Annotated in this window: 95 protein-coding genes and 1 pseudogene (1 of these 96 only partly in view); 2 read left to right on the forward strand and 94 right to left on the reverse strand. The window is 53.8% G+C overall.

Annotation, left to right across the window (positions count from 1 at the left end; all coding sequences use genetic code 11):
• The 89 genes from A3EQ_RS0116220 to A3EQ_RS0116750 form a co-directional block, all read right to left on the reverse strand.
• On the reverse strand, positions 1 to 2 hold a 2-nt sliver of the coding sequence (locus A3EQ_RS0116220) for a polysaccharide deacetylase family protein (RefSeq protein ID WP_026500026.1). Its footprint begins 976 nt before the window's first position; only 2 of the gene's 978 nt are visible here; its start codon straddles the left edge of the window (only 2 of its three bases are visible, at positions 1 to 2); the stop codon falls past the left edge of the window.
• A gap of 261 nt (positions 3 to 263) precedes the next feature.
• Complete coding sequence (pnp, locus tag A3EQ_RS0116225; protein ID WP_020156203.1) at positions 264 to 2381, reverse strand: polyribonucleotide nucleotidyltransferase; 2118 nt, start codon at positions 2379 to 2381, stop codon at positions 264 to 266.
• Between the two features lie 157 nt (positions 2382 to 2538).
• Positions 2539 to 2808 carry a 30S ribosomal protein S15 gene (gene rpsO / locus A3EQ_RS0116230; RefSeq protein ID WP_020156204.1) on the reverse strand — a complete coding sequence of 90 codons (270 nt, stop codon included), beginning with the start codon at positions 2806 to 2808 and terminating at the stop codon, positions 2539 to 2541.
• A 151-nt stretch (positions 2809 to 2959) separates the two neighbouring features.
• A complete protein-coding gene (locus A3EQ_RS0116235; protein ID WP_026500027.1) occupies positions 2960 to 3907 on the reverse strand; it encodes a bifunctional riboflavin kinase/FAD synthetase in 948 nt (315 codons plus the stop codon).
• Positions 3908 to 3921: 14 nt separating this feature from the next.
• Complete coding sequence (gene truB, locus A3EQ_RS0116240) at positions 3922 to 4848, reverse strand: tRNA pseudouridine(55) synthase TruB (RefSeq protein ID WP_020156206.1); 927 nt, start codon at positions 4846 to 4848, stop codon at positions 3922 to 3924.
• A 42-nt stretch (positions 4849 to 4890) separates the two neighbouring features.
• Positions 4891 to 5256 (reverse strand): 30S ribosome-binding factor RbfA, encoded by a 366-nt coding sequence (rbfA, locus tag A3EQ_RS0116245; protein ID WP_020156207.1) that lies wholly within the window; start codon positions 5254 to 5256, stop codon positions 4891 to 4893.
• A 14-nt stretch (positions 5257 to 5270) separates the two neighbouring features.
• Positions 5271 to 5549, reverse strand: coding sequence for a DUF503 domain-containing protein (locus A3EQ_RS0116250; RefSeq protein WP_020156208.1), 279 nt, complete (start codon positions 5547 to 5549; stop codon positions 5271 to 5273).
• Complete coding sequence (gene infB / locus A3EQ_RS0116255; protein ID WP_020156209.1) at positions 5546 to 7813, reverse strand: translation initiation factor IF-2; 2268 nt, start codon at positions 7811 to 7813, stop codon at positions 5546 to 5548. The genes A3EQ_RS0116250 and infB overlap by 4 nt, the downstream gene beginning before the upstream one ends.
• Positions 7814 to 7817: 4 nt before the next feature.
• The gene (locus A3EQ_RS0116260) at positions 7818 to 8135 is read right to left on the reverse strand and encodes a YlxQ family RNA-binding protein (RefSeq protein ID WP_020156210.1); all 318 of its coding nucleotides are present in this window, start codon (positions 8133 to 8135) and stop codon (positions 7818 to 7820) included.
• Positions 8132 to 8416: an RNase P modulator RnpM gene (gene rnpM / locus A3EQ_RS0116265; protein ID WP_020156211.1), complete on the reverse strand. Its 285-nt coding sequence runs from the start codon at positions 8414 to 8416 to the stop codon at positions 8132 to 8134. Before rnpM ends, A3EQ_RS0116260 begins: the two co-directional genes overlap by 4 nt.
• Before the next feature lie 13 nt (positions 8417 to 8429).
• Entirely contained in the window at positions 8430 to 9575 is a 1146-nt protein-coding gene (gene nusA / locus A3EQ_RS0116270; RefSeq protein ID WP_020156212.1) for a transcription termination factor NusA, read from the reverse strand.
• Between the two features lie 25 nt (positions 9576 to 9600).
• On the reverse strand, positions 9601 to 10068 hold the full coding sequence (gene rimP, locus A3EQ_RS0116275) for a ribosome maturation factor RimP (protein ID WP_020156213.1): 468 nt from the start codon (positions 10066 to 10068) through the stop codon (positions 9601 to 9603).
• Positions 10069 to 10529: 461 nt separating this feature from the next.
• Positions 10530 to 14825 (reverse strand): PolC-type DNA polymerase III, encoded by a 4296-nt coding sequence (locus A3EQ_RS0116285; RefSeq protein WP_026500028.1) that lies wholly within the window; start codon positions 14823 to 14825, stop codon positions 10530 to 10532.
• 290 nt (positions 14826 to 15115) lie between these two features.
• Positions 15116 to 16828, reverse strand: coding sequence for a proline--tRNA ligase (locus A3EQ_RS0116295; RefSeq protein WP_026500030.1), 1713 nt, complete (start codon positions 16826 to 16828; stop codon positions 15116 to 15118).
• Positions 16829 to 16858: 30 nt separating this feature from the next.
• Positions 16859 to 18118 carry an RIP metalloprotease RseP gene (rseP, locus tag A3EQ_RS0116300; RefSeq protein WP_026500031.1) on the reverse strand — a complete coding sequence of 420 codons (1260 nt, stop codon included), beginning with the start codon at positions 18116 to 18118 and terminating at the stop codon, positions 16859 to 16861.
• A gap of 28 nt (positions 18119 to 18146) precedes the next feature.
• Positions 18147 to 19295 (reverse strand): 1-deoxy-D-xylulose-5-phosphate reductoisomerase, encoded by a 1149-nt coding sequence (locus A3EQ_RS0116305; RefSeq protein ID WP_026500032.1) that lies wholly within the window; start codon positions 19293 to 19295, stop codon positions 18147 to 18149.
• Between the two features lie 23 nt (positions 19296 to 19318).
• On the reverse strand, positions 19319 to 20107 hold the full coding sequence (locus A3EQ_RS0116310; RefSeq protein WP_020156220.1) for a phosphatidate cytidylyltransferase: 789 nt from the start codon (positions 20105 to 20107) through the stop codon (positions 19319 to 19321).
• 15 nt (positions 20108 to 20122) lie between these two features.
• Positions 20123 to 20896 (reverse strand): isoprenyl transferase, encoded by a 774-nt coding sequence (locus tag A3EQ_RS0116315; RefSeq protein WP_020156221.1) that lies wholly within the window; start codon positions 20894 to 20896, stop codon positions 20123 to 20125.
• Positions 20897 to 21099: 203 nt separating this feature from the next.
• Positions 21100 to 21657 carry a ribosome recycling factor gene (frr, locus tag A3EQ_RS0116325; protein WP_020156223.1) on the reverse strand — a complete coding sequence of 186 codons (558 nt, stop codon included), beginning with the start codon at positions 21655 to 21657 and terminating at the stop codon, positions 21100 to 21102.
• 1 nt (position 21658) lies between these two features.
• The gene (gene pyrH / locus A3EQ_RS0116330; RefSeq protein WP_020156224.1) at positions 21659 to 22381 is read right to left on the reverse strand and encodes a UMP kinase; all 723 of its coding nucleotides are present in this window, start codon (positions 22379 to 22381) and stop codon (positions 21659 to 21661) included.
• Positions 22382 to 22523: 142 nt separating this feature from the next.
• Complete coding sequence (tsf, locus tag A3EQ_RS0116335; protein WP_026500033.1) at positions 22524 to 23408, reverse strand: translation elongation factor Ts; 885 nt, start codon at positions 23406 to 23408, stop codon at positions 22524 to 22526.
• A 101-nt stretch (positions 23409 to 23509) separates the two neighbouring features.
• The gene (rpsB, locus tag A3EQ_RS0116340; protein WP_020156226.1) at positions 23510 to 24268 is read right to left on the reverse strand and encodes a 30S ribosomal protein S2; all 759 of its coding nucleotides are present in this window, start codon (positions 24266 to 24268) and stop codon (positions 23510 to 23512) included.
• A 742-nt stretch (positions 24269 to 25010) separates the two neighbouring features.
• Entirely contained in the window at positions 25011 to 25622 is a 612-nt protein-coding gene (locus A3EQ_RS21865; protein ID WP_020156228.1) for a hypothetical protein, read from the reverse strand.
• 20 nt (positions 25623 to 25642) lie between these two features.
• On the reverse strand, positions 25643 to 25954 hold the full coding sequence (locus tag A3EQ_RS0116355; RefSeq protein WP_020156229.1) for a hypothetical protein: 312 nt from the start codon (positions 25952 to 25954) through the stop codon (positions 25643 to 25645).
• Positions 25955 to 25984: 30 nt separating this feature from the next.
• Positions 25985 to 26752: a FliA/WhiG family RNA polymerase sigma factor gene (locus tag A3EQ_RS0116360; RefSeq protein WP_020156230.1), complete on the reverse strand. Its 768-nt coding sequence runs from the start codon at positions 26750 to 26752 to the stop codon at positions 25985 to 25987.
• A gap of 23 nt (positions 26753 to 26775) precedes the next feature.
• The gene (locus A3EQ_RS0116365) at positions 26776 to 27273 is read right to left on the reverse strand and encodes a chemotaxis protein CheD (protein ID WP_020156231.1); all 498 of its coding nucleotides are present in this window, start codon (positions 27271 to 27273) and stop codon (positions 26776 to 26778) included.
• The gene (locus A3EQ_RS0116370; protein WP_020156232.1) at positions 27270 to 27905 is read right to left on the reverse strand and encodes a chemotaxis protein CheC; all 636 of its coding nucleotides are present in this window, start codon (positions 27903 to 27905) and stop codon (positions 27270 to 27272) included. Before A3EQ_RS0116370 ends, A3EQ_RS0116365 begins: the two co-directional genes overlap by 4 nt.
• A gap of 6 nt (positions 27906 to 27911) precedes the next feature.
• On the reverse strand, positions 27912 to 28364 hold the full coding sequence (locus tag A3EQ_RS0116375) for a chemotaxis protein CheW (RefSeq protein WP_020156233.1): 453 nt from the start codon (positions 28362 to 28364) through the stop codon (positions 27912 to 27914).
• Between the two features lie 28 nt (positions 28365 to 28392).
• Positions 28393 to 30417 (reverse strand): chemotaxis protein CheA, encoded by a 2025-nt coding sequence (locus A3EQ_RS0116380; protein ID WP_020156234.1) that lies wholly within the window; start codon positions 30415 to 30417, stop codon positions 28393 to 28395.
• A gap of 15 nt (positions 30418 to 30432) precedes the next feature.
• Positions 30433 to 31482: a protein-glutamate methylesterase/protein-glutamine glutaminase gene (locus tag A3EQ_RS0116385; protein ID WP_020156235.1), complete on the reverse strand. Its 1050-nt coding sequence runs from the start codon at positions 31480 to 31482 to the stop codon at positions 30433 to 30435.
• Between the two features lie 9 nt (positions 31483 to 31491).
• Positions 31492 to 32355 carry a nucleotide-binding protein gene (locus A3EQ_RS0116390; protein ID WP_020156236.1) on the reverse strand — a complete coding sequence of 288 codons (864 nt, stop codon included), beginning with the start codon at positions 32353 to 32355 and terminating at the stop codon, positions 31492 to 31494.
• Entirely contained in the window at positions 32348 to 33448 is a 1101-nt protein-coding gene (locus tag A3EQ_RS0116395; protein ID WP_020156237.1) for a flagellar biosynthesis protein FlhF, read from the reverse strand. Before A3EQ_RS0116395 ends, A3EQ_RS0116390 begins: the two co-directional genes overlap by 8 nt.
• Positions 33449 to 35482 carry a flagellar biosynthesis protein FlhA gene (gene flhA / locus A3EQ_RS0116400; protein ID WP_020156238.1) on the reverse strand — a complete coding sequence of 678 codons (2034 nt, stop codon included), beginning with the start codon at positions 35480 to 35482 and terminating at the stop codon, positions 33449 to 33451. It abuts the gene before it with no gap.
• A gap of 33 nt (positions 35483 to 35515) precedes the next feature.
• Positions 35516 to 36595: a flagellar biosynthesis protein FlhB gene (gene flhB / locus A3EQ_RS0116405; RefSeq protein ID WP_020156239.1), complete on the reverse strand. Its 1080-nt coding sequence runs from the start codon at positions 36593 to 36595 to the stop codon at positions 35516 to 35518.
• Between the two features lie 19 nt (positions 36596 to 36614).
• Positions 36615 to 37388, reverse strand: coding sequence for a flagellar biosynthetic protein FliR (fliR, locus tag A3EQ_RS0116410; protein ID WP_020156240.1), 774 nt, complete (start codon positions 37386 to 37388; stop codon positions 36615 to 36617).
• Positions 37389 to 37396: 8 nt separating this feature from the next.
• Positions 37397 to 37666: a flagellar biosynthesis protein FliQ gene (fliQ, locus tag A3EQ_RS0116415; protein ID WP_020156241.1), complete on the reverse strand. Its 270-nt coding sequence runs from the start codon at positions 37664 to 37666 to the stop codon at positions 37397 to 37399.
• Between the two features lie 14 nt (positions 37667 to 37680).
• The gene (gene fliP / locus A3EQ_RS0116420; protein WP_020156242.1) at positions 37681 to 38346 is read right to left on the reverse strand and encodes a flagellar type III secretion system pore protein FliP; all 666 of its coding nucleotides are present in this window, start codon (positions 38344 to 38346) and stop codon (positions 37681 to 37683) included.
• On the reverse strand, positions 38343 to 38984 hold the full coding sequence (locus tag A3EQ_RS21370; protein ID WP_020156243.1) for a flagellar biosynthetic protein FliO: 642 nt from the start codon (positions 38982 to 38984) through the stop codon (positions 38343 to 38345). The genes fliP and A3EQ_RS21370 overlap by 4 nt, the downstream gene beginning before the upstream one ends.
• Positions 38985 to 39128: 144 nt before the next feature.
• Positions 39129 to 39491: a response regulator gene (locus tag A3EQ_RS0116435; RefSeq protein WP_020156245.1), complete on the reverse strand. Its 363-nt coding sequence runs from the start codon at positions 39489 to 39491 to the stop codon at positions 39129 to 39131.
• A gap of 24 nt (positions 39492 to 39515) precedes the next feature.
• On the reverse strand, positions 39516 to 40685 hold the full coding sequence (gene fliY / locus A3EQ_RS0116440) for a flagellar motor switch phosphatase FliY (RefSeq protein WP_020156246.1): 1170 nt from the start codon (positions 40683 to 40685) through the stop codon (positions 39516 to 39518).
• Positions 40672 to 41673, reverse strand: coding sequence for a flagellar motor switch protein FliM (gene fliM, locus A3EQ_RS0116445; RefSeq protein ID WP_020156247.1), 1002 nt, complete (start codon positions 41671 to 41673; stop codon positions 40672 to 40674). The genes fliY and fliM overlap by 14 nt, the downstream gene beginning before the upstream one ends.
• Positions 41674 to 41713: 40 nt before the next feature.
• A complete protein-coding gene (gene fliL, locus A3EQ_RS0116450) occupies positions 41714 to 42133 on the reverse strand; it encodes a flagellar basal body-associated protein FliL (protein WP_020156248.1) in 420 nt (139 codons plus the stop codon).
• Positions 42123 to 42344, reverse strand: a complete 222-nt coding sequence (locus A3EQ_RS0116455) for a flagellar FlbD family protein (protein WP_020156249.1) — start codon at positions 42342 to 42344, stop codon at positions 42123 to 42125. The genes fliL and A3EQ_RS0116455 overlap by 11 nt, the downstream gene beginning before the upstream one ends.
• Positions 42345 to 42442: 98 nt before the next feature.
• A complete protein-coding gene (locus A3EQ_RS0116465) occupies positions 42443 to 43651 on the reverse strand; it encodes a flagellar hook protein FlgE (RefSeq protein WP_020156251.1) in 1209 nt (402 codons plus the stop codon).
• Positions 43652 to 43766: 115 nt separating this feature from the next.
• On the reverse strand, positions 43767 to 44144 hold the full coding sequence (locus tag A3EQ_RS21375; protein WP_153017698.1) for a TIGR02530 family flagellar biosynthesis protein: 378 nt from the start codon (positions 44142 to 44144) through the stop codon (positions 43767 to 43769).
• A 17-nt stretch (positions 44145 to 44161) separates the two neighbouring features.
• Positions 44162 to 44806, reverse strand: a complete 645-nt coding sequence (flgD, locus tag A3EQ_RS0116475) for a flagellar hook assembly protein FlgD (protein WP_020156253.1) — start codon at positions 44804 to 44806, stop codon at positions 44162 to 44164.
• A 9-nt stretch (positions 44807 to 44815) separates the two neighbouring features.
• Complete coding sequence (locus A3EQ_RS0116480) at positions 44816 to 46084, reverse strand: flagellar hook-length control protein FliK (RefSeq protein ID WP_020156254.1); 1269 nt, start codon at positions 46082 to 46084, stop codon at positions 44816 to 44818.
• A gap of 28 nt (positions 46085 to 46112) precedes the next feature.
• Entirely contained in the window at positions 46113 to 46694 is a 582-nt protein-coding gene (locus A3EQ_RS0116485) for a MotE family protein (protein ID WP_020156255.1), read from the reverse strand.
• Positions 46695 to 46696: 2 nt separating this feature from the next.
• The gene (gene fliJ, locus A3EQ_RS0116490; protein ID WP_020156256.1) at positions 46697 to 47152 is read right to left on the reverse strand and encodes a flagellar export protein FliJ; all 456 of its coding nucleotides are present in this window, start codon (positions 47150 to 47152) and stop codon (positions 46697 to 46699) included.
• Positions 47145 to 48461, reverse strand: coding sequence for a flagellar protein export ATPase FliI (gene fliI, locus A3EQ_RS0116495; protein WP_020156257.1), 1317 nt, complete (start codon positions 48459 to 48461; stop codon positions 47145 to 47147). Before fliI ends, fliJ begins: the two co-directional genes overlap by 8 nt.
• Before the next feature lie 2 nt (positions 48462 to 48463).
• Positions 48464 to 49225: a flagellar assembly protein FliH gene (fliH, locus tag A3EQ_RS0116500; RefSeq protein ID WP_020156258.1), complete on the reverse strand. Its 762-nt coding sequence runs from the start codon at positions 49223 to 49225 to the stop codon at positions 48464 to 48466.
• Complete coding sequence (gene fliG, locus A3EQ_RS0116505) at positions 49218 to 50228, reverse strand: flagellar motor switch protein FliG (protein WP_020156259.1); 1011 nt, start codon at positions 50226 to 50228, stop codon at positions 49218 to 49220. The genes fliH and fliG overlap by 8 nt, the downstream gene beginning before the upstream one ends.
• A gap of 13 nt (positions 50229 to 50241) precedes the next feature.
• Positions 50242 to 51840 (reverse strand): flagellar basal-body MS-ring/collar protein FliF, encoded by a 1599-nt coding sequence (fliF, locus tag A3EQ_RS0116510; protein ID WP_020156260.1) that lies wholly within the window; start codon positions 51838 to 51840, stop codon positions 50242 to 50244.
• Positions 51841 to 51919: 79 nt separating this feature from the next.
• Complete coding sequence (gene fliE / locus A3EQ_RS0116515; RefSeq protein WP_020156261.1) at positions 51920 to 52231, reverse strand: flagellar hook-basal body complex protein FliE; 312 nt, start codon at positions 52229 to 52231, stop codon at positions 51920 to 51922.
• A gap of 17 nt (positions 52232 to 52248) precedes the next feature.
• Entirely contained in the window at positions 52249 to 52695 is a 447-nt protein-coding gene (flgC, locus tag A3EQ_RS0116520; protein WP_026500037.1) for a flagellar basal body rod protein FlgC, read from the reverse strand.
• On the reverse strand, positions 52692 to 53084 hold the full coding sequence (flgB, locus tag A3EQ_RS0116525) for a flagellar basal body rod protein FlgB (RefSeq protein WP_020156263.1): 393 nt from the start codon (positions 53082 to 53084) through the stop codon (positions 52692 to 52694). Before flgB ends, flgC begins: the two co-directional genes overlap by 4 nt.
• 380 nt (positions 53085 to 53464) lie before the next feature.
• A complete protein-coding gene (gene codY, locus A3EQ_RS0116530) occupies positions 53465 to 54241 on the reverse strand; it encodes a GTP-sensing pleiotropic transcriptional regulator CodY (RefSeq protein WP_020156264.1) in 777 nt (258 codons plus the stop codon).
• A gap of 48 nt (positions 54242 to 54289) precedes the next feature.
• Entirely contained in the window at positions 54290 to 55693 is a 1404-nt protein-coding gene (gene hslU, locus A3EQ_RS0116535; protein ID WP_040369596.1) for an HslU--HslV peptidase ATPase subunit, read from the reverse strand.
• 14 nt (positions 55694 to 55707) lie between these two features.
• The gene (gene hslV, locus A3EQ_RS0116540) at positions 55708 to 56247 is read right to left on the reverse strand and encodes an ATP-dependent protease subunit HslV (protein WP_020156266.1); all 540 of its coding nucleotides are present in this window, start codon (positions 56245 to 56247) and stop codon (positions 55708 to 55710) included.
• Positions 56248 to 56258: 11 nt separating this feature from the next.
• A complete protein-coding gene (gene xerC / locus A3EQ_RS0116545) occupies positions 56259 to 57161 on the reverse strand; it encodes a tyrosine recombinase XerC (protein ID WP_020156267.1) in 903 nt (300 codons plus the stop codon).
• A 352-nt stretch (positions 57162 to 57513) separates the two neighbouring features.
• Entirely contained in the window at positions 57514 to 59589 is a 2076-nt protein-coding gene (gene topA / locus A3EQ_RS0116555) for a type I DNA topoisomerase (RefSeq protein WP_020156269.1), read from the reverse strand.
• A gap of 777 nt (positions 59590 to 60366) precedes the next feature.
• Positions 60367 to 61251 carry a DNA-processing protein DprA gene (gene dprA, locus A3EQ_RS0116570; protein WP_020156272.1) on the reverse strand — a complete coding sequence of 295 codons (885 nt, stop codon included), beginning with the start codon at positions 61249 to 61251 and terminating at the stop codon, positions 60367 to 60369.
• 148 nt (positions 61252 to 61399) lie between these two features.
• A complete protein-coding gene (gene sucD, locus A3EQ_RS0116580; RefSeq protein WP_020156274.1) occupies positions 61400 to 62302 on the reverse strand; it encodes a succinate--CoA ligase subunit alpha in 903 nt (300 codons plus the stop codon).
• Between the two features lie 67 nt (positions 62303 to 62369).
• A complete protein-coding gene (sucC, locus tag A3EQ_RS0116585; protein ID WP_020156275.1) occupies positions 62370 to 63530 on the reverse strand; it encodes an ADP-forming succinate--CoA ligase subunit beta in 1161 nt (386 codons plus the stop codon).
• Positions 63531 to 63603: 73 nt separating this feature from the next.
• Positions 63604 to 63906 carry an EscU/YscU/HrcU family type III secretion system export apparatus switch protein gene (locus tag A3EQ_RS0116590; protein ID WP_020156276.1) on the reverse strand — a complete coding sequence of 101 codons (303 nt, stop codon included), beginning with the start codon at positions 63904 to 63906 and terminating at the stop codon, positions 63604 to 63606.
• Positions 63903 to 65489: a flagellar hook-length control protein FliK gene (locus A3EQ_RS0116595; protein WP_020156277.1), complete on the reverse strand. Its 1587-nt coding sequence runs from the start codon at positions 65487 to 65489 to the stop codon at positions 63903 to 63905. The genes A3EQ_RS0116590 and A3EQ_RS0116595 overlap by 4 nt, the downstream gene beginning before the upstream one ends.
• A gap of 7 nt (positions 65490 to 65496) precedes the next feature.
• A complete protein-coding gene (locus A3EQ_RS0116600; protein ID WP_020156278.1) occupies positions 65497 to 66273 on the reverse strand; it encodes a ribonuclease HII in 777 nt (258 codons plus the stop codon).
• A 374-nt stretch (positions 66274 to 66647) separates the two neighbouring features.
• Positions 66648 to 67499: a ribosome biogenesis GTPase YlqF gene (gene ylqF / locus A3EQ_RS0116615; RefSeq protein ID WP_020156281.1), complete on the reverse strand. Its 852-nt coding sequence runs from the start codon at positions 67497 to 67499 to the stop codon at positions 66648 to 66650.
• Positions 67500 to 67509: 10 nt separating this feature from the next.
• Entirely contained in the window at positions 67510 to 68040 is a 531-nt protein-coding gene (lepB, locus tag A3EQ_RS0116620; RefSeq protein ID WP_020156282.1) for a signal peptidase I, read from the reverse strand.
• Positions 68041 to 68189: 149 nt separating this feature from the next.
• Positions 68190 to 68534: a 50S ribosomal protein L19 gene (gene rplS / locus A3EQ_RS0116625; protein ID WP_020156283.1), complete on the reverse strand. Its 345-nt coding sequence runs from the start codon at positions 68532 to 68534 to the stop codon at positions 68190 to 68192.
• A gap of 124 nt (positions 68535 to 68658) precedes the next feature.
• On the reverse strand, positions 68659 to 69399 hold the full coding sequence (trmD, locus tag A3EQ_RS0116630) for a tRNA (guanosine(37)-N1)-methyltransferase TrmD (RefSeq protein ID WP_026500040.1): 741 nt from the start codon (positions 69397 to 69399) through the stop codon (positions 68659 to 68661).
• Complete coding sequence (gene rimM, locus A3EQ_RS0116635) at positions 69399 to 69917, reverse strand: ribosome maturation factor RimM (protein WP_020156285.1); 519 nt, start codon at positions 69915 to 69917, stop codon at positions 69399 to 69401. Before rimM ends, trmD begins: the two co-directional genes overlap by 1 nt.
• Before the next feature lie 4 nt (positions 69918 to 69921).
• Positions 69922 to 70314 carry a YlqD family protein gene (locus A3EQ_RS0116640; RefSeq protein ID WP_020156286.1) on the reverse strand — a complete coding sequence of 131 codons (393 nt, stop codon included), beginning with the start codon at positions 70312 to 70314 and terminating at the stop codon, positions 69922 to 69924.
• Positions 70315 to 70481: 167 nt separating this feature from the next.
• A complete protein-coding gene (locus tag A3EQ_RS0116650) occupies positions 70482 to 70712 on the reverse strand; it encodes a KH domain-containing protein (protein WP_020156288.1) in 231 nt (76 codons plus the stop codon).
• Positions 70696 to 70992, reverse strand: a complete 297-nt coding sequence (rpsP, locus tag A3EQ_RS0116655) for a 30S ribosomal protein S16 (protein ID WP_020156289.1) — start codon at positions 70990 to 70992, stop codon at positions 70696 to 70698. The genes A3EQ_RS0116650 and rpsP overlap by 17 nt, the downstream gene beginning before the upstream one ends.
• A gap of 98 nt (positions 70993 to 71090) precedes the next feature.
• Positions 71091 to 72437 carry a signal recognition particle protein gene (gene ffh, locus A3EQ_RS0116660; RefSeq protein WP_020156290.1) on the reverse strand — a complete coding sequence of 449 codons (1347 nt, stop codon included), beginning with the start codon at positions 72435 to 72437 and terminating at the stop codon, positions 71091 to 71093.
• Positions 72438 to 72448: 11 nt separating this feature from the next.
• Positions 72449 to 72787, reverse strand: coding sequence for a putative DNA-binding protein (locus A3EQ_RS0116665; protein WP_020156291.1), 339 nt, complete (start codon positions 72785 to 72787; stop codon positions 72449 to 72451).
• A gap of 537 nt (positions 72788 to 73324) precedes the next feature.
• A complete protein-coding gene (gene ftsY / locus A3EQ_RS0116680) occupies positions 73325 to 74287 on the reverse strand; it encodes a signal recognition particle-docking protein FtsY (RefSeq protein WP_020156294.1) in 963 nt (320 codons plus the stop codon).
• 27 nt (positions 74288 to 74314) lie between these two features.
• Complete coding sequence (gene smc, locus A3EQ_RS0116685; protein ID WP_020156295.1) at positions 74315 to 77872, reverse strand: chromosome segregation protein SMC; 3558 nt, start codon at positions 77870 to 77872, stop codon at positions 74315 to 74317.
• A gap of 15 nt (positions 77873 to 77887) precedes the next feature.
• A complete protein-coding gene (gene rnc, locus A3EQ_RS0116690; RefSeq protein ID WP_020156296.1) occupies positions 77888 to 78625 on the reverse strand; it encodes a ribonuclease III in 738 nt (245 codons plus the stop codon).
• Positions 78626 to 79028: 403 nt separating this feature from the next.
• Complete coding sequence (locus tag A3EQ_RS0116705; RefSeq protein ID WP_020156299.1) at positions 79029 to 79262, reverse strand: acyl carrier protein; 234 nt, start codon at positions 79260 to 79262, stop codon at positions 79029 to 79031.
• Between the two features lie 90 nt (positions 79263 to 79352).
• A complete protein-coding gene (gene fabG / locus A3EQ_RS0116710; protein ID WP_020156300.1) occupies positions 79353 to 80096 on the reverse strand; it encodes a 3-oxoacyl-[acyl-carrier-protein] reductase in 744 nt (247 codons plus the stop codon).
• Positions 80093 to 81040, reverse strand: a complete 948-nt coding sequence (gene fabD / locus A3EQ_RS0116715; protein ID WP_020156301.1) for an ACP S-malonyltransferase — start codon at positions 81038 to 81040, stop codon at positions 80093 to 80095. The genes fabG and fabD overlap by 4 nt, the downstream gene beginning before the upstream one ends.
• A gap of 25 nt (positions 81041 to 81065) precedes the next feature.
• Complete coding sequence (plsX, locus tag A3EQ_RS0116720; RefSeq protein ID WP_020156302.1) at positions 81066 to 82055, reverse strand: phosphate acyltransferase PlsX; 990 nt, start codon at positions 82053 to 82055, stop codon at positions 81066 to 81068.
• Positions 82039 to 82635 carry a transcription factor FapR gene (gene fapR, locus A3EQ_RS0116725; protein ID WP_026500041.1) on the reverse strand — a complete coding sequence of 199 codons (597 nt, stop codon included), beginning with the start codon at positions 82633 to 82635 and terminating at the stop codon, positions 82039 to 82041. The genes plsX and fapR overlap by 17 nt, the downstream gene beginning before the upstream one ends.
• Positions 82636 to 82744: 109 nt before the next feature.
• Entirely contained in the window at positions 82745 to 84790 is a 2046-nt protein-coding gene (gene recG, locus A3EQ_RS0116730) for an ATP-dependent DNA helicase RecG (RefSeq protein ID WP_020156304.1), read from the reverse strand.
• Positions 84783 to 85664, reverse strand: a complete 882-nt coding sequence (gene sdaAA / locus A3EQ_RS0116735) for an L-serine ammonia-lyase, iron-sulfur-dependent, subunit alpha (RefSeq protein WP_026500042.1) — start codon at positions 85662 to 85664, stop codon at positions 84783 to 84785. Before sdaAA ends, recG begins: the two co-directional genes overlap by 8 nt.
• Before the next feature lie 52 nt (positions 85665 to 85716).
• Positions 85717 to 86379: an L-serine ammonia-lyase, iron-sulfur-dependent subunit beta gene (sdaAB, locus tag A3EQ_RS0116740; RefSeq protein ID WP_020156306.1), complete on the reverse strand. Its 663-nt coding sequence runs from the start codon at positions 86377 to 86379 to the stop codon at positions 85717 to 85719.
• 649 nt (positions 86380 to 87028) lie between these two features.
• The gene (locus A3EQ_RS0116750; protein ID WP_147402757.1) at positions 87029 to 87307 is read right to left on the reverse strand and encodes a hypothetical protein; all 279 of its coding nucleotides are present in this window, start codon (positions 87305 to 87307) and stop codon (positions 87029 to 87031) included.
• Positions 87308 to 87710: 403 nt separating this feature from the next.
• Here A3EQ_RS0116750 and A3EQ_RS22595 point away from each other — a divergent pair, with 403 nt between their 5' ends.
• Together A3EQ_RS22595 and A3EQ_RS0116770 are read left to right on the forward strand one after the other, a co-directional pair.
• Complete coding sequence (locus tag A3EQ_RS22595) at positions 87711 to 87857, forward strand: hypothetical protein (protein WP_020156310.1); 147 nt, start codon at positions 87711 to 87713, stop codon at positions 87855 to 87857.
• On the forward strand, positions 87858 to 88139 hold the full coding sequence (locus A3EQ_RS0116770) for a hypothetical protein (protein WP_020156311.1): 282 nt from the start codon (positions 87858 to 87860) through the stop codon (positions 88137 to 88139). It begins immediately after the preceding gene.
• Between the two features lie 346 nt (positions 88140 to 88485).
• Here A3EQ_RS0116770 and A3EQ_RS0116785 read toward each other — a convergent pair whose 3' ends face one another.
• The 5 genes and pseudogenes from A3EQ_RS0116785 to A3EQ_RS22740 all read right to left on the reverse strand — a co-directional run.
• Entirely contained in the window at positions 88486 to 89823 is a 1338-nt protein-coding gene (locus A3EQ_RS0116785) for an NTP transferase domain-containing protein (RefSeq protein WP_040369600.1), read from the reverse strand.
• On the reverse strand, positions 89823 to 90914 hold the full coding sequence (locus A3EQ_RS0116790; RefSeq protein WP_020156315.1) for an inositol-3-phosphate synthase: 1092 nt from the start codon (positions 90912 to 90914) through the stop codon (positions 89823 to 89825). Before A3EQ_RS0116790 ends, A3EQ_RS0116785 begins: the two co-directional genes overlap by 1 nt.
• A gap of 337 nt (positions 90915 to 91251) precedes the next feature.
• Positions 91252 to 92928, reverse strand: a complete 1677-nt coding sequence (locus A3EQ_RS0116795) for a DAK2 domain-containing protein (protein ID WP_020156316.1) — start codon at positions 92926 to 92928, stop codon at positions 91252 to 91254.
• Between the two features lie 16 nt (positions 92929 to 92944).
• The gene (locus A3EQ_RS0116800; RefSeq protein WP_020156317.1) at positions 92945 to 93307 is read right to left on the reverse strand and encodes an Asp23/Gls24 family envelope stress response protein; all 363 of its coding nucleotides are present in this window, start codon (positions 93305 to 93307) and stop codon (positions 92945 to 92947) included.
• 539 nt (positions 93308 to 93846) lie between these two features.
• A pseudogene (locus A3EQ_RS22740) lies at positions 93847 to 94385 on the reverse strand (ISNCY family transposase); the annotation flags it as partial.

Here is a 94385-nt window from a genome sequence, read left to right on the forward strand (position 1 = left end):
ATGTTCCCCGCACGGAAAATCCGCGCCGCACCCCGCTTTCCCTCGTCCATTCGTGATCCTGCCTATATAAAACCTATGAAACCTTCGGACAGGGTAGAACATAAGGATAAAAAACCGTTCTTGGCTCGCGTATAAAAATGGACCTGCTCTTGGAAGAGAAAGTCCTTTGGTCCGGTCAATTTTCCGAACGTTGATATTAGATAAAGAAAGGAAGCAAGTCAAACCTTACGGAACATAAGGCTTACTTGACATCCTTCATCCTTTTATCTTTTCGCTCTTTGTTTTCTCCTTTGATCCCTGAGAACCGCTTTCCGGGAGAGATTGATCCGGCCGTGTTTGTCGATGTCCGTGATCTTGACGAGGATTTCGTCGCCGACGGAAACCACGTCTTCCACCCGGCCGACCCTGCCTTCCGCCAGTTCGGAGATGTGGACGAGGCCGTCTTTTCCTTGGAGGATCTCCACGAAAGCGCCGAACTTTTCGATCCGTTTTACTTTCCCGAGATAAACCTGGCCGACTTCCACGTCCCTGACGATGCTTTCAATGATCTGCATCGCCTTTTTGTTCATTTCCTCATCCGGGGAGGTAATGTAGATGGTGCCGTCCTGTTCGATGTCGATCTTCACGCCCGTTTCGTCGATGATCCGCTTCACTTGTTTTCCGCCCGGGCCGATGACATCCCCGATCTTTTCCGGATTGATGTGCATCGTCAAGATCTTCGGCGCGTACACGGACAGGGATTTCCGCGGCTCGGAAATGGTCTTCAGCATCGACTCAAGGATCTGCAGCCTGCCCTTTCTGGCTTGCTCCAAAGCTTCCTTCAAGATCTCGTAGGTGAGCCCGGAGATTTTAATGTCCATCTGCAGCGCGGTGACCCCCTTCTTCGTACCGGCCACCTTGAAATCCATGTCGCCCAAATGGTCTTCGATTCCTTGGATGTCGGTCAAAATGGTGTAATGGTCGCCGGATTTTACCAAGCCCATCGCGATCCCGGCAACGGGCGCTTTAATCGGAACACCCGCATCCATCATGGCCAATGTGCTCGCGCAGATGCTGGCCTGGGAAGTGGAACCGTTCGATTCCAACACTTCGGATACGAGGCGGATCGTGTAAGGGAATTCCTTCTCCGAAGGAATGACGGGTTCCAACGCCCGTTCCCCGAGGGCCCCGTGTCCGATTTCCCGCCTTCCCGGTCCCCGGATCGGTCCGGTTTCGCCGACGGAATAGGGCGGAAAATTGTAGTGGTGCATGAATCTTTTTTCTTCTTCGATCCCCAGTCCGTCCAAAATTTGCACATCCCCGAGGGCACCCAACGTACAAACGCTCAGCGCCTGGGTTTGTCCCCTGGTGAACAGCCCGGAACCGTGGGTTCTCGGCAGGATCCCGACTTCCGATGACAGCGGGCGGATTTCATCCACTTTTCTTCCGTCCGGACGGATTTTTTCCACGGTAATCAGGCGGCGGAATTCTTCCTTTTCGATTTTGTCCAGGATGTAGTTCACCTGTTTCAGCTTCTCTTCGTCCTCATCTTCCCCGGCGAAATGTTCCACGACCCGGTCTTTCACTTCCTGGATCGCCGCTTCCCGGGCAAGTTTTTCCTTCACTTGAATCGCTTCGACCATCTCTTTTTGGCACATTTCCCGGATCTCGTTTTCCAGTTCGGGATCGACCTCAAACAGGGTGACTTCCACCTTTTCTTTGCCGATTTCCTTGGCGATCTCTTCCTGGAAGGCGACGAGGCGCTTGATTTCTTCGTGGCCGAACATGATCGCATCGAGCATCGTCTCTTCCGGCACTTCCTTCGCGCCGGCTTCCACCATGTTGACCGCATCCTTCGTTCCGGCCACCGACAGATGCATTTCGCTCTTTTCCATCTGTTCCACGGTCGGATTGATGACGAATTGGCCGTCGATCAAGCCGACCACCACGCCGGCCACCGGTCCGTTGAACGGGATGTCGGAGATCGACAGCGCCAGGGAGGAACCGAGCAATGCGGCCATTTCCGTGGAGCAATCCTGGTCGACGCTCAACACCGTGCTGATGATCTGCACCTCATTCCGGAATCCTTCCGGAAACAGGGGGCGGAGCGGGCGGTCAATCAGCCGGCTGGCGAGGATGGCGGATTCGCTCGGCCGTCCTTCCCGTTTGATGAATCCCCCCGGTATTTTCCCGACCGCGTAAAGGCGCTCCTCATAATTGACGGTCAGCGGAAAAAAATCGACATCTTTTGCTTCCTTGGACATCGTCGCCGTGGATAAGACGACGCTGTCTCCATAGCGGACGAGGACCGCGCCGTTCGCCTGTTTGGCCAATTGGCCGATCTCCACTTGCAGCGGCCGCCCGGCCAGATCTATGGAATAGACGCGTTTTTCACTTTCCATAAATGAACCCCTTTCTTCATTGCAGACTTCCCTGTCTTCATTCGTTTTTTACAATATATATTGTAAACCATCGGAACGGGTTCGAAAACGAAAGAGTTAAGTTTTTCTGCAACGGAAAAATGTCCTATACAAAAAAGCGGGAAAAATCCCGCTTTGCCTATCGGCGCAAACCAAGTTTGTCGATCAATTTCCGGTAGCGCTGGACGTCCGTTTCGCGCAAATAATTCAAAAGGTTGCGGCGTTTCCCTACCATTTTCATCAATCCGCGTCTGGAATGGTAATCCTTCTTATGGACCCGCAAATGCTCGTTCAAATTGTTGATTTGTTCCGTCAGGATAGCGATTTGCACTTCCGGAGAACCGGTGTCGGTTTCATGGATCCGGAATTCCTTGATGATTTCCTGTTTGCGCTCTTGCGTCAAAGCCATCCTTTTCACCTCCATTTTTCTCATCGATCCCCGATTACTGAGAAAACGCCGGAGAAAGCGTCTTTCCAAGTAACGGTTCATCAAATACGTAAAATAGAATACAACTTTTTCGCCGTCTTTGCAAGCAGGAAATGGACTTTTTTCCGGACGTTCATCCGCTTTCTTTTCCGGAAAAGTAATCGACGGCCGTCTGCAGGTCCCGGCGCATTTGGGCGACCAGCGCATCGACGGACGGAAATTTCTCTTCATCCCGCACCCGCTTGAGCCATTCCAATTTGACCCTTTCCCCGTAGATCGTCTCATGAAAATCGAGCAGATGCACCTCGATGGTGAGCCGGTGATCCCCCTGGAAGGTCGGACGGCGGCCGATGTTGCAGATCCCGTTTACCCAGCGGTTATGTATGTACATGCGCACGAGGTAAACCCCGGTTTTCGGGAGGACGTATTTTTCCCATACGTCGATGTTCGCCGTCGGAAAACCGATCGTCCGTCCCCTTTTCTCCCCGTGGACGACCGTTCCTTCCATCGTGAAATGTCTCCCCAAAAAAACGGGGACCTGTTCCACTTCCCCCGCCTCGATCATGCGGCGGATCGTCGTGGAACTGATCTTTTCCCCGCCGATCGCGATCTTTTCCACGGTCGTTTGCGTGAAGCGGCCGCGGGCGTGCTCCTTCATGGACTCCATCGTTCCCTTGCCGAACTTGCCGTAGGTGAAATCAAAGCCGGCAACCACATGTTTGGCGTTGAGCGCAACCAAGTATTCGTCGACAAATTGTTCGGGCAAAACCTGGGCGAATTCCCGTGTAAAGGAAACGAGGAACAAATAATCGACGCCCAGCTTTCCGATCTCCTCCATCTTTTCGTCGACGGTCGTGATATACCGCACCTCTTCCGGCCGGTTCCCGAGAACCTCCTTCGGCGAAGGGTGGAACGTCATGACGGCGCTTTTGCACTTCCGCCTTTCCGCTTCTTCGACCGCCGCCGATATGACCGCCCGATGGCCGATGTGGACGCCGTCAAAAAATCCGAGGGCGATCGACAATGGCGGGAAAGGGCGGTTTTCCCCGTGTTCCCCATGATTGATACGGATGATTTCCACCAATGGACACACCTTTACCTGTTAAAAATTTCATCAAAAGCGAAAACCCTTTCCGGTTTTAACATCCCCGGTCTGCCGGAATGCTTCCGGTAAACGGCGACGATCCGGCCGCGCCACCAAACGGCGACGGGGCCTTCTTCCCCCTGCAGATGTTCCGGCGTTGCCAACAGCGCGCCGTTTTTGACCCTATTAGCTAATGTATCATGAATTTGATATTTCGGCAATTCGGAAAGGACGTCCTCGACCGGGAGCAGAATCTTTTCCGCCCGGCCTTCCTCGACCGCCGCTTCGATTTCTTCGAAGGTGAAGCAGGCGTCCCGATGAATTCCCGCGGCTGAGATCCGGGTCAAAGCGGACATGTGGGCGGGGTAACCGAGCTTCTCGCCGATGGATACGGCCAGCGTGCGGATGTAGGTCCCTTTTCCGCAGGCCACCCGGATGGAAAAGGACAAGGGGTTCCCGGAAAATTCCTCCCGGTCGTCCAAAAGGGTCAATTCATGGATGACGACCTTCCGGGAGGGGCGTTCGACCGGGATTCCTTCCCGGGCGTATTCGTAAAGCCTTTTTCCGTTCACTTTGACGGCGGAATACATCGGGGGGGTTTGGACGATCTCGCCGGTATGCGCCCGTAAAACCTCCAGCAGCTCCCCGCGGGAGATCGTCCGTTCCACCTTCTTTTCTTCCACGACTTCGCCCTCGGCATCTTCCGTCGTCGTGGACACCCCCAGGGTCACCGTCGCCACATAGGTTTTCCCCGAATCCTGGAGGTAGCGGACGATTTTCGTCGCCTCGCCGATGCAGACGGGCAGAACCCCGCTGACGTTCGGATCCAGCGTCCCGGTATGGCCCGCCTTTTTTATTTTTAACAGCCGGCGGATCTTCAGGACGCAAGCATGGGAGGTCATCCCCTCGGGTTTCCACAACGGAATGATCCCGTGCACCGCATTCTCCCCTTTCCTGAAAAACGGCTGACCTTCTGGAAGTCAGCCGTTTCCGTCATCTTTTTTTTCTTCTTCTTTGATATGTTTGATCAGCGTTTCGATCCTGTTCCCGTACTCCAACGATTCATCGAGCTCAAAAATTAAATCGGGGGTCTTCCTCAAGCGGATGCGCCTGCCGATTTCCGAGCGGATGAAACCCTTCGCTTTCGCCAGTCCGGCGAGGGTGTTTTCCTTGTCCTCCTCGCTGCCGAACACGCTCAAAAAGACTTTGGCGATCTGGAGATCCCCGGTGACTTCCACGTCCGTTACGGTAACGAATCCGATGCGGGGATCCTTCAACTTGCGGCCGATGATGTCGCTCAATTCCTTTTTCATCTGTTCCGCTATCCGGTTTGCGCGCAAATTCATCTCTATCACCCCACTCACAGCCATTCCAAATTGGTAACCGTCCGCTCCAGTTCGGGAAAGGAATCGATGATTTGCAAAACCCTTTGCATCTCCTGTTCGGCCGGCTTTTTCGCCGATGCTACGAGGGCGATGCCGATCTTCGTCCGCTGCCAGGCGTCCTGGTATTCGATTTCCGAGACGGAGACGTTGAATTTTTGCCGCAGGCGGGCGATCATCCTTTGGAGGAGCGCCCGCTTATCCTTCAGTGAGCGGCAATGGTAGAACAGGCATTCCACCGAGGCGAAAAGGATCATGATTTTTTAACTTCCTCCATGACGAAAGCTTCGAAAATGTCCCCTTCTTTGATATCGTTGAAGTTTTTGATCACGATCCCGCATTCGTACCCTTGCTGGACTTCCTTCACGTCATCTTTGTACCGTTTCAGGGACTCGATTTCACCCTCAAAGACGACCACGCCGTCGCGGATGACCCTGACCCCGCTGTCCCGGGTCACTTTTCCGTCGGTCACATAGCATCCGGCAATGGTCCCCACCTTTGAAACTTTGAAGGTGGTCCTTACTTCCGCCTGACCGATGACCTTTTCTTCATATTCCGGTTCGAGGAGCCCCTTCATCGCCGATTCGATTTCTTCGATCGCCTTATAGATGATGCGGTGCAGGCGGATGTCCACCTTTTCCTGTTCCGCCAGCCGTTTGGCGTTCGTGTTCGGCCGGACGTTGAACCCGATGATGATCGCATTGGAGGCGGTGGCGAGCAGGATGTCGGACTCGGTGATCGCCCCGACGCCGGTGTGGATGATCTTCACCTTCGCCCCTTCCACGTCGATCTTTTGCAGGGAATTGGCGAGGGCTTCAACGCTGCCTTGCACGTCCGCTTTAATGATCACGTTCAGCTCTTTCAAATCGCCCTGCTGCATTTGTTCAAACAGGTTGTCGAGGCTGATCCGGGCCGATTCGTTTCTCGTCGCCTGCAAAGCCATCTGCGCCCGGGCTTCACCGACTTGGCGGGCGGTCTTTTCATCGTCAAAAACGACGAACCGGTCGCCTGCCTGCGGAACTTCATGCAGCCCGGTGATTTCGACGGGCGTGGACGGACCCGCCTCTTTCACCCGGCGTCCGACGTCGTTCATCATGGCCCGCACCCTTCCGTAGGTGTTGCCGGCCACGATCGGGTCGCCGACGCGGAGGGTTCCGTTCTGCACCAACAGGGTGGCCACGGGGCCGCGGCCCTTGTCGAGCTGGGCTTCGATGACCGTACCGTATGCGTTGCGATCCGGATTGGCCTTCAGCTCTTCCATTTCGCTCAGCAGCAAAATCATTTCCAGCAATTGGTCGACGCCATCCCCTTTCAGGGCGGAGATCGGGACAAAGATCGTATCCCCTCCCCATTCTTCGGGGACTAAACCGTATTCGGTCAATTCATTCTTGACCTTCTCGGGGTTGGCCGTCGGCTTGTCGATCTTGTTCACGGCGACAATGATCGGCACTTTGGCCGCCTTGGCATGGTTGATGGCTTCCACCGTTTGCGGCATGACGCCGTCATCGGCGGCGACGACCAGCACGGTAATGTCGGTCACCTGCGCGCCGCGGGCACGCATCGTCGTAAAGGCGGCATGGCCAGGGGTATCCAGGAAGGTGATCTTCTTGCCGTTGACGACGACCTGATAGGCGCCGATATGCTGGGTAATCCCGCCCGCTTCACCTTGCGCGACTTTCGTATGGCGGATATAATCCAGCAAGGTCGTCTTCCCGTGATCGACATGGCCCATGATCGTGACAACGGGGGGGCGTTCTTTCAGATCTTCCGGTTTGTCTTCGGTAATGTAGGTTTCCAGGTCGGTGATGTCCACCTCGACCTTTTCTTCCACTTCCACCCCGTATTCGCCGGCGATCAGTTCGATGGCGTCCTTGTCCAATTCCTGATTGATGGTGGCCATTACGCCGAGCATGAATAATTTTTTAATGATTTCGGAAGGCTCCCGGTGCAGCTTCTTCGCCAATTCGGCGACGGTAAGGGAACCCGTGAAGGTAATCTTTTTCGGCAATTCCTTCTCTTTTTTCTTTTGCTGAGCCGGTTCGCTCGCCTCCCGCATTTTGGCGGCGGGTTTATTTTTTCCTTTTTTCTTCGAGAAGGCCTTGTTTTCTTTGGAACGGAATTCCTGGTCGTATTTTTTTCCTTCCTTGTTTTTCGGGCCCGTCTTGACCTTCACCGTCTTCGGCGCTGTTTCATCCAGCTCCTCTTCGATCAGTTCCGTAATATTTCCCTTATTTTTTACGGGAATGGGCGCCGCCTTCATATTCTTCTCCGGTTTTCCCGCTTTATCCTGGGGTTTCGCCTGTTTTCTCTGCGGTCTTCCGAATCCCTTCGGCTTCTTTTCGAATTTCTCCTTCTCCCTCTTCTTTCTCTTCAAGGTCTGGTCCAATTTTTTCACGGTTTCCTCGTCGATGGTTGACATATGGTTGGTCACATTCACGTTCAATTCCTGCAATTTTTCGATAACCTCTTTGCTCGTCAGCTGATGCCGTTTCGCATACTCGTAAACACGCAACTTGGACATACATTCACCCCCGTAAATTTTCGTCGATCAACGACAGCAAACCCTTGGCAAAACCTTCATCCTTCACGGCGATGCACACCCTGGCGGCCTTTCCGATGGCCCCTCCGAGCTGGTGCCGGTCTTTGAATATCCGATACGGAATATGATAATAATTGCATTTTTCTGCGATTCGGTTTCGCGTATTTTCAGAAGCGTCTTCGGATACGATGACAAGCTTGGCCCGCCGCCGCCTGATCTCGTTCAATACCGCCTCTTCCCCGGAAGCGATCTTTCCCGCCCGGTAAGCAAGCCCCAGCAAGGAAAACCATTTTTCTCCGGTCATCGGCCGGCCTGATTCTCCTTTTCCACCAGTTCCAGCAGCTCATCGTAAATCGATTCGTCCACCGGGACTTGCAGGTGGTGGGAAAGGACGTTTTTCTTTTTGGCCAGAAGGATGGCCTCCTTGTTTTTGGAAAGATAGGCGCCCCGGCCGGATTTTTTCCCCGTCGGGTCGATGGAAACCTCCCCTTCTTTGGAGCGGACGACGCGGATCATCTCTTTCTTCGGCTTCATTTCACCCGTCGCCACGCATTTTCTCATCGGTATTTTTTTCTGCTTGACCATTCCGTCTCACCCCTCACTCCTCCAAAATTTCGGAAGAATCGCCCTGCGTCGGGTCATGGGGCCCGATGTCCGACAGGTCCAGATCTTTGGAGAAGAGCGGTTCCTCCACCGGGTAGATCCCCAGCTTGCGGGCATCCGATTCGCTTTTAATATCAATCTTCCAGCCTGTCAATTTCGCAGCCAGACGGGCGTTTTGCCCCCGCTTGCCGATGGCGAGGGAGAGCTGGTAATCCGGGACGATGACGGTGCTGGATTTCTCCTCCTCATTGAGGATCACATCGAGCACTTTGGCGGGGCTTAAGGCATTGGCGATAAATTCCACCGGATCCTTCGACCATTTGACGATGTCGATTTTTTCCCCCTTCAGCTCATTGACGACCGCCTGCACCCGGATCCCCTTCGGCCCCACGCAGGATCCGACGGGATCGATGTCCGGGTTGTCGGAATGGACGGAGATCTTCGAACGGTCGCCCGCTTCCCTGGCCACCGATTTAATCTCCACAAGCCCGTCGAAAATTTCCGGCACTTCCAGTTCAAATAACCGTTTCAGCAGATTCGGGTGGGTGCGGGACACAAAGATCTGCGGCCCCTTCGTCGTCTTTTCCACCTTGGTGATATAAACCTTCAGCCTTTCGTTGTGGACGTATTGTTCGTTCGGCATCTGCTCGCTGGCCGGAAGGAGCCCCTCCGCCCGGCCCAGGTTCACGTAGACGAAACGGGCGTCCTTTCTCTGGACGATCCCGGTCATAATATCATCTTCCCGGTCGACGAATTCGTTGTAAATGATCCCTCTTTCCGCCTCCCGGACCCGCTGGGTGACGACCTGCTTCGCCGTCTGCGCGGCGATGCGGCCGAAATTTCTCGGCGTCACTTCCACTTCCACGATATCCCCCAGCTCGTAGTTGGGATCGATCTTCCTCGCTTCTTCCAGCGAGATTTCGAAGCGGTCATCCTTGACCTCTTCCACCACTTCTTTTCTTGCGTAGACATGCATCGTGCCCGTTTCCACATTGAAGTTGGTCCGGACGTTTTGCGCCTGGTTAAAATTTCTTTTATAGGCCGAAACCAAGGCGGCTTCGATCGCCTCGATCAAAATCTCCCGCGAGATTCCCTTTTCCTCTTCCAATCGGGCGATGGCATTCAGTATTTCGCTGCTCATTCCTGGGCATCCCCCTTACTCTTTTTTAAAATATGACCGCAAGCCTTCCGGATGCGATTTTATCATACGGGATTTGAACCGTTTTGGTTTTCCCGTTTTCCCGGATTTCCACCGTCAAAATGCGGTCGGAAAAACCGGTCAATCTTCCTTCGAAAACCCTTCCTCCCCCGATCGGTTCGTAGGTCTTGATCCAAACGTTTTTTCCGACCGCCCGTTCATAATCCCTTTCTTTTTTTAACGGCCGTTCCGCGCCCGGAGAAGAAACTTCCAAATAATAATGATGGGGAATCGGATCCGCCTCGTCGAGCTTTTGGCTCAATTTTTCGCTCACGATGGAACATTCTTCGATGTCGACGCCGTCTTCCTTGTCGATATATATCCGCAAAAACCAATTTTTTCCTTCTTTCACATACTCGATGTCCACAAGCTCCAAGCCCATTTCCTCCGCGATCGGCTCGGCGAGCCCGCGGACGATTTCCTTCACTTTGCTCATATCATCCCTCCAACTTTTTCCCCTTTTCCCGCTGTTTACAAACACGAAAGAGTGGGCGGCAACCCACTCTTTTCCATCGAGTAAATGTTAGTATTTCCATTTAGAATATACCATAATCACGGAAGGTTTGCAAACCGGAATCTTTTTTGGCCGGCGGAAGGGGCCTGCCCGGGGAAGAATTTGCGCATCCGGCTCCGCCCGTTTCGCGGCGGGAAAAGGTTTCGGGACGGGGCCCGTTTCTCCGAAAGGCATTGCCCGCCGCCCGTTTTTTGAAAAAGACCGGGACCGTCGGTTCGTGCCGCGGACGACCGGACCATTGCTTGCCGGCCCATGAAGGCCCTTCTCCTGTCCGGGAGCAGTTTACATAATATTATTACGGTCAAAATCACGGGAGCGGGACCGGGAAGACCGGCCGGCCCTCTCCATTCTCCGTTGCAGCCCGATGCGGGGAAAGCGCGGACCTAAAACAGCGAAAGCTGGTTGTGCTCCGGCAAGGACTGGAGGCAGCCGTGTTTCTCCAAATAATCCAAAATCGTCTTGGACACCTTCCCCCGCTGCTGCAAATCCTCCTTCGACAAAAAGGGGCCTTCTTTCCGCGCCCGGACGATGTTCATCGCGGCGCTCGACCCGAGCCCGGGGATGGCGGTGAAGGGCGCGAGGAGGCTGTTGCCGTCAATGAGAAATTTGGTCGCGTCGGAACGGTAGATGTCGACCATTTGGAAGGAATAGCCCCGTTCGCACATCTCCAGCGACACTTCCAAAACGGTCAGCAGATTTTTTTCCTTTTGCGAGGCGTCCGGGCCCTTCTGATTGATCTCTTTGATTTTCGCCCGGATGGCGTTGGAGCCGCGGACGACCGTATCCAAATCGATGTCTTCCGCCCGGACGGAAAAGTAGGTGGCGTAGAAAAGGAGCGGATGATGGACTTTGAAATAGGCAATCCGGACGGCCATCAGCACGTAAGCGGTGGCGTGGGCCTTCGGGAACATGTATTTGATCTTTTTGCAGGAATCGATATACCAGTCCGGAACCCCGTTCTTTTTCATCTCTTCTTCCATCTCCGCGGTCAGCCCTTTGCCTTTGCGCACCGACTCCATGATCTTGAAGGCGAGGGAAGGTTCCAGCCCCTTGTAAATCAGATAGACCATGATGTCGTCACGGCAGCCGATGACGTCCTTCAACGTGCAGATCCCTTTTTGAATGAGCTCCTGGGCGTTGCCGAGCCAGACGTCCGTCCCGTGGGAGAGGCCGGAAATCTGCACGAGTTCGGAAAAGGTGGTGGGCTTCGTTTCCTCCAGCATCTGCCGGACGAAGCGGGTGCCGAACTCGGGGATCCCGAGGGTGCCGGTTTTGCACATGATCTGCTCCTCCGTAACCCCCAAAGGTTCGGGGCTGCTGAATATCTTCATCACTTCCGGGTCATCCGTCGGGATCGTTTTCGGGTCGATGCCGCTTAAATCTTGCAACATGCGGATGACCGTCGGATCGTCGTGGCCGAGAATATCCAATTTCAGCAAATTGTCGTGGATGGAATGGAAATCAAAATGGGTCGTTTTCCATTCCGACTCCTGGTCGTCGGCCGGGTATTGGATCGGCGTGAAATCGTAAATTTCCATGTCGTTGGGAACGACGATGATCCCTCCCGGGTGCTGGCCCGTCGTCCGCTTGACGCCCGTCAGCCCTTGGGAAAGCCGGTCGATCTCCGCCTGGCGGAAATGCAAACCGCTGTCCTCGGCATACCCTTTGACAAAGCCGTAGGCGGTTTTGTCGGCGATGGTGCCGATCGTCCCCGCCCGGTACACCTTGTCCTCCCCGAACAGCTCCTTTGTGTAATTGTGGGCCTTCGCCTGATATTCGCCGGAAAAATTCAAATCGATATCCGGCACCTTGTCCCCTTTGAATCCCAAAAAGGTTTCAAAGGGAATGTCATGGCCGTCCTTTTTGTAGGGCGTTCCGCATTTCGGGCAGTTTTTGTCCGGCAGGTCGAACCCGCTTCCCACCGAACCGTCGTTGAAAAATTCCGAATGGGTGCAGTTCGGGCAGACATAATGGGGCGGAAGGGGGTTCACCTCGGTGATCTCCGTCATCGTCGCCACAAAGGACGAGCCGACGGAGCCCCGGGAACCGACCAGATAGCCGTCGTCCAGCGATTTTTTGACAAGCTTGTGGGAGATCAGGTAGATGACGGCGAACCCGTGGGTGATGATACTGTTCAGTTCCTTTTCCAGCCGGGCTTCCACGATTTCCGGAAGGGGGTCGCCGTAAATCTGTTTCGCCCGCTCGTAGCTCATCCGGCGGATTTCCTCCTCGGCCCCGGGGATCTTCGGGGTATAGAGGGCATCCTTGATCGGCTTGATCTCCTCAATCCGGTCGGCGATATCGTTCGGATTTTTGACGACGATCTCCTTCGCCTTCTCCTCGCCGAGGAAGGAAAAAGCATCCAGCATCTCGTCGGTGGTGCGGAAGTGCACATCGGGCAGTTCCTGCTTGTTCAACGGATTCCCGCTTTGCGAGGCGATGAGAATCTTCCGGTAAATTTTATCTTCGGGATTCAAATAATGGACATTGCCCGTCGCCGCCACGGGGATATTCAGTTTTTCCCCCAGCCGGACGATTTTCTTGATGATTTCTTCCAATTGTTTTTCGTTTTCGATTTGCTCCGTATCCAGCAAAGGGCGATAAACTTCCTTCGGGTGCACCTCCAGGTAGTCGTAAAATTTTGCGATCTCTTCCAGCTCTTCCAGCGGCTTCTGCATGGCGGCTTCAAACAATTCCCCTTTGTCGCAGCCGGAACCGACCAGGATCCCTTCCCGGTGCTCTTGCAGGACGGAACGGGGGATGCGGGGGACGCGGTAAAAATAATCCACATGGCTGAAGGAGACGAGCTTAAACAGGTTCTTCAGGCCGGTTTCGTTTTGCGCCAAAAGCGTGCAGTGAAAGGGCCGCGAGCGCTTGTAGCTCTGTTTGTCCTTCGCGATCTCGTTCAGCTCGTCGTGGAAACGGACCCCCTTGGCAAAGACATCTTTCAGCATGAGCAGAAGCAAATGGCCGGTCGCTTCCGCGTCGTAGATCGCCCGGTGATGCCGGGTCAGTTCCACGTTAAATTTCTTGGCCAGGGTGTTGAGCCGGTGGTTTTTCAGATCGGGATACAAAAAGCGCGCCAGCTCCAGGGTGTCGATGACCGGGTTGTCCACTTTGCCGCAGCCCAATTTTTTCATGCCGGCGTTCAAAAAGCCGATGTCAAAGGAAGCGTTGTGGGCGACGAGGACGGCATCCTTCGCCCATTGGGAAAACCGCTCCAGCACCGTCTCCGGATCGGGGGCGTCTTTCACCATCTCATCGGTGATGCCGGTCAGCTCGATCGTCGTCGGTGACAGGGGGTGTTTCGGGTTGGCGAAGGATTCAAACCGGTCAACGATCTCCCCGTTGGCGATTTTGACCGCCGCCAGTTCGATGATCGTATGGTACACGGCGGACAATCCGGTCGTCTCCACGTCAAACACGACATATTCCGCATTTTGCAGATCCAAATGTTTCGGATTGTAGGCGACGGGGACCCCGTCGTCGACGAGGTTGGCCTCCAGGCCGTACAGGATTTTGATCCCGTGTTTCTTCCCGGCCTGATAGGCTTCCGGGAAGGATTGGACGACGGAATGATCGGTGATGGCGATCGCTTTATGCCCCCATTTCTTCGCCTGCCGGACGAGGGATTCGACCGGGGAAACGGCGTCCATTTGGCTCATCGGGGTATGCAGGTGCAGCTCGACCCGTTTTTCCCCTTCCGCTCCGCCATCGGTTCTTTCCGGGGCTTTTATTTCCTGGAGATCGCTTGCGATCATGACCAGATCCCTGGAAAAGGCGTCGTTTTGGATGTTTCCCCGGGCCCTGACCCACATCCCTTTTTTCATCCGCCGGAACTTTTCCGCCTCTTCGTTGTCCCTGGAAAACATCTTGACCAGCAGGGAATCGGTGTAGTCGGTCATTTTCAGCTCCAGCAAAGTCCTCCCGGTCTTCAGCGCTTTTGTCTCGCAGGCGAAGACATAGCCTTCCACGGTGACCCGGCGTTCTTCCTCGGCGATTTCGTGCATCGATTTGATTTCCCCGTCCTGGATCGGATAGCCGATGACAAGGGGTCCGACATCCTCCCCTTCCTCCCTTTTTTCATTCCGGTTCATGGCTACCAATACGGCCTGTTTTACCCGCTCCTCGTCTTCCTTCCGCTTTTCTTCCAAAAATTTTTTGTATTCCTCGCTTTCTTCCGTAAACTGGTTGGAAACCTTGATGGTAAAAGGGGGAAATCCGTAAGATTGATAGTTTTCAACGATCAGCGGGACGTATTTTTTGAGCAGGGTGTTCGCTTCGGTATCGTTTCTGGCCCCGAGGACCAATTTCCCCCCTTCCATTTTCGGGGTTTGTTCGGACAGGAGCGAAAAAAGGGCCGGGGATATCCCGTCCAATTGCCGGACGCAGTGCATCCAGTAGGAGTTGAACAAAGGCAGGTCCCAGTCCCCCTTTTTCGCATGGACGGAAAAACTTACGTCGGCGATATGCTGAAAGGTTTCTTTCAGTCTGAAAAACAATTTTTCATAGGCGGGGAAGGGCAATATATGATCAAAGGAGAAAAGGAATTTCCATTTCCTCGTTTTTTTCTCCACGATCAACCGCTCGATCTCTCCGTTTTGCAAATGAGGGAAATCTTCGTCGTCCGCGAGCCGAAGCTGCTCCAACAACGTGCGGAACCGTTCGTTTTTCTCCATCCGTTTCTCCAACTGCAATCCCTCCAGCAGATAACCTTTTCCTTAAGTTATCATTATACCATAAAGAGAACCGGCCGGGCGTTTCTTCCGCGGAAGGATGGGAAGAAAGCCGTAAAAAGCGCCGGAGAAGGGCCGGGGCTGAAAGCCGGGCACGGGAGGGGGAGAGCCAAAGGGGCGCGGGCCGGCGGACGGGCCGAAGGCGAACCGGGAGGGCGACCGCCGGCGATCGCCGTCCGGCCGGAAAAGTTCCGGGGAAATTTTCGCAAAAGGAAAAGACCTCCGATGGAGGTCTAAATCCGTTCGAAGATCTCTTTCAATTGCGCAAAGACCCGGCTTCTTTCCGTTTCCCACATCTCGCCGCTTTTCCTCAGCTTGATTTCCACCAGGTCTTCCGCCGCCTTATTTCCGACCGTCAGGCGGACGGGGATGCCGATCAGATCGCTGTCGGCAAATTTCACGCCGGGCCGTTCTTTCCGGTCGTCATACAGCACCTCGAAGCCTTCGCGGCGGAGAAAATCGTAGAGTTCTTCCGCCATCTGTTTCTGTTTTTCGTCCCTTTCGTTGATCAGGATCAAATGGATATCGAAGGGGGCGACGGATTTCGGCCAAACGAGCCCCTTTTCGTCGCTCGTTTGTTCGGCGATGGCGCTGACCAGCCGGGAGATGCCGATCCCGTAGCAGCCCATGATCATCGGCCGTTCTTTTCCGTTTTCATCCAAAAAGACGGCCTTCATGGCGTCGCTGTAACGGGTGCCGAGCTTGAAAATATGCCCCACTTCCATCCCTTTCGTGAAGCGGATCGTCCCTTTTCCGTCCGGAGAAGGATCCCCCTCCTTGATAAACCGGATATCCGCATATTCCACGCCTTGGAAATCCCGCTCCGGATTGACGTTCACGAAATGGTAGCCTTCCTCGTTCGCTCCCGTGCATCCGTTGACGATATATTTGACGGCATGGTCGGCCACCACCTTCACCGGCTGTTCGTTTTTCATGGCCACCGGCCCCAGATTCCCGACGGGGCATTTCAATACTTCCTTTACCGCCTGTTCGCCGGCCAATTCCACCACTTGGGCGTCAAAGAAGTTTTTCAGCTTCACGTCGTTGACTTCATGGTCGCCGCGGACGAGCGCCAGGACGTAATGCCCGTCGACGGTGAACAAAAGGGATTTGATGCAGCGTTCGGGGGAAACTTGCAAAAATGCCGCGACCTCTTCAATCGTTTTCCGGTCGCCGGTAAATCTTTTTTCCAGCGGCCGTTCTTCCTCGTCCGGCTTCTCGTATGCCGCCGCCGCTTCCGCCATTTCAATGTTCGCCGCGTAATCGGAACCGTCGGAATAAGCGATCGTATCCTCGCCGACTTCCGACAAGACCATGAATTCGTGGGTGCCCTTTCCGCCGATGGCCCCCGAGTCGGCGATGACGGCCCGGAAATTCAATCCCAGGCGGGTGAAGATCCGGGTATAGGCCTCATACATTTTATCGTATACTTCATCGAGGCTTTCCCTGTCCGCATGGAAGGAATAAGCGTCCTTCATGACGAACTCCCTGCCGCGGAGCAGCCCGAACCGCGGCCGCTTCTCATCCCGGAATTTCGTCTGAATCTGGTAAAGGATGAGGGGGAGCTTTTTATAGCTTTTTACCTCGTCCCGGACGAGCTTGGTAATCACTTCTTCGTGGGTGGGTCCCAAGAGGAAATCCCGCTCATGCCGGTCTTTCAGCCTCATCAGATCGGGGCCGTACGTCTCCCACCGGCCCGATTCCTGCCAGAGTTCGGCGGGATTGAGGGCCGGCATCAGCAATTCCACGGCGCCGATCCGGTCCATCTCTTCGCGGACGATCTTCTCGATCTTCTGCAGCACCCGGATGCCGAGGGGGAGGAAAGTGTAGATCCCGCTGGCCAACTGACGGATATAACCGGCCCTGAGCAGCAGCTGGTGGCTCTTAATCTCCGCGTCCTGGGGCGTTTCCCTGAGGGTAGGGATAAAACTTGCACTTTGCCGCATATGCTTCACCTCGTACACCTTCGGTATTTATCAAAGGAAAAATCGCTGGATGTCATTCCAGGTCACCATCAGCATGAGAAGCATCAGGAGCGCCAATCCGATAAAATGGACCAGGCCTTCCTTCTGCTTGTCGATCGGTTTTCCCCGGATCAGTTCGATGGCGAAAAACAGCAGCCTTCCCCCGTCCAGCGCGGGAAAGGGAAGAAGGTTCACGATCCCCAAATTGATGCTCAAAAGCGCCGTCCAACGCAGCAGATAATAGAATCCGGCCTTCGCCACTTCCTCCGTCGAAGCGTAGATGCCGACGGGACCGGAAAGCATGTCGAAGGAGAAATGGCCAAAGATCAAATCTCCCAATATGACGAAGATCTGCTTGATCCAGAAATAGGTTTCCGCAAGCCCGTAAGTAAAGGCTTTGACCGGCGATTTTTCAACGGGATTGTAAACGCCGATCAGCCCGTACGTTTCCCCGTTTTCCTCATGCTTTTCCGGGACGACCGGAACGGTCAGCTCTTTTCCGTCGCGCACGATTTGAAATTCCAGGGTTTTTTCCGGATTGGCCCGGATCTTTTCAACCACGTCCCGCCAGGTGGAAACCTCTTCCCCGTCGATGGATAAAACCAGGTCTCCCTCCTTCAGGCCGGCCTTAAGGGCCGCCCCGTCTTCCGTCACTTTCCCCAGCACCGGGTCGTTGGAAGGCACCCCCTGCAGCAGCCCGATCAGCATAAACACGAGGAAGGCCAGAAGAAAGTTGAACAAAGGCCCGGCAAAAATGGTCAACGCCCGTTTGCCGAGGCTTTTCGAGGAGAACTGGCGGTCGAGGGGTGCGATTTGGATCTCCTGCCCGTAATCTACGACGACCGCCTCACGGTCGACTTCATAGGTTTTCAACCGGTCGTCATCTTCGCTTTCATAGCCGCGGATAAACAGCTCGCGTTCAATATCCGCCTCCGCGATTTCCAGCAGCCGGGCACCGGGGTATTTGTCCTTGCCGCTGACGATGATCTTTTTTACCTTCTCCTCCCCGTTGAACAACAAACCGACTCTCAAACCCGGTTTCAATTCGATGACTTCCGGGTCCTCCCCGGCCATCCGCACGTACCCGCCGATGGGAAGCAGGCGGATCGTATAGAGGGTTTCCCCTTTTTTCACGGCGAAGATCTTCGGGCCGAAACCGATGGCAAACTCCCGGCAAAGAATGCCGGCCCTTTTCGCGAAGAGGAAATGGCCGAATTCATGAAAAAACACAAGGACGCCAAATACAGCAAGAAATTGGAGGATCGTGCTCAACGTTTCCATGTGAACCCACCTTTTCCGTTCAATTCTTTAAGAAGCTCCGGACCAGGGCCCGGGTTTCTTTATCCGCTTCCAGCACCGCTTCCAGGGTGGGGTCAGGAATCGGTTCATGCTGTTCCATCGCCCTTTCCACCCATTCTTCAATCGCCAAAAAGGGAATTTTCCCTTCGAGGAAACTTTGAACCGCCTCCTCGTTGGCCGCATTAAGCACGGCCGGCATCGTGCCCCCCGTCCTTCCCGCCTCATAGGCCATCCTTAAACAGCGAAACCGGTCGAAGTCCATCTCGGAAAAATGCAGTACGCCGAGCTTTGCCAGGTCGAGCCGTTCCGCCTGCAGGGGCAGGCGGTCGGGATAGGTCAAGGCGTACTGGATCGGAATGCGCATATCCGGGGTCCCCAGCTGGGCGATGATGGAACCGTCATGGAACTGCACCATCGAATGCACCGTGCTTTCGCGGTGGAGCAACACGGCAATTTTGTCGTACGGGAGGTCAAAAAGCCAACGGGCTTCAATGACCTCCATCCCTTTGTTCATCATCGTGGCGGAGTCGACGGTGATCTTCGCGCCCATCGACCAATTGGGGTGCTTGAGCGCGTCTTCGACGGTAACATCGGCCAGTTCCTCCCTTTTTTTGTCCCGGAAACTTCCGCCGGATGCTGTTAAAATGATCTTTTCGATATTTTTCCGCCTTTCGCCTTGCAGCGCCTGGAAAATGGCCGAATGTTCGCTGTCCACCGGAATGATCGGGACCCGGCGTTCCTCCGCCTTTTTCATCACGATATGTCCCGCGGTCACCAACGTTTCTTTATTCGCCAGGGCGACGCGTTTTCCTGCTTCAATGGCCCGGATCGTCGGAACGATGCCGACGGCGCCCGATATCCCGTTGAGGAAGATCTCCCCCTCGGAAAACGCGGCCACCTCCGCCAATCCTTCTTCGCCGTAGTAGAATTTGATCCGATGGCCGTATTCGCTTTTCAATCGCTCGCAATCCTCTTTTCTTTGCACCGACACGACCTTCGGTTGGCAAGCATCGATGATCTTCCTGGCCAAGGGGATATTTTTCCCAACGGACATGGCCGAAAGCCGGAAATGCCCGGGATGGGCTTGTATGACCTCGATCGCCTGCCTGCCGACCGATCCCGTCGCTCCCAACAGATTGATCCCTGTCACGTCCACTCAACTCCCAACCATATTCACCAAATCAGAAAAAAATGCAGAAAAGGCATCACGAACAACCAGCTGTCCACCCGGTCCAAGATGCCCCCGTGGCCGGGCAGAATATTCCCCGAATCCTTCACATGATATGCCCTTTTCAAAGCGGACTCGACCAGATCGCCGATTTGGCCGATGACCGACAAAAGGAAGGCGGTCAAGACGGTTTGGAAGAACCCCATGTCCCATCCGGGAAAAAAATAAAAGGCGGCGCCGACGAGAAGCGCGCATAGGGTCCCTCCGGCGGATCCTTCCACCGTCTTTTTCGGGCTGACTTCCGGCCAAAGCTTCCTTTTCCCGAAGGAGCGGCCGAAAAAATAGGCACCGCTATCCGTCGCCCAGATGACAAAAAGGGCATAGAGGAAAAGATCCAGTCCCGCCGCGCGGATTTCCATCATGTAATAAAAACCGATGCCCAAATAAAATACGGTCAGAAGGCAGAAGCCGATCGTTTCGTAGGGCACTTCGTTTTTCGTCGCCACGGTTATCATCAGCAAAACGAAGATCAGGGCAAACAAATATTCCTCCTTCGCCAATCCCGCGGAGGCGAAGAAACGGCCGTATTCGGAAGGGATTAAAAAAAGCCATAAAATCATTACGGATAAAAGGGCCTGACGGGATAAGGCCGGTACTTTTTTCATCCTCATGATCTCAAAAAAGGCGATGGTCGCCATCAAATAGATGAGCAGGACGAACGGAAGCCCCCCGATGAGGACGAGGGGAAGAAAGAGCAGCGCGGCGACCAGGCCGGTAACGATTCTTTGCTTCATTCACCATTCCTCGCTTCATATTCCACCGAATCGTCTGGAACGTTTTTGGTATTCCTCCAGCGCGTCCAAAAAACAATGTTCATCAAAATCCGGCCAATAGGCGTCCGTAAACCAAAATTCGGTATAGGCCATCTGCCAGAGCATGAAATTGCTCAGGCGGAGCTCCCCGCTCGTGCGGATGAGCAAATCCGGATCCCCCAATTGGCGGGTCATCAGATAGGACGAAAACCTTTCCTCGTCCAGCTGATCGAGGGACAATTTCCCGAGATTCACATCCCGGACGATCCCCTTGACGGCGGAGAGGATTTCCGATCTCCCGCCGTAATTGAGGGCGAAATTCAAAATCATCCCGTCGTTGTCTTTCGTGTCCTCCATCGCCTTTCTCACGGCGCGTTGGGTATGGGGCGGAAGGCTGTCAAAGTCCCCGATCATCTGAACCCGCACGTTTTTCTCCACCAGTTCGGGCAAATAGGTCCCGAGAAATTCTTCCGGGAGCTTCATCAAATATTCCACTTCTTTTTTCGGCCTCTTCCAATTTTCCGTGGAAAAGGCATATAATGTCAACACTTTGATGTTCAATTTGTCGGCGATGATCGTGATTTTCCGGACGACCTTCATCCCCTCGTGGTGCCCGGCCACCCGCGGAAGGGAACGTTTTTTCGCCCATCGGCCGTTCCCGTCCATAATGATGGCCACATGGGCCGGGACGTTCTCTTTTTTTATCTTTTCGATCCGTTCCTCAAGGGAAGGGACCGCAGGATGATTGCGGAAAAAAAACGGTTTTACCATGGTCCATCCTCCAGTGACTGATGTGAACAGCCAGGGATAAGATCCTTGCCTCCAATTTTATTGCTTATAAGTTAAAAAATAGCACAAATGAAGGCGGATTGCACATGTTTTTGTGAAAAACCCGGGGGAAAATTCCGGAAAGAAAGCAAGGGACGCCTTGGCGGAAAATAAGGAAAAACCCTCCGTTGCCGGAGGGGGGAAAGCTAAACTTCGATGATTTCCTTTTCCTTTTCTTTTGTAAGATTGTCGATTTTTTTAATGTATTCGTCCGTCAGCTCCTGAATTTCGTCGATGAATCCGTGCAGCTCGTCTTCGGTGATTTCGCCCTGTTTTTCCAACTTCTTCAATTCGTCATTGGCATCCCGGCGGATGTTGCGGATCGCCACCTTCGCTTCTTCCGATTCCTTTTTTACAATTTTTACCAATTCACGGCGTCTTTCTTCCGTCAAAGGCGGGATGACGATGCGGATTACGCTGCCGTCGCTGGTCGGCGTAACGCCGAGATCGGATTTTAAGATCGCCTTTTCCATGTCGCTGACGACCGATTTGTCATAGGGTTGGACAACGAGCAGGCGCGGCTCGGGAACGGAGATGGACGCCAATTGATTGATCGGCGTGGGAACGCCGTAATAGTCGACCGTCACTTTGTCGAGCAACGCGCTGTTTGCCCGGCCGGCACGGATCGTAGCCAATTCCTTCGTGAAGACCTGAACGGCCTTCGACATCTTTTCCTTTGCCGTGGCAATGACCTGTTTACCCATATCATTTCCCCCTAACGATTGTTCCTATTTTTTCGCCCATAACAGCCCGTTTAATGTTCCCTTCTTCCGTAATGGAAAAAACGATGAGCGGAATGTCGTTGTCCATGCACAGGGAAGAAGCGGTGGAATCCATCACCTGCAAACCGTCTTTGATCAAATCCAAGTAGGATAATTCCTGCAATTTTTTGGCGTTTTTATCCACCTTCGGATCCGCCGTGTAGACCCCGTCCACGTTATTCTTCGCCATCAGAATGACTTCCGCTTCGATTTCGGCCGCCCGCAAAGCGGCGGTCGTGTCCGTGGAAAAATAGGGATTGCCTGTCCCGCCGGCGAAGATGACGACCCGTTTCTTTTCCAAATGGCGGATCGCCCGGCGGCGGATGTAAGGTTCTGCCACCTGGCGCATCTCGATGGAGGTTTGCACCCGGGTTTCGATGCCGAACTGCTCCAGGCTGTCCTGCAAAGCCAGGGAATTCATCACCGTCGCCAGCATGCCCATGTAATCTGCGGTCGCCCGGTCCATGCCCATTTCGCTGCCGGTCTTTCCCCGCCAAATGTTGCCGCCGCCGACGACGACCGCGACTTCCACGCCGAGCTCGGCGACTTCCTTAATCTGCCTGGCGATCGATTTGATAACGGCGGGGTTGATGCCGAACCCTTCATCCCCCGCCAGCGCTTCTCCGCTCAGCTTCAGTACGATTCGTTTATACTTTGGACTCGTCATGATTACCCCCGTGTCGTGTAAAGGTTAGAAACGCAGCTGCAAAGAAGGTGAAAAAGAGGTTGACAGAGACGAAGACCTCTTCACTCATTTATCAGATTAACGGGTCATCGATTATCGTGTCAACCTCCATTCAAATCAGCCTTTATTTATTTTTCAACTGATTCATGACTTCTTCGGCAAAATTGTCCGACCGTTTTTCCAATCCTTCGCCGACCTCGAAGCGGACAAAGTCTTTGATCGTCGCCTGATGGGATTTGAGGAATTGTTCCACCGTTTGGTCGGGATTTTTGACGAAGGCTTGTTCCAACAGGCAGATGTCTTCAAAAAACTTGTTCAAGCGGCCTTCCACGATCCTCTCCACGATCTTTTCCGGTTTGCCTTCGTTCAACGCCTGTTGGGTGAGCACTTCCCTTTCCCGGTCGATTTCTTCTTTGGTGACCATGTCCCGGGAGATATACTTCGGGTTCAATGCGGCGATGTGCATGGCGACATCCTTCGCCACCGATTCATCCTTCGTTCCTTCCAATACGGTCAATACCCCGATTTTGCTTCCCAGATGCAAGTAGGCGCCGAAGGCGTCATTGTCGCCTTTGCTGCGGATGGCAAAACGGCGGAGGGTGATTTTTTCGCCGATCTTGGCGACGGCGGAATGGATGTATTCGGAGACGGTTTGTCCGTTATCCATTTTCAATTCCAGCGCTTCTTCCACCGTTGCCGGTTTTTGCGCAAGCAAAACCGCCGCCAATTCTTCCACCAGTCGCTTGAACGTTTCGTTTTTCGCCACGAAGTCGGTTTCCGAGTTCACTTCCAAAATGACCGCATCGTTGCCGTCCGTCAAAATATGGGCGACCCCTTCCGCGGCGATTCGGTCCGCCTTCTTCTGGGCCTTGGCAATGCCCTTTTCCCGCAGGTAATCGATCGCTTTCTCCATATCGCCCCCGGTTTCCTGCAGCGCTTTTTTGCAATCCATCATTCCCGCGCCGGTCTTTTCCCGGAGTTCTTTCACCATTTGAGCAGTAATTGCCATCTTAAAATCCTCCTTAATGACGAAATAAAAAAACTTGCAGCGCCGGAAGTTCTTAAAAAAAGGTGATAAGGATTTCTCCGCTTATCACCTTCAATCTGGCCTTATTCCGCAACCGTGTCGGCAGCCGGTTCGCTCACGGCTTCAGCCGGGACAGGCGCTTCTCCATCCGAAGTTTGTTCGCCCTGCTTGCCTTCAATGACCGCGTCGGCAATTTTGGAAGTCAAAAGCTTTACCGCACGGATGGCGTCATCGTTGCCCGGAATCACATAGTCGATTTCATCCGGGTCGCAGTTCGTATCCACGATCGCGACGATCGGAATATTTAATTTGCGGGCTTCCTGAACGGCGATCCGTTCCTTCCTCGGATCGACGACATACAAGCAGTCGGGAAGTTCGTTCATTTCCTTGATTCCGCCCAGGAACTTTTCTAAACGTTCCTTTTCTTTACGAAGTTTTCCCACTTCTTTTTTCGGCAATACGTCAAAGGTGCCGTCTTCTTCCATCTTTTCGATTTCTTTTAAGCGTTGGATCCGTTTTTGGATCGTTTGGAAATTCGTCAGCGTTCCGCCGAGCCAGCGGTGGTTCACATAAAACATGCCCGCCCGTTCGGCTTCATCCTTGATCGATTCCTGGGCCTGCTTTTTGGTGCCGACGAACAAGATTTTGCCCCCGTCGGCGGCCAGTTGGCGGACGAATTGGTAGGCCTCTTCGAATTTCTTCACCGTCTTTTGCAAATCGATGATATAGATGCCGTTGCGTTCGGTGAAAATGTATTTTTTCATTTTCGGATTCCAACGGCGGGTTTGGTGTCCGAAATGAACACCGGCTTCAAGAAGCTGCTTCATGGAAATAACTGACATGCCTTCTCCTCCTCAATGGTTTTTTCCTCCGTCCGCTTCATCTTTAGGCAGGACTCCCGGCGGGAAGCACCGCTGCGTAAATCCGCGGACGTGTGTATTCACACCAAAAATTACTATAGCATAACCGGCATTGACATTTCAAGAAGCAAAAATCATGATCGCCGTTGCGCTTCCGCGGACCGGAAAAGGAAGATTGCGGCAGGACCGGAACGGGCAGCCGCTCCCGCTCCGGGAAAGGGGGGGCGCTTTTGGCGGCAAGCGGACCGAAGGCCCGGCCGGAACAAAAAAAACCGGCGGCGGGCCGGGCAAACGGCGCCGGTCAAATCACCGGCAAAAAGACGGAAATGGGACGGACCCCGCCCTGATTGCCGCAAAAAAGCAGCGAATGGAAGCGGACGGGACCGTTCAAAAAGGAACGGAAAGCGTCCCGCAAATCCGGGGCCGCCCTTTTCGCCGGGGCGCAGGAAGGCGGGGACGCGCAAGCGGATGGGAAAAGCGGAAGCGAAACGTCCTGTCCCCGTCCTCCCTTAAGAACGGGGAGCGTCCGGAACGGAAACGGTACCTTGAACCGGAGCGGCGCCGCATGATCCGGCAAGGACAAACGGCGGCGTTGGCAAAGAGGGAACGCCCGGGCGAAAGCCCGTCCCCGGCGGTTGGGGCGGTCCGTAAGGAACGGGGGCTGAAGAAGGTCCGCGGAGGCGTGGATCCGGCCGGTCCTGGACGCCGGAAGAAAGGCAAAAAATTACTCGGCCCCACCCGGCGGAGACCCGGGCGGCCGATTCAAATAAAACTTTGAAAGGAGCTCCACTTCCGTCTTTCCCCGCTGCAGGCTCCGGGCGATTTCCTCGACGGAAAGCCCCTTTTTCTGCAAAACCTGAATTTTTTTCAGCAGGTCATCCTTGCGTTCCGGCGCGCCTTCCCCGGCGGGATCCCCTTCCGCGGGCGGTTTTCCCTTCCCCTGTCCCGCCGATGATTCGGGAGCCCTTGTCTTTCCGCTTCCGGCGGCCTTCCCCGCATGATAGGCCTTTTCCGCCATCCGGTAAGAGACGGAGGGAGAGCCCGCAACCGACGGGAGTCCGTTTTTGTTCCCGGCCGGCGGCGGACCGCTTTTCTCTTCCCTCTCCCCCTTGTTCCGCAATTCTTCGTACTTGGCTAAAAACCGTTCGTTTTCCTCTTTGATTTCCAGCAAAAAGCCGGCAATCAAATCCTCCATTTCCTTCTCCATCTGCCGATAGCGGTTTTCCAGTTCCCGGAAGCGGTTCTGCCTGAGATATAAAAGGATGATGGCAAAAAAACCGATCAGGATGAGGATGAACTGAAAAAAGAGAAAAAATTCCATGGCGATCTCCTTCACTCGACGTTCTCTTTCCAGCCTTACCCGGAAATGTCGATAAACTTTCCTTTATAAGGGTGGGCGGCTTGTCCGCCCTTCGTTTTCTTCCTCTTCCCCTCTTCTTTTTGAAAGGGCCGCCCGTCCCTTCCCCTTCCGGGATTCCTTTCGTTTTTTACCGCGGCGGACTGTTCCTGCTGCAAAACCTTCGAGCGGTTGATTTCCTCCTGTTTTTCCGCTTGGTAAGCCGCCAGGTTTTGCATGGCGGCCGCCCGCTCCTGCTGTTCCGCCTGCATCTTCCCCGCATCCACCGTACGGGGGATCGCCACTTGCAATTCCACCGATTCTAAACCCATCGCAAACGCCCCTTCCCATCTGCGGGTCGATTAATAGCTGGCCATGTACCTGTTCATCATGTTGCGCAGCTGAAACAGCGCCTTGGAATGGATCTGGGAAATCCTCGATGTGGACAGGTTCAGGATTTGCCCGATTTCGGTAAATGTCAATTCCTCTTTGTAAAATAAGCTTAACACAAGCTGTTCCTTTTCGGAAAGGAGGGAAATCGCTTTTGCCATCTGTTCAATCGTTTCCTGGTAAACCAGCTCTTCTTCCGGACTCTTGCTCCGTTCGTCCTTGATGGCGAACGACTGGCCTTCTTTTTCCCCGTTTTCCGTGATCTGTTCGTCCGTGGACAGGACGTTGGCGAAAAAGCTTTCGTTTAAAGTCGTATAAACGTCATCCGGGGAAATGTTCAATTCCGCGGCAATCTCCTCGGCCGTGACGCTGCGCAAATATTTTTGCTCCAGCCGGGCGATGGCCGCCTCCATTTTTTTGGCCTTTTCCCGGGTTTTGCGGGGAAGCCAGTCCTCTTTGCGGAGCCCGTCCAAAATGGAGCCGCGAATCCGGAAGGAAGCGTAAGTTTCAAACTTCAAATCCCTGTTTGCGTCGTATTTTTCCAAAGCTTCATATAAACCCATCATGCCCAGGCTGAGCAGCTCTTCCTTCGGGATCGATTTGGGCACGGTCTGGCCGATGCGGTCGGCGATATAATGGACGAGGGGCATGTATTTATGGATCAATTTGTTGCCGGCATCGTCATCCCGGCCGTCCTTCCATCTTTCCCACAGCATTTGCTCCTTGCTTGCGTAAGGCATTTTCTTCCCTCCCTTTCGCCCGTTCAGATTTCCCGAATTCCTTTATTGACGGTCCGCACCGTTAAAATGCCGGTCTGGGGATCGAATTCGATCGTCCTTCCGCTCGATCCTCCCACGTCCTTGGCAACGACCGGAATGTTCAGCTTGGCCAGCTCATTTTCGACGGCTTCCACATTTCTCGGCCCAATCCGCATCAAATCGGATTTTAATGTGGTTTTGAACATTTGCGATCCCCCGGCAAGCTTGGCTTTCAAATTTTTGCTCCGCGCTCCGTTTTGGATCAATAATTGGAATAAAGCGGGAATCGCCGTATCGGCGAATTTTGCCGGATTGAACGCCTTGGTTCTCGCCAGCGAGCTGTCGGGAAGCATCACGTGAACCATCCCCGCCAGCTGCTGGGGGAGATCATAGATGATGACGCCGACGCAGGAACCCAGTCCGGAGGTGCGGATGACGGACGGCGACCGGACGATGTTCATTTCGGCAATTCCCACCTGGATAATCGACGGGGAGCTTTTCATTCACTACCAACCCCAAGGGCATCGAAGAGCACCCGGAAGCTGCCGGGGTCCGGCAATAAGAAGATATGCCCTTTTATGGAACCGGAATTGACCGCGGTGTCGATGATTTCCGTGTCAATGACGATGGCCTGGTCGCTCTCCCGGGAAATTTCCAGCAGGCCGTAGCTGATGATCGCGCCGAACAAATCGATGACCGCTTCGGGAACGGAAGGCGTAATCGGAAGCCGGATAAAATCGGACAAGGCGTTTAAGTAGGAACTTGCCAGGATGTTTCCCGCTTCCTGGAAGGCGGACAGGGCGATTTCCGGGTACGGGGGCCGGTCGAAGGAAAAATCGTCGATCCCGGTCATTTGCCGGACAAACAACGTCGCCTGATCCACCGGGAGGACGAAGAAGATGCTGCCGGTCACCTTCCCGTCCATCCGCAGGAAGACGGAGGCGACGTACTGATCGGCGCCGCCGGCAAGTTCGAACATTTCATTGAAGGAAGCGACCCGGACATCGGGAACTTTCATTATGATTTTTTTATTCAGCAGTTTGGATAAGGCGGTGGCCGCATTCCCGGCCCCGATGTTCCCGATTTCCCGCAAAACGTCGATATGAAAATTGTTCAAGGAATGAAAGAAGGACATTTTCCATTACCTTTCTTCGGTGAGATTCAAAACTTTATCGATTTTCAGGACGTTGAACAACCGGTTGTCCTGCTTGATGACCCCTTCGATGAAACCGTCCGTTTCCCCTTCGGTCAGATCGGGATGCGGTTCAATGTCCGCGCCGGGGATCGATAACACATCGCTTGCCGCATCCACGATCAAGCCGACCATCTTGTCCCCGAAAGTCACGATGATAATCCGCGTATCCTCATCCCATTCCTTTTCTCCCGCGGAAAAACGGGTCCTCAAATCGATGACCGGCGTGATCATGCCGCGCAAATTGATGACCCCCTTAATGTACGGTGCGACCCCGGGAACGCGGGTGATGTTCATCATCCGTTCAATGGAAAGGACATAACGGATGTCCAAGGCGTATTCTTTTCCGTTCACCGCAAAGACGACCATCTTCAATTCCTTTTCCTCGAGACCGGTTGCCATTTTTTCCACTTCCTTTGCGAATAATCGGTTAATGGATCAGGGTATTGCAATCGACGATCAGGGCGACCTGGCCGTCCCCCAAAATGGTGGCGCCGGAGATGGCGAATACGTTCGTCAAATAATTGCCCAACGATTTTAAGACGATTTCCTGCTGGCCGATAAAAGCGTCGACGACCAAAGCGGCCAGTTTTTCCCCCTTCCGGATGACGACGACGGACAAGTAATCGGAGGCATCCCTTTCGTCCGGAACTTGGAACACATCTTTCAAGTACAACAGGGGGACGACTTTCCCACGGAAATCGATCACCGGCTGATTGTGGGCAAAAAAGATTTCCTTTTTGTGAATGATGGACGTCTCCAAAATCGAAGACAGCGGTATGGCGTATTTTTCCTTGCCGACTTCCACCAGCAAAACGGAGATGATCGTCAGCGTCAGCGGCAGCTGGATGGAAAACCGGGTGCCGACCCCTTCTTCCGAATGGACCGATATGGATCCTCCCAGCGATTCGATCGTGTTTTTCACCACGTCCAGGCCGACTCCCCGGCCGGAAAGGTCGGTGATCCGGTCGGCGGTGGAAAATCCCGGGGTGAAGAGCAGGTCGAAGATCGCCTTCTCCTCGAGCCGGGCGGCGGCGCTTTCGCTGATGATCCCCTTTTCGACCGCCTTCTTCACCACCTTTTTCTTGTCGATCCCCGCCCCGTCGTCGGAAATCTCGATAAACACATGGTTTCCGCTATGGTAAGCCTTCAGGACGATGGTGCCTTCCTCCGGCTTCCCTTTTTGCCTCCGCACCTCCGGCGTTTCGATCCCGTGGTCCATGGAGTTGCGCAGCAGGTGGACGAGGGGATCGCCTATTTCATCGATGACGGTCCGGTCCAGTTCCGTCTCGGCGCCGATAATCTGCAGATTGATCTTTTTGTTCAATTCCCGGGAAACCTGCCGGACCATTTTTGGAAAGCGGTTAAATACCGTCTCGATCGGAATCATCCGCATCGATAAAATGATGGTTTGCAGGTCGTTGGAGATTCTCGACATCTTTTCGACCGTTTCTTTCAGTTCGTTGTGCTGCAATTCTTTGGCGATTTGTTCCAAACGGCCGCGGTCGATGACCAGTTCTTCAAAGAGGTTCATGAGGATGTCCAGTCTTTCGATGCTGACCCGGATCGTCTTGTGGCCCGCGCCGGATTTCTTCGCGGCGCTTTCTTTCCCCTCATCCTTTTCTTCCCGCTTCAAAGCGGTGTCCTCCCCGGAACCGGAGCCGGCCGCGCCGGTTTCCGTCCTTTCCGCCTTCGGCTTTTCCAGCCGTACCGGAACGATCTCCACCTTTTCGATCTCCGACACCTTCAAGATCTTCTGCTCGATGTCCCCGGCCGCCTCGTTGGTGATCAGGGTGATCATAAAGGAATCTTCAAAATTTTCCTCTTCCAGCTGTTCGACGGGCGGGGAAGATTTGATGATGTCCCCGGATTTTTCCAAAAGGTTAAACACCATATAGACCCTGGCGGCCTTCAATAAACAGTCCTTCCGCAAGTGAACGGAGATCTCGTAACATTGGAACCCCTGATCCTTCGACTGTTCGATGACCGTCCGTTCGAATTCATCGTAGTCCATCTTCGCCGATCGGCCCGGCTCCAAAGCTTCCTTTGCTTCCGTTTTGCCTTCGTTCGGCGGGGTGCCTGCTTCGAGGGCCTTGAACTTTTCCAGGAGTTCCGAAACGTCCTCGTTTCCATCGCCGCCCGCCTCGATGGAGTCGAGCATCCGTTCGAGGACGTCCATCGCCATGAAGATCGTGTCCAGCAGTTCCGGCGTCACCTGTTGTTTCCCGTTGCGGATCAGATCGAGCACGTTTTCCATCTGATGGGTGAGATTGGCCATATTTTCAAAACCCATCGTGGCCGACATGCCCTTCAATGTGTGGGCCGAACGGAAAATGTCATTGACGATGGAGGTGTCGGAAGGATTTTTCTCGAGTTTCAGCAGATTTTCATTGCACGCCTGCAGATGTTCCCGGCCTTCATCAATAAATACTTCCAAATATTGGTTCATTTCCATGCACACCACCCGCTTTTAGAGTTTTTTTACGATTCGCTCGGCGATCAGATCCAGATCGACGACCTCATCGACGCAGCCGGTCGCTACAGCCGCCCGGGGCATCCCGTAGATGACGGCGGTTTTTTCCGATTCGGCCAGGGCGACCACATTCCCGGTCTTTTTCAATGCGGCGAGGCCCTTGGCCCCGTCGGCCCCCATCCCGGTCATGATGACGACCATTTTCTTGTAGTCGGTCAAAGAACAGGCGGAGGAAAGCAGGACATCGACGGACGGCCGGTGGCCGAAAACGGGCGGACTTTGGTCGAGCTGGGCGGCCAGGCTGAATCCGACCCGCCGGACTTTCAGATGAAATCCACCGGGTGCGATATAAACGGTGCCGTTTTGTAAAATTTCACCGTTTTCCGCTTCCTTGACCCTGAGGCGGCTGAAGGAATCGAGCCTTTCGGCCAAGGATTTGGTGAATCCCGCCGGCATGTGCTGGACGATCAAAACGGGAGCCTCCAGGTCTTCCGGAAGTTTCGGGATCACCTCCTGCAGGGCGCGGGGCCCCCCGGTGGAAGTCCCGATGAAAACGATTTTATTCCTTTTGGCCGACAGGTCATCCTTATCCTGTTTCTCGATGAAAATGCTTCCCTGGACTTTCCGGGTCTGCAAACCGCTGATATTCGCCCTTTGCGAAGCCAATACCTTTTCGATCAATTCATTCTTGACCTTCGTGATCTCATCCGGATGCTGTCCGGCGGGTTTGGCGATAAAATCGTAGGCGCCATACTGGAAGGCCAGGAAGGTGTTTTCCGCCCCCTCCTTTGTCGTGCTGGAAAAAATGATGACCGGGAGGGGGGATTGCTCCATGATGATTTTTAAGGTCTCCAATCCGTTCAGAACCGGCATTTCTATGTCGAGAATGACGCAATCCGGTTGAAGGAGTTTGATTTTTTCCAAACATTCCTTGCCGTTTCTGGCCGTCCCGACGATCCTGATCCGGGGGTCCTGGCCCAGAAGGGAAGTGATCAGTTGCCGCATAAAGGCGGAGTCGTCGACGACTAAGACGTTGATTTCTTCCATGCTGCAAACCTACTTTCTAGAAAGAAAGTCTTTTAATCTTTCGAGGAACCGTCCCGTTCCCCCCGCCTCCGCGGGAGAGGCCGTTCCGGTGAACCTTTCGGCGATGATCCGGACGTTCTTTGCCGCCTTGCCGTTTTCTTTATAGAGGAGAAAGGGAATCTGCAATTTGGCCGCCTGAACGACGAAGGCGTCCTCGGGGAGATAGCCGAGAACCGGAACCTTCTGGTGCAGGAACCGGGACAAGGCGTTTTGCAAACGGTTCAGCGTATCGAAGTTTTCCTTTTCGTTTTTCATCCGGTTTCCGACCAAGTACAGGTTTCCGCCGTAGGCATTCAGGATCAGGAGTTTCATCGCCGAATAGGCGTCCATGATGGAAGTCACTTCGGGGGTAACGATGGTGATCACGTGATCCATGCCGAGCAGCAGCCGGACCGTCTCTTCCTGCATCCCCGCGCCGAAATCGAAGAGAAAGTCATCGTATTCAAACATTAACTGCCGGATCTCCCGCTGCAGTTCCGCGATTTTTTCCGGTTCCCATTTCACGGGTGCGGACAATCCGGATCCGCCGGAAATGAACGAAATGGATTCCGGGCCTCTTTCGATGATTTCGGGGAGGGAACAGGCACCCGTTAAAAAATCGACGATGGATGTCTTCGGGGAAAGCCCCGCGAGAAGGTGGACGTTCCCCATGCCGATGTCCATATCGAACAGCAGCACCCGTCTACCCTGCCTGGACAGGGAAATGGCGAAATTTAAAATGAAATTGGATTTGCCCACGCCGCCCTTTCCGCTGATGACGGCGACCGTTTGGGCCGTCTTTCCTTCCGTCTGCCTGCGCAGCCGCAGGCGCAATTTTTCCGCTTGATCATGCATGGTCTTCGACCCCAAGCAATTTTTTGCAGATGAAGGAGCGCGTCGCTTCCATCAAATCGTCGGGGACGTCCTGGCCGTTCGTCAAATAGGCGATCCCTTTTTTATATGTGTAGGCGAGATTGAACATCTCACCGTAGGTATCGGTCTCATCCAGCTTCGTAAAAATGAACTTGTCGACGGGAACGGAGGAAAATTTATGGTAGATTTCATGCAAGTCCTTCTCCTTGGCCGTCATCGGAAAAACGAGATAGGTTTCCATGTCCTCCCTGAAGGACAAAAGGAACTCCAATTCTTTGACATATTGTTCGTTCCGGTAGTTTCTGCCCGCGGTGTCGATGAAAATGGAATCGTAATGCCGGAACCGCACCTTTGCCTTTTCCACATCCTCCTTCGTATAACAGACTTCGAGGGGGGCGTCGAGGATCGAGGCATAGGTTTTCAGCTGATCGACGGCCGCAATCCGGTATGTATCGGTGGTGATGAAGGCGATCTTCTTTTTTTCCTGGAGCATGTGGCGTGCCGCCAGCTTCGCCAAAGTCGTCGTCTTCCCGACGCCCGTCGGTCCGAGCAGGACGATATGCCGCTTTTCGCCCCTCCCTTTGCCGAAGGGAACGGACTTCAGCTCCCTTTCCAAGAAGGCGATGGAATGCTCCATGGCATCCCGGGCGGAAATGTTCTTATCCCTTTTGTAATAGATTTCCGTCATCGCCCGGGAATACTTTTCCAAAACGGAAGAATGGACATGCTGTTCCCTCAGCCTTTCATAAAACTTCAGGAAAGGGGACGGGAGGAAGGGCCGCCGCCCTTGGAATTCCCGCAAGGACTCCACCGCCCGCTTCAGCTCGGCGATTTCCCTGTTCAAGGCGGGAGGGGGGGCCGCCTTGGCCGGGTTCTGCATAAGCGTGCCCGGCGCCGGACGGCTTTCCCTGTCAAGGCCGGCGATCACCTCGATGTTTTTTTTCCGGAAGAGTCCGAGAAATCCCTTCGTATATACGGTTTTCGAATGGAGGATCACCGCATCGGAGCCCAGGTCCTCCCGCACCAATTTCATGGCCTCCGGCATGGACGGGGCCACATATTTCTTGACCATCATCTAAATATTCACCACCCCAACGCTCTGCACTTCAATCCCGGGTTCCAGTTCGTTGTACGACAGGATCGGGACATTGGGAAAATACCGTTCCGTCAAGTCCCGCACGTACATCCGGACGGCGGGGGAACATAAAACGACCGGATTCATGTTCTTGGAAGCCATCGCTTCCACCTGCTTGGCGATGTTTTCCAAAATCTGCTGGCTGGTCTTCGGATCGAGGGCCAAATAATTCCCGTGTTCCGTTTGCTGGATGTGGTCCGCGATCAATTTTTCCACCTTGCCCGACAAGGTGACGGCTTTTATTTGATTGTTTTCCTGTTTGTATTGCCCGGTAATTTGCCTGGAGAGGGCCTGGCGCACATATTCGGTCAACAAGTCCGGATCGGTCGTTATTTTGCAGTAATCGGCCAGCGTTTCGAAAATGACGAGCAAGTTCCGGATTGAGACCCTCTCTTTTAACAGCTTCGCCAGCACCTTTTGAATATCCCCGACCGACAGGGGGTTCGGCGTCACCTCTTCCACCAGAATCGGGTAAGATTCCTTCAAATGATCGATCAGCTGTTTCGTTTCCTGACGGCCTAAAAGTTCATGGGCGTGTTTCGTCAATACTTCCGTCAAATGGGTGCTGATGACGGAAGGGGGATCGACGACGGTATACCCGCTCATTTCCGCCCGGCTTTTCATCTCCTCGGTGATCCATTTCGCTTTGATCCCGAAGGCCGGTTCCACGGTGTCGATCCCTTCGATGCCCGGATCCTCCTCTCCCGGGCTCATCGCCAAATAATGATCGAGCAATACCTCTCCCCTTCCGACCTCATTGCCCTTAATTTTGATGCGGTACTCGTTCGGGTTCAATTGGATGTTGTCGCGGATCCGGACGACGGGAATGACGAGACCCAGCTCCATGGCCAGCTGCCTGCGGATCATGACGACCCGGTCGAGGAGGTCACCCCCCTGATTGACATCCGCCAAGGGCACGAGACCGTATCCGAATTCGAATTCGATCGGGTCGATCGTTAACAGGGAGACGACCTGTTCCGGGGTCTTCATCTCTTCCGCCGCCGCCTCTTCCGCCTGCTCCTCCTGCAGGGCCTTCGGGCGTTCCTTTTCCTTTTTCAGCAAAAATCCGCCGGTGATCAGAACGGCCGCGATCGGAATGGTCAACAGATCATCGATCGGGGTGAAGAGGCCGAGGAAAAAGATCGTGCCTCCCGCAAAAAACAGCATGTTCGGATAGGCCAGCAATTGGCTGGTGATATCGTGGCCCAAATTCCCGTCGGACGCCGCCCGGGTAACGATGATGGCCGTTGCCGTGGAAATGAGCAGCGCTGGGAGCTGGCTGACGATCCCGTCGCCGACGGTGAGCAGGGAATAGTGGTTCACCGCCTCGGCAAAACTCATTCCTTCCCGGACGACGCCGATGATCATGCCGAAGATCAGGTTGATGAAGACGATGATGATCGCCGCGATCGCGTCCCCTTTGACGAATTTGCTCGCCCCGTCCATCGCCCCGTAAAAATCGGCCTCCCGGGCGATCTTTTCCCGGCGGCGGAGCGCTTCCTGTTCGCTGATCAATCCCGCGTTCAAGTCCGCGTCAATGCTCATTTGCTTTCCGGGCATCGCGTCGAGGGTGAAGCGGGCCGCCACTTCCGAAACCCTTTCGGCGCCCTTCGTGATGACGATATATTGGATGATGACGAGGATGAAAAAGACGACCAGCCCGACCAGCACTTCCCCGCCGACGACAAATGTTCCAAATGTTTCCACAACGCTCCCAGCGTCTCCTTCGCTTAAAATCGCCCTCGTTGTGGAAACATTCAAGCCGAGACGAAACAAGGTCAAGATCAGCAGAAGGGAAGGAAAGACGGAAAATTGCAGGGGTTCGTGCATGTTCATCGTGCCCAGCAAAACGAGCAGGGCCAAGGTGATGTTGATGATGATCAGCACGCTCAGCATCCATGGCTTGAGCGGGATAATCAGCATGATGACGATGAAAACAACCCCAAAAATGACAGACAGGTCTCTCGCTGACATTGGTTCCTCTCCTAACCGCTATCCGAAAGATTGCTAGATTTTATTTTTCATCCGATACACATAGGCGAGTATTTCCGCTACCGCTTTAAAAAATTGCTCCGGAATCTGTTCCCCGATCTCCGTCTGTTCGTACAGCGCCCGCGCCAGCGGGCGGTTTTCCACGGTGATCACGTCGTTTTCCTTGGCGATCAGCTTGATTTTCTGGGCGATGTAATCGGCTCCTTTGGCTACGACGGTGGGCGCGTCCATGGTGTTTTCGTCATATTTCAGGGCAACGGCATAATGGGTCGGGTTCGTAATGACGACGTCCGCCTTCGGGACCTCCTGCATCATGCGGCGCATCGCCATTTCCCTCTGGCGCTGCTTGATCCGCGATTTGATCAGGGGATCGCCCTCCATATTCTTGAACTCTTCCTTGATGTCCTGTTTGGACATCCGGATGCTTTTTTCGAAATCGTATTTTTGATACAAGTAATCCAATCCGGCGATAAACAGGAGCCCCGCGCCGGCGAACAGCCCCATCTTCACCATGATCGACAGGATGGTGAAGACGGATGCCCGGACCGGCAGATGGACCAGCCCGAGAATTTCCTGGCGGTTCATCCAAAGGAAGAAAAAGGTGATGAACCCGATAATGGAAATTTTCAAAAGGGATTTGATCAGTTCCACCAAGGCCCGCAGGGAAAACATCCGTTTTATCCCTTTGATCGGGTCCAGTTTTTCCGGCTTCATTTTCAACGGCTCCACGGAAAAGAGGAAGCCGACTTGGAGATAATTGGCAAAAAGGGCCGCCCCAACCCCGGCCAGCATCACCGGGCCGGCGATCCAAAAGAACTGCCGGATCAGTTCGGCGGTCATCGCTTCCAAAGACATCTGGGTCAATTCTTGGCCAAAATAAACGGAATAGGTATGTTCAAACAATTCCGCCATTTGTTTCAGGATCGCCGAACCGGAAATCATCAGCACGGAGAAGACGGCGATGACGACAAAAGCCGTATTGATGTCCTGGCTTTTGACCACCTGGCCCTTTTTCCGCACATCCCGCCTTTTTTTCGGGGTTGCCTTTTCCGTTTTCTCTCCTGCAAAGAATTGCAAATCCAAAGGAAATCTCACGCGCGTCCCCTGCCCTTTTTCAGATGCCGCCGATGATCCGCAAGTAATCCCGCAGCGAATACAATAAAATTTCAAACAGTTCCTTAACCATGAATATCATGACGCCGATAACAAGAAAGAGAATGGTGAAACTGGACAAAATCTTCAAAGGCAGACCGACGACAAACACGTTCAATTGGGGAACCGTCCTCGCCAGGATCCCGAGCGCCACATCGACCAGGAACAGGCTGGCCACGATGGGAACCGAGATCTGCAAAGCGATGCCGAACATTACGGCGAAGGATTTTACGGCAAGTTCCGCCACGTTTTCGTCGCTGAACGGATTGACGAATTGGTCGGGACGGATGAACCGGAAGCTGTAATAGATCCCGTCGATCAGCAAATGATGGCCGTCTGTCGCAAGCAAGAACAGGATGGCGAATATGTACAAGTATTGTCCCATGATCGGGGTTTGGGCGCCCGTCTGGGGATCGATCACATTGGCGATGGAAAAGCCCATCTGGAAATCGATGAACCCGCCGGCAACCTGAACGGCGGAAAACATGATCGAGGCCAACAACCCCAGGGCAAGCCCGATCACGATTTCCTTCAATAATAAAAGGACGTATGTTTCATTGAATTGAACCGGTTCCGCCATAACGGCGAAATAGGCGATATAGCTCAGGCAGAAACTGATGCCGATTTTCACCGGAGCCGGAACGGTCCGGTAGGAAAAGACCGGCACGGTGAAAAAAAACGAGGAAACGCGGGCGAAAATCAGGAAAAACTTCGCAAGTACAGGCATTATATCCATTTTTCAATTCATCCTACGAAACGGGTTAAATTGGAAAAAATTTCGGTCGCATATTGGACCATATGGCTGATCATCCACGGCCCGAAAAGGACGATGCCCAAAAAAACGGCGACAATTTTCGGGATAAAGGCCAGCGTTTGTTCCTGGATCTGGGTCGCCGCCTGGAAGATCGAGATGATCAGCCCGACGCCCAAGGCGAGCAACAAAAGCGGGCCGGAAACGATGAGTATGTAATAAACCCCCTGTTGGGCGAGATCGAGAACCGTTTCTGCGGTCATGTGCCATCACCTGCTTAAAAACTTTCCAATAGGGATTTTACAACCAAATACCATCCGTCAACCATGACGAAGAGCAAAACTTTGAACGGGAGAGAGATCATCACCGGCGGCAGCATCATCATCCCCATCGACATCAAGACGCTGGAAACGATCATATCGATGACCAAAAAGGGAAGAAAAATCATAAAGCCGATTTGAAAGGCGGTCTTCAGCTCGCTGATGGCAAACGCCGGAACGAGGGCCGATAACGGAATGTCCTCAACCGTTTCCGGCCTTTCCCCTCCCCTGTAGTCCAAAAACAGGGCCAAATCCTTCTGCCGCGTATGTTCACTCATGAATTCCTTAAAGGGCACGACGGCCCGGTCGTAAGCCTCTTCCAAGGTGATCTCTTCATCGAACAGAGGCCTAAGGGCGTCCTCGTAAACCTCGTGGAAAGTCGGCGCCATGATGAAAAAGGTTAAAAACAGGGCCAAACCGATAATGACCTGGTTGGGAGGCATCTGCTGCGTCGCCAGCCCGGTCCGGACAAAGGACAGGACGATGACGATCCTCGTAAAGGACGTCAACAGGATCAATATGCTCGGCGCGAGGGACAAAACCGTAAGAAGGATCAAGAGCTGAATCCCCGTCGAGACCGTCCCGGGGGATTGGCCGGAAAACAAGGAGATATACTCATTCATGGATCACGGTTTCCTTTCTCTTCATCCTGCAATACCTCTTTTCTCCTTCTGGCGGCTTCTTCCAGCGTCCGTTTCAACATGCCGGAAAAAGAGGGCGGTGAACGGTCCGGATCTTCCTTTTCCGACCGGGAATCCTTCCATTTCTGCAGCAGGTTTTTGAAATCCGGCTGGAACGGAACGGGTTCATGCCTTCGGAGAAGTTCCTCGACTTCTTTTTCGTCCTTCACTTCTTTCAACAGCTGGACATTTTCGCCGACGCCGATGACCAGGATCGATTTCCCCAGCTGGATGAGCTGGACGGACCGGTTCATGCCGACGTTGATGCCGCCGAGATGTTTGACCGCCCCCGAGGAAAAGACCCGCATGTTCCGCTTCTGCAGCCACCTCAAAAACAGAAAGAGCAGGCCGAGGACGAGGAAGAGCACAAGGACCGTTTTCAAGATTTCCCAGCCGGTAATGCCGGCTTGTTCCGCACTTCCGCCGGAAGGAACGTTCATGTCAGCGTCCTTTTCACAGGCGTCGGGATTTTTCAGGCAATCCTGGACGGTTTTGCCCACTTTTTCCGCATGGACCGTAAAATGGCCGAACAACAGGAACAATGCGGAAAAAACCAGGATCCATTTTCCGGTATTTTTCATCTTTTTCCTATTCACCTTTCTTTTCGACGGCGGAAAATTTCCGCAACGAATTCCCGGAGGGAAGGATGGGAAACGCTGATCGGCCGAGGGTTTTAAACGGCGGACCATTCATGCGGTTTCCGCAGCCTCGGCGAGAAACGGCGATCAGCCGAGGGTTTTCCGGATCGCTTCCAAAACCCGGTCAGCCTGGAAAGGCTTGACGATGAAATCCTTCGCCCCCGCCTGGATGGCGTCGATGACCATCGCCTGTTGCCCCATCGCCGAGCACATGACGATTTTCGCATCGGGATCGAAGGAACGGATCTCTTTCAAAGCGGTGATCCCGTCCATCTCCGGCATCGTAATATCCATCGTCACCAGATCCGGATTCAACTCCCGGTACTTTTCCACCGCCTGTTTTCCGTCTGCCGCTTCCCCGACGACCTGGTAGCCGTTTTTCACCAAAATATCCTTAATCATCATCCTCATAAAGGCAGCATCGTCAACCACTAAAATCCTGTATGCCATATTCCATCCTCCGTCATCTAATCGTTATTTCATCCTTTTTAATCTTTCGGAATGACTTAAGATATCGGTGATCCGAACGCCGAAATTTTCATCGATGACGACCACTTCGCCCTGGGCGATCAACCGGTTGTTGACGAGGATGTCAACCGGTTCGCCGGCCAATTTGTCCAGTTCAATGATGGATCCGGGCGACAGATCCAAGATTTCCTTGATCAATTTTTTCGTTTTTCCGAGTTCCACGGTCACTTGCAGGGGGATATCCAGCAACATGTCCAAATTTCGCGGCTGCCCGCTTTCCTTGTCCTCCTCGTGGAAATCGGAGAAAACGGCGGGCTGGACGTTTTTCGGTTCGGAACCGCCGGTTGAACGGCTCTGTACCGCGGATTTTCTTTTTCCTCCGGGGGCGTTTTCTTCCCCCGTCCCACCCGTTTGGGGAGGTTGTCCGCCCGGAATCCCGGTGTCACCGCTCTTATCCATACCGGAAGCCTCCTTCGCCTCCTCCTTCGGCGAATGATCTACCTGCGATTCTTCCACCAATGATTCGACCATCCGTTGGGCAAATTGGACCGGAATCAATTGCATGATGCTGGAATTGATCAAGTTTCCGACCTTCAAACGGAAAGAGATTTTCACCAGCGGATCGTCTTCCGGGATCGATTCCGTTCCTTTGCCCTCCGGTATGTTCAAGATATCAATCGTCGGAGGAGAAATTTCAATCCTTTTTCGGAAAACGGTAGACATGCTCGTTGCGGCCGAACCCATCATCTGGTTCATGGCCTCTTGGACCGCGCTCAGTTCGATTTCGCCGAGCTCATCGGGCAAATCATCCCCTGTTCCTCCCAGCATCAGGTTGGCAATGATTTTGGCGTCATCCTCATGGATGATCAACAGGTTGGAACCCGAAAACCCTTCCGTGTAATCGACGACGACGGCGACATAGGGTTTGGGAAACTCCTTATGCAAGTCCCTTTTGTAGACCATCGATACTTCAGGCGTCGTAATTTCCACCTTCTGATTCAGGATCTGGGATAAGGCGGTCGCGGAACTTCCGAAGGAGATGTTGCCGATCTCCCCCAAGGCATCCTGTTCAAAGGTGGACAAAAAATGGTTCGTATCTAAAGAATCCCTGTTATCCGCTCCGTTTAACAGGGCATCGATCTCTTCCTGTGACAGCATTCCGTCATTCATGCTCATTTTTTTCCTCCTTTATTTCTTCCAGTATTTGCACCGCCATTTTATTTTTCAATTTCCCGGGCTGGGCGAGATATTTGGGCACACCCCCGATTTTCACAACGACCGGCTCGTCGATCTTTTTGTTTAAGATGATGCAGTCTCCCGTGTCCAAACCCATCAATTCCTCGACGGTGATCGTCGAGTTGCCCAGTTCCACCGTGCAAAGGACCGGGGCGTTTTTCACCCGGTTGGACAAGGCGGAGACGTTCTCGGGATTTTTATTCTTCTTTTCCGTCTGCATCCAAAAATGCATCGACAGGCGGGGGATGACGGGCTCCAGGGTCAAATGGGGAATGCAGATATTGATCATTCCGCTCGTTTCACCGATCGTCACCGTCAAGGAAATCACGACGACCGTCTCGTTGGGTGAGACCATTTGCAGAAATTGGGGATTAACCTCAAATCCTTTCATTTGCGGCTCGATTTCCGCGATCGATCCCCAAGATTCCCGCATTTGGTCGAAGGCGCCGGTGAACAGTTTCGTCATGATCTTTTGTTCGATATCCGTCAAATGTTCGATCTTGTTTTCGCTTTTGCCCAGCCCTCCCAAGACCCGGTCCAACATCGCGTAGGCGACATTCGGGTTCACTTCGATCAAAATGTTGCCGCTTAAAGGAGGAATTTCGTACAAATAAAGGAATGTCATATTGGGGATGGAGCGGACAAATTCTTCATAGGGAATTTGGTCCACGCTCGCCACATTGATCTGCACATAGATCCTTAATTTTCCGGAAAAATATGTTGTCAACAGCCGGGCAAAGTTTTCATGGATCCGGGACAGGCTGCGGATCTGCTCCTTGGAAAACCTGAGCGCCCGCTTAAAATCATAGATCTTCACCTTTTTCTCTTCTTCTTCCTTCTTTATCTCTTCCGCACTCACTTCCCCCGCGGAAAGGGCGGACAATAATGCGTCGATTTCGCTCTGGGATAATACTTCGCCGGTTGGCAAAGGAAGGCCACCCCCCCAAGGAAAAAATCTTTCGCCGATCCTATTGGATCAGGATCGAAGTGATATAAACCTGCTCGACACTGCCCGGCTTGGCCAATTCATTCAATTTTTCCTTCAATTGATTTTCCAATTTGATTTTTCCCTGCGTCCCTTGCAGGTCCTTGGCGTCCGTTCCGGACAGGAGCTTGATGATCACATTTTTCACTTGATAATCCCGTTTTTCCAGCTCTTCTTTCGTCTTTTCGTCATCCGTTTGAATCTTGAACGAAACACGGATGTAATGTTCGTTTTTTAAATTGGTCGTCATCTCGGGAATTTCCAGCGTCCTTTTCAACAAGTCATCCGCACTGATCTTCGCATCGGCTTCGTCGGACTGTTTCAGAAAATAGATGTAAACGCCGGCCGCAACGATGACTGTAATCAATGCAAAGACTAAAATGGCAGTCGACCTATTCTTCAACGTCATCATCCTTCCAAAAATTCCGCCCCAACAAACCGATCTCCTGATAAAACCTTTTGATCGCTTCCACGACTTGTTCTTCCTCTTCCTTCACCACATACCGTTTTCCGTTCGTCAACAGGATGGCCGTGTCGGGAAACGACTCGACCGTTTCTATGTATAAGGCATTGACGAAAAAGGGTTTTCCGTTCAGCCTCGTCAATTTTATCATGGCAGACGGGGATTCGCTCACCCAATACCTCCGTTTCTTCCAACGATTACGGGAAGGGGAGGGAAACGCCTCCCCCCGCTTGGAACGCCTTTAAAGAATTATCGTTTCAAGTTCACCAATTCCTGCAAAATTTCATCGGACGTGGTGATGATCCGGGTATTCGCCTGGAAGCCCCTTTGCGCGACGATCATTTCCGTAAATTCTTCGGAAAGGTCGACGTTGGACATCTCCAGGGCGCTGCTCATGATCGTGCCGCGGCCGTCGCCGGGAACCCCGATGTTCGGCGTGCCGGAGTTCAACGATTGCTGGAACAAGTTCCCGCCCGCTTTCATGAGGCCGGAAGGATTGCTGAATTTGGCAATCGCCAAGGTGCCGAGGGTGACGACGGAGCCGTTGGAATACACGGCGTTGATTTCACCCCGCGGCCCGAAGCTGAAGCTTTCCAGCTGGCCTTCCGTCACCCCGTCGGCCGTGACGATGGCGTCGTTGGCCCCGGACACATGGGTCAACTGATTAAAATCGAAGTTGTAGGTGTAGGTGCCGCCGGCCACCGGAACACCCAGGCTTATGGCGCTGCCGTTCACCGTATTCCCGCCCTTGTCGGTGATGGAAACCACCCTGCCGTTATTGTCAAAAGTGATCGTGGCCTCCGGCTGGACGGTTCCGTCCGGCTGGGTGAAATAGAGGGCCCATTGATCCGTGCCGGTCTTTTGGAAATAGATGTTGATCCGTTCGACGCTGCCGGTATCCGTGACCACTTCAAATTGTTGGGAATACAGGAAACCGTTTCCCGCATTATTCGACAAATTGCCGGAGACGGTCACCGAATTCGTCGGGATGAACGGCATGACCGCGTTGACGTTGATCGTCACATCGCCCAGGTTGCCGTTCGCATCGAAGGCCTGCACCCGCAGTCCGTCGGCGTTCACCAAGGTTCCTTCGTTATCCAGGTAAAAGTTTCCGGCGCGGGTATAGTAGAGGGCGTTCCCTTGGCGGACGACGAAATACCCGTCGCCGTTGATGGCCAGGTCGAGGGATCTTCCCGTCGTCTGCGTGCTCGATTCCGTGTGGATCGTATCGATGGTGGCGATGGTGGCGCCCAACCCGACCTGCATCGGATTGACTCCGCCCCGGTTGGCCCGGGCGCCGCTGGCTCCCGCCAAGGTTTGATTGATGGTGTCTTTAAAGGTGACCCTGCTCTTTTTAAACCCGAAGGTGTTCACGTTGGCGATATTGTTTCCGATGACATCCAGTTTCGTTTGGAAATTGCGGATGCCGCTGATGGCGGAATACATGGAACGTAACATGGCTTTCCCTCCTGAACCTGATCAATTTTTCATCGATTCCGTTTAGCTGCTTCCGTCATTCCGCAGCTGCGCTTTCCCTGAAAGGGTCCAGCTTCGTCTTGCGGCGATCGGTTCTTCAATGGATGATGATCGCCCCGTTGATGTTGGTGAAGATTTGCGACCCGGCCTCCTTCTGGTCCATGGCCGTGATCACCGTTCCGTTGGAGGCGCTGACGATCAGCGCCGCATCGCGCAGCAATACGAGCGATTCTTTCACGCCCATCTTCTTCGCTTGTTCCACCTTTTCGCCGATCGTCTTCCAGTCCCGGTCGCTGATGACGATATTTCTTTTTTCCATCCGTTCCTTCGCGTGCTTGCTTACGGTCAATCCTCCGGTTTCCTGCAAAGCCTTTTGCAGCTCGCCGGCAAAACCGGATGAAACCCTCCGGTTTCCCGTTCCCCCTCCGGGCGGCAAATTGGCCAAAGGGGGAAAAATCGGTTTATGGATACCCATCGTTCCCACCTTCCGGATCATCCGGCCGTTTCGATTTTGACAATTTGGCCGGCCGTGATTTTCGAATGTTGATCATCGTTCATGTGGAAGTAGATGATCCCGTCCTTTACCGAAACGGATTGGACGACAGCCTGCCTTTCCGCGCCCTGTTCATCCGTCCAGGTGATCTTTTTCCCGATCAGGGCGCTCGCTTCCACGATGGACGAACCGAAGGCATCTTTCACGCCCGAGATGTTTCCCGGCTTCAGTTCCGTCCCGTCCTCCAAATAAAAGACCGGTTCGCCGGACTTGAACATGACGGAGACGATGCGGCCCGTTCCCTTCTTGACGACCGGCTGCCCGCCGGAATCCTGCGGATATTCGACGATATGCCAGTCGACCTCCTTGCCGACGAAGGAAGAGTAGCCGATATACAAATTTTCCTTCTGCAAGGCAATCAAATTTTCCATGGAATCGGCAACTTCCATCATCTGCTCCAATTGGGAAAAGGTGGCCATCTGGGCAATGAAGTCCTTGTCCTCCAACGGGTTCAAGGGATCCTGGTTCTTCAGCTGAGCCATCAATATTTTCAAAAAGGCATCCTTGCCGAGCACGTTGCCGGGGGATTGGTTCCGGTTGGCTGCGTTGGCATAGAAAAGGCTCGAGTCAATGGCATTGGTCATAACGATCACCTAGATTTCGTAGTTTAACAAGGTTTCTGAAAAGGAATGCTCCTGTTCGTCCTCCCGCTTTTCCGGGTTCTGCTGTTCCCGGCCGGGATTCCTGCCGTTGTCCCCGGAGTATTGGGGGAGCGTTTCCTTCCTTTCCGAATGGACGTGGATGAGTTCAATCCGGTCCACCGTGATGTTTTGCTGGACAAAGGCCTGGCGCAGCGCATGGAGCTGCGATTCCAAAATCTCCTTCGCCGCCGTGGTGGAAGTCACGATTTTGGCCGTCAAACCCTGTTCCTGCTGGATCAACTGGATCTTCAAGGCGCCGAGTTCCTTCGGGTGGAGCCGCACGGTGAGCTGTTCCGTATTCCCGAACTTTTGAAAGGCCGATTTCGCGATCACCGCTTGCAGCTGGTCGATGAATTGCTGATAGGTCAGGGGCTTCCCCTCTTTGACGAGAAACAGGGTCGGAATCTCAAGCTTGGCCGAAAAGGACGAAAAATCGGCGGCGTTCCCAGCCTGCGGCGGAAGGTGGACCGCTTCCGGCGTCCCCTTTGGCTCTCCGGAATAAGGGATTCCGAATTGGGCTGGCTTCTTCACAACGGGAAGGGCTGGCTTCGTTCCCCCATCGGCCATTCTCGCAAATATTTCCTTGATGAAATCCGGGCGGGCATCCTGCATTAGCTTTTCCGCCAGCCGGAGGAGCTCCCCGTCGTTTTTCCAAGCGCCGGCCTTCAGCCATTGTTCCATGGTTCCGAAGGCATTGGCGGACCGGGTCAAATCGCCGGACGGCTGTTTACCGGCAAAAGCTTTGGCCGGATCCGGATTCGCCTCCAAAAAACGGGCGATGAATTGGGAAAGGATTTCAAGGGCGTCCGCGACGGCCCGTTCATCCGCCGGATCCCGCGTCCCTTCCTGCCCGGACATCCCAAGGGAAAGGGCGATTCTGTCCGCTTCCTCCTCCGGGAGATCGAGAAGGCGGATGAACCGGGATAGGAGGGAGTCCCATTCTTCCATTCCCACTTCTCCAGGCGGCCGTTCATCCCCCGTACTCTCGGTCTGATCCGGGAAGCGGGCCGGAACAAAAGGCGGCATGAACGGAGATGGGATGGGCGATTTTTCCCCTTTTCCCTGCCGGTTTCCTTGCTCTTCTCCCTTCTCCCCCGCGTAACGGAGCATCAGGGCCTTGAATCCGCCGCCGTCCTTGACGGGCTGTCCCCCGAAGGGCGATTCCTTCCCCCCGGCAAAAGCGGGAATTTCGATCAAACCGGAAAATCCTGCAATCTCCATTTTTTCACCTCCTTTCAAGGGTCTTCCTTCATTCCGTTTCGGAAAGAAGGGAAGTAAATTTCGCCGCATCCTGCGGGGACATCTTCTCCAAGATGCGGGCAAGGTTTTCTTCCTTCAATTGGGAAAGGATGCTGACCGCCCGCTTTTCATCCATGGCGGCAAAAATCGCCGCGGCCTTTTTCGGAGCCATTTTTTCATAGGTCCGCACCACGTCCGGCCCCTTTTGCCCGCTTGCATTCTGCTCGTTTTCCTTTTCCAGATTCTCCTTTTCCCTCTGCAGTTTTTCATTTTCCCGGGTCAGGTTCTCGATCTCTTTTTCCAGCCGGTCGATATCCTTCTGCAGGCTCTCCTTCTCCTCTTCCTCCTGTCTCAGTTTCCCTTCCAATTCCGCGATCCTTTTTTCATATTGGCTGTCACGTTCGTCCCCGCCCGCCATTTTCCCGACGACGGGCAGATTGCCGAGCCATTTCTTTCCTTCTTCTAAAACATTGATTCCGGAGATGGACAAAACCGCCACGAGCACGACGATTCCGAACAAGAGCGGGATCAATGTTCCGTAGAAGATCCAATGAAAGAGGTGCGATTTTTTTTCCTGATCCTCTCTTTCCATTCCTACCACCCGTTTCTCCTTAATGCGCTGCGGGAGGAAATTTCATCCAGATCCTTCGTTTCCTTCCATTTTTCCAGCTGCAAAAACATTTGATAGTCTTTTTCTTTCATTCTTTCATATTTTTTTACTTCCACGTTTTTCTCCACGAGCCGCCGGTATTCTTCGTTCATTTTGTCCCTGGCGCGGATGACCAGCTGCTGGTAGTGATCGATCTCCCGCTGCAAGTTGGCCAAATATCGCTGGAATTCGCGGAGGCGATCGACGGAGAGGCCGTCCCGGATCCTCTTCTCCCGCTCCGCTTCCAATTCTTCCTTTTCCTTCAGCAGCCGGTAGAGGCCTTGGGCGGCTTCTTCAAACCTCCGGACCGCCTGGTGGTACGAATTGACCGCTTCGTTTTTTTCCATGGTGCGTACGGAAAGGATTTTTTCAAACCGGTAGGAGAAAACCAATTCATTCACCCGCCATCAGCTGATGTAATCGTCCGACGCTTTCTTCCATCGAGTACTTCTCATTGACCTTCTGCTTCAAAAATTCCACGATCTTCGGGTAATAATCGATGGCCCGGTCGATTTCCGGCGATGTCCCCCGTTTATAGGCCCCGATATTGATCAGGTCTTCGGAGCGGACATAGGTATCCATGATTTCCCGCAAGCTTTCCGCGCTCCTTTGGTGGCTTTCGTCCACGATCGCATTCATCAGGCGGCTGATGCTCTTCAGCACGTTGATCGCCGGATAATGGCCCTTGTTGGCCAGGGCCCGGTCCAAAACGATATGGCCGTCGAGGATCCCCCTTACCGCGTCGGCGATCGGCTCGTTGAAATCGTCGCCGTCGACGAGCACCGTATAAAAGGCGGTGATCGATCCCTTCTCGTTCGTCCCGGTCCGTTCCAGCAGCTGGGGAAGCAGGGAAAAGACGGAGGGCGTGTATCCCTTCGTTGCCGGCGGCTCGCCGACCGCCAGGCCGATCTCCCGCTGCGCCATGGCGATCCGGGTGACCGAATCCATCATCAAGAGAACGTCCATTCCCCGGTCGCGGAAATACTCGGCGATGGAAGTGGCCGTAAAGGCCCCCTTAATCCGCATCAGCGCCGGCTGGTCTCCCGTAGCAGCAACCACGATGGACCGTTCCAATCCTTCCTTTCCCAAGTCCCTTTCGATGAATTCCCGCACTTCCCTGCCCCGCTCGCCGATCAAGGCGATCACGTTCAAATCCGCCTTCGTATTCCGGGCGATCATCCCGAGCAGGGTGCTTTTCCCAACGCCGCTTCCGGCAAAGATGCCCACCCGCTGTCCCTTTCCGATCGTAAGCAAGCTGTCGATGCTCTTAATGCCGACTTCCAGCGGCTCGGAAATCGGCGGACGCAACAGGGGGTTGGGAGGCTGCTGCTGGGTGGAAAATTCCCTCATCTTCTTCGGCAAGGGGCTCCCGTCCAAAGGTTCCCCCAAGGAATTCAACACCTTTCCGACCAATTGGGGCCCCACTTTTATTTTCAAGGACTCCCCGGTGCTCTCCACGATCCATCCCGGCGCGATGTCCTGAACGGAGGTATAGGGCATGATCAGGACGGATTCCCCGCGGAATCCGACCGCCTCCCCGATGATCCTTTTCTTCCTGTCGCTGCCGTTCGGAAAGATGTAACAGATATCGCCGACCGAACAGGGCGGCCCCTGGGATTCGATCATGATGCCGACGACTTGTTTGACGCGGCCGTAACGTTTGTAAGGGTCGATATACTGGAGTTCGGACAAGAGCTGGTCTATGTTCATGTTCAACCTCCGTCCGCGATCTTCAAAAGCTTCTCCCGGATCTCCATCAGCTGGGCGTCCACGCTGGCATCGATGCGGCCGCCTTCCGTTTCGATGATGCAGCCCGTCTCCGGCACTTCATCGGAAGGATAGATCAAAAGTTCCCCGTTTTGGAAGTACAAGGACCGGAGCTCTTCTTTCTGCTCCAAAACGAGAGGATACATTTTGTAGTGGACGATCACCCGGACTTCCCGGTATTCTTTCGCCTCCTGGATCGCCTTTTTCACAAGGGGAAGGAAGTTTTCCGGATTTTCTTCGATCTTCATGTTCAGTATTTTTTCCGCTACGGCCAAACCGATCGCCAGGATCGTTTTTTCCGATTGTTCGATATGGGAAAAATAATCCTTTTTCGCCAAGTCGACCGTTTCCTTCGCCTCGGCGATCGATTTTGCCGCTTCCGCATAGCCCGCCTGCCTTCCGAGCAAGCGTCCTTCCTCATATCCTTCCTTTTTTGCCCTCTCGGCGATCTGCCCGATCTCTTCCATCATTTTCTGCCTTTCCCGTTCCGCCTCTTCCTTCATCCGCAGCGCTTCCCGCTTCGCTTCGGAGAGGATGGCCTCCGCCTTTTTCCTCGTCTCTTCCCAATCGATGGCCGGTTCAACGTCGGCCGGTTCAGGGAGCAAATCCGTTTTTTGTTCCTCGGGCGCCGGTTTTTCCAGCGTCCGAATGCGGATGGTTCTTCCGGCCTGCCGGCTGAACCGGGCGCCTTTAATAACTTTAGACAATAATGTCATCACCCCCGCCGCGGGCAATCACGATTTCGCCGCTCTCTTCGAGGCGGCGGATGACGGAAACGATGCGGGATTGGGCTTCTTCGACGTCGCGCAGGCGCACCGGGCCCATGATTTCCATTTCCTGCTTAAAGGTTTCGCTCATCCGTTTGGACATGTTTTTGAAGATGACTTCTTTCACTTCATCGCTGGCCACCTTCAAGGCAAGCAGCAAGTCATCGTTGTCGCAATCGCGGATGACGAGCTGGATCGCCCGGTTATCCAGCGTGACGATATCCTCGAAGACGAACATCCTTTTCTTGATCTCTTCGGCGAGTTCGGGATCCTGTTCGGCCAGCGTATCGAGGATCGTCCGTTCCGTGGACCGGTCGACCCCGTTCAAAACATCCACGACCGCCTCGATGCCGCCCGTTTTCGTATAGTCGTGGGTAAAGGTGGCCGACAATTTTTGCTCCAATATCTGCTCCACTTCATAAATGACTTCCGGGGAGGTGCTGTCCATCAGGGCGATTCTTTTCGCCACATCCGCCTGCATCTCCTGGGGCAGGTTGGAAAGAATCTGGGCCGCCTGATTCGGTTCCAAATAGGACAGAACCAAGGCGATCGTCTGCGGATGCTCGTTTTGAATAAAGTTCAAGATCTGGTTCGGATCCGTTTTCCTGGCAAAATCGAAGGGCCTGACCTGCAAGGTGGAAGTGAGGCGGTTGATGATGGCCGCCGCCTGGTCGGGACCGAGGGCTTTTTCCAAAACCATTTTGGCGTACCCGATGCCTCCCTGGGCGATGTAATCCTGGGCGACGGCCAAATGGTAAAACTCGTTGACGACCTCATCCTTTTTCTGCGATTCGACTTTTTTAATGCTGGAGATTTCCAACGTCAATTTTTCGATTTCTTCTTCCGTCAAATATTTGTAAATGGAGGCGGACACATCCGGTCCGAGGGAGATGAGAAGGATGGCAGCTTTTTGTTTTCCCGTCAACTCTTTCGTTTTCACCAATGGAACCGCCCTCCTAATCTTCGCTTAACCAAGTGCGCAGCAGCTTGGCGAATTCTTCAGGCTGCTCTTTCGCCATTTTCTCGATTTGTTTTCTCCGCAAGGATGTTTCCGATTCTTTTCCTTCGATTTCCGGAACTTCCGCCGGCGCTTCTTCCCTGTTGACGTCTTCGGCGGCGGACAACGCCTCCTCCTCTTCTTCCCGTCTTCTCCTCCTTATGTACAGAACGGTCAAGACGATCAGCGCGATCAGCAAAGCGGCTCCGACGATATACGCCCAAAGGGGAATCCGGCTCTCCGCCTGCGGCTCGTTGGCGGGACTGCCGAGCAGCGGCTGCACCGTTACCGCGATTTTTTGGGAAATCTCGTCATCGGTCAGCGGTTCGTCGATGGTGTCCTTGTCGATCGACGTCCGGACGATCGTGCTCAAAATTTGCCGGATGCCGTCTTCAATCTCCAGCGGATCCGCACCTTCCCCTTCCGGCGGTTCGGCGATCACCTGGATGCCGAGATCGCGGATCTTATAGGGGCTTTCGATGATCTCCCGGCGGATCCGGTTCACTTCGTAATTGATCGTCTCTTCGGTCTTTTCATATTCCCCTTCGCCGTTTCTCCCCTCCAAATAGGTGCTGCCGAGGGGATCGGTATTATCTTCCGCCTGCGGCGTTCCGCCGGCCGCAGCGCCGTTTCCGGTATAGGATTCGCTGATCCGTTGGGCGCTGATCGCGATCCCTTCCATATTTTCCTCGTCAACCGGTTCGACCAGATTTTCTTCCCTTTTCTCCTGGGTAAAGTCGATGTCGGCGGTAACCGAGACGACGGCTTTTCCGGGGCCCATCAGCATGCTGAGCATGCTTTGCACTTGCTTTTGGATGTCCTTTTCGATTTCCTTCTTAATGGCAAATTGATTTGCAAACCCGGCCGTATTGGAAGAATTTTCATCTTCCATTTCCAAGTAATTAAAATTCTGATCCATGATGACGATATTATCGGTAGGCAGATTCGGCACGCTTTTGGAAACGAGCGTATACAACGCCCTTATTTGCTTTTGGTCGAAATTGTAGCCGGGTTCGGTTTGAAGGACGATGGAAGCCGAGGCTTCTTCTTCCTTGTCATTGACAAAAATCCCTTTTTCGGGAAGATTGATCATGACCTTCGCATCGCGGATGCCATCGATGCTTTTGATTAAATTTTCCAGTTCGGTCTGCATCGCATCCAGCTTGATCACGTTGAATTCGTTGTCGGTAATCCCTAGGCCCGCCTTTTCACTGAAGAAGGAATAATCGATGCTGCCCGATTTCGGAAGGCCTTCGGCAGCCAGTTCCACCTTCAGGGCATCCGCCTGATCCTTCGGCACTTTGATCGTCGTCCCGCCGTCGGCGATTTCCGACTTGATTCCCCGGGCATCCAGCATCTCTTTGATGGAACCGGTTTCCGCCGGCGTCAAATCCTTATATAAAGGGACGAGCGGGGTCCTCGTCGTAAAGAAGATTAAAAGGCTTACAGCCGTAATGAAGACAAGGACCGAGGCGATCAATATCCCCTTTTGGCGCCGGCTCCGTCGGGACCATGCGGTTTTCAGTTTCTGCCAATATTGCTGTATCTTCTCCTTCATCATACCCTCTCCGAAATCCCAGTTCTTTTGCGTTCAGCCAATTCCCGCGTTCCGGCCCCCGGCCGAAACGGACACCCTTTTATATCTGCATCCTCATGATTTCCTGATAGGCTTCGATCACTTTATTGCGTATTTCCAGGGTCGCCTGCAAAGCGATCGAGGCTTTTTCGGCGGCGATCATCACCTGGTGGAGCTCCACATCCTGCCCCAAGGCCAATTTTTCCGTCATTTGATCCGACTGGACCTGCAATTCGTTCACCTTATTGATCGCATCCTTCAAAAAGGATGCGAAGCTTTGCTCCGTCCGCTGCGTCTCCGGGCTTGGTGCCAAATTCCTCGCAGGACTGACCGGCGCCGTCGCCGGATTGAGGAAAACCGATTCAATGGCCATCGCTTACCCACCTTTCCTCATTTTCCGATTTCAAGGGCCTTCATCAACATGCCCTTCGCGGCGTTGAACGTGGTGACGTTCGCTTCGTAGGAGCGGGTGGCGCTGATCAAATCCACCATCTCCCGCAAAGGATCCACATTCGGGTAGCGGACGTATCCGTCTTCACCGCTGTCGGGATGGTCGGGGTCATAGACGAGCTGGAAAGGGGACGGATCTTCCACGATCCTTGTCACCTTGACCCCGCCGGCTCCTTGCCGGCTGATCTCCGTGTTGAGATAGGATGAAAAGCTGTTTTCCTTAGGTTCCAGGACGACCATCTTCCGCCGGTAGGGCACCCACTCGCCGTTCACGTATCTGCCCCTCGTCGTTTCGGCGTTGGCGATGTTCGACGAGATGACGTCCATCCTCAGCCGCTGGGCGGTCAAGGCCGACGCCGGGATGCTCAAACTGGAAAACACGGTTATTTCCCTCCCTTAATGACGGTTTCCAACCCGTTAAATTTTCCGCTCAACCGGTCGGCCAAGGCGTAATAGTAAATCTGGTTTTCTGCCAGTTTCGACATTTCCTCGTCCATATCGACGCTGTTCCCGTTATGGTTGTATTGAAATGGATTGCTGGTCTGCTGCACAGGATTGGAATTTGAGGAGCGAATCGGAATGTGGCGCGGGTCCGTACGCCTTCCCTCAAAGGCATTCCGGAGTTCCTGCTGAAAGAATGAGCGGAAATTGACTTGTTTCGCCTTGTAGTTGGGAGTGTCCGCGTTGGCGATGTTTTCGGAAATGACCTTTTGCCTGAGAGCGGAATAATCCAACGCCCTTTCGAGAACGTTGAAGGTGCTGGAGAACAAATCCATGGCAATCACTCCAAAATATGACAAGATCTTTAAAAATTTGTCATATTGATACAATTATCATTGTACGATTGGCAAATCTCGGTTGTCCATAACGGATAGGTAAAATTTTCTGGGACTTTTTAACCAAAATTTCGCCGAAAATTTTCTGTCAAGCAGTAAAATCTTCCCTGTCAGAAGGAGAAGAACCGGGACTCTCCTGTTATTTTTCGACAAAAACTTCAAATTCCCTTCAATTTTTTTAGGCCGAAAGAACCATTTTTGATAAGATTTTCAATTTCATGCAAAAAAAATCGGGGCTAGTAAAATAGCCCCGATTGTCATTTTTTTAGTTCATTTTTCCTAAAAAAGGTCCGCAAGGGGACAACTGCGGCGGATTTCTTTTACGAGCGGACCTTTTCCAGTTCTTCCAAAAACTTGTTGTTCAACACTTTAATGAAGGTGCCCTTCATTCCCAAGGACCGGGATTCGATGACGCCCGCGCTCTCCAGTTTCCGCAGGGCGTTGACGATGACGGAACGGGTGATGCCGACCCGGTCGGCGATCTTCGATGCGACCAAAAGCCCCTCTTTCCCGTTCAATTCTTCAAAAATATGCTCAATCGCTTCCAACTCGCTGTAAGAGAGGGAGCTGATCGCCATCTGCACGACCGCCTTGCTTCTTGCGTCCTCTTCGATTTGTTCCGATTTTTCCCGCAAGATTTCCATGGCGACGACGGTGGCGCCGTACTCGGCCAGCAGCAGGTCGTCGTCCTTAAATTCCTCATCCAGGCGGGACAGGATCAAAGTTCCCAGCCGTTCGCCGCCGCCCACGATCGGGACGATGGTCGTCAGGCCGTTTTTGAAAATGTCCTTGTTTTCCACCGGAAAAGCGGTATACGGGCTGTCCACGCCGATGTTGGCCGTCGTTTCATTGATGTTGAACAGGCTTTTCGTATATTCTTCCGGGAACTGCCGGTCTTCGAACATCTTTTTCATCCGTTCGTTTTCAATTTGCTGGGCGATGGCAAAACCCAACAATTTTCCCCTGCGGCTGACGATGAAGACGTTCGCGTTGATGACTTCGCTCAAGGTTTCCGACATTTCTTTAAAGTTGACCGGCTTTCCGCCGGCGTTTTGCAATAAGGCGTTGATTTTCCTCGCTTTGGTCAACAAATCCATTTTCATTTCCTCCCTGTCAATGAGTTGCTTTAATTCTTGCAACAAAGATTACAGAATGTATTGGCTCAAATCTTTGTCTTTCATGATTGCGCCGAGTTTATCCATCACGTATTTGTCGGTGATCGTGATTTTTTCCATCGTAATGTCTGGCGCTTCGAAAGACAGATCTTCCAAAAGCTTTTCCATGATCGTATGCAGTCGTCTCGCACCAATATTATCGGTCTGTTGGTTCACTTCATAAGCGATCTCGGCGATTCTACGAATAGCTTCATCAGAAAATTCAATTTTTATACCTTCCGTTTCCAACAATGCCTGATATTGTTTCAAAATCGCATTGTCCGGTTCCACCAAGATCCGGACGAAGTCGTCGACGGAAAGCTTCTTCAATTCCACCCGAATCGGGAAACGGCCCTGCAATTCCGGGATCAGATCGGACGGTTTCGTCAGGTGGAAGGCGCCGGCGGCGATGAACAGCATATGGTCGGTTTTCACGGGCCCGTATTTGGTCACGACGGTGCAGCCTTCCACGACCGGCAGGATATCCCTCTGCACCCCTTCCCTGGATACGTCGATGGAAGAACCGCCGCCGTTCTTGTTGGCAATCTTGTCGATTTCATCGATGAAGATGATCCCGTGCTGTTCCGCCCGCTCGATCGCCTGCTGGGTAACTTCGTCCATGTCGATCAGTTTTTGCGCCTCTTCCTGGATCAGGATCTTTCTCGCGTCCTTAACCGGGACCCGCTTCTTCTTTTTCCTTTTCGGAAGCAGGCTGCTGAAGGCGTCTTGCATATTCATCCCCATTTGTTCCAACCCCGAGCCTTGCAGCAGGTCGAACATGAAAGGGGACTGCTCTTCCACTTCCAGGGTGACCAGCTCATCCTCCAATTCGCCTTTGGCCAGTTTTTCCCTTACCGCCCTTCTTTTTTCAACGATCGTCCCGTCATCGCCGGCGTCGGGCTCCGGTTCGGAAACGGTTCCTCCCCCGAACAGCATTTCAAAGGGATTTTTCATGTTCGCCTGCTTCTTCTGCGCCGGGACCAAAAGGCTCACGAGCCTCCGTTCGGCGTTCGCCTTCGCCTTTTCCTGGACGGCGAGCATCTTTTCCTGTTTGACGAGGCGGACGCTCGTTTCCACCAAATCCCGGACCATCGATTCCACATCCCTGCCGACGTAGCCGACTTCGGTGAATTTCGTCGCCTCCACTTTGACAAACGGGGCGTTTACCAGCTTGGCGATTCGCCGGGCGATTTCCGTTTTGCCGACGCCGGTGGGCCCGATCATCAAAATGTTTTTCGGCATGATTTCATCCCTTAATTTTTCGGGAAGCAGGCTCCGCCGGTAACGGTTCCTCAAAGCGACGGCAACCGCCCGTTTCGCTTCCTGCTGGCCGACGATATACTGATCGAGTTTTTCCACGATTTGCCTCGGAGTCAGTTCCTGCCTTTTTTGCAGCTTTTTTCCCTCCCTTAAATTTCTTCCACGACGATGCGGTCATTCGTATACACGCACAGGTCCGCGGCGATTTTCAGGGCCGCTTCGGCGATTTCCCGGGCGGACAAATGATCGCCGGCGAATTGCTTCAACGCCCTCCCCGCCGCCAGGGCGTAATTCCCGCCCGATCCGATGGCCAACATCCCGTCGTCGGGCTGAATCACTTCCCCGGTGCCGGATATGAGCAATAAACGGCTTTCATCCATGACGATGAGCATCGCTTCCAATCTGCGTAAAACTTTGTCGCTTCTCCACTGTTTTGCCAATTCCACCGCCGCCCTTTCCAGGTTCCCGTTGAACTCGTCCAGTTTGCCTTCAAACATTTCAAACAAGGTAAACGCATCGGCCACGGAACCGGCAAATCCGGCGAGCACCTTGCCGTTGTACAGCCTTCTCACCTTTCTCGCCGTCTGCTTCATGACGACCGCGTTCCCGAAGGTCACTTGGCCGTCTCCGGCCATGGCCCCTTTTCCCTTGTGATGGATGGCAAAAATCGTCGTTGCACGGATTTCCATTTCGATCCCCCCTATGCCCGCGGGTGATGCGCATCGTAGATTTTCCGCAAATGCTCCTTCGTCACATGGGTATACACTTGCGTGGAAGACAGATGGGAATGCCCGAGCAGCTCCTGAACCGTCCGCAAATCCGCCCCGTTGTTCAACAGATGGGTGGCGAAGGTATGGCGGATCTTATGGGGATAAAGTTTTTTCCCCCCCGCCTTGTCGGACAACGTCCGGAAGACGTAACGGATCCCCCGTTCGGTGATCGGCTTGCCGCGCCCGTTCACAAACAAATAGGGATGATCCTCGCCCTTCATCAATTTTTTCCGCCCGTCGTTGATGTACAGGTCGAGATAGACTTGGGCAAAGTGGCCGTAGGGAACATATCTTTCCTTCTTTCCCTTGCCCTTGACCAACAGGACGGACAGGAAATCATCAAGATCGTCCAGCCGGATGTTGGCGCATTCGCTGACCCGGATGCCGGTGGCATACATCAGTTCGAGCAGGGCCCGGTCCCTTTGGCCCAAAGGCGTGGACACGTCGGCGGATTCGAACAGCGCATTCATCTCTTCTTCATAAAAAAAAGCGGGCAAGCGTTGCTCGAGTTTCGGTGAAGCCGTATGTACGAAGGGGTTGTCCCGGCAATGGGCTTCACGCATGAGAAACTTGTAAAAGGCTCGCAAACTGGACAGTTTTCTTGCGATCGATTTTCGGGCAAGCTTCCTTTCGAACAAACGGGTCAAATATAAACGGGCATCCTGGATGGAAACATCATCCAAATTTTCAATAGATTGTTCATGCATGAACATGAAAAACTCTACAATATCCTTTTTGTAGCTGTCGATCGTATGCTGGGAATAATTTTTTTCGAGTTGCAAATGTTCAAGAAATTGACTTAACAAAAAATTCGGAATTGGCAAGCAAAACACCTCGCGGCTCTTCAATAGTAACATATAATTTTTTAAATTTCAATAAGATTTCACATTTTTTTCACAAAGTTCTGAATAGTATTTAAGGACAGCCGCGGGCAGGCGTCCTGCCTGCCGTCTTTCCTCTTCTCCCGGCTCCGGACGCGGGGGCGTGCCGGGCAAGCCCTTGCGGCGGCACCGGCGCAACCTTTTCTCCCGTCTGCAGGGGAAGCCCGCTCCCGGATGTTCCCGCTTCCGCCGGCAGATGGCACGCGCCGCCGGCTTCTCCCCGTCCCATTCGCCGCCTTCAGGCAACGCCCCGCCGAAAGATGGCAGCGGATGGGAGCGGCCATAAGAAAAGGATGAGAAGATCTCACCCCTGTACATTCTCTTTATATTCGCAATTCAAACATTGAACCTGGCTGCCCTTTTTCAATTTTTTCTCCACCAGCACCCCGTTGCAATTGGGGCAGGGCCGGGCAAGGGGTTTATCCCAGGAGACGAAATCGCAGTCAGGGAACCGGTCGCAGCCGTAAAAGAGCCGACCACGCTTCGTTCTCCGCTCCACGATCTTGCCCTTGCCGCATTTGGGGCAGGCGACCCCGATTTCCTTCAGAATCGGCTTCGTGTTGCGGCATTCGGGGAAATTGCTGCAGGCCAAAAACTTGCCGTATCTTCCGGTCTTGATCACCATCGGGCTGCCGCAAATCTCGCAGTCTTCCCCGGCGTATTCGTCTTCGATCTCCACCTTGGCCATTTCCTTTTCCGCCTTTTTCAAATTTTGTTCAAATCCTTTGTAAAAGGCGTCGACGATGGAGACCCAATGTTCCTTCCCTTCCTCGATGGCATCCAGTTCGCTTTCCATTTTCGCGGTAAATTTCACGTTGAGGATGTCGGGGAAATATTCGTTCATCAGCTCGATGACGATTTCCCCCAGCTCGGTGGGGACGAACCGTTTGTTTTCCAGCCGCACATAACCCCGTTTTTGGATCGTATCCAAGGTCGGCGCGTAAGTGGACGGCCGGCCGATGCCGAGTTCTTCCAGCGTCTTTACGAGCCGGGCCTCGGTATACCGGGGCGGCGGCTGGGTAAAATGCTGCTTCGGTTCGATTTTTAAGCTCTTCACTTTGTCCCCTTCCTGGAGTTCCGGCAGCAGGGGATCCTGTTCCTCCGCCTGGTCGTCGGTCCCTTCCACATACACCTTCATAAAGCCGGGAAAGAGGATCTTCGAACCGGTGGCTTTGAACACGATCTCGCCATTGGCCAATTCCGCCGTGATCGTCTCCAGGACGGCGGGGGACATTTGGCTGGCGATAAACCGTTCCCAAATTAATTGATACAGCTTAAACTGATCCTTCGTCAAATATTTTTTCACCGCTTCCGGTTCCTTCAACGGGGTCGTCGGACGGATCCCCTCATGGGCGTCCTGCACTTTTCCGGCCTTTTTCTCCTTCCGGGCGGCGGGCTGGGAGTATTCCTGCCCGTAATGGGCGGCGATATAAGCTTCCGCTTCCCTTTTCGCCGATTCCGAGATTCTCGTCGAATCGGTGCGCATATAGGTGATCAGCCCGACGGTGCCCTCTTCGCCGATATCGACCCCTTCGTAAAGTTCCTGGGCAATCATCATCGTCTTCTTCGCCCGGAAATTCAGCTTCCTTGCCGCCTCCTGCTGCAGGGAAGACGTGGTGAAGGGAGGCGGGGGATTTTTTTTCCGTTCCTTTTTGACGGCCGACTTTACGATGAATTCATCCCCGTCCAAGGCGGCCAAGATTTTTTTGACGTCCTCTTCGGATTTCAGTTCGACTTTTCCTTGCCCGTTCCCGTAAAAGACGGCGGGAAAGGTTTCCGTTCCCCGCTGAAACAGCCCCTTTATCGTCCAGTATTCTTCCGGCTGGAAGGAGCGGATTTCCTTTTCCCGGTCGATGATGAGCTTCACCGCCACCGATTGGACCCGGCCGGCGCTCAATCCCTTTTTCACTTTTTTCCACAGGAGGGGGCTGATTTTGTACCCGACGAGACGGTCGAGGATCCGCCGAGCCTGTTGGGCGTCCACCAAATCCATGTTGATCGGCCGGGGATGCTTGAACGACTCCCGGACCGCATCTTTCGTAATTTCATTGAACACGACGCGGCAATCGGATTCGGCATCCAGCTCCAGCGTATGGGCCAAATGCCAGGCGATCGCCTCCCCCTCCCGGTCCGGGTCGGCGGCCAAATAGACCTTTTTCGCCTTTTTCGCCGCGTTCTTCAGCTCTTTTATGATGCCGCCCTTTCCGCGGATGGTAATATATTTCGGCTGAAAGCCGTTATTTATGTCGACGCCGATTTGGCTTTTCGGCAGGTCCCGGATATGTCCCATCGACGCTTTGACCGTATATTTTTTCCCCAAATATTTCTCGATGGTCTTCGCCTTCGCCGGCGACTCCACGATGACCAGATATTCAGACATCCCTCAGCCTCCTCGGAGGTTCTACTAAAAATAAACCTTCACTAATTATTAAAGAGAATCCCCGTTTTTGTCAACAAAAAAGTAAATGATGGAAAGCCGATAAAAAATTGGTGCACGGCATGCCGCCCACCCGCTGCCGCTCTCTTCCTTCGCGAACGAAAACCCGGGTGAAAAAAGCGGACGCGGCCGTGGAAAGGGCCGGTGCCGGGCCGGAACATGAAAAGCCGGCGGAATCCGGGATCCGGCAAGATTTCCGCCGGGAAACCGGTCCGGCCTTCGGAAAAGCAAGGTTCATGCCCCGAAAGAAAGTCGGCAAATTCCCCGATTGCCGGAAAATCCATCGTCCCGGCTGATGACCGGCGGGAACGGAACGGCGAAAAATTTTCCGTGCAGATACGGCCGTTCCTGCCGGCAATTCCGAAGCCGGGAGAACCCCGTTTGACCGCTGTCGATGGGACAATTCCCTCTTCCCTTTTCGGAAAAGGCGGGAAAAGGCAGATCGGCCGCATATAACGGTTGATGCCGAAAGGGAAGCCGGCCCTTCCCCATCCGGCCGGACCGGCCCGACTGTCCGTAGGCTGTGCAAGCGCCCGAAAGATGGAATCCGCGGCGGATGCCCGGTTCCCGTCGGCGGAACGGGCGCCGCAAGCCGATATGACCGGCCGCTTTTAACGACCTTCTCCTCCATCGTTCCTTGTGGGTCTCACAGGGCCGTCTCCGTCCGGCGACAAATCTTCACGTCTTTTTATATCCTTTATTTCTTTTTTTATACCAATCTTATGCGCGGAAAAGAAATAATTCCTCCAGAATATCTTCTGCCCGTTGCACCAGCTTGGCCCCTTCCTGGATCAGCCGGTTCGTTCCCGCGGAAACGGGGCTGGTGACCGGCCCGGGGACGGCGAAAACTTCCCTTCCATAATCGAGGGCGAATTGGGCGGTAATGAGCGAACCGCTCCTTTCCCGGGCTTCCACCACCACGGTCCCGAGGGAAAGGCCGCTGATGATCCGGTTTCTTTGCGGGAACTGGTGCTTCTTCGGCGGGGTATCGGGGGGATATTCGGAAAGGAGGAGCAGTTGGCCGGGATAGGATCGGAGCAAGGGGGCGGATTCTTTCGGATAGATGTGGTAAAAACCGCTGCCCAGGACGGCGACCGTGTTTCCGCCGCCTTCAAGCGCCCGCCGTTGGGCGCGGATGTCGATGCCCCGGGCAAAGCCGCTCACGATGAGAAAATCTTTTTCCACCAGGCCTTCGACGATGAGATCGGCGGCAAGGAGGCCGTACCGGGTCGGCGTCCGCGTTCCGACGACGGCAATCGTCCGCGGGTTTTGCAAAAGGTCCGGATTCCCTCGGGCGAATAAAACCCAGGGCGGCTGATGGATTTGTTTTAACAGGGGCGGATATTGTTCATCAAAGATGGTAATGAGGGAGATTCGTTCCTGTTCATATTCGCGGATGAATGTTTCGACGGGCTTTTCGTGGAGATCGGAATAGAGCCGGGAAGCGTCGTGGAAGGGGATGTTCAAGAAGTCGGCGATTTCCGCCGGGGACAGGGAAAATACCGATTCCAGGGAGGGATCCGACGCGTAGATTTTTTCGATCGTCCGCCAGCCGGCTCCCCTGCAGTGCACGAGATGGATGAGCCGTTCGCGCCGTTTCTCCATATCACCTTCTCCTTCTCGAAGAAATGAAAAAGGGGCGAAGGGCGCCCAATGCGCCGAAGCGAATGAAGCGCCCCTTTCCAAAAGAGGAAGGCGGATCCCCGCCGGGGCGGGAACCCGCGACCGGAAGCCATTTTGTCCGCGGAAGACCTTAATGGGTTTTGCATTTTTCGTAGAGGCCTTTTTCTTTCAATACCTGGATGAGGGTTTCGCCGATCACGGCAGGGGTTTCCGCAACCCTGATTCCGCATTCGTTCATGACGCGGATCTTTTCATCGGCCGTGCCTTTTCCTCCGGAAATGATGGCGCCGGCATGGCCCATCCGTTTTCCGGGAGGCGCCGTGCGTCCGCCGATGAAGCCGACGACCGGCTTTTCCATGTTTTCTTTCACCCAGCGGGCCGCATCTTCTTCCGCGGTGCCGCCGATTTCCCCGATCATGATTACCGCGTAGGTATCCGGATCTTCATTGAAGGCCTTTAAAACATCGATGAAATTCGTGCCGTTCACCGGATCGCCCCCGATTCCGACGGCCGTCGACTGGCCGATTCCCGCCTGGGACAATTGATGGACGGCCTCATAGGTCAACGTGCCGGAACGGGAGACGACGCCGACATGGCCTTTTTTGTGGATGTAACCGGGCATGATGCCGATCTTGCACTCTTCCGGGGTGATGACGCCCGGGCAGTTCGGCCCGATCAGGCGGGTTTTCTTCCCTTCCATGTAACGCTTGACCTTCACCATGTCCAAGACGGGTATGCCTTCGGTGATGCAAATCACCAGATCCAGTTCGGCGTCCACCGCCTCCATGATCGCGTCCGCCGCGAAGGGGGCGGGCACGTAAATGACCGATGCCGTCGCTCCAGTTTGTTCCACCGCCGCTTTCACCGTGTTGAAAACGGGAACCCCTTCAATGAAGGTCCCCCCTTTTCCGGGCGAGGTGCCGCCGACGATCTTCGTGCCGTATTCCAGCATTTGTTTGGTATGGAAAAGGGCCGTTTTCCCCGTGATTCCTTGAACGATCACTTTCGTGTCCTTATTGATATAGATGCTCACCTTGATTCCCCCGCTTTCGTCGTAATTGGATTTGCAACCCGCATCATTCCGGTGGCTGCCGTTTTCCTCATTGCACGAGCTCCACGATTTTTTGCGCGCCGTCGGCCATGGATTCGGCGGCGATGATATTCAATCCCGATTCGTTCAGGATCTTCTTGCCCAAATCCACGTTCGTCCCTTCGAGCCTGACGACGAGGGGCACTTTCAGGCCGACCTGTTTGGCGGCTTCGACGACGCCGGTGGCGATGACGTCACACCTCATGATGCCCCCGAAAATATTGACGAAAATCCCCTTCACCTTCGGGTCGGAAAGGATGATTTTGAACGCCTCGGTCACTTTTTCGGCGGTGGCTCCTCCGCCCACATCGAGGAAATTGGCGGGTTCGCCCCCGTAATATTTGATGATGTCCATCGTCGCCATCGCCAGTCCCGCACCGTTCACCATGCAGCCGATATTCCCGTCCAGGGAGATGTAGCTGAGGCCGTGCTTGGACGCTTCCACTTCCTTCGGATCCTCTTCATCGGGATCGCGGTATTGCAAAATATCCTGATTCCGGTACAAAGCGTTGGCATCAAAATTCAGCTTGGCGTCCAACGCCAATACCTTCCCGTCGGCGGTCGTGACCAGCGGGTTGATCTCGGCGATGGAACAATCCTTTTCGACAAAAACCCGGTACAGTCCCATCATGAATTGGACGGCCTGATTGACCAGCTCCTTCGGGATATGGATATGGAAGGCGATCCGTCTCGCCTGGAAGGGCAACAGACCGACGGCCGGATCGATATATTCCTTAAAGATTTTCTCCGGGGTCTTCGCCGCCACCTCTTCGATCTCCGTTCCCCCTTCTTCGGAAGCCATTAAGACGACCCGGGAGGAGGACCGGTCGACGACGAAACCGATGTAATATTCCTTTTGAATCGCACAGCCTTCTTCGATAAGTAAACGCTTTACTTCTTTGCCTTCGGGGCCGGTTTGGTGGGTAACGAGCGTCTTGCCCAAAAGCTGTTGGGCATATGTACGGACATCATCCAGGTTTTTCGCAACCTTTACGCCTCCCGCTTTTCCGCGTCCGCCCGCATGGATCTGCGCTTTCACGACGACCGTATCCGTGCCGAGCTTTTTCGCCGCTTCCACGGCTTCATCCACGGTAAAGGCGACGATGCCCCGCGGAACGGAAACCCCGTAATCCCTTAAAATTTCTTTCGCTTGATACTCGTGGATATTCATCTTCCATCCTCCTCATCATCCGTTCGGAAAGAATTGATTGCGTTCTCATTGTATAAAACTTGGAAACTATTGTCTACCGTTCTTGCGGATTTTTGTCCTTGCGGAGCTCTTTTGCCCTTTGATCCGCCCGATAGATCAAGGCGAATATTTCCGCCACCGCCGTATAGAGGGACTCGGGGATCACCTCGTCCAGATCGATCTTCAAGAGAAGCTCGGCAAGGGAAGGGTCTTCGCGGACCGGGACATCGTTTTCCCTCGCCCGTTGAATGATCGCTTCGGCGATCCGGCCCTGCCCTTTGGCCGTAACGCGCGGGGCCGGATCGGCCGCTTCATTGAACGTCAGGGCGACGGCTTTTTTCCGTTTTTCCCTTTTCATATTTTGATATCCACCCGGCTTTCGCGAAAAATCGGTTCCTCGGGCAAACTTCCGGAAGGTTCGTGCGGTTTTTGAAATTTTACCGTTCCGAGGGTGTAATCGATTTTTTTCAATCCCTCCCGCAAAGCGGGAAGCCCGGGTCCGACCGATTCTTCCAGCCGGTCGAACCCGCTGTAGAAAGTCAGGCTGACGATCCGGTTCTGCACCGTTACGAATACGCACAAATCGCCCAAATGGGGCATGGTTAAATCGAACACAACGCGGCAATAATCTTCGTCCAGCTTTTCGCCCCTTTTCTTTCCGAACCAACGGATGACGAGATCCGCCTTTTCCCCTTGGAAAAACAGGGGGATCTCCGTCACCCCCTGGAACATCCCGTCCCTTTCGGCAAACAGGTGTTCCTCGGCCGCAATCCGCGAGAACAGCTTTTCCGCCGACAGCCGCAGTTCCGGGGAAAGATTTCTGTTTTCCAGCAAAACTTCCAGTTCCCGCCTGAACGAAGCCGTCTCTCCTCCGGCTTCCCCGTCCCCCCGGACCGTGCGGATGATCCATTGAAAGGCCTTCAGGACCTCATCTCCCTTCGTCCAATCGGTAAATAGCAGGGGATGGGCCCCGGCAAACCGCCGCCATGCTTCCCCTTCCGCCTTCCCGAAAATTTCCGGAAAACGGGAAACAAGGTTTTGTCCGTCCGCCGGCGCGCGGATGTCCAAGGACCGGTCCGAAAAGACGCGGGAAAGGAAGGAAAAGGGATCGTCCCCATGAAAACGGCTGTCCCGCCACCCGGTAAAGAGAACGGAGCGAAAATCCCGCCTCGTCCCTTCCCCCGGAAAACCCAGTTTCTCCGCCGCCTCTCGCAGCAGCTGCTCCTCGCCTTTGTCCGCCCAGCCGGGAAAAACGGCCGAAAGCAAGCGGAAGGCGGCGCGGCTCTCTTCTTCAGGAACGGCGGGATCCAGCCAGCGCGCGAAAAGGGCAAGAAGCGGCTGTTCCCTGCGGATGGGGAATCGGTCCATCAGCGATTGCCAACGCGGGCCGATCGTTCCCGTTTCCTTCTCCAAAAGTTCGAAAAACCGGGAGATGAGGCCGGAAAGGGATTCCTTCCCGTGAAAGGAATAGAGGCCGTGAAACATTTCATCCGTAAAAGGAAGGCGGTTTTGTGCCATCACTTTGATCGTTTGCATGCCCAGACCGATGTCCGGGACCGCCTTCAGCCAGGCTTCCCCCTTGCGGAAAACTTCCCGGTCGAAGGGCAGTCCCGACTCGCGGAAAAATTGGATGAGGCGGCGGAGCAAATCCCCGTTCGGGGCGGATAATAGCCGGGACAGCCCCCCTTCGGCGTCCTGCTCGGCGATTTTCAGCCGGACGCTTCCCTTTTCGGCAGCAATTTGAAACAGATAGTCCCTGTGGGCAACCAAAGGGGCCTCGGCCTTGGCCCAAAAGGCTTCTTTCCCGATCCGGACCAGGGCCCGGCCGTCGGGAAGGAGCTTCAGCACCCTTCCGAATACCAGCTGCCCGTTCCGAAAGGGCGCCGTTTCCGTATGAACTTCCTTTTGCCGGTAAAAGGGGAATGCGGAACGGATTTCCATATCCTGATCAGCTTCCTTCGATCAGATCTTTCACAGGGGCAAAGCTTCTCCGATGCAAAGGGGAAGGGCCGTACTTCCGCAAGGCCTGCAAATGTTCCTCCGTGGCGTACCCCATATTTTTGTCGAAATGATACATCGGATATTTTTTGCTGTATTCGATCATCATCCTGTCCCGGCAAACTTTGGCGACGATGGACGCCGCGGCGATGGATACGGAACGGGCGTCCCCCTTGATCAGTTTCGTTTGGGGAACCGGGACATCGATTTCCATCGCATCGATCAACAGATGATCCGGAAAAACGGACAATTGGGCGACGGCGTGAGCCATCGCTTTTTTCGCGGCGCGATAGATGTTCAGCCTGTCGATTTCCGGGGCGTGGACGATACCGATTCCGACGGCGACCGCTTCTTTTCTGATTTGTTCCTCGAAGATGTTTCGCATTTGCGGGGTCAATTTCTTCGAATCATTGATCCCGGGCAAATAAAAATCTTCCGGCAAAATCACCGCGCAGCCGACGACCGGACCGGCCAGCGGGCCCCTGCCCACTTCATCGATCCCGGCGATCATCTGAAATCCTTCCTGCCGGAGCTGTTTTTCAAAGACGCACATCTTCTCAAAAAGTTCCTTTTCTTTCAGCCGTTTCTCCTTCTCCCTCTTCCAGCGGGAAAGCAGCTGCCGCACGCCCTTCCGCTCATCCTCGGCGCACGCCAAAAGAAAAGGATCGTTTTCATCCTCGACGGATTGCAATTTCTCCCATATTTGTCGGATCGTTTCCCTTGCCAACGGCAAAACTCCTTTTTCCAATTATCGTGCTGTTATTTTATATATCGACCAAAATTCCTTGGCTGTCAATGGAAAAAAGGAACGGGACAACGGGACGGAAAGCCGGGGCGGCTTCCTTCGCGCGGCATCCGTTCCGGATAAGGGGACGGGTTTCCTTCGCAAAAAAGAAACGGTCTCATCCGCGACGAAATCCGGTCCGGACAGCGGGGCTTCCGGGTCGAAATTTTCTGCGGCGGGCAAACCAGCCGCGGCCGAAACCAATCACAAACGCTTCCGGGTCAAACCCTTCGGCGGCGTCCACCCGTCTGCCCCGCCCGCCGGCAACGCCGGCCGAAGACGGAAAAAGCCGGAAAACGGCGGTTCCGCTTTCCGGCTCAGGATGGCGGGAGGTCAAAGGTCAGCGGGCCCAATTTGTTCGAGCGGACATCCCGGACGATGACCTCGGCAGTCTTATCGTAATCGATCTGCCCGCCCGCCATCAGGCAGCCCCTTTTCTTCCCGATTTCATCGAACACCCGTTGCAAATCATCCGGCACCTGTTCCAGCTTGTACCGGTCGGCCAGCCGGGCCGGATATTCCTTCCGCAAAAAGTTGATGGCATAGGCGGCGATATCCTGCAAATTCAAGACCGAATCCTTGATCGCTCCCGTCAAAGCCAGCTTGTACCCGGCCTCCGGATCGTCAAATTTCGGCCAAAGGATCCCCGGGGTATCCAAAAGTTCCAAAGCCGGGCCGACTTTGATCCATTGCTGGCTTTTCGTCACGCCTGGAACGTTTCCGGTCTTGGCCGCGTTTCGCCCCGCCAGCCGGTTGATCAGGGTGGATTTTCCCGAATTCGGGATCCCCAAAACCATGCCGCGGACGGGACGGGGGCGGAGGCCTTTCGCACGCATTTTGGCAAATTTGTCCTCAACCAGCTTTTTCGACAAGGATGGGATTTCGGCAATTCCCCGGCCGGTTTGGGAATTGATGGCGAGGGCGGTCATGTTCCGGCTCCGGAAATAATCGAGCCACCGCTCCGTTTTATCCGGATCCGCCAAGTCGGCTTTGTTCAACAAAAGAATCCGGGGCTTTTCCCGGACGATTTCGTCGATCAGGGGATTTCTGGATGATAACGGAACGCGCGCATCGAGCAGTTCGTAAACCACATCCACCAGTTTCAGCTTTTCCGTAACTTCCCTTTTCGCCTTCGCCATATGGCCGGGAAACCATTGGATCGTCGACATGTCTTCCTCCTCAATGAATGATGCGGAAATCTTCCAAAGGCCAATAGATCAGGTTCGCTTTTCCGATGACGCTGTCGATGGGGATCGGTCCGATATGACGGCTGTCCTTGCTGTAACGGCGGTTGTCGCCCATCACAAAGATATGCCCTTCCGGCACGGTCACCGAAAAGGGTTCCGTCAGCGTCCCGCCCACGATGGATTTTTTATATTGATCCAAATAAGGTTCATCATATTTTTTTCCGTTAATATATAAAGTGTCGTTTTTGTATTCGATATGATCCCCCGGCAGACCGATGACCCTTTTGATATAATCCTTCTTTTCCGGGGCGTGAAAAACGACAATGTCAAACCGTTTCGGCTCCCCGATCAGGTAGGAGATCCGGTTGACGATCATCCGGTCCCTGTTTTCCAGCGTCGGCATCATCGAATAACCGTCGACGATGATGGGCGTGAACAGGAAATATCGGATGCAGCCTGCCAGGATAAAAGCGACGACGATGATCTTCAGCCATTCCCACAAATCGCTTTTCCTTTTCTTCATCTTCGGCCTCCAAGAGTTCAGCTTCTTTTCTATTTATTTTATTGTACATAAGCCGGCGGACATTTCGCAATAATCTTGACACGGGGAAAAAAGCCGAAACCTTTTTGATGAACGAAAAGGGAGCCTGATTCCAGCTCCCCCGTAAAGATTTACAGAATTTCTTTTATGCGTGCAGCTTTGCCGCGAAGGTTGCGCAAGTAATAAAGCTTCGCACGGCGCACTTTTCCGCGGCGGACGACTTCAAGCTTGGCAATTTTCGGCGAATGCAGCGGGAAGGTCCGTTCCACACCGACGCCGTAAGAAATTTTCCTTACCGTGAAGGTTTCGCTGATTCCTCCGCCCCTCCGTTTGATGACGACGCCTTCAAACACTTGGATACGTTCGCGGTTCCCTTCCGTGACTTTCACGTGGACGCGTACCGTATCGCCGGGACGGAATGCGGGCAAATCGGTGCGAAGCTGTTCCTTCGTGATTTCCTGAATCAAATGATGCATGCTTTACCACTCCTTCCGACAGATGTTCATGCGGCAAAAACAGCGGCAGCGGAACATCGTGATCCGGTAAAGGCGATCTTTACCACAACGGTTATCATAGCATAATTCCTATCGGCAATGCAAGTCAAGTTTTGCCTTCTTTTTCCCATTCCCCGATCCATTTTTTTTCTTCGTCGGTCAAAGGATAATCTTTCAAAAGATCCGGACGGCGCAAAAACGTCCGCTTGAGCGCTTCCTTTTTCCGCCATTCCTCGATCTTTTTGTGGTTGCCGGACAAAAGCACTTCCGGGACTTTCATGCCGCGGAAATCTGCCGGGCGGGTATAGTGGGGGTGTTCCAGGAGGCCGGTGGAAAAGGATTCCTCGACATGGGACGCTTCGTTTCCCAAAACCCCGGGCAGGAGCCGGACGACGCTGTCGATGATCACCATCGCCGCCAGCTCCCCCCCGGTCAGTACGTAGTCGCCGATGGAGATTTCGTCGGTTGCCAAATGGCGGATCCGTTCATCAAACCCTTCATAATGGCCGCAGATGAGGATCAAATGCTCTTCCTTGGCCAGTTCCTCCGCCTTTTTTTGCGTGTAGGGCTCCCCTTGCGGGCATAAAAGGATCACCCTCCGCCTTTCCGCGGAGACTTTGTTTGTGATATCCGCCACCGCATCGTAGATCGGCTGCGGCTTCAGCACCATTCCCGCCCCTCCGCCGTAAGGATAGTCGTCCACCGTCCGGTGTTTGTCGTCGGAATACTCGCGGAAATTGACGAGATGGTATTCCACCGCTTTTCTTTCCCTTGCCCTTTCCAGGATGGACGTTCCGAGGACGTTGGGGAACATTTCCGGAAACAGGGTCAAAACGTCGATCCTCATCATGGCAGCAGCCCTTCCATCGGTTCGATCCATATCTTTTTATCCTTTACGTCGACCTTCTTGACCACATCCCCGATATAGGGAATGTATATCTTTTCTCCCCCTTCCCCGTCAACCACCCACACGTCGTTGGCGCCCGGCGTCAAAATTTCTTTTACCTTTCCGATCTCTTTCCCGTCCATCGTATAAACGGAACAGCCGATGATCTCAAAAAAATAATACTCGCCTTCGTCCAATTCGTCCAAGGCGCTTTCCGGAATCTTCAGCATCCCGCCTTTGAATTTTTCCACGTCCTGAATCGAATCATATCCTTCAAAACGCAGCAAATCAAAGTTTTTGTGGACCCGCCAGCTTTTCACCGTCAAGGGGACGGGTTCGGATTCCTTCGGCAAAAACAGATACAGCCGGTTTCCCTTCCGGTACCTTTGCTCGGGAAAATCGGTGCGGGATATGACGCGGACTTCCCCGCGAATGCCGTGGGTATTGACGATTTTTCCGACGTTCAGCCAGCGCTCCATGCGATCATCCCTCCCTGATCTCCACGATGATCCCGTCTTTTATGACAATCGATTTTCCGTTCACGATTTTATCCCACGAATCGCCGACTCCAATTTCGGCGACCGCTTCCAACTCCCCGTCCTTGATCTCGCTCCCGATCGGCAATTGTTCCAGCTGTTCCAGCTGGTATTCCAGCCATTTGATCTTTTCTTCCCGGGATTTGATTTCCCGTTCGAAATAAAATCTGACATCGCTGACGGCGAATTTTTTGGTTTTCTCCATCTTTTTCATTTCAAATTGGAGCTGCCCGCATTCTTTTTCCAATTGCCGCTTCCGGGAGAGGAACTGTTCCTTCAAGGCTTTTTTGCTGTTTTCCGTCAATACTTGAAAGACCTGGACCCTTTGGATGATCTTCATCTTTCATCCCCTCAATCTTTCCTTACTATACAATATTCGGGAAAAAAATTGCAAACCCCGCCGCCCGCTCCCGGACGGTTTTCCGGGCCTCCCGGCGGCTTTCCCCCGCGGGATGACGGCAGCGGTTCGGAGAAGGGTAAAATAAAAAGAGGGGGCACCCCTCTTTTTCATTGAATGTCCAAATAGGTCTTCTTTTTTTCCGTCGCTGCAGCGTGGGCATAGACAACCGTCCGAATCGCTTTGGCCATCCGTCCGTTCTTCCCGATCACCTTCCCGAGATCGTCGGGATGGACGGACAGTTTGTAGACGATGCGGTCGCGTTCCTCCGCAACGTCGACGCGCACTTCATCGGGGAAATCGACCAACGGCTTGACGATGGCTTCAATCAGCTTTTTCATGGCCATCCTTTTTTCCGTATTTTTCATTGTGGAATTTTTCCAAAATCCCTTTTTTCGACAAAAGGCTGCGGACCGTGTCCGACGGTTTCGCCCCGTTTCTCAGCCATTTCAAGGCCAATTCTTCATTGATTTCCACTTGGGCCGGTTCCGTCAACGGATTGTAAGTCCCGATCATTTCGATAAACCGGCCGTCCCGGGGAGAACGGGAATCTGCGACAACGATCCGGTAAAAGGGGGATTTTTTCGCGCCCATGCGTTTTAAACGGATTTTTACTGCCATGTTATGTTACACCTCCGAATAGTTTTACACAAAATAGTATCTTAGCAGGAATTTTGAAGATTGTAAAGGTATTTTTCTTAACAGTTTCGCAATGCCGGCTAAAAGGGAAAGGAAAAGGGAAAGCCGCCTTTTTTCTTGCCCTTTTGCATATTGGACAATTGCTTCATCATTTTTTTCATTTCGTCGAATTGTTTCAAAAGGCGGTTGACTTCCTGAACCGGCCGGCCGCTTCCTTTGGCGATCCGCTTCCTCCGGCTGGAATTGATGATCTCCGGGTTTTCCCTTTCTTCCGGCGTCATCGATTGAATGATCGCTTCCACATGTTTCAGCTGCTTTTCGCTGATTTCCAAATTGTCCAGCCCTTTGATCCTGCCCGCGCCCGGAAGCATTTTCAGCAATTCCTGGAGGGGCCCCATCTTCCGGACCTGGTTCAACTGCTCGAGAAAATCGTTCAGGGTGAAGGACATCGTCCGCATCTTTTTTTCCAATTCTTTGGCCTTCTCTTCGTCCACGGCGGCCTGCGCCTTTTCGATCAAGGTCAGCACGTCGCCCATGCCGAGGATGCGGGAGGCCATCCTTTCCGGATGGAACGGTTCGAGGGCGTCCAGTTTCTCGCCCATGCCGACAAATTTGATCGGCTTGTTTGTCACCGCTCGGATCGACAGGGCGGCCCCGCCGCGGGTATCGCCGTCCAATTTCGTTAAGACGACACCGGTAATCCCCAACTGCCCGCTGAACCGTTCGGCCACGTTAACCGCGTCCTGTCCGGTCATCGCATCGACGACCAGCAAAATCTCGTCCGGGTTCACCGCTTCCTTCATGTTTTTCAATTCGTCCATCAGCCGCTCATCGACATGAAGCCGTCCAGCCGTATCGATGATCACGGTGTCGTAATGCTCTTCTGCGGCCTTTTTCAAGGCTTGTTTGGCGATCTCCACCGGATCGGCATTTTCCTCGGAGGAATAAACCGGAACGCCGAGCTGCTTGCCGAGGGTTTGCAGCTGGCTGACCGCCGCGGGACGATAAATATCCGCCGCGACCAAAAGGGGGGTGCGGTTGTATTTTTTCCGCAACAAATTCGCAAGCTTTCCGGACGTGGTCGTTTTTCCGGCGCCCTGCAAACCGACCATCATGATGACGGTGGGAGGTTTGTCGGATACGGCCAGTTTTTCCGCTTCGCCGCCCATCAACGCCGTCAATTCTTCCTTCACGACTTTAATGACCTGCTGCCCCGGGGTCAGGCTTTTCATGACTTCCTGTCCGACCGCCCGCTCGCTTACCCGCTGGATAAAGTCCTTGACCACCTTCAAGTTGACGTCGGCGTAAAGGAGGGCGAGCCGGACTTCCCGCATCATCGCCTTTACGTCCGCCTCGGTGACTTTCCCCTTTCCCCGGATCTTCTGCAATGTGCTTTGCAGCCGTTCGGCCAATCCTTCAAAAGCCATCGGGTGTCCTCCTATTCCATATTTTCCAGCTGCTCGACCAACCGTTCGATTTCCTTTTTGCTTTCCGCAAGATTTTCCCGCTGCAGCAAATCTTTGATATGGCGGATCAGTTTTTTCCGTTCCCGGAATTTGGCGAACAGCTGAAGTTTTTCCTCATACTGTTCGAGGACGGCTTCCGTCCGTTTGATGTTGTCGTACACCGCCTGCCTGCTGACGGAATATTGTTCGGCGATCTCCCCCAGGGAGAGGTCGTCGATGTAATACAGGGACATGTATTTTTTTTGTTTCGGAGTGAGGAGCGACTGGTAAAAATCAAAAAGAAAATTCATCCTGGTCGTTTTTTCCAACATCTTTGCCCCTCCCCTGTTAAGTGAAAATCCTTTACAAAACAATAGTACATAGGATTTCCGGGAATGTCAAGGCGGATGGGCGGGGAAAAAGGCGTCGGCATCACTTGTTTTCCGATGCGGCGGAGCGGCGGGGCCGGCGGCGGATCCTCCTTCCGGGCATCCTTTTCGGCGGCGAAAACCGCTTGCGCCGAAGGGGGCGAAAGATAGTCCGGCCCCGTTCCGACTTTTCCCGGGATAAATAACCCGGGGGAAGAAACCGCAAAGGCTTGCCTGCGAAAAAAACAGGGGGAAGGATCCGCATTGCCGCAAAGACAAGCTTTTGTTATGCGGCTTGCCCATGAAAAAACAGGGAAAGGATCCCTTCCCTGTTTTTCGGCGCCGGTCCGGCCGGCACAAGGGTGATTCCGTATGGCTTCACGAAGCTTTGTCGGAAAACGTTTATGAAAGCCAAAGCCGATTCTTAGCTGCTTGTCCTTTTCGTTGACGATTTTTGTCGGAAAACGTTTATCAAAGCCAAAGCCCGGAAAGGCGCGGGCGTCATTCCGTCAGCCCTTCGAACAGCCCGTAAACGAATTTTTCCGGATCGAAAACTTCCAGATCATCCATCTTTTCGCCCAAGCCGACAAATTTGACCGGGATGTTCAATTCCTTCCGGATGGAGAGGACAATTCCCCCTTTTGCCGTTCCGTCCAGCTTCGTCAATACGATGCCGGTCACCCCGGCCGCTTCCTTAAATTGCTTCGCCTGGACCAAGGCGTTCTGGCCCGTCGTCGCGTCCAGCACGAGCAAGACCTCATGGGGGGCGCCGGGAACCTGCCGCTCGATGACCCGTTTCACCTTTTCCAATTCCTTCATCAGATTGGCTTTATTTTGCAGACGCCCGGCGGTATCGCACAATAATATGTCCGCGTTGCGGGAACGGGCCGCCTGAAGGGCGTCGTAGACGACCGCCGCGGGGTCGGAGCCTTCCTTCTGCTTGATGACCTCGGCGCCGACCCGCCGTCCCCAAACCTCCAGCTGTTCGATCGCCCCTGCCCGGAAGGTATCGCCGGCAGCCAGCAAAACCTTCTTGCCGTCCCGGATGAACCGGTGGGCCAGCTTGCCGATCGTCGTCGTTTTCCCGACCCCGTTGACGCCGACAAAGAGGATGACCGTCGGCCCCTTTTCCTGGATGTTCAAGCCGTTCTGCCCGCCGCCGGCATTGTAAATGTCGACGAGCTTTTCCGTGATCACGTCTTTCACGTCCGCGGGATCTTTTATGTTTCTCCTTTTCACTTCCATTTTCAGTTCGTCGACGAGCTCGAGGACCGTGTCGAAGCCCACGTCGGCCTGGATGAGGACCTCTTCCAGTTCTTCGAAAAATTCCTCGTCCACTTTCCGGTATTTGGCGACCTTCCCGGCAAAGTTTTGCCGGGTTTTCGCCAATCCTTCCTTAAATTTTTCCGCGACTGCGTCTTTCTGTTGGGTGAATTTTTCCTTCAGCTGTTCAAAAAAACCCATGGATACCTGCACTCCTTTTTTCCGTTGCTATACGAAGTTCTCCTGTTCCTCCAGACGGACGGAAACGAGTTTGGACACCCCGGATTCCTGCATCGTGATGCCGTATAATGCGTCCGCCTCCTCCATCGTCCCTTTCCTGTGGGTGATCACGATGAACTGGGTATCCTCGGCAAACTTTTTTAAATAGCGGCTGAACCGGTAGACGTTCGCCTCGTCCAGCGCCGCTTCCACTTCATCGAAAACGCAGAAGGGAACGGGGCGCACCTTCAAGATGGAAAACAGGAGGGCGATGGCCGTCAATGCCCGTTCGCCGCCGGACAGCAGGGAGAGGTTTTGCAGTTTTTTCCCCGGAGGCTGGGCGACGATTTCCACGCCGGTATTGAGCAGATCGTCCGGGTCGGTCAGCTTCAGTTCGGCATACCCGCCGGAAAACAGATTTCTGAAGACGGACGTGAATTCCCCGGAGACGGCCTCGAAGGTTTCCTTGAAACGTTTGATCATTTCCTGGTCCATTTCCTCGATCACTTGAAACAGGGTGTCTTTCGCCTCCAAAAGATCGTCCCGCTGGTCCCGCAAAAAGGTATACCGTTCATGGATGCGCTCGTATTCTTCGATCGCCCCCAAATTGACCGTGCCCAGCTCGTCGATGGAACGCTTGATCAATTTCGCTTTTTTCCGCGCCTCATCCGGGGCCTCCGGCAGCGGATATTGTTCCTTCGCGGCTTCAAAGGTGAGAAAATATTCCTCCGACAGCTTCCGCAGCAGGTTGTCCAGTTCCGCGTCGAGGCGGCCCAGTTTGACTTCTTCTTCCTTCAGCCGGTCGGCCGCGGTTTTGTGGAGCCTTTTCCATTCCTTGACATCCCTCTCCATCTCTTCAAGCATTTGCTGCTGCCGGTTCCTTTCCTGTCTCCGCTCAGCGATCCGGTCAAGGATGGAATTTTTTTCCTTTTGTTTTTCTTCGGCCAACCGGGCCAGTTCCGCCTCCGATTTTTCATCCTCTTCCCTTTCGCGGATCATCTCTTCCAGCCGTTTTTCCTGCTCCGCTTTATCTTCTTCCGTTTCCTTCAATCCGAGCTCCGCCGATTCGGATCGCGCTTTGATGTGGCGGATTTGTTCCTCCAATTTGGCGATTTGAATGTTCAGCGCCTGGATTTCCTCCGTCAGGGAATCCTTTTGGGATTGGTCGACGGATTTTTTCTCCGACAAGGCTTTTACCGCCAAATCGATTTCCTCCGCCTCGGCCCGGATCCGTTCCAGCCTGCCGGCGTTTTCCTTCATTTTTCCGGCAATTCGTTCCTTTTCCTGAAGGAACGACGCCTCTTCCGCCGCGAAAATTTGAAGCCTGTCCTCCAAGTTTTTCCGCCGCCATTCGATCTCCTTCAGCGCTTCCCTGACCCGCTCTTCTTCCTTCTTCAATCCTTCTTCCGTTTCCTTTGCCTTTTGCAGGTTTTCTTTCAACCGGCCGATTTTCCCTTTCGTCTCGTCAAGGAGCCGCCGCTTTTTGCGGCCTTCCTCCTCCCGGCGGGCAATTTCCGCTTCCAGCGTTTCCATCTCCCGCTTCCGGGACAGCAACGAGGAGGCGTTTTTTTTCACCGCCCCGCCCGTCATCGAGCCGCCGGGATTGACCACATCCCCGTCAAGGGTGACGATCCGGTACCGGTACCCGGAGGCCCTGGCGATCTCGTTGGCCCCGGGCAAGTGGCGGCTGATGATGACCGTGCCGAGCAAGTACTCCATAATGTTCCGGTGCTTTTCCTGAAAGGAGACGAGTTCGCTGGCGATGCCGACGAAGGCTTCGTTTTCCGCCAAATGGCGCCGTTGCTCCGGGGGGATCGTTCGTCCTTTGATGACCGACATGGGCAAAAAGGTGGCGCGGCCGGAGGAATGTTTCTTTAAGTAGTTGATCGCCGTCCGGGCGCATTCCTCGTCGCGGACGACGATATGCTGCAGGCTGGAGGACAAGGCGGTTTCAACGGCAAGCTCGTAGGGTTTTTCCACCCGGATCAATTGGGCCACCGCCCCTTCGATCCCGGGCAGCTTCTTTCCCGCTTTCAGGATTTCCTTCGCCCCTTGATGGAAGCCGGCCAAATCCTCCTCCATTTCCTGCAAAATTTCTTTTCTCGACTTCAGCTGGTGGACTTCCTGGGCGATCTTCCGCAACGCTTCTTCCAGCACTTCCCCTTCCCGGAGGAAACGCTGCAGTTCCTGTTCCTCCTTTTGGAGGCGTTCCCGTTCCGCTTCCGCCCTTTCGGCAAGGATCCCCCGCTTTCTTTCCAGTTCCTCCCCTTCGGCGGCGAGCAGGTCCCGGTCATGGAGGACCCTTTCCTTCTCTTCTTTTTGTTTTTCATACTGGGATTCGAGTCTTTCGAGCTGCTGGGCGAGCAGGCGCTGTTCGTTTTTCAGCGCCGCCTCCCGGTTCAAGAGATCGATGTAGTCGGATTTTAACGATTCAATCTTTTCTTCCACATCTTCCGAAAGAAATTCCAGCTTCTCCCGCTTTTCCTTAAGAAGCCGGCGTTTTTCCGCCAGCTGCCCTTCCAGTTCGGCCAGTTGGGCGGAGAGGGTCTCCCTTTCCTTTTTCAGCGATTCCAATCTTGCCCGGCTTTCGTCCAAAGCCTGTTCCAAGGCCTTCCGGTTCTCGGCGAAATTCTTCTTCCGCTCCTTTAAAACCTCTCTCCTTCCTTCAATTTTTTCCAGTTCTTCGCTCGCCGAAAGCAATTTTTGCTGAAGCTCATCCACCGACCGGTCGGCAGCCCGCATGGCATCCCGGATCCGTTCGATCTCCGCTTCCTTCTTTTGCACTTGGACGGACAATTCCAGCTCTTCATCCTGCAGCGAACGGATCTTCTCCTTTAAAGCGTTCCATTCGCCGGACAGCTGTTCAATGTCGTGGGCGAGGAGGGCCACCTCGTAACGCTCGAGTTCCTTTTTCAAATCGAGATATTCCTTCGCCACGGATGCCTGCTTCTTGAGCGGTTCGAGCTGGCCTTCCAGTTCGTGCAAGATATCGCGCACCCGGTTCAAATTTTCTTCCGTCTCCGCCAATTTCGCTTCGGCCTTCATTTTCCTCGTTTTATATTTCAGGACCCCGGCAGCCTCTTCGAAGATCGTCCGCCGCTCCTCCGGCTTGCTGTTCAAAATTTCGTCCACCTTTCCCTGGCCGATGATGGAAAAGGCTTCCCTCCCCATGCCGGAGTCCATCATCAAGTCGACGATATCCTTCAGCCGGCAAGGCTGCTTATTGATGAAGAATTCACTTTCGCCGGAACGGTACACCCTTCTTGTAATCATGACCTCATTATAATCGACGGGCAAAAAATGGTCCCCGTTGTCCAAGATCAGCGAAACCTCGGCGAAATTCAACGGCTTCCTGTTGGCGCTCCCGGCAAAGATGATGTCCTCCATTTTTCCGCCCCGCAGCGATTTGACCGACTGCTCCCCCAATACCCAGCGGATGGCATCGGTAATATTGCTTTTTCCGCTGCCGTTCGGACCGACAACCGCCGTGATCCCCTTGTCGAATTCGATGGCGACCCGGTCCGCGAATGACTTGAATCCTGCGATTTCCAATCTCTTGAGAAACATTTCGTTCCTCCCGCCTCAAATCTGTTTTTCCGCCTTGATCGCATCGATGGCGATCCTGGCGGCGTGCTGTTCCGCTTCCTTCTTGGATTTCCCCTTTCCGACGCCCAAACTTTTCCCGTTGAGCAAAACTTGGGCGACGAATTCCCGATTGTGGGCGGGTCCGTTTTCTTCCAATATTTCGTAATCGATGGTCCCGATTCCTTCCCGCTGAACGATTTCCTGGAGCAGGCTTTTATAATCCATCATATGAGAAAAAGCACCTTGCTTGACTTTTGGAAAAACGGTCCGCTCCAAAAACCTTTGGACCGCTTCCAAACCTTGGTCCAAAAACAGGGCGCCGATGAAGGCCTCGAAGGCATCCGCCAACAGGGCCGGCCTTTCCCTGCCCCCCGTCAGTTCCTCCCCTTTGCCCAAAAGAATATATTCGCCGAAGTTCAATTCCTGGGCGAAGGAAACGAGGGAGGGCTCGCAAACGATCGCCGCCCGCAATTTTGTCATCTCCCCTTCCGCCATCATCGGATAGGTGAGATACAAGAAATGGGAAACGGTCAATTCCAGGACCGCGTCGCCCAAAAACTCCAGGCGTTCGTTGTCGTCCTGGAAATTTTTCCGATGCTCATTCACATAGGATGAATGGGTGAAGGCCTGTTTTAAGAGGGATTCGTCGTGAAAAAAAACGCCGATCTCCCTTTGGAATTTTTTGAACTGCTGATCCAATTGTTTCTTTACCGCCATTTTCCTGTTCCTGTTCATGGAATGTTCACGCACCTCTAGTGTTATTGCAAACCGGCTCGGGCTCCCCTTCGGCAGCCCTTCCGGTCCTTTATCGGCCATTACAAGTCAAGTTTAGACGAAAACGGGGGAAATGGCAAAGCGTTTATGATAGGACGGCTCTCCTATTTGGCCGCGGGGTTCCGGTTCAGCGGTCCGGGAGATCTTTTTCCGATGCGGAAAGGATCCCGGACCGGAAACCGGCGCATGCCGCTTCCCGAAATCGGAATCCTTTGTCCGGGCAAAAAACCCTCTTCTTCGTCTCAGACATAGAAGGAACCTTCCAGAAAAACAAGACTTTCTTTCGAACGGAAAGAAAAAGAGGATGACGTTTCCCGCCAACCTCTTTTCCGGATGCGGCTTTCCACCGTTTTTCGCGCCGCCATTATAATTTGCTTTTTATGTACTCGACAGCATCTCCGACGGTGACGATCTTTTCCGAATCTTCGTCGGACACGGTAATCCCGAATTCATCTTCCATTTCCATGACCAATTCCACCACGTCCAGGGAATCGGCCCCCAGATCATCTTTAAACGTGGCCTCAGGCGTTACCTGGGACTCCTCGACACCCAAACGGTCGACGATGATTTTTTTCACTCTTTCCAAGATATCATCCATTCCGTTCACCTCCCTTCCAAGGTCCAACGTTAATATATCACTTGCCCAAAGGGCATGGCAAATCCCTTTTCACCATTTTCTTGCACGTTCTCACATATACATGCCGCCGTTGACATGGATCGTCTGGCCGGTGATGTAAGCGGCGTCGTCCGACGCCAAAAAGAGGACCGTTTTGGCCACGTCCTTCGTTTCGCCGAAGCGGGCGAGGGGAATTTGTTTGAGCATCTCCTCCCGCACCTCTTCCGGCAATCTGTCGGTCATGTCCGTTTGAATGAATCCCGGCGCGACGGCGTTCACCGTTATGCCCCGGGCGGCCAATTCCAAGGCGGACGCCTTCGTCAAACCGATCAGCCCGGCCTTCGCCGACACGTAATTGGCTTGGCCGACGTTCCCTCTTTCGCCGACGATGGAAGAGATGTTGATGATCCTGCCGTACCGCTGCTTCATCATCTGCCTCGCCGCCTGTTTCGTGCAGAGGAAGGCGCCCTTCAAATTCGTTTCGATGACTTCATCCCAATCCTCTTCCTTCATCCGGAGGACCAGGGTGTCCCGGGTAATCCCCGCGTTGTTGACGAGGATGTGGAGGCTGCCGAAGCGGCCGATCACGTCTTTAAACATGGCTTCCACGTCGCCGGGATTTTTCACATCGGCCTGCACGGCGAAAGCCTTCCGTCCCATTGCCTCGATCTCCCGGCAGACCTCTTCCGCCAGATCCCGGCTGCCCGCGTAATTCACGGCCACATCCGCCCCGTTTCGGGCCAGCTCCAGGGCGATTTCCCGGCCGATCCCGCGGGAAGCCCCGGTCACTAGGGCCGTCTTTCCCAAAAGCTTCATTCCTCATTTCCCTCCCATTGCTCCAAAACCGTCCGGAAGCTTTCCTCGTCATGAATGGAGACGGCCTTTGCGGAGCGGTCAATCTTCTTTACCAAACCGGTAAGCACTTTCCCCGGACCGATCTCCACGAACGTATCGACGCCCAACCCGATGAGGGTCCGGATGGAATCTTCCCACAAAACCGGAGAATAGAGCTGTTCGATCAAGGATTTGCGGATTTGTTCCCCGTCCCGCACGGGCTTTGCCGTCACGTTGGCGATGACGGGGATCTCCGCATCCCGGAGGGGGAAACCGGCCAAAAATCCGGCGAACTTCTCCGCCGCCGGTTTCATCAGCGAAGAGTGGAACGGGCCGCTCACTTCCAAAAAGACCGCCCGTTTGGCGCCTTCCGCCTTCGCCCTTTCCGCCGCCTTCTTCACCGCGGGCGTCTTTCCCGAAATGACGATTTGCCCGGGGCAATTGATGTTGGCCAGCTCGACCGGCTCCTCCGGAGTGCTGGCCGCCTTGACGACTTTCTCAAGCTTTTCCCGGTCCATGCCCAGGATGGCGGCCATCGTGCCCTGGCCGCTCGGAACGGCCTCTTCCATCAGCCGGCCCCGCTCCCGGACGATTTTTACCGCATCGGGAAAGGAGAGGGCCCCGGCGGCGACAAGGGCCGTATATTCCCCCAAACTGTGCCCAGCCACATAGTCCGCTTTCAGCCCCGCTTCCTTCACCTTGGCAAAAAAAGCGAAACTTGTCGTCAAGATCGCCGGCTGGGCGTTGACGGTTTCCGTCAACGTTTCCTGCGGCCCTGCAAAGATCAGATCGGACAAGGGAAAACCCAGCACCTCATCGGCGGTGCGGAAGATGTCCGCGACGTCCCGGTCCTTTTCCGCAAATCCTTTGCCCATTCCTACCGTCTGCGAGCCTTGACCTGGAAATAAAAACGCGACTTTCCCCATCGAATTCCCCTTTTCCCGATATTTTCTAGAACCTTTCCTGAACCAACATTTTTTCGATCGTTTCCGTGACCCGCCTTTCTGCCATTTCCCGGGCCTGGCGGATCGCATGAAAGATGGCGTGGTCATTCGACGAGCCGTGGGCTTTGACGACCGGCGCCTTCAGCCCGAACAGGCCGGCCCCGCCGTATTCGGTGTAATCCATCTTGCTTTTTAGTTTCAGCAAATCGTTCTTCAAAAAGCCGGCCGCGATTTTCGTCTTGACGCTCCCCGTCAAGACGTCTTTGAGCATTTGAAACAGGGCGTAGGCCGTTCCTTCCATCGTTTTCAAGACCATGTTTCCCGTAAAACCGTCGGCGACGACGACATCGGCGGCGCCGGCCAGCAGATCCCGCGCTTCGACGTTTCCGATAAAGTGGAGATCCGCTTCCGACAGCAGCTCATAGGCTTTGCGCGCCAGTTCATTCCCCTTCTTCGGCTCCGTGCCGATGTTCAGCAGCCCGACCCGGGGTTTTTCAATCTTGTTCACCTTTTCGGCATAGACGGAACCCATGTAGGCGTACTGCAAAAGATGGGAAGGTTTTGCGTCCGCGTTCGCTCCCACATCCAAAAGCAGGAACCCTTTTCCGTCAAGGGTCGGAAGCATCGGCGCAAGAGCCGGCCGTTCGATGCCCCTGATCCTGCCGACGATGAAGATCCCCGCCGCCATCAGGGCCCCCGTATTTCCGGCGGATATGCAGGCGTCCGCCCGCCCTTCCTTCACTTCTTTGGCGGCCAGCACCATGGAGGCGGAGGGCTTGTGCCTGACCGCCCGCACCGGTTCCTCTTCCCCGGTGATGACTTCGGTGGTGTGCAGGATGCCGATCCGGCTGTTTTCTTTTAAAAACGGGGCGATTTTCGCCTCGTCGCCGACCAATGTCACCGACAGATCCCGGAAATGCTCAACCGCTTGGACCGCACCTTTGACGACGGCCTCGGGCGCGTGATCTCCTCCCATGGCATCAATGGCTATTCTCATTTTGACTCTCCTTCAGCGGTTTATTGGAACGGTACATGTAAAATTCGCCCGTAAAAACGAGTTTTTGATTGACGTAACTGTTCACTTCGACCAAGGTTCTCCCCTTTTCATCCATCCGATTGACCACTTTCGCCTTGGCGATGACCCGGTCCCCTTCTTTCACCGGATGGATGAAGCGGATATTCGCTTTGGCCGTCAGCGCCAATTCGTCGTCGATGACGGCAACCGCCAGGGAATTGGCTTGGGCGAACAAATGATGGCCGCGGGCGATGGAATTCCGTTTAAACACGTGATTTTTGGTGATCTCGAGAATGGATATGGCCCGCTCGTCCAGGTCGATATCGATGATCTCGCCGATCACTTCGTCGATCGGCAAGGAACGCACCTGTTCGGAAAAGTTTTTCTTGGCGACATCTTTGATCCTTTCCCGCAATTCCGGAATCGACAGCTCCAGGCGGTCCAGGCGGATCGTCTGGATGCTGACGGAAAATTTTTCGGCCAGTTCCTCATCGGTGACGAACGGGTTTTCTTCGATCGTTTCCTTCAAAAGCTGCTGCCTTTCTTTTTTTCGAAGCCTCATGGGGTACACCACGCAATTTATGGAAAAATTATGACTAGGTACTAACAGTAGTATAAATAAGCAAGAAAAAGAATGCAAGGAGATTCTTGCATTCAAAATATTCTTTCCTTTAGTCCAGTTTTTCTCCCTTCAACGCCTCCTCGCGTTCCAGCAGTTTCCGCAACGGCCCGTACTCTTCGCCGGTCCAAAAACGTTCCGATTCGACCATTTCTTTCGCGTCCTTCCGGGCGGCCTCAAGGGCGCGGTAATCCCGCACCATATCCGCCAGCTTAAATTCGGGAAGCCCGCTTTGTTTCGTTCCGAAAAAGTCTCCGGGCCCCCGCAGCTCCAAATCCTTTTCGCTCAATAAAAATCCGTCGGTCGTTTCCGTCATGATTTTCATCCGTTCTTTCCCCGTTTCCGATTTCGGGTCGGCAAGGAGGACGCAATAGGCCTGATCTCCGCCCCGCCCGACCCGCCCCCGCAATTGGTGGAGCTGGGCCAGCCCGAACCGTTCCGCATCATAGATCAGCATGAACGTCGCATTGGGGACGTTGACGCCCACTTCGACCACCGTCGTCGATACCAGGACCTGGATTTCGTTTCGGGCGAAGGCCCGCATCACCTTTTCCTTTTCGTCGGGAGAGAGCCGTCCGTGCATGAGCCCGACCCGGTACCGGGGATGGAAATGCCGGGAAAGGGAGGCGTGGACGTCGATGGCGTTCTGCACGTCCAGTTTGTCCGATTCTTCGATGAGTGGGCAGATCACGTAGGCCTGTCTCCCCTGTTCCAGCTCCTTTTCCATGAAGGCGAGGACCCTCGGCAACATTTGCGGTTTTACCCAGTAGGTTTTTACCGGCTTTCTGCCGGCGGGCAGTTCATCGAGCACGGAAACGTCCATGTCCCCGAAGGCGGTGATGGCCAAAGTCCGCGGAATGGGGGTCGCGGTCATGAACAGGGCATGGGGGTTTTCCCCCTTTTCCCGCAGGATCTTCCGCTGTTCGACGCCGAAGCGGTGCTGTTCATCGGTGATGACGAGGCCCAAACGGAAAAAATTCACCTCGTCCTGGATGAGGGCGTGGGTGCCGACCACCACGTCGATGCTTCCCTCCGCCAAATCCGTCAATATCCGCTCCCGCGCCTTTCCTTTGACCGAACTCGTTAACAGGGCGGTTTTCACGCCGAACGGGCGGAAATACCGTTCAAGGACTTCCGCATGCTGCTCGGCCAAAATCTCCGTCGGCACCATCAGGGCGCCCTGGTATCCTCCCAATACCGCGGCGTACAAACAAACGGCGGCCACGGCCGTCTTCCCGGATCCGACATCACCTTGGAGCAGGCGGTTCATCCGGTACGGGGAACGGATGTCGCGGAGGATTTCCCCGAGCGCCCTTTTTTGGGCGGCGGTCAGCGGGAAGGGGAGGGATTCGATAAACAATTTCAGTTTTTCCGGGTCAAACTCGATCGCCTTCGCCTCCGGGACTTCCCGGGCGGTCCTGCGGAGCAATTGGATTTTCAATTGGAACAGCAAGAGCTCTTCGTAAATGAAACGCCGCTTCGCCTGGCGGAGCAACTCCCCGTCCTTCGGGAAATGGAGGGCGTACAGAGCATTTTTTCTCGGAAGGAGCCGGTATTTTTTCAATAAGGGCTCCGGCAAGATTTCCTCGACGAGATGGCCGTATTGCTTCAGGGCATGAAAGATGAGCCGCCTTAAGTCCTTGACCGTCAAATCCCCTTTGACGGAATAGACCGGCTGAAGGAGGTTCTCCTGCTCGGTCCCTTCCAGGCGGTATTGGCTGGCGACGATTTGCATCCGGTACCTGTTCCATTTTCCGGACACGGCGATCCGCTGCGCCGGGCGGATTCTGTTTTTTAAATAGGGCTGGTTAAAAAAGACGACGGAAACCAGTTTCCCTTCCACGAGCATCTTGAAAGAAAGGCGGGACTTTCTCCCGGAATAATAGGCGACTTGCGGCTCGCTCTGGACGGTGCCCTCGAGGGTGATCTTTTCCCCGTGGCCGGCTTCTTCCGGATGCTTGCTGCGATAATCTTCATGGCGGAAGGGAAAATAAAACAATAAATCGCCGACGGTATGAATATTCAGTTCCGCGAGGCGACTGGCCGTCTCCTCGCCGATTCCTTGAATGGCCGTCACCGGCTTTTCCAGTTCATTCATTTTTTGCGGTGCCGAAAATCTTCGCTTCCAGCCTTCGACCGGTCGGCGTTGCCGCTAACCCTCCTTGTGCGGTTTCTTTCAAGGTTTGGGGCATCGCCTGCCCTACGCGGAACATGGCTTCAATGACTTCATCGCAAGGGATCCGGCTCTTCACGCCGGCAAGCGCCATGTCGGCCGCCACAATGGCGTTGGCTGCCCCCATGGCGTTCCGTTTCACGCAGGGAACCTCCACCAGCCCGGCGACCGGATCGCAGACCAGCCCGAGCATGTTTTTCAGCGTGATGGCCGTCGCCTCCGCGCATTGGCTCGGCGTTCCCCCGGCCATTTCCACGATGGCCGCCGCGGCCATGCCCGCAGCCGAGCCGACTTCCGCCTGGCACCCGCCGGTCGCCCCGGAAATGAAGGCGTTGTTGGCGATGACGTACCCGATCGCCCCGGCGGTAAATAAAAAGGCGACCATCTGCTCGCGGCTGGGATGCAATTTATTTTTGACGGCGAACAACGTCCCCGGCACGACCCCGGCGCTTCCGGCCGTCGGGGTCGCGCAGATGACGCCCATGGCCGCATTCACTTCATTGGTGGCGACGGCCTTGCTCACCGCGTCGAGCAAGATTTCGCCGGAAAGGAAATCCCCCTTCTCGATGTACGCCTGCAGGAGGACCGCATCCCCGCCCGTCAGGCCGGAACGGGAAGCCACTCCTTTCAGCCCGCGTTCCACCGCCTGTTCCATCACCTCAAGGTTCTTTTCCATCCGGGAAACGATTTCTTCCCGGCTTTTGCCGCTCATGAGCATCTCCTGTTCGATCATAATGTCGCTGATCTTCTTGTTTCGGCTTTCCGCCAGTTCGACAAGCTCCTTCACCGTCCGGAACAACATCGTTTTTCCTCCTGTCCCCTGAATTTGCCCATTTTCTCCTTCCCCTTTTTTATTCGTTGATTTTCGCCACATGCAAAATATTCGGCAGCTTTCGGATTTCATCCAAAATGGTTTCATCCACGTTCTGGTCCGTCTCGATCGTCATCAAGGCCGTCTTTCCCTTCTCCTTCCGGGACACCTGCATGTAACCGATATTGATCTCGTTTTTTGCCAGTACATGGGCCACGTTGGCGATGGCCCCGAACCGATCGTTGTTGATCACGATGATGGAAGGGTGCTCCCCGGTCAGCCTGATTTTAAATCCGTTGATTTCGTCGATTTCGATTTTTCCGCCGCCGATGGATACGCCGACGAGCTCCAGTTCTCCTTCTTCATCGCCGATATGGAGCCGGGCCGTATTCGGATGGTCGGGAACGCACGCTTCCTTGTGAAAATGGATCTCCAAGCCCTTTTCTGCGGCGATCTCCAAGGACCGCTTGATCCTTTCATCAAAGGTATCGAAATCGAGCAGCCCGCCGACGATGGCCACATCGGTCCCATGGCCCCGGTAAGTTTCGGCGAAGGACCCGTAAAAATAAATATGGGCCCATTTCGGTTCGCGGCCGAAGATGCTTCGCGCCGCCCGTCCGATCCTCGCCGCCCCCGCGGTATGGGAACTGGAGGGGCCGATCATGACCGGGCCGATAATGTCGAACACGCTCCGGTATTTCATCCCGCACAACTCCCCCGATTTTTTTCAAATACGCGCGTTATCGTCTTCTGCCATTACTATTATTATATTAAATATATGTTTCATTGGAAACTTTCTTTCCGGCGAGGGCATTGGTCAAGATTTCCCGGGCGGTTGTCGGACCGGCCTTGCAGGAGCCCCGCATCCCATTGCAATACCCATGCCTTCCAATGTATTTCCCTTCAATGACCTATTGCCCTCTCGGCTTGAATGAAACGCGGAGACCGCCGCGCCCCCTTGCCGGCATCGGATTCCTTGATGCGATATGCGGACAGCCTTCCTTTCCATTATGTCCTCCGGACGCTCCATTATCTTTCGCTTCGACATTTCACCCCCTATTTTTGCGAGAAATAAAATCCCTTCGAACGGAAAACTTTGCCGATTTCGATGCTTAAAAAGGGAATGCGGTGTAATTTTTTAGAAAAGGCGATTCCGGATTTGTTTCACCGACTCTGCCGTACCGGGTACGCCGCGAGGGTTCGGCAGCCGTCAAAAACGACGGGATGTCGGCGTCGGCTGTACGGGAAATTTTCCCGAAAAGCCCGGCATCCGATTTTTGGTCCTTGACGCCCGTTCATGGTCCGGACAGGAAACGCCCTCCCCTTCCCCCTTATTTTCTTGTTTTGCCATATTAACGGTTCAGTGCGGTATGGCGGCTTAATCCGTATTTCACCGGGTCCATTTTCCTTGGATTCGGGATATTTCTCAACAGCGGATCGATGAACCATTGGTTGGAAACGGGCAACATGGCCCATATACCCAAAGAATACACGATGGAACTGCCGAACATATATCCAAGGAATCCGCCCAGCAAGGCGCCAAGGGGGCCGGCCATGCTTACCGCGCCGGCAATGGCCGAAAACACCCTGCCGACCATTTCGACGGGCAATAATTCCTGCAACGTTGACACAAAAACGATATTCGTTACCCCCAGCGGGATTTGGGCCGCACCGAAACAGAACAACGATAAAACGGGGAGCCGCTCAATGAGGAGATCGCCCAAGCCGCCGACGAAAAAAGGAAACCGACAATGACTGACCGCCTGAGGGGATATTTTTTCATATGCGCCGCCATTAGAGTGCCTGCCATATTCCCCAAAGTCATGAAAGCCAAATAAGAGGAATAGAAAGACTCGCCTCCCCTGTGGACGGCGTATTCGGGCAACGCCCTCGATACGGAACCCAATACGAAATGGCTAAAGACCGATGCGAACAAAAACCGGGGATCGCCAAAGCCTTATTGGATGAGAAAAAAATAAAAATTTTCCGTTCCATCCATTCCGTCCGAAAACAATAAAAACGATCGCCCAAGAATTGAACGAAGAACCGTCCAGATTATACTACCATATCAAAAAGCTGGAAATCATCGGCCTGATTGAAGCGGTAAAGGAAGAGCAAGCGGGGAATATGAAGCAAAAATATTACTTGGCGAAGCAAATCGACGGCAGCCAATTCACGTAAATGGCTGAAGATATTTCCGAAGAGTCCGATTATGTAATTGGAAAACTCTATCAATTCGCCAATAAAGCCATATCCGCCCTGGACCGGGAACTGATCGAAGGAAGGGAAGATCATCGCGGGGAAGCCAGCGTCATCAATGTGGAACTAGCAAAATCCGATTGGAAAAAATTAAACCGGAAAATCACGGAGCTGATCAATGAGGCCGCCCGCAAGGCCGAAACCGGCCACGACGGCGAAAAAGTAAACCTTACCTATTTGATCATGAGTTATTTTGAACGATGAAACGGGCGGCGGGATCCCCATTTTCCGGCATAAACCGCGGCCGATGAAACCGCCGGCATCAGGACCCGGTTTCATCCCGCGGGCGTTTTGAACGACATGTTCTGGGATTCCGTGCCGGCAGTAGATCCGGTTCCCGGAAACCGGGATCCTTCGCCCGGAAAAGGACCGGCCCAGGCGGCCATGGTTCACCGCAAAAAAAGAAACGGCCAAACGTTTGGCGGCAACGTTGACCGTTTCCATGGAAACAAAAGACATGCAAATATTTGCCATAGGAAAAATCCTTCGGGGGGAAATTTCCTTTTCATTCACAAAATGCCTGTCCGGCCTCAACAACCCAAAACCCGTTTCATTCCATCATGAATTTGCGGATGCGGATCAAGCGGTAAATCGTTTGCAGATGGGTAAGCACGGCCAGGATGGCCAGTGCCGGCCCGATGAGATTGAAAAGGCCGCCGAGGAACACGAGGAAAAGCCTGCCGTCCCGGTTCATCGGGATGTAGTGGAAAAAGCCGTCATATTCCTCGGAAATATATTGTTTTCCCGTCAGGGCATGGAATTTTTCTTTCACCAGCATCGACATCGGCAGACCGGTGAGGGCCAAAGCGGAGATGGCCAAGGCATAGGGGCTGGAGGCTTCCGCAAACCAGGCGACGGCCATGCCCGCGATGATCAAGAAATCGGCATACCGGTCCAAGATGGAGTCGAAAAGCCCGCCGTAATTGCTCTTTTGAAATTTCAGCCGGGCGATTTCCCCGTCGACCCCGTCGACGATGGAAGAGATTTGCGCCAACAAACCGCCGGCGATCGGGCTTCCGAACGCAAAGGAAAGGGAAGAGCCGAGAGAAATGAGAAAGGAAAGGGCGGTAACCTGATTCGGGGTGATTCGGGTATAGGCCAGTTTTTTCGTCAGACGCAGGGAAAATTTCCGGTTGATGGTCCGGGAAATGAAGCCGTCCTTTGCGGGAATGAGCCCCGAAAGCAGCATCTTTTCCGCTTCCTTGAAACTCGGCGGATCATCCACGTCGATCCAGCGGCCGGAAACGAAGAACAGCTTCACTTTCCTTTCCCCGCAAAGGATGTTCACTCCGTCCGAGAGGGTGTGCTTCCCTGCGTTGATGGCTTCGGACAGGGCCCCCAACAGGGATTCGGAACCGACAAAGAGGCCGCAGTCGACCGCCTGAAATTCCTTTAATTGTTTTCCGAGCTCCAGGGCCCGGCCGCCTTCGGCGCGCACTTTCGTGCATTCTTCCAAATCGAAGACGTCATTCAGGCGGTTGTCCGCGGCGAGCAGGATTTCCCCTTCCTCCAATCGGTCCGCTTCCCGGATGAATTCCTTCACCAATTCCTCTTGGAAAAGGTGATCGGCCATCAACAAGAGAAACCGTTCCCCGGGGCGGCACAATTGGCGGAAGGCATGGACGGACACCCCGTTACCCTGCTCCCAATCGGCGTTATAAACGTAAGTGACCGAAACGCCCAACTGCGATCCGTCGCCCAAATATTCCTTGATTTCCTTGTCATATTTTCCGGTGATGATGACAAATTCCCGGATTCCCGCCTTGTTTAGCGTACGGATGTTCCGCTCGATCAGCGGGATGCCCAGCAAAGGAATAAGAGGTTTGGGCTCTTGGAAATGAGCCCGCATCCTCTTTCCTTCACCAGCGGCCAGGATAACTGCCCGCATTAACGTTCTCTCCTGCCGTCGATAAATTCCTGAACCATCTTTTTGGCTTCGGTATCGGTAACTTGAACAGGCGGGGATTTCATGGTGAAAGAAGAGATGGATGTGAGCGCGCCGCCGATTTTGCGGTCTAAGGCGAGTTTCATGGCGCGGATGGCGTCGATGATGGAACCGGCGCTGTTGGGAGAATCTTCGACGGACAATTTGGCTTCCACGTACAGCGGAACATTTCCGAACCCGCGGCCTTCCATGCGGATATAGGCGATCTTGTTGTCATTAAGCCACGGCACGAAGTCGCTCGGACCGATGTGGATGTTTTCTTTTTCCAGCTCGTTTTTCAATTCCGCTTGCACCGATTGGGTTTTCGATTTCTTTTTGGAAGCCAAACGGCTGTGGTTCAACATGTTCAAGAAGTCGGTGTTTCCGCCGAAGTTCAATTGATAGGTGCGTTCCAGTTTGATGCCGCGGTTTTCAAACAGCTTGGTCAGCGTGCGGTGCAGAATGGTGGCGCCCAATTGGCTCTTGATGTCGTCGCCGATGATCGGAATATTCTTTTCGCGGAATTTCTTCTCCCATTCCGGATCGGAAGCGATGAACACGGGAATGGCGTTAATGAAGCCGACGCCGGCTTTCAAGCATTCTTCCGCGTAAAATCTTACCGCTTTTTCCGAACCGACGGGCAAGTAGTTGATCAAGATTTCCGCTCCGCTTTCTTTTAACACTTTTGCCACATCAACGGGTTTAGCGTTGCTGACTCGGAAAGATTTGTCGCTGTTGTAATCGACCATATGTTCAGATACGCCGTCAAGGACGTGGCCCATTTGGACTACGACGGGATAATCCGGCAAGTCTTTGTAGAACACGGTCGTGCAGTTGGGGGCTGCGAAGATCGCGTCCCTCAATTTCTTGCCGACTTTTCTTTCGTCCACGTCAAAGGCCGCCACGACTTCAATGTCTCCCGGTTTGTAACCCCCGAAGTCGTAGCTCATCAAACCGATCGGATCGTTTCCCGTATGTTTGTAGTACTCGATCCCTTGGAGCAACGCGCTGGCACAGTTTCCTACACCCGCAATCGCAATTTTAATTTTTCCCATTCAAAATACCTCCTTTTTTAAAATTACGATTGGCCGCTTATGTAGGACGTGATGCTCCTCTTTTGTGACAAACTGAACATACTTTGCATGCAAATCTTTCGAGCCTCCGCTAAATCCCTCCTTTTCTGACGACTATGAAAATATCGCAGATTAGCACTTAACTTATAAAAGTGCTAATAAGCGACGTCTTTATTATATTATAATAATATTGTAGTGTCAACGATAAATTTTCTTTTTTTTGAGCGCCGGCGGGCCGTTCCTTCCGCAGGCGATCCCTTCCCTTTTCGGATCTTGATAAATAAAAAAGCCGCCGCTTCAAAAACGGCAGCTTTTCTTCTTATTCAACGGCAAAAATAAACGGATATAAAGGCTGCTTTCCGTTGTGGATTTCGATCTCCACATCGGGGTATTTTTCGCCGACGAAATTCTCCAATTGTTCCACTTGTTCGTCCGTCACCTGCTCGCCGGTCAGGATGGTCAGAATCTCGCTCTCCCCGTCCACCATTTTTTCGAGCAGCGCTTTGGCCGCTTCCAGCAGATCTTTATGGTTCACAACGATTTTTCCGTCGAGGATCCCCATGTAATCGTCTTTTTTGATGGAGATGCCGTCGATGGACGTGTCGCGGACGGCGAAGGTCACCTGTCCGGATTTCACTTTATTTGCGGCCTCGTTCATCGCCTTCTTATTCCATTCCGCATCCTTCGCGGGGTTGAATGCCAAAAGGGCGGCCAATCCTTGGGGGACCGTTTTCGTCGGGATCACGATTGCCTGCTGTTCAAAAAGGGATGCGGCCTGCTCGGCGGCGAGAATGATGTTCTTGTTGTTGGGCAAGATGAATACGGTTTTGGCATTCACCCGTTCCACGGCCTTCGCGATATCCTCCGTGCTCGGATTCATCGTCTGCCCGCCTTCGATGACCTCCTGGGCCCCGATGCTCAAAAACAGATCGCGGATGCCGCTTCCCATGGAAACGGTCACGATGCCGTATTCGGATCGGGGTTTTGCCGCCGGCCGGGGAACGGGAGCTTCCCTGTCGGAGGAAACGATGTTGGAATGCTGTTCCCGCATGTTTTCGATTTTAATGTTGGTCAGGCTTCCGTACCTTTGGCCGTAAGACAGCACTTCCCCCGGCTGTTCCGAGTGGATATGTACCTTGACGAAGCCGTTGTCGTGGATGACCAGGAGGGAGTCCCCGAACCGGTTTAAATCGCGGCGGAATTTTTCTTCGGAAAAGGGATGAGCCTTCAGCTTCTCTTCCTCGAGCTTCACCATGAACTCGGTGCAGTAGCCGAATTGGATATCTTCCGTATCCATGAAGCTTTGCACGGTTTTATGATGTTCCTTTTTCACCAGCTGTTCCATCACCGCGGAAGGATCGGACAAGCCTTGCGGCTTTTCCCCTTTCAGCGCGGACAAGAATCCTTCGTAAACGTAGACGAGCCCTTGCCCGCCGCTGTCGACGACCCCCACTTCCTTCAAAACGGGCAAAAGATCGGGGGTCCTGCTCAAGGACTCCTTCGCCGCAAGCAGCGTCTTTTCCATCACGACGGCCAAATCCTTCTCCTTCGCCGCCGTCTCCATCGCCTTTCTGGCGGCGTCTTTGGCAACGGTCAAAATCGTCCCTTCAACGGGCTTCATCACGGCCCGGTAAGCCGTCTCCACACCCGCGTTCAAGGCCTTCGCGAACTCCATGGCATCCAGGCTTTCTTTCTCTTCGATCGCCTTGGCAAAACCGCGGAACAGTTGGGAAAGAATGACGCCCGAGTTCCCCCTGGCGCCCATGAGCAGCCCTTTGGACAGCGCCTTCCCCACATTTCCGATATGGTCCTGCAAATGGTTTTTCACTTCGTTCGCCCCGGAGTTCATCGTCAGCTTCATGTTCGTTCCGGTATCGCCGTCCGGAACCGGGAAAACGTTCAGCGCATCAACGTTTTTCGCATTTTCCGACAGGTGGTGAAAACCCTGGAAAATCATGTCTGCGAATCGTTTCCCATCCAATACCGTAATTGCCACAACGTCTCCTCCTTACTTACGGGTTGATAACCCGGACTCCTTGTACGAATATATTTACCGAGTCCGCCGCAAGGCCGATCGTTTTTTCCAATACGTATTTGACTTTCGTCTGCACGTTGGCGGCCACTTCGGAAATCTTCGTTCCGTAGCCGACAATGATGTACATGTCAATGTGGATTTGGCCGTTTTCCTGGCGCACAACGACCCCTTTGGAATAGTTTTCCTTCTTTAAAATTTCCGAGATCCCGTCCCTGATCTGGTGTTTGGACGCCATGCCGACGATTCCGTAACAGTCGACGGCCGCTCCGCCGCAAATTTGGGCAATCGTTTCGTTGGAAATTTCAATATGTCCGTATTTCGTCTTCAATTCAATGGACATTCTAACTCCCCCTTTTGGAATAGGACGAAGACTGAACCCATTTTACTATACTCGATCCTTAATGAAAAGTCTATCATATCAGGAAGGAATTGGCCGCAGAACCTTCCTTTGTTCACAGTTTCTCAAATCTTCCGGACGGCCCGGCCGGTTAAAAAAGATCGTCTTTCCATGCCTGTTTCCTCCTTGGGCGTCCGCCCGGTTCCGCCGGCGGTTTGGCGAAAAGAGGGTCCTTCGCCGCAAATGCCCCTCCTTTTCACGCAAAACGAACAAAGTTGGAAAGGCCGGATTTCCCGCACCGGCCGAAAAGCCGCCGCCAAGGGTTCGCAGATCGGGCACGGCTTGTTCCCCCTGTTTCCCCTTCTCCCCTTTGTCCTTTCTTTCGCGAAAAGGGCCCGGACCGGTCCGCGGACGCGCCGCAAGGGGACAAAAGGCGGACGAACAACACAAATCCGGCCGAAATATGTCAAGCGTCAGTGAAAATGTCATATTAACGCGTCAGTGAATATGTCACTGATATATTTACTTTGACCTTAGTCCATTCAAGCCGGTTTCAGTTCCTTTGAATTCGTGGGCCTATATTTGCGCCAAGGATGATCAGGTCCGGGTTTGTAAGATTTCTTCTCTGAGCTCTCCTTTTTCTTTTCAGGAGTTTTTGCCGCTTTGTCCCGGGTTGCTTCCTTCAAGGGATAGGGCTTGCCTTTGTACCAGACAAACAGTCTGCCATCCAGCGTTTTTCGGACTTCCACCGGCGTTTTGGCCGGAATGGTTGGACTGGAATTTGGGACGTCGAGGATGTACGTTTTTCCTCGGTAGGAGATGGTTTCTCCAGGTCCCACCTTCCGTTGATCGCGAAAACAAAGAATCAAATCCAGTGTCTGTCCCGGTTCCAAAGGAACAAAGGCACTTTCCGGTTCAAGAGGCGCTACGGCAAACTTCTCGTTATGTTCTTTGATCAACTCCGGAAGGACTTGGTTTGCCTCCTCCAGGGTCTGGATGCCGCGCAGGCGCAACTCGACAACCCAACGGTCCTGCAGGGTTTGAAAGAGGCGTTCGATCCGTCCTTTGGCCTGTGGGGTCA

Source organism: Caldibacillus debilis DSM 16016 (genome assembly GCF_000383875.1).
Classification (GTDB): Bacteria; Bacillota; Bacilli; order Bacillales; family Caldibacillaceae; genus Caldibacillus; species Caldibacillus debilis.

What these genes read in the sequence shown, in the direction of transcription:
- codY (WP_020156264.1), bottom strand. Translation starts at nt 54,241, where the DNA reads ATGGATTTGTTGACCAAAGCGAGGAAAATCAACGCCTTATTGCAAAAC.
- A3EQ_RS0116785 (WP_040369600.1), bottom strand. Translation starts at nt 89,823, where the DNA reads ATGCGGGCAGTTATCCTGGCCGCTGGTGAAGGAAAGAGGATGCGGGCT.
- A3EQ_RS0116360 (WP_020156230.1), bottom strand. Translation starts at nt 26,752, where the DNA reads ATGCCTTACGCAAGCAAGGAGCAAATGCTGTGGGAAAGATGGAAGGAC.
- rnpM (WP_020156211.1), bottom strand. Translation starts at nt 8,416, where the DNA reads ATGGTCAAGCAGAAAAAAATACCGATGAGAAAATGCGTGGCGACGGGT.
- fliY (WP_020156246.1), bottom strand. Translation starts at nt 40,685, where the DNA reads ATGAGCATGAATGACGGAATGCTGTCACAGGAAGAGATCGATGCCCTG.
- sdaAB (WP_020156306.1), bottom strand. Translation starts at nt 86,379, where the DNA reads ATGAAATACCGGAGCGTGTTCGACATTATCGGCCCGGTCATGATCGGC.
- dprA (WP_020156272.1), bottom strand. Translation starts at nt 61,251, where the DNA reads ATGGAGAAACGGCGCGAACGGCTCATCCATCTCGTGCACTGCAGGGGA.
- rnc (WP_020156296.1), bottom strand. Translation starts at nt 78,625, where the DNA reads ATGAACAGGAACAGGAAAATGGCGGTAAAGAAACAATTGGATCAGCAG.
- A3EQ_RS0116295 (WP_026500030.1), bottom strand. Translation starts at nt 16,828, where the DNA reads ATGCGGCAAAGTGCAAGTTTTATCCCTACCCTCAGGGAAACGCCCCAG.
- ylqF (WP_020156281.1), bottom strand. Translation starts at nt 67,499, where the DNA reads ATGTCGACGATCCAATGGTTTCCCGGCCATATGGCGAAGGCGAAAAGG.
- rpsO (WP_020156204.1), bottom strand. Translation starts at nt 2,808, where the DNA reads ATGGCTTTGACGCAAGAGCGCAAACAGGAAATCATCAAGGAATTCCGG.
- rimM (WP_020156285.1), bottom strand. Translation starts at nt 69,917, where the DNA reads ATGGAGCGCTGGCTGAACGTCGGAAAAATCGTCAATACCCACGGCATT.
- plsX (WP_020156302.1), bottom strand. Translation starts at nt 82,055, where the DNA reads ATGAGAATAGCCATTGATGCCATGGGAGGAGATCACGCGCCCGAGGCC.
- ffh (WP_020156290.1), bottom strand. Translation starts at nt 72,437, where the DNA reads ATGGCTTTTGAAGGATTGGCCGAACGGCTGCAAAGCACATTGCAGAAG.
- pnp (WP_020156203.1), bottom strand. Translation starts at nt 2,381, where the DNA reads ATGGAAAGTGAAAAACGCGTCTATTCCATAGATCTGGCCGGGCGGCCG.
- A3EQ_RS21370 (WP_020156243.1), bottom strand. Translation starts at nt 38,984, where the DNA reads ATGAAAAATACCGGAAAATGGATCCTGGTTTTTTCCGCATTGTTCCTG.
- pyrH (WP_020156224.1), bottom strand. Translation starts at nt 22,381, where the DNA reads ATGACGAGTCCAAAGTATAAACGAATCGTACTGAAGCTGAGCGGAGAA.
- A3EQ_RS0116310 (WP_020156220.1), bottom strand. Translation starts at nt 20,107, where the DNA reads ATGAAGCAAAGAATCGTTACCGGCCTGGTCGCCGCGCTGCTCTTTCTT.
- A3EQ_RS0116665 (WP_020156291.1), bottom strand. Translation starts at nt 72,787, where the DNA reads ATGTTGGAAAAAACGACCAGGATGAATTTTCTTTTTGATTTTTACCAG.
- A3EQ_RS0116355 (WP_020156229.1), bottom strand. Translation starts at nt 25,954, where the DNA reads ATGGGTTTAGAATCGGTGGAATTGCAAGTGGCGATCCCCCGTACGGTG.
- A3EQ_RS0116390 (WP_020156236.1), bottom strand. Translation starts at nt 32,355, where the DNA reads ATGCATGATCAAGCGGAAAAATTGCGCCTGCGGCTGCGCAGGCAGACG.
- flgD (WP_020156253.1), bottom strand. Translation starts at nt 44,806, where the DNA reads ATGACCAATGCCATTGACTCGAGCCTTTTCTATGCCAACGCAGCCAAC.
- A3EQ_RS0116315 (WP_020156221.1), bottom strand. Translation starts at nt 20,896, where the DNA reads ATGGTAAAACCGTTTTTTTTCCGCAATCATCCTGCGGTCCCTTCCCTT.
- fliE (WP_020156261.1), bottom strand. Translation starts at nt 52,231, where the DNA reads ATGGCCATTGAATCGGTTTTCCTCAATCCGGCGACGGCGCCGGTCAGT.
- fliP (WP_020156242.1), bottom strand. Translation starts at nt 38,346, where the DNA reads ATGAATGAGTATATCTCCTTGTTTTCCGGCCAATCCCCCGGGACGGTC.
- trmD (WP_026500040.1), bottom strand. Translation starts at nt 69,399, where the DNA reads ATGAGGATCGACGTTTTGACCCTGTTTCCGGAAATGTTCCCCAACGTC.
- fapR (WP_026500041.1), bottom strand. Translation starts at nt 82,635, where the DNA reads ATGAGGCTTCGAAAAAAAGAAAGGCAGCAGCTTTTGAAGGAAACGATC.
- sucC (WP_020156275.1), bottom strand. Translation starts at nt 63,530, where the DNA reads ATGAATATCCACGAGTATCAAGCGAAAGAAATTTTAAGGGATTACGGG.
- rbfA (WP_020156207.1), bottom strand. Translation starts at nt 5,256, where the DNA reads ATGAATTTGCGCGCAAACCGGATAGCGGAACAGATGAAAAAGGAATTG.
- A3EQ_RS21375 (WP_153017698.1), bottom strand. Translation starts at nt 44,144, where the DNA reads ATGGGTATCCATAAACCGATTTTTCCCCCTTTGGCCAATTTGCCGCCC.
- fliQ (WP_020156241.1), bottom strand. Translation starts at nt 37,666, where the DNA reads ATGACCGCAGAAACGGTTCTCGATCTCGCCCAACAGGGGGTTTATTAC.
- nusA (WP_020156212.1), bottom strand. Translation starts at nt 9,575, where the DNA reads ATGAGCAGCGAAATACTGAATGCCATCGCCCGATTGGAAGAGGAAAAG.
- rplS (WP_020156283.1), bottom strand. Translation starts at nt 68,534, where the DNA reads ATGCATCATTTGATTCAGGAAATCACGAAGGAACAGCTTCGCACCGAT.
- fliR (WP_020156240.1), bottom strand. Translation starts at nt 37,388, where the DNA reads ATGGATATAATGCCTGTACTTGCGAAGTTTTTCCTGATTTTCGCCCGC.
- A3EQ_RS0116455 (WP_020156249.1), bottom strand. Translation starts at nt 42,344, where the DNA reads ATGATAAAATTGACGAGGCTGAACGGAAAACCCTTTTTCGTCAATGCC.
- flhA (WP_020156238.1), bottom strand. Translation starts at nt 35,482, where the DNA reads ATGTCAGCGAGAGACCTGTCTGTCATTTTTGGGGTTGTTTTCATCGTC.
- A3EQ_RS0116595 (WP_020156277.1), bottom strand. Translation starts at nt 65,489, where the DNA reads ATGGAAATCCGTTCCGCATTCCCCTTTTACCGGCAAAAGGAAGTTCAT.
- smc (WP_020156295.1), bottom strand. Translation starts at nt 77,872, where the DNA reads ATGTTTCTCAAGAGATTGGAAATCGCAGGATTCAAGTCATTCGCGGAC.
- A3EQ_RS0116705 (WP_020156299.1), bottom strand. Translation starts at nt 79,262, where the DNA reads ATGGATGATATCTTGGAAAGAGTGAAAAAAATCATCGTCGACCGTTTG.
- A3EQ_RS0116800 (WP_020156317.1), bottom strand. Translation starts at nt 93,307, where the DNA reads ATGTCCATTGAATTGAAGACGAAATACGGACATATTGAAATTTCCAAC.
- tsf (WP_026500033.1), bottom strand. Translation starts at nt 23,408, where the DNA reads ATGGCAATTACTGCTCAAATGGTGAAAGAACTCCGGGAAAAGACCGGC.
- rpsP (WP_020156289.1), bottom strand. Translation starts at nt 70,992, where the DNA reads ATGGCAGTAAAAATCCGTTTAAAACGCATGGGCGCGAAAAAATCCCCC.
- A3EQ_RS0116790 (WP_020156315.1), bottom strand. Translation starts at nt 90,914, where the DNA reads ATGGGAAAAATTAAAATTGCGATTGCGGGTGTAGGAAACTGTGCCAGC.
- A3EQ_RS0116650 (WP_020156288.1), bottom strand. Translation starts at nt 70,712, where the DNA reads ATGAAAAAGCTGATTGAAGCCATCGTCAAGCCGTTGGTCGATTTCCCC.
- flgB (WP_020156263.1), bottom strand. Translation starts at nt 53,084, where the DNA reads ATGGATTTGTTCTCCAGCACCTTCAACGTTCTCGAAAGGGCGTTGGAT.
- A3EQ_RS0116285 (WP_026500028.1), bottom strand. Translation starts at nt 14,825, where the DNA reads ATGGAGAAAAACGAACGGTTCCGCACGTTGTTGGAGCAGCTTCGGCTC.
- A3EQ_RS0116480 (WP_020156254.1), bottom strand. Translation starts at nt 46,084, where the DNA reads ATGGAGATTGCAGGATTTTCCGGTTTGATCGAAATTCCCGCTTTTGCC.
- rpsB (WP_020156226.1), bottom strand. Translation starts at nt 24,268, where the DNA reads ATGTCAGTTATTTCCATGAAGCAGCTTCTTGAAGCCGGTGTTCATTTC.
- A3EQ_RS0116385 (WP_020156235.1), bottom strand. Translation starts at nt 31,482, where the DNA reads ATGGAAGAAATCAACGTCTTAGTCGTCGACGACTCCGCCTTTATGCGG.
- A3EQ_RS0116250 (WP_020156208.1), bottom strand. Translation starts at nt 5,549, where the DNA reads ATGATCCTTTTCGCCTCGGTGGAATGCCTGTTCTACCATTGCCGCTCA.
- frr (WP_020156223.1), bottom strand. Translation starts at nt 21,657, where the DNA reads ATGGGTAAACAGGTCATTGCCACGGCAAAGGAAAAGATGTCGAAGGCC.
- A3EQ_RS0116640 (WP_020156286.1), bottom strand. Translation starts at nt 70,314, where the DNA reads ATGAAGATCATCCAAAGGGTCCAGGTCTTTCAAGTATTGACGGAAAAC.
- A3EQ_RS0116380 (WP_020156234.1), bottom strand. Translation starts at nt 30,417, where the DNA reads ATGGAAATGAACCAATATTTGGAAGTATTTATTGATGAAGGCCGGGAA.
- ftsY (WP_020156294.1), bottom strand. Translation starts at nt 74,287, where the DNA reads ATGGGTTTTTTTGAACAGCTGAAGGAAAAATTCACCCAACAGAAAGAC.
- A3EQ_RS0116395 (WP_020156237.1), bottom strand. Translation starts at nt 33,448, where the DNA reads ATGATGGTCAAGAAATATGTGGCCCCGTCCATGCCGGAGGCCATGAAA.
- A3EQ_RS0116375 (WP_020156233.1), bottom strand. Translation starts at nt 28,364, where the DNA reads ATGGCAACCGGTCTCGAGGAAAAGGAATTGAAGATGGTCGTCTTTGCG.
- A3EQ_RS0116590 (WP_020156276.1), bottom strand. Translation starts at nt 63,906, where the DNA reads ATGAAAAGGGAAAAACGGAAAAAAGCCGTCGCCCTGACGTTCAATGAA.
- fabD (WP_020156301.1), bottom strand. Translation starts at nt 81,040, where the DNA reads ATGGGGAAAGTCGCGTTTTTATTTCCAGGTCAAGGCTCGCAGACGGTA.
- A3EQ_RS0116260 (WP_020156210.1), bottom strand. Translation starts at nt 8,135, where the DNA reads ATGACCGGAGAAAAATGGTTTTCCTTGCTGGGGCTTGCTTACCGGGCG.
- fliI (WP_020156257.1), bottom strand. Translation starts at nt 48,461, where the DNA reads ATGAACATAGACCAGCTCTTGTCCGAACTCCAGTATATCGACCCTTAC.
- fabG (WP_020156300.1), bottom strand. Translation starts at nt 80,096, where the DNA reads ATGAAGCTTTTGGGAAAGACGGCCCTAGTGACCGGGGCTTCCCGCGGG.
- rimP (WP_020156213.1), bottom strand. Translation starts at nt 10,068, where the DNA reads ATGAGCAAAGTGAAGGAAATCGTCCGCGGGCTCGCCGAGCCGATCGCG.
- lepB (WP_020156282.1), bottom strand. Translation starts at nt 68,040, where the DNA reads ATGAAGAAAAGGAAAAGCGATTTGTGGGAATGGCTGAAGATCATCGTC.
- topA (WP_020156269.1), bottom strand. Translation starts at nt 59,589, where the DNA reads ATGTCTGAATATCTGGTCATCGTGGAGTCGCCGGCGAAGGCGAAGACC.
- A3EQ_RS0116370 (WP_020156232.1), bottom strand. Translation starts at nt 27,905, where the DNA reads ATGTCCTTCTTTCATTCCTTGAACAATTTTCATATCGACGTTTTGCGG.
- A3EQ_RS0116465 (WP_020156251.1), bottom strand. Translation starts at nt 43,651, where the DNA reads ATGTTACGTTCCATGTATTCCGCCATCAGCGGCATCCGCAATTTCCAA.
- recG (WP_020156304.1), bottom strand. Translation starts at nt 84,790, where the DNA reads ATGAATGAACTGGAAAAGCCGGTGACGGCCATTCAAGGAATCGGCGAG.
- A3EQ_RS0116770 (WP_020156311.1), top strand. Translation starts at nt 87,858, where the DNA reads ATGGCTGAAGATATTTCCGAAGAGTCCGATTATGTAATTGGAAAACTC.
- infB (WP_020156209.1), bottom strand. Translation starts at nt 7,813, where the DNA reads ATGTCCAAGTTGCGTGTTTACGAGTATGCGAAACGGCATCAGCTGACG.
- hslV (WP_020156266.1), bottom strand. Translation starts at nt 56,247, where the DNA reads ATGGAAATCCGTGCAACGACGATTTTTGCCATCCATCACAAGGGAAAA.
- A3EQ_RS0116365 (WP_020156231.1), bottom strand. Translation starts at nt 27,273, where the DNA reads ATGAAAAGCTCCCCGTCGATTATCCAGGTGGGAATTGCCGAAATGAAC.
- fliF (WP_020156260.1), bottom strand. Translation starts at nt 51,840, where the DNA reads ATGAAGGAGAAGATACAGCAATATTGGCAGAAACTGAAAACCGCATGG.
- A3EQ_RS0116435 (WP_020156245.1), bottom strand. Translation starts at nt 39,491, where the DNA reads ATGGCATACAGGATTTTAGTGGTTGACGATGCTGCCTTTATGAGGATG.
- A3EQ_RS0116485 (WP_020156255.1), bottom strand. Translation starts at nt 46,694, where the DNA reads ATGGAAAGAGAGGATCAGGAAAAAAAATCGCACCTCTTTCATTGGATC.